At 55.3% G+C, this 115,343-nt stretch carries 104 protein-coding genes, 1 tRNA gene, 1 pseudogene and 3 riboswitches (1 of these 109 running past the window's edge); of the genes and pseudogenes, 34 read left to right on the forward strand and 72 right to left on the reverse strand.

Features of this window, described 5'->3' with window-relative positions; translation table 11 throughout:
* Positions 1-61 precede the first annotated feature (61 nt).
* Positions 62-595 carry an AAA family ATPase gene (locus OSH04_RS11235; RefSeq protein ID WP_266108478.1) on the forward strand — a complete coding sequence of 178 codons (534 nt, stop codon included), beginning with the start codon at positions 62-64 and terminating at the stop codon, positions 593-595.
* A gap of 207 nt (positions 596-802) precedes the next feature.
* Here the strand turns inward: OSH04_RS11235 and OSH04_RS11240 are convergent, their stop codons facing one another.
* From OSH04_RS11240 to OSH04_RS11260, 5 genes are all read right to left on the reverse strand, one after another.
* Positions 803-1,438 carry a riboflavin synthase subunit alpha gene (locus OSH04_RS11240; RefSeq protein WP_266108479.1) on the reverse strand — a complete coding sequence of 212 codons (636 nt, stop codon included), beginning with the start codon at positions 1,436-1,438 and terminating at the stop codon, positions 803-805.
* Positions 1,438-1,605, reverse strand: coding sequence for a hypothetical protein (locus tag OSH04_RS11245; protein WP_181900152.1), 168 nt, complete (start codon positions 1,603-1,605; stop codon positions 1,438-1,440). Before OSH04_RS11245 ends, OSH04_RS11240 begins: the two co-directional genes overlap by 1 nt.
* A riboswitch (FMN riboswitch) is annotated at positions 1,590-1,734 on the reverse strand. It overlaps the preceding gene by 16 nt.
* Before the next feature lie 58 nt (positions 1,735-1,792).
* On the reverse strand, positions 1,793-2,542 hold the full coding sequence (locus OSH04_RS11250; RefSeq protein ID WP_266108480.1) for an SDR family NAD(P)-dependent oxidoreductase: 750 nt from the start codon (positions 2,540-2,542) through the stop codon (positions 1,793-1,795).
* Between the two features lie 152 nt (positions 2,543-2,694).
* Positions 2,695-3,987, reverse strand: coding sequence for an LLM class flavin-dependent oxidoreductase (locus OSH04_RS11255; RefSeq protein ID WP_035273191.1), 1,293 nt, complete (start codon positions 3,985-3,987; stop codon positions 2,695-2,697).
* Positions 3,984-4,766 carry a 3-oxoacyl-ACP reductase gene (locus OSH04_RS11260; protein ID WP_266108481.1) on the reverse strand — a complete coding sequence of 261 codons (783 nt, stop codon included), beginning with the start codon at positions 4,764-4,766 and terminating at the stop codon, positions 3,984-3,986. Before OSH04_RS11260 ends, OSH04_RS11255 begins: the two co-directional genes overlap by 4 nt.
* Positions 4,767-4,816: 50 nt before the next feature.
* Positions 4,817-4,914, reverse strand: a riboswitch (TPP riboswitch).
* A 66-nt stretch (positions 4,915-4,980) separates the two neighbouring features.
* Positions 4,981-5,088: riboswitch (TPP riboswitch) on the forward strand.
* Between the two features lie 141 nt (positions 5,089-5,229).
* Here OSH04_RS11260 and OSH04_RS11265 point away from each other — a divergent pair.
* Positions 5,230-6,669 (forward strand): sodium:solute symporter family protein, encoded by a 1,440-nt coding sequence (locus OSH04_RS11265; protein ID WP_266108482.1) that lies wholly within the window; start codon positions 5,230-5,232, stop codon positions 6,667-6,669.
* A gap of 76 nt (positions 6,670-6,745) precedes the next feature.
* On the opposite strand, the gene OSH04_RS11270 is transcribed toward OSH04_RS11265, so the two are convergent.
* The 3 genes from OSH04_RS11270 to OSH04_RS11280 all read right to left on the reverse strand — a co-directional run bounded on the left by OSH04_RS11270 (position 6,746) and on the right by OSH04_RS11280 (position 8,927).
* On the reverse strand, positions 6,746-7,588 hold the full coding sequence (locus OSH04_RS11270; protein ID WP_266108483.1) for an OmpA/MotB family protein: 843 nt from the start codon (positions 7,586-7,588) through the stop codon (positions 6,746-6,748).
* A 4-nt stretch (positions 7,589-7,592) separates the two neighbouring features.
* A complete protein-coding gene (locus OSH04_RS11275) occupies positions 7,593-8,408 on the reverse strand; it encodes a motility protein A (RefSeq protein ID WP_009454185.1) in 816 nt (271 codons plus the stop codon).
* Positions 8,409-8,546: 138 nt separating this feature from the next.
* Positions 8,547-8,927, reverse strand: coding sequence for a flagellar protein FlhE (locus OSH04_RS11280; RefSeq protein WP_266108484.1), 381 nt, complete (start codon positions 8,925-8,927; stop codon positions 8,547-8,549).
* Positions 8,928-9,174: 247 nt separating this feature from the next.
* Here OSH04_RS11280 and pbpG point away from each other — a divergent pair, with 247 nt between their 5' ends.
* The 6 genes from pbpG (at position 9,175) to OSH04_RS11310 (ending at position 14,685) form a co-directional block, all read left to right on the forward strand.
* On the forward strand, positions 9,175-10,179 hold the full coding sequence (gene pbpG, locus OSH04_RS11285) for a D-alanyl-D-alanine endopeptidase (protein WP_088452837.1): 1,005 nt from the start codon (positions 9,175-9,177) through the stop codon (positions 10,177-10,179).
* Positions 10,180-10,189: 10 nt separating this feature from the next.
* Positions 10,190-11,104 carry a LysR family transcriptional regulator gene (locus OSH04_RS11290; RefSeq protein ID WP_035273204.1) on the forward strand — a complete coding sequence of 305 codons (915 nt, stop codon included), beginning with the start codon at positions 10,190-10,192 and terminating at the stop codon, positions 11,102-11,104.
* 158 nt (positions 11,105-11,262) lie between these two features.
* A complete protein-coding gene (locus OSH04_RS11295; protein WP_021446611.1) occupies positions 11,263-12,252 on the forward strand; it encodes a Bug family tripartite tricarboxylate transporter substrate binding protein in 990 nt (329 codons plus the stop codon).
* Between the two features lie 44 nt (positions 12,253-12,296).
* Positions 12,297-13,256: a M14 family metallopeptidase gene (locus OSH04_RS11300; protein ID WP_266108485.1), complete on the forward strand. Its 960-nt coding sequence runs from the start codon at positions 12,297-12,299 to the stop codon at positions 13,254-13,256.
* A 119-nt stretch (positions 13,257-13,375) separates the two neighbouring features.
* On the forward strand, positions 13,376-14,269 hold the full coding sequence (locus tag OSH04_RS11305; RefSeq protein WP_060185028.1) for an NRDE family protein: 894 nt from the start codon (positions 13,376-13,378) through the stop codon (positions 14,267-14,269).
* Positions 14,266-14,685, forward strand: coding sequence for a carboxypeptidase-like regulatory domain-containing protein (locus OSH04_RS11310; RefSeq protein ID WP_009454198.1), 420 nt, complete (start codon positions 14,266-14,268; stop codon positions 14,683-14,685). Before OSH04_RS11305 ends, OSH04_RS11310 begins: the two co-directional genes overlap by 4 nt.
* Here OSH04_RS11310 and OSH04_RS11315 read toward each other — a convergent pair.
* Complete coding sequence (locus tag OSH04_RS11315) at positions 14,672-15,286, reverse strand: tRNA-uridine aminocarboxypropyltransferase (RefSeq protein ID WP_039941207.1); 615 nt, start codon at positions 15,284-15,286, stop codon at positions 14,672-14,674. The genes OSH04_RS11310 and OSH04_RS11315 overlap by 14 nt on opposite strands.
* A 114-nt stretch (positions 15,287-15,400) precedes the next feature.
* Here OSH04_RS11315 and imuA point away from each other — a divergent pair, with 114 nt between their 5' ends.
* The 5 genes from imuA to OSH04_RS11340 all read left to right on the forward strand — a co-directional run bounded on the left by imuA (position 15,401) and on the right by OSH04_RS11340 (position 21,515).
* The gene (gene imuA / locus OSH04_RS11320) at positions 15,401-16,138 is read left to right on the forward strand and encodes a translesion DNA synthesis-associated protein ImuA (protein WP_239055647.1); all 738 of its coding nucleotides are present in this window, start codon (positions 15,401-15,403) and stop codon (positions 16,136-16,138) included.
* Positions 16,095-17,378, forward strand: coding sequence for a Y-family DNA polymerase (locus tag OSH04_RS11325; protein ID WP_239055646.1), 1,284 nt, complete (start codon positions 16,095-16,097; stop codon positions 17,376-17,378). Before imuA ends, OSH04_RS11325 begins: the two co-directional genes overlap by 44 nt.
* Positions 17,375-20,572: an error-prone DNA polymerase gene (locus tag OSH04_RS11330; protein WP_266108486.1), complete on the forward strand. Its 3,198-nt coding sequence runs from the start codon at positions 17,375-17,377 to the stop codon at positions 20,570-20,572. The genes OSH04_RS11325 and OSH04_RS11330 overlap by 4 nt, the downstream gene beginning before the upstream one ends.
* A 65-nt stretch (positions 20,573-20,637) precedes the next feature.
* Positions 20,638-21,099, forward strand: a complete 462-nt coding sequence (locus tag OSH04_RS11335; RefSeq protein ID WP_009454206.1) for a GatB/YqeY domain-containing protein — start codon at positions 20,638-20,640, stop codon at positions 21,097-21,099.
* Positions 21,096-21,515: a PaaI family thioesterase gene (locus tag OSH04_RS11340; RefSeq protein WP_009454207.1), complete on the forward strand. Its 420-nt coding sequence runs from the start codon at positions 21,096-21,098 to the stop codon at positions 21,513-21,515. The genes OSH04_RS11335 and OSH04_RS11340 overlap by 4 nt, the downstream gene beginning before the upstream one ends.
* A gap of 129 nt (positions 21,516-21,644) precedes the next feature.
* Here OSH04_RS11340 and OSH04_RS11345 read toward each other — a convergent pair whose 3' ends face one another.
* A complete protein-coding gene (locus OSH04_RS11345; protein WP_009454209.1) occupies positions 21,645-22,745 on the reverse strand; it encodes an alkene reductase in 1,101 nt (366 codons plus the stop codon).
* A 156-nt stretch (positions 22,746-22,901) separates the two neighbouring features.
* Between OSH04_RS11345 and OSH04_RS11350 the strand changes: the two genes are divergently transcribed.
* The 5 genes from OSH04_RS11350 (at position 22,902) to OSH04_RS11370 (ending at position 27,042) form a co-directional block, all read left to right on the forward strand.
* Complete coding sequence (locus OSH04_RS11350) at positions 22,902-23,555, forward strand: potassium channel family protein (protein WP_251196631.1); 654 nt, start codon at positions 22,902-22,904, stop codon at positions 23,553-23,555.
* A gap of 3 nt (positions 23,556-23,558) precedes the next feature.
* Positions 23,559-24,926 carry a TrkH family potassium uptake protein gene (locus OSH04_RS11355; protein ID WP_247966838.1) on the forward strand — a complete coding sequence of 456 codons (1,368 nt, stop codon included), beginning with the start codon at positions 23,559-23,561 and terminating at the stop codon, positions 24,924-24,926.
* A gap of 132 nt (positions 24,927-25,058) precedes the next feature.
* Entirely contained in the window at positions 25,059-25,259 is a 201-nt protein-coding gene (locus OSH04_RS11360; protein WP_223254031.1) for a hypothetical protein, read from the forward strand.
* A 12-nt stretch (positions 25,260-25,271) separates the two neighbouring features.
* Positions 25,272-25,946: a hypothetical protein gene (locus OSH04_RS11365; RefSeq protein ID WP_266108487.1), complete on the forward strand. Its 675-nt coding sequence runs from the start codon at positions 25,272-25,274 to the stop codon at positions 25,944-25,946.
* A 154-nt stretch (positions 25,947-26,100) separates the two neighbouring features.
* Complete coding sequence (locus tag OSH04_RS11370; protein ID WP_083053558.1) at positions 26,101-27,042, forward strand: formylglycine-generating enzyme family protein; 942 nt, start codon at positions 26,101-26,103, stop codon at positions 27,040-27,042.
* Here the strand turns inward: OSH04_RS11370 and OSH04_RS11375 are convergent.
* From OSH04_RS11375 to OSH04_RS11390, 4 genes are all read right to left on the reverse strand, one after another.
* Positions 27,039-27,653, reverse strand: coding sequence for a helix-turn-helix domain-containing protein (locus OSH04_RS11375; RefSeq protein WP_035273216.1), 615 nt, complete (start codon positions 27,651-27,653; stop codon positions 27,039-27,041). The genes OSH04_RS11370 and OSH04_RS11375 overlap by 4 nt on opposite strands.
* Positions 27,643-28,716 (reverse strand): YkvI family membrane protein, encoded by a 1,074-nt coding sequence (locus tag OSH04_RS11380; protein ID WP_035273217.1) that lies wholly within the window; start codon positions 28,714-28,716, stop codon positions 27,643-27,645. The genes OSH04_RS11375 and OSH04_RS11380 overlap by 11 nt, the downstream gene beginning before the upstream one ends.
* A 35-nt stretch (positions 28,717-28,751) precedes the next feature.
* Positions 28,752-29,882: an NAD(P)/FAD-dependent oxidoreductase gene (locus OSH04_RS11385; protein WP_266108488.1), complete on the reverse strand. Its 1,131-nt coding sequence runs from the start codon at positions 29,880-29,882 to the stop codon at positions 28,752-28,754.
* Positions 29,883-30,255: 373 nt separating this feature from the next.
* On the reverse strand, positions 30,256-32,331 hold the full coding sequence (locus tag OSH04_RS11390; protein ID WP_266108489.1) for a serine hydrolase domain-containing protein: 2,076 nt from the start codon (positions 32,329-32,331) through the stop codon (positions 30,256-30,258).
* 446 nt (positions 32,332-32,777) lie between these two features.
* Here OSH04_RS11390 and OSH04_RS11395 point away from each other — a divergent pair, with 446 nt between their 5' ends.
* The 3 genes from OSH04_RS11395 (at position 32,778) to OSH04_RS11405 (ending at position 36,722) form a co-directional block, all read left to right on the forward strand.
* Positions 32,778-34,136 (forward strand): cytochrome c, encoded by a 1,359-nt coding sequence (locus OSH04_RS11395; protein ID WP_266108490.1) that lies wholly within the window; start codon positions 32,778-32,780, stop codon positions 34,134-34,136.
* Positions 34,129-35,043: a c-type cytochrome gene (locus tag OSH04_RS11400; protein WP_266108491.1), complete on the forward strand. Its 915-nt coding sequence runs from the start codon at positions 34,129-34,131 to the stop codon at positions 35,041-35,043. Before OSH04_RS11395 ends, OSH04_RS11400 begins: the two co-directional genes overlap by 8 nt.
* Before the next feature lie 341 nt (positions 35,044-35,384).
* Complete coding sequence (locus OSH04_RS11405; protein ID WP_266108492.1) at positions 35,385-36,722, forward strand: D-serine ammonia-lyase; 1,338 nt, start codon at positions 35,385-35,387, stop codon at positions 36,720-36,722.
* A 69-nt stretch (positions 36,723-36,791) separates the two neighbouring features.
* Here the strand turns inward: OSH04_RS11405 and OSH04_RS11410 are convergent, their stop codons facing one another.
* On the reverse strand, positions 36,792-37,709 hold the full coding sequence (locus OSH04_RS11410) for an AraC family transcriptional regulator (RefSeq protein ID WP_266108493.1): 918 nt from the start codon (positions 37,707-37,709) through the stop codon (positions 36,792-36,794).
* A 99-nt stretch (positions 37,710-37,808) separates the two neighbouring features.
* Between OSH04_RS11410 and OSH04_RS11415 the strand changes: the two genes are divergently transcribed.
* From OSH04_RS11415 to OSH04_RS11430, 4 genes are all read left to right on the forward strand, one after another.
* Positions 37,809-38,804, forward strand: coding sequence for a zinc-dependent alcohol dehydrogenase family protein (locus OSH04_RS11415; RefSeq protein WP_266108494.1), 996 nt, complete (start codon positions 37,809-37,811; stop codon positions 38,802-38,804).
* 64 nt (positions 38,805-38,868) lie between these two features.
* Positions 38,869-39,297: a DUF2946 family protein gene (locus OSH04_RS11420; RefSeq protein WP_338150064.1), complete on the forward strand. Its 429-nt coding sequence runs from the start codon at positions 38,869-38,871 to the stop codon at positions 39,295-39,297.
* Positions 39,298-39,359: 62 nt separating this feature from the next.
* Positions 39,360-41,507 (forward strand): TonB-dependent receptor family protein, encoded by a 2,148-nt coding sequence (locus OSH04_RS11425; RefSeq protein WP_266108495.1) that lies wholly within the window; start codon positions 39,360-39,362, stop codon positions 41,505-41,507.
* Positions 41,508-41,676: 169 nt separating this feature from the next.
* On the forward strand, positions 41,677-42,153 hold the full coding sequence (locus tag OSH04_RS11430) for a copper uptake system-associated protein (RefSeq protein ID WP_083053569.1): 477 nt from the start codon (positions 41,677-41,679) through the stop codon (positions 42,151-42,153).
* 99 nt (positions 42,154-42,252) lie between these two features.
* Here OSH04_RS11430 and OSH04_RS11435 read toward each other — a convergent pair whose 3' ends face one another.
* Complete coding sequence (locus tag OSH04_RS11435) at positions 42,253-42,537, reverse strand: hypothetical protein (protein ID WP_137430454.1); 285 nt, start codon at positions 42,535-42,537, stop codon at positions 42,253-42,255.
* Positions 42,538-42,779: 242 nt separating this feature from the next.
* On the opposite strand from OSH04_RS11435, the gene OSH04_RS11440 reads away from it, so the two are divergent.
* The 4 genes from OSH04_RS11440 to OSH04_RS11455 all read left to right on the forward strand — a co-directional run bounded on the left by OSH04_RS11440 (position 42,780) and on the right by OSH04_RS11455 (position 46,379).
* A complete protein-coding gene (locus OSH04_RS11440; RefSeq protein ID WP_266108497.1) occupies positions 42,780-44,090 on the forward strand; it encodes a ParB/Srx family N-terminal domain-containing protein in 1,311 nt (436 codons plus the stop codon).
* A gap of 478 nt (positions 44,091-44,568) precedes the next feature.
* Entirely contained in the window at positions 44,569-45,126 is a 558-nt protein-coding gene (locus OSH04_RS11445) for a hypothetical protein (RefSeq protein ID WP_266108498.1), read from the forward strand.
* A 296-nt stretch (positions 45,127-45,422) separates the two neighbouring features.
* Positions 45,423-45,620, forward strand: a complete 198-nt coding sequence (locus OSH04_RS11450; RefSeq protein ID WP_009454246.1) for a hypothetical protein — start codon at positions 45,423-45,425, stop codon at positions 45,618-45,620.
* Positions 45,621-45,656: 36 nt separating this feature from the next.
* The gene (locus OSH04_RS11455; RefSeq protein ID WP_115633612.1) at positions 45,657-46,379 is read left to right on the forward strand and encodes a hypothetical protein; all 723 of its coding nucleotides are present in this window, start codon (positions 45,657-45,659) and stop codon (positions 46,377-46,379) included.
* 95 nt (positions 46,380-46,474) lie between these two features.
* Here OSH04_RS11455 and OSH04_RS11460 read toward each other — a convergent pair.
* The 23 genes and pseudogenes from OSH04_RS11460 to OSH04_RS11570 all read right to left on the reverse strand — a co-directional run bounded on the left by OSH04_RS11460 (position 46,475) and on the right by OSH04_RS11570 (position 80,914).
* Positions 46,475-46,551: transfer RNA gene (locus tag OSH04_RS11460), tRNA-Pro, on the reverse strand.
* Positions 46,552-46,764: 213 nt separating this feature from the next.
* Positions 46,765-48,297 carry a M81 family metallopeptidase gene (locus OSH04_RS11465; RefSeq protein ID WP_266108500.1) on the reverse strand — a complete coding sequence of 511 codons (1,533 nt, stop codon included), beginning with the start codon at positions 48,295-48,297 and terminating at the stop codon, positions 46,765-46,767.
* 19 nt (positions 48,298-48,316) lie between these two features.
* Positions 48,317-49,498 (reverse strand): YgeY family selenium metabolism-linked hydrolase, encoded by a 1,182-nt coding sequence (locus OSH04_RS11470; RefSeq protein ID WP_266108501.1) that lies wholly within the window; start codon positions 49,496-49,498, stop codon positions 48,317-48,319.
* Positions 49,489-50,424, reverse strand: a complete 936-nt coding sequence (locus OSH04_RS11475) for an N-carbamoyl-D-amino-acid hydrolase (protein ID WP_035273239.1) — start codon at positions 50,422-50,424, stop codon at positions 49,489-49,491. The genes OSH04_RS11470 and OSH04_RS11475 overlap by 10 nt, the downstream gene beginning before the upstream one ends.
* Before the next feature lie 150 nt (positions 50,425-50,574).
* Complete coding sequence (locus OSH04_RS11480) at positions 50,575-52,218, reverse strand: dipeptide ABC transporter ATP-binding protein (RefSeq protein WP_009454330.1); 1,644 nt, start codon at positions 52,216-52,218, stop codon at positions 50,575-50,577.
* A gap of 24 nt (positions 52,219-52,242) precedes the next feature.
* Positions 52,243-53,082, reverse strand: coding sequence for an ABC transporter permease (locus OSH04_RS11485; RefSeq protein WP_009454332.1), 840 nt, complete (start codon positions 53,080-53,082; stop codon positions 52,243-52,245).
* Between the two features lie 27 nt (positions 53,083-53,109).
* Positions 53,110-54,051: an ABC transporter permease gene (locus OSH04_RS11490; protein ID WP_009454334.1), complete on the reverse strand. Its 942-nt coding sequence runs from the start codon at positions 54,049-54,051 to the stop codon at positions 53,110-53,112.
* Positions 54,048-55,646: an ABC transporter substrate-binding protein gene (locus tag OSH04_RS11495; protein ID WP_035273244.1), complete on the reverse strand. Its 1,599-nt coding sequence runs from the start codon at positions 55,644-55,646 to the stop codon at positions 54,048-54,050. The genes OSH04_RS11490 and OSH04_RS11495 overlap by 4 nt, the downstream gene beginning before the upstream one ends.
* Positions 55,647-55,723: 77 nt before the next feature.
* Entirely contained in the window at positions 55,724-56,968 is a 1,245-nt protein-coding gene (locus tag OSH04_RS11500; protein ID WP_266108502.1) for a Zn-dependent hydrolase, read from the reverse strand.
* Positions 56,965-58,212 carry a diaminopropionate ammonia-lyase gene (locus tag OSH04_RS11505; RefSeq protein ID WP_247966856.1) on the reverse strand — a complete coding sequence of 416 codons (1,248 nt, stop codon included), beginning with the start codon at positions 58,210-58,212 and terminating at the stop codon, positions 56,965-56,967. Before OSH04_RS11505 ends, OSH04_RS11500 begins: the two co-directional genes overlap by 4 nt.
* Positions 58,213-58,233: 21 nt before the next feature.
* The gene (locus tag OSH04_RS11510; RefSeq protein WP_250757208.1) at positions 58,234-59,079 is read right to left on the reverse strand and encodes a MurR/RpiR family transcriptional regulator; all 846 of its coding nucleotides are present in this window, start codon (positions 59,077-59,079) and stop codon (positions 58,234-58,236) included.
* A 613-nt stretch (positions 59,080-59,692) separates the two neighbouring features.
* Positions 59,693-60,589 (reverse strand): D-alanine--D-alanine ligase, encoded by an 897-nt coding sequence (locus OSH04_RS11515; RefSeq protein WP_266108503.1) that lies wholly within the window; start codon positions 60,587-60,589, stop codon positions 59,693-59,695.
* Positions 60,590-60,593: 4 nt separating this feature from the next.
* The gene (locus OSH04_RS11520; protein WP_266108504.1) at positions 60,594-62,636 is read right to left on the reverse strand and encodes a Mur ligase family protein; all 2,043 of its coding nucleotides are present in this window, start codon (positions 62,634-62,636) and stop codon (positions 60,594-60,596) included.
* Positions 62,637-62,722: 86 nt separating this feature from the next.
* The gene (locus tag OSH04_RS11525; protein ID WP_266108505.1) at positions 62,723-65,794 is read right to left on the reverse strand and encodes a CapA family protein; all 3,072 of its coding nucleotides are present in this window, start codon (positions 65,792-65,794) and stop codon (positions 62,723-62,725) included.
* Positions 65,791-67,614 (reverse strand): hypothetical protein, encoded by a 1,824-nt coding sequence (locus tag OSH04_RS11530; RefSeq protein ID WP_266108506.1) that lies wholly within the window; start codon positions 67,612-67,614, stop codon positions 65,791-65,793. The genes OSH04_RS11525 and OSH04_RS11530 overlap by 4 nt, the downstream gene beginning before the upstream one ends.
* The gene (locus OSH04_RS11535; protein WP_266108508.1) at positions 67,611-68,498 is read right to left on the reverse strand and encodes an alpha/beta hydrolase family protein; all 888 of its coding nucleotides are present in this window, start codon (positions 68,496-68,498) and stop codon (positions 67,611-67,613) included. The genes OSH04_RS11530 and OSH04_RS11535 overlap by 4 nt, the downstream gene beginning before the upstream one ends.
* A 2-nt stretch (positions 68,499-68,500) precedes the next feature.
* Positions 68,501-70,210 carry a Mur ligase gene (locus tag OSH04_RS11540; protein ID WP_266108509.1) on the reverse strand — a complete coding sequence of 570 codons (1,710 nt, stop codon included), beginning with the start codon at positions 70,208-70,210 and terminating at the stop codon, positions 68,501-68,503.
* A 119-nt stretch (positions 70,211-70,329) separates the two neighbouring features.
* Complete coding sequence (locus OSH04_RS11545) at positions 70,330-71,589, reverse strand: HlyD family type I secretion periplasmic adaptor subunit (protein WP_266108510.1); 1,260 nt, start codon at positions 71,587-71,589, stop codon at positions 70,330-70,332.
* Entirely contained in the window at positions 71,579-73,768 is a 2,190-nt protein-coding gene (locus OSH04_RS11550; RefSeq protein WP_266108511.1) for a type I secretion system permease/ATPase, read from the reverse strand. Before OSH04_RS11550 ends, OSH04_RS11545 begins: the two co-directional genes overlap by 11 nt.
* 125 nt (positions 73,769-73,893) lie before the next feature.
* Positions 73,894-75,636: an Ig-like domain-containing protein gene (locus tag OSH04_RS11555; protein WP_338150065.1), complete on the reverse strand. Its 1,743-nt coding sequence runs from the start codon at positions 75,634-75,636 to the stop codon at positions 73,894-73,896.
* On the reverse strand, positions 75,588-79,109 hold the full coding sequence (locus OSH04_RS11560; RefSeq protein WP_266108513.1) for a hypothetical protein: 3,522 nt from the start codon (positions 79,107-79,109) through the stop codon (positions 75,588-75,590). The genes OSH04_RS11555 and OSH04_RS11560 overlap by 49 nt, the downstream gene beginning before the upstream one ends.
* A 256-nt stretch (positions 79,110-79,365) precedes the next feature.
* A pseudogene (locus tag OSH04_RS19750) lies at positions 79,366-79,590 on the reverse strand (BapA prefix-like domain-containing protein); the annotation flags it as partial.
* A gap of 55 nt (positions 79,591-79,645) precedes the next feature.
* Positions 79,646-80,914, reverse strand: a complete 1,269-nt coding sequence (locus OSH04_RS11570) for a TolC family protein (RefSeq protein WP_060185783.1) — start codon at positions 80,912-80,914, stop codon at positions 79,646-79,648.
* A 546-nt stretch (positions 80,915-81,460) separates the two neighbouring features.
* On the opposite strand from OSH04_RS11570, the gene OSH04_RS11575 reads away from it, so the two are divergent.
* The gene (locus OSH04_RS11575) at positions 81,461-81,892 is read left to right on the forward strand and encodes a helix-turn-helix domain-containing protein (protein ID WP_080747924.1); all 432 of its coding nucleotides are present in this window, start codon (positions 81,461-81,463) and stop codon (positions 81,890-81,892) included.
* 171 nt (positions 81,893-82,063) lie between these two features.
* Here OSH04_RS11575 and OSH04_RS11580 read toward each other — a convergent pair whose 3' ends face one another.
* A complete protein-coding gene (locus tag OSH04_RS11580) occupies positions 82,064-82,795 on the reverse strand; it encodes a winged helix-turn-helix domain-containing protein (protein WP_035267647.1) in 732 nt (243 codons plus the stop codon).
* A gap of 450 nt (positions 82,796-83,245) precedes the next feature.
* On the opposite strand from OSH04_RS11580, the gene OSH04_RS11585 reads away from it, so the two are divergent.
* Positions 83,246-83,737 carry a helix-turn-helix domain-containing protein gene (locus tag OSH04_RS11585; protein ID WP_035267648.1) on the forward strand — a complete coding sequence of 164 codons (492 nt, stop codon included), beginning with the start codon at positions 83,246-83,248 and terminating at the stop codon, positions 83,735-83,737.
* Positions 83,738-84,402: 665 nt separating this feature from the next.
* Here OSH04_RS11585 and sufT read toward each other — a convergent pair.
* The 9 genes from sufT to OSH04_RS11630 all read right to left on the reverse strand — a co-directional run bounded on the left by sufT (position 84,403) and on the right by OSH04_RS11630 (position 92,969).
* A complete protein-coding gene (gene sufT / locus OSH04_RS11590) occupies positions 84,403-84,963 on the reverse strand; it encodes a putative Fe-S cluster assembly protein SufT (protein ID WP_060185785.1) in 561 nt (186 codons plus the stop codon).
* A 15-nt stretch (positions 84,964-84,978) separates the two neighbouring features.
* Positions 84,979-85,431, reverse strand: a complete 453-nt coding sequence (sufU, locus tag OSH04_RS11595; protein ID WP_009454366.1) for a Fe-S cluster assembly sulfur transfer protein SufU — start codon at positions 85,429-85,431, stop codon at positions 84,979-84,981.
* Positions 85,432-86,679, reverse strand: coding sequence for a cysteine desulfurase (locus tag OSH04_RS11600; RefSeq protein ID WP_035267652.1), 1,248 nt, complete (start codon positions 86,677-86,679; stop codon positions 85,432-85,434). It lies immediately after the preceding gene.
* Positions 86,676-87,983, reverse strand: a complete 1,308-nt coding sequence (sufD, locus tag OSH04_RS11605; protein WP_009454370.1) for a Fe-S cluster assembly protein SufD — start codon at positions 87,981-87,983, stop codon at positions 86,676-86,678. Before sufD ends, OSH04_RS11600 begins: the two co-directional genes overlap by 4 nt.
* Positions 87,980-88,759 (reverse strand): Fe-S cluster assembly ATPase SufC, encoded by a 780-nt coding sequence (sufC, locus tag OSH04_RS11610; protein WP_009454372.1) that lies wholly within the window; start codon positions 88,757-88,759, stop codon positions 87,980-87,982. The genes sufD and sufC overlap by 4 nt, the downstream gene beginning before the upstream one ends.
* Positions 88,760-88,772: 13 nt before the next feature.
* Positions 88,773-90,221 carry a Fe-S cluster assembly protein SufB gene (sufB, locus tag OSH04_RS11615; RefSeq protein WP_009454374.1) on the reverse strand — a complete coding sequence of 483 codons (1,449 nt, stop codon included), beginning with the start codon at positions 90,219-90,221 and terminating at the stop codon, positions 88,773-88,775.
* On the reverse strand, positions 90,218-90,712 hold the full coding sequence (locus OSH04_RS11620) for an SUF system Fe-S cluster assembly regulator (protein WP_003800349.1): 495 nt from the start codon (positions 90,710-90,712) through the stop codon (positions 90,218-90,220). Before OSH04_RS11620 ends, sufB begins: the two co-directional genes overlap by 4 nt.
* A 60-nt stretch (positions 90,713-90,772) precedes the next feature.
* Positions 90,773-92,554: an ABCB family ABC transporter ATP-binding protein/permease gene (locus tag OSH04_RS11625; RefSeq protein ID WP_052159216.1), complete on the reverse strand. Its 1,782-nt coding sequence runs from the start codon at positions 92,552-92,554 to the stop codon at positions 90,773-90,775.
* A gap of 172 nt (positions 92,555-92,726) precedes the next feature.
* The gene (locus OSH04_RS11630) at positions 92,727-92,969 is read right to left on the reverse strand and encodes a hypothetical protein (RefSeq protein ID WP_247965458.1); all 243 of its coding nucleotides are present in this window, start codon (positions 92,967-92,969) and stop codon (positions 92,727-92,729) included.
* Positions 92,970-93,038: 69 nt separating this feature from the next.
* On the opposite strand from OSH04_RS11630, the gene OSH04_RS11635 reads away from it, so the two are divergent.
* On the forward strand, positions 93,039-94,751 hold the full coding sequence (locus tag OSH04_RS11635; RefSeq protein ID WP_266108515.1) for an anti-sigma factor domain-containing protein: 1,713 nt from the start codon (positions 93,039-93,041) through the stop codon (positions 94,749-94,751).
* On the opposite strand, the gene OSH04_RS11640 is transcribed toward OSH04_RS11635, so the two are convergent.
* The 19 genes from OSH04_RS11640 to OSH04_RS11730 form a co-directional block, all read right to left on the reverse strand.
* Positions 94,726-95,538 carry a ferritin-like domain-containing protein gene (locus OSH04_RS11640; protein ID WP_083053588.1) on the reverse strand — a complete coding sequence of 271 codons (813 nt, stop codon included), beginning with the start codon at positions 95,536-95,538 and terminating at the stop codon, positions 94,726-94,728. The two genes, OSH04_RS11635 and OSH04_RS11640, sit on opposite strands and share 26 nt — an antisense overlap.
* A gap of 68 nt (positions 95,539-95,606) precedes the next feature.
* Complete coding sequence (locus OSH04_RS11645) at positions 95,607-96,011, reverse strand: MerR family transcriptional regulator (protein WP_266108516.1); 405 nt, start codon at positions 96,009-96,011, stop codon at positions 95,607-95,609.
* A 77-nt stretch (positions 96,012-96,088) separates the two neighbouring features.
* Positions 96,089-96,412: an integration host factor subunit alpha gene (locus OSH04_RS11650; RefSeq protein WP_009454385.1), complete on the reverse strand. Its 324-nt coding sequence runs from the start codon at positions 96,410-96,412 to the stop codon at positions 96,089-96,091.
* Positions 96,413-96,421: 9 nt separating this feature from the next.
* The gene (gene pheT / locus OSH04_RS11655) at positions 96,422-98,827 is read right to left on the reverse strand and encodes a phenylalanine--tRNA ligase subunit beta (RefSeq protein WP_266108517.1); all 2,406 of its coding nucleotides are present in this window, start codon (positions 98,825-98,827) and stop codon (positions 96,422-96,424) included.
* 77 nt (positions 98,828-98,904) lie between these two features.
* On the reverse strand, positions 98,905-99,927 hold the full coding sequence (gene pheS, locus OSH04_RS11660) for a phenylalanine--tRNA ligase subunit alpha (RefSeq protein WP_009454388.1): 1,023 nt from the start codon (positions 99,925-99,927) through the stop codon (positions 98,905-98,907).
* A gap of 70 nt (positions 99,928-99,997) precedes the next feature.
* Positions 99,998-100,357 (reverse strand): 50S ribosomal protein L20, encoded by a 360-nt coding sequence (gene rplT, locus OSH04_RS11665; protein WP_009454390.1) that lies wholly within the window; start codon positions 100,355-100,357, stop codon positions 99,998-100,000.
* Positions 100,358-100,373: 16 nt separating this feature from the next.
* A complete protein-coding gene (gene rpmI, locus OSH04_RS11670) occupies positions 100,374-100,571 on the reverse strand; it encodes a 50S ribosomal protein L35 (protein WP_003800367.1) in 198 nt (65 codons plus the stop codon).
* Between the two features lie 537 nt (positions 100,572-101,108).
* Entirely contained in the window at positions 101,109-102,632 is a 1,524-nt protein-coding gene (locus OSH04_RS11675) for a YifB family Mg chelatase-like AAA ATPase (RefSeq protein ID WP_266108518.1), read from the reverse strand.
* Positions 102,633-102,739: 107 nt separating this feature from the next.
* Positions 102,740-103,417: a pentapeptide repeat-containing protein gene (locus OSH04_RS11680; RefSeq protein ID WP_060185791.1), complete on the reverse strand. Its 678-nt coding sequence runs from the start codon at positions 103,415-103,417 to the stop codon at positions 102,740-102,742.
* 92 nt (positions 103,418-103,509) lie between these two features.
* Positions 103,510-104,664, reverse strand: a complete 1,155-nt coding sequence (locus OSH04_RS11685; RefSeq protein WP_266108686.1) for an MFS transporter — start codon at positions 104,662-104,664, stop codon at positions 103,510-103,512.
* A gap of 87 nt (positions 104,665-104,751) precedes the next feature.
* Positions 104,752-105,039 carry an accessory factor UbiK family protein gene (locus OSH04_RS11690; RefSeq protein WP_009454398.1) on the reverse strand — a complete coding sequence of 96 codons (288 nt, stop codon included), beginning with the start codon at positions 105,037-105,039 and terminating at the stop codon, positions 104,752-104,754.
* A gap of 106 nt (positions 105,040-105,145) precedes the next feature.
* On the reverse strand, positions 105,146-105,631 hold the full coding sequence (locus OSH04_RS11695) for a hypothetical protein (RefSeq protein ID WP_115633590.1): 486 nt from the start codon (positions 105,629-105,631) through the stop codon (positions 105,146-105,148).
* Positions 105,632-105,949: 318 nt separating this feature from the next.
* Entirely contained in the window at positions 105,950-107,662 is a 1,713-nt protein-coding gene (gene ptsP / locus OSH04_RS11700) for a phosphoenolpyruvate--protein phosphotransferase (RefSeq protein ID WP_170978612.1), read from the reverse strand.
* A 60-nt stretch (positions 107,663-107,722) separates the two neighbouring features.
* Positions 107,723-107,992 (reverse strand): HPr family phosphocarrier protein, encoded by a 270-nt coding sequence (locus OSH04_RS11705; RefSeq protein WP_003800381.1) that lies wholly within the window; start codon positions 107,990-107,992, stop codon positions 107,723-107,725.
* Positions 107,993-108,027: 35 nt separating this feature from the next.
* Positions 108,028-108,435 (reverse strand): PTS sugar transporter subunit IIA, encoded by a 408-nt coding sequence (locus tag OSH04_RS11710; protein ID WP_266108519.1) that lies wholly within the window; start codon positions 108,433-108,435, stop codon positions 108,028-108,030.
* Entirely contained in the window at positions 108,432-109,394 is a 963-nt protein-coding gene (gshB, locus tag OSH04_RS11715) for a glutathione synthase (RefSeq protein ID WP_060185793.1), read from the reverse strand. The genes OSH04_RS11710 and gshB overlap by 4 nt, the downstream gene beginning before the upstream one ends.
* Positions 109,395-109,522: 128 nt before the next feature.
* Positions 109,523-110,047, reverse strand: a complete 525-nt coding sequence (gene infC, locus OSH04_RS11720) for a translation initiation factor IF-3 (RefSeq protein WP_080584954.1) — start codon at positions 110,045-110,047, stop codon at positions 109,523-109,525.
* A 46-nt stretch (positions 110,048-110,093) separates the two neighbouring features.
* The gene (gene thrS, locus OSH04_RS11725) at positions 110,094-112,016 is read right to left on the reverse strand and encodes a threonine--tRNA ligase (RefSeq protein WP_009454405.1); all 1,923 of its coding nucleotides are present in this window, start codon (positions 112,014-112,016) and stop codon (positions 110,094-110,096) included.
* A gap of 231 nt (positions 112,017-112,247) precedes the next feature.
* Positions 112,248-112,493: a putative hemolysin gene (locus tag OSH04_RS11730; RefSeq protein WP_026482683.1), complete on the reverse strand. Its 246-nt coding sequence runs from the start codon at positions 112,491-112,493 to the stop codon at positions 112,248-112,250.
* Between the two features lie 161 nt (positions 112,494-112,654).
* Here OSH04_RS11730 and OSH04_RS11735 point away from each other — a divergent pair, with 161 nt between their 5' ends.
* The gene (locus OSH04_RS11735) at positions 112,655-112,831 is read left to right on the forward strand and encodes a hypothetical protein (protein ID WP_266108520.1); all 177 of its coding nucleotides are present in this window, start codon (positions 112,655-112,657) and stop codon (positions 112,829-112,831) included.
* A 253-nt stretch (positions 112,832-113,084) separates the two neighbouring features.
* On the opposite strand, the gene OSH04_RS11740 is transcribed toward OSH04_RS11735, so the two are convergent.
* Both OSH04_RS11740 and OSH04_RS11745 read right to left on the reverse strand, forming a co-directional pair.
* A complete protein-coding gene (locus OSH04_RS11740) occupies positions 113,085-113,255 on the reverse strand; it encodes a hypothetical protein (protein WP_021446650.1) in 171 nt (56 codons plus the stop codon).
* Positions 113,256-113,297: 42 nt separating this feature from the next.
* Positions 113,298-114,236: a carbohydrate kinase family protein gene (locus OSH04_RS11745; RefSeq protein ID WP_266108521.1), complete on the reverse strand. Its 939-nt coding sequence runs from the start codon at positions 114,234-114,236 to the stop codon at positions 113,298-113,300.
* Between the two features lie 258 nt (positions 114,237-114,494).
* Between OSH04_RS11745 and OSH04_RS11750 the strand changes: the two genes are divergently transcribed.
* A complete protein-coding gene (locus OSH04_RS11750) occupies positions 114,495-114,788 on the forward strand; it encodes a hypothetical protein (RefSeq protein WP_003800394.1) in 294 nt (97 codons plus the stop codon).
* A 39-nt stretch (positions 114,789-114,827) separates the two neighbouring features.
* Here the strand turns inward: OSH04_RS11750 and OSH04_RS11755 are convergent, their stop codons facing one another.
* The gene (locus tag OSH04_RS11755; RefSeq protein WP_266108522.1) at positions 114,828-115,067 is read right to left on the reverse strand and encodes a putative hemolysin; all 240 of its coding nucleotides are present in this window, start codon (positions 115,065-115,067) and stop codon (positions 114,828-114,830) included.
* 45 nt (positions 115,068-115,112) lie between these two features.
* Positions 115,113-115,343: the 3' end of a WG repeat-containing protein gene (locus tag OSH04_RS11760; RefSeq protein ID WP_266108523.1), read on the reverse strand. The gene runs 336 nt beyond the window's last position; only the last 231 of its 567 coding nucleotides appear in the window; the start codon falls outside the window, past its right edge — the gene reads right to left on this strand; it ends in the stop codon at positions 115,113-115,115.

Genomic DNA, 115,343 nt, shown 5'->3' on the forward strand with positions numbered 1-115,343 from the left:
GCTTCAGTTTCGGGGCTTGAACACGCCTGTACAAGTCTTCACCTTCTACTGACCTACTCTTATGAACCCTTTTGTCCTTATCTCCGGCTGCTCTGGTGGCGGCAAATCTACTCTGTTATCCGAGCTGCAGAATCGTGGCTATACGGTTATCCAGGAACCTGGGCGACGTATCGTGCAGGAACAACTGACCAGCGGTGGCTCTGCCCTTCCCTGGCTGGATATGGAGGCCTTCCTGAATGAAGCGATAAAGACCGCGCAAGATGACTATTCCAGCGCTCCGAAAGATGGTGGCTGGGTGTTTTTTGATCGAGGCTTGATTGATGCGGCCGCGGCTTTGCAGGAATTAAAGGGTACGCCACTGCTGGATGACCTCAACAAGACCTGCCCTTATCATTCACAGGTATTTTTAACGCCTCCCTGGCCTGAAATATACGAGGCTGATCCAGAACGTCGTCACGATATGGACGCTGCTTTGCGTGAGTATGAGCGCTTGAAGCGTGTTTATCCCCTACTGGGATACCAAGTGAGCCTGCTGCCCAAAACAAGCGTAGAAAAGCGTGCTGATTTTGTCTTGAAGACGCTAACTCAAGTGTGAGTACTGCTTTGTTATGCAAAGTGTCGATCACTAGAAGGAGCAGGTTCACACGGCTCTGTACTCCGCTTTCGGGCTGTGTTTCACTCCAGACTTTGTCCACAAGCCCCAAAGCATCCAGTACCGCAACAGACACAGTAAAAGCCCCGCATAAAAAAAGAGCCACCAGTCTTAAAACTGACAGCTCTTTTTACTTCATTTAGGCGTCAATCAGCCTTTCAAACCAGGCATCACACGTGTCAACGTGCTTGCAACCGTACGCTCCAGCACATCGACCAGCACAACCGTCTGCTGATCCACTTCGATATTGAGCTTATCGCCCGCCTTGTAGCGGGAGAACGTCGTCTGGCGCAAGGTTTCGGGAATCAGATTGATGGTCACAACACCGTCTTCCACATCCGCCACAGTCAAGCTGCAGCCATTCACGCCCAGAAAACCACGTGGAAACACGTATTTCGCCCAATCTTCCGGCATCTGAAAACGCAGACGGTTACCGGCCTCGGTAATACTCAGTTCCAGCACTTCAGCCGTCGTTGCGATATGGCCAGCCATCACATGGCCGCCAATTTCCTCGTTCAGCTTGGCCGACCGTTCGATATTGACCAGATCACCCGTTTTGAGTGTGCCCAGATTTGTGCGCTCCAGCGTGACGGGAATCGCATCAAAGGTGACTTTAGGGCCGGAGATGCTGGTCACGCTCAGGCATGTGCCTTCCACGCTGACACTGGCACCCAGTTGCAGATCCACCAGCAGCTCGTCAGTGAAGTCAATTTCAAACTCGGTACGGCCCAGCTCGGCCCTGACCGCAGTAAGAGGACGAACTGCTTTAACAATTCCGGTATACATCAGCACGCTCCTTCGCAGAATTCATGCAAAAGACCAACGGCTAATGCAGGGGAGATTTTCAGATTTTTCATTTGAACGCATCCTTGATTAAACAATGCGTCCTCCGGGCAGCAATAAAACACGCCGCTGCCTTGATCACAAGGCAGCGATGCTTCATCTTCTTTCATCCGGACTCTGACCGTCGGCCCAGGTTTCTCACCTGATCTGCTGACCTTTCCCTGGCGGAAAGCGCTCGCGGGCTGGGGAGTAGCTCCCTTACCGCCGGTGGGGAATTTCACCCCGCCCTGAAGACGTTTGCAGTGTAAGACCGGAGCCCAAGTCTAATCAAGCCAGACCCGCGCCCGGTCGCCACGCTTAAGCCTTGCGATGCACGCTCAAGCCTGCAAAGCTTTGCGCCACTGGCATCAACTCGATGTAGTTGACGTTCATATGGGCAGGCGCGCTCATGATCCAGGCAATGGTATTGGCGATATCGTCAGGCGTGAGCGCATCCACGTTCTGGTACAACGCAGCGGCTTTGTCTTTATCGCCCAGACGCACAGTCGAGAAGTCCGTACCGGAACACAGGCCAGGAGCCACGGTAGAAACACGAACTGCGGTACCCGACAGGTCGGCGCGCAGGTTCAGGCCCAGTTGATGCACAAAAGCCTTGGTAGCACCGTACACATTGCCGCCTGCATAAGCGTATTCGCCCGCAGTCGACCCCAAATTAATGATGTGGCCCTGATTGCGTTTGACCATACCCGGCAGCAAAGCGTGCGTAATGTGCAGCAACGCGCTGATATTGGTGGCCACCATGGTGTCCCACTGATCCATCTTGGCGTCTTGCGCCTTGTCCACGCCCAGTGCCAGACCAGCGTTATTGATCAGCACATCAATATTAGGAAAACGAGCTGTCAGATCAGCCAGAACCGCTTCTGCTCGCGCACGATCGGTCAAATCCACGCTGACCGGTACAAAACGCTCGCCCAGCTCGGCGGCCAGGGCATCGAGCTTGTCCTGGCGACGCGCCAGACCCAGCACGGTGTGTCCTTCAGATACCAATTTACGGGCAAGCGCAGCCCCAAACCCTGAGGAGGCCCCGGTGACAACGGCGGTTTTCATAGTGCGATCCCTATACAGCTCGCTGCTCGTTAAGCAGGCGACAATTAAAGCATTAAGGATAGCAAACTTCAGGAACTTCGTAGCCTCTTCACCCTAGGGAAAAAGCGGACAAATCCGTCTATGGAAATGCCCGCTTTTTTCTTGCCCTGGCATCAGGCGGCAGGCCGCTCCAGGCCCAGGTGGCCGCGCAGGGTTGCATGCTCGTATTCCTGACGGAACAGCCCGCGTTTTTGCAGAACCGGAATCACTTGCTCAACAAAGTCACGAATGCCATTGGGCAAGGAAGGCGGCATCAGGTTAAAACCATCCGCGCCTTCGTTGCGCCACCATTGCTCAATCTGATCCGCAATGGACTCCGGCGTACCGACCATGGTGCAGTGACCGCCGCCAGCAGCGATTCGGCCCAGCAACTGGCGCACTGTCGGTTTTTCCATTTCCACAATGCGCAGCATGGTGGCATAGCGCCCTTTGGGGCCTTTGAAGCTTTCCAGGGGCGGCAGTGGTGGCACTGGCGCATCCAGCTCCCAATTCATGCAGTCCTGGCCGACAAACATGCCCAGCTGACGCAAGGATGTCTCGGCGGGTAGCAATTCGTCCAGCTCTTGCTGCTTGCGGCGCGCCTCTTCCATGGTGGAGCCCACATAGGTCACCAAACCCGGCATCACGGGCACATCCACGCCACGGCCCGCTTCACGCACGCGTCGTTTGATATCGCGGTAATAGGATTGGGCCGAGGGCAAATCATAAGCCACAGCGTAAATAGCCTCCGCTTTGCGCGCGGCCAAATCACGGCCTTGCTCAGAAGCACCTGCCTGAAACAGCACCGGCTGGCCTTGTGGCGAACGTGGCAAAGTCAAGGGCCCATCCACCAGGAAGTGATCGCCCTTATGCAGGATCTGGCGAACCTGATCCACTTTGGCGTAATCGCCCTTTCTGTCCATGACCAAAGCACTGTCGCTCCAGGAGTCGAACAGTTGCAATGCGGTATCGACAAACTCTTCAGCCCGCGCATAGCGCCAGGCATGATCGGGCATGGCTTCGTAGCCGTGGTTACGCGCTTCCGAGTCAAACATGGATGTCACCACGTTCCAGCCCATCCGCCCATTGGATACATGATCCAAAGAGCACAACATGCGTGCCGCCACAAACGGCGTGTAGAAGGTACTGGAAACGGTACTGATCAAACCGATACGTTCGGTGGCTCGCGCCAGCGCAGCCATCATGGTCAAGGGTTCGAGGAACCAGCGCGGACCATCGGACACGTTATCGCTGGACTGACCATCGGCAAAGAAAATAGCGTCCAGCTTGCCGCGCTCGGCAATCTGGGTCAGCTCTTCGTAAAACCGAACATCGCCTAAACGTTCAACCTGAGAATCGGGATGGCGCCAGGCTGCTTTGTGATGCCCGCAGCCCATAATGAACAAATTGAAATGCAGCTGTCTCATCCGTTTTTCACCAACCCACCGTCAACAACCAGATTCTGTCCTGTTACGGCACGCGCCCACGGACCGGCGAAGAACAAGGCCGCATCGGCAAATTCCTCGGGCGTGGTCACGCGGCGCAAGGGTGTGCTGGCCGCAATCAAGTCAAACACCGCTTCGGGCGTGGCCGAGGACGCGTCGGTTGTACGCAGCAAACCACCGGAAATCATGTTCACGGTAATCTGATCGGGCCCCAGATCGTGCGACAAGGTGCGTGTCATGGACAACAAGGCCGCCTTGGCCGCAGTGTAATCGTGGTAAGGCACCACGGGGTTCTGAAACAGGTTCGTGCCGATATTGATAATGCGGCCAAAACCGGCCTGTTTCATGCCAGGCAGGGCGGCCTGTGTAGTGTTCAAGGCACCGCCCACAATGCCTTCCAGCTGCTGGTTCAGCTGCGTCCACGTCAAGGTATCGGCATGGGGACGGGCATCGCCATTGAAGGAGAACTCGGGCAAGGCGTTATTGACGACGGTAGTGATGGGCTGGTCAAAGTGCGCCTGCGCCTTGGCAAACAAGGCTTGTACCGAAGCCGCATCCGTCACGTCCGCTTGCACGGCCAGACATTGCTGCGGAAATTCGTCCGCCAGCGCCTGAGCGGCTGCTTCACTTTTCAGGTAATTGATCACAACTTTTGCGCCCTGGCCTGCAAAGGCGCGTACCAGGCAAGCCCCCAGGCCGCGTGCGCCGCCGGTGACCAGAACAAGTTGTTGAGAGAGTTCCGAGACGTGTTCCACAGACATGACATTCCTTGCAAGATTTCGGCGAGGATGTCGACCTGCTTGAGACGCAGGGCCATGGATTCGGACATCCCTTCGCCAGTATGAGCTGGATCAGGTTCGACGGGTTTTATCTCAGCCCTTCCCAAGAAGGACACCCCGTGCCGCAGGCAGACCATAGCATAAATCGGACTCAACCGTATTATTGACATTTGAAAGAAGCTCTCCTACTCTTCTAGCCTGTTCCTGGGGGAGTCCTTAACGGGCTGAGACTCCGCATTCAAGCGGTAACCCTTAGAACCTGATCCGGATCATGCCGGCGAAGGGAAAGGAAACGCGGCCTGGCAGCCTGCCCGCTCTTGTCTGAGCGGCGCATTCACAAGCTCACACGCCCCATTTCAATCCCTCCATTTTTCTGCGCCCTGCTCTGGCACCCTGCCAGACTGGCCGGTTTGTGCCTGTTCAAACAGGCTTTTGGGGAGATCTCATGCTGGACCAAAGTGCCACCCTCCTGTGGCTCATCGTTTTTTCCGCCGCTTTTGCCTTGGCCGGGGTGCTGTACGCCCGCCACTACAACAGTTCCCTGGAAGACTTTGTGGTGGCTCGCAACAGCCAAAGCTCGGTCGCTACCATTCTGACTTTATTGGCCTCCTCGCTGGGTGCCTGGATTCTGTTTTCGCCCGCACAGGCAGCCAGCTGGGGCGGTTTAAGCGCTGTCATCGGCTATGCCATTGGCTCCATGTCGCCCCGTCTGGCCATGATTCCACTCGGCAAGCGCATGCGCGAATTGCTGCCTCGCGGCCATAGCCTGAGCGAGTTTGTCATCGCCCGCTACGGTCGTCCCATGTATGCGCTGACCCTGGTCATCATGCTGTTTTACATGTTCATCTCCATGACGGCAGAAATCACCGCCATGTCCAAGATGATCACCTTGATTGCCCCGATTCCTTTATGGGTCACGGCCAGCATTGTGTTGCTGGCTACGCTGATCTACACCTCTTACGGCGGGCTGCGCGCGTCCATCTTCACCGACAAGGTGCAGATGTTTGTGATTCTGCCCATGCTGTTCCTGATCGTGATGTTCGGCTGGCAGGCGGTGGGCGGCCCGGTACAGTTGTTTGACAGCGTGAAACTGGAAGCCCCACGCCTGATCGAGCTTAGCGATCCCGTAGGCGTGAAGGCTGGCCTGACGTTCTTTGTCGCCATCTTGCTGACCGGCCTGTTTCACCAAGGTAACTGGCAACGTATCTATGCCGCCAAAGACACCAAGTCCATGCGTCGCGGCTTTTTGTTGGGCGGCTTGTTTGTAGCACCTTTCATTTTTCTGATGGGCCTGTTTGGCCTGGCATTTGTCGGTCTGGGCTCGCCCGGTGACAGCTCCGTGGCCTTGTTCAATGTAATTTTGCCGCACGTGCCTGTCTGGTTCCTGGTGCTGCTGATTCCGTTAGGCCTGTCCCTGGTCATGAGCAGTGCCGATACCGCAATCAGCGCTGTCTCCAGCCTGATTGCCGTGGACTTGAGCCGCATCATGCCGCATCGCAACACTACTCAAATGATGAGCCTGGCGCGTTCCCTGATCTGGATTTGCTCCATCCCTGTGCTCTACGCCTCCTCGCAAGGCTTTAGCGTGCTGTACTTGTTCCTGCTGGCGGACTTGCTGTGCTCGGCAGCGGCCTTCCCGGTTTTCTTTGGCCTTTACAGCCGCCGCTACGATGGCTTTACGGCCACCATCAGCACCATCGGTGGTCTGGTCGCCGGTCTGGCCGTATTCCCGCGCCCCAATGGTCCTATGGATTACTTGCTGGAGTCCTTCCTGCTGGCCGCGATTGTGCCGGTAGTGATCAGTGTTCTGGTCATGCCCTTGCGTCGTCACCTGCCCAAGTTCGATCTAGGCTCTCTGGCTTCCTCCACGCGCGTACTGGACTAAGTCAGACGCGTTGAGTTTCGGCTCAAAACAAAAACCCCGGTTTGTATGTTGCAAACCGGGGTTTTGTTTTAAAGGCTTATGGGACGGGGCTTTCAGGCTGTGCTTGGGGAGTCTGCACAATAATTTCAACCCGTCGATTCGTCGCACGGCCTTGCGAGGTGCCGTTATCCCCCAAAGGCCGGGTATCGGCATAACCGACAGCGCTCAGTCGCTGGCTGCCAATTCCGTTGGCTTCCATATAACGCACCACACTACCGGCACGCGCACCTGATAGTTCCCAGTTGGATGGGTAGCGATAACTACGAATCGGCACCGAGTCCGTATGACCTTCAATCACAATAGGATGGGTGGATTTCTGCAGTACGGCAGCCAGTTGGCGTAATACCGTCAAACCTTCCAGCCCCAGATCCGCACCGCCCGAGTTAAACAGAATTTCGCTATTGATACGAAAGCTCACGGATTGGTCGTTCATGACCACATCAATATTGTCGCCCAATCCGTCCAGATCCAGACCGTGATTGCCTTTGCCTTGTCCTTCACCCTGACCAGAGTCCGGGAAGAGGCCTGCCCCAGCAGGCAGCAAGCCGGCTCCGTCCTTGCCTGCTTGCGCCACGACCGTAGCCCCTCCCTGCCCTTGTCCCTGCGCCGCCGTTTGTGCCCGCTTACCCGCAAAGGACAGCATCACAATCATCAAGACCAGCAACAAGGTCATCATGTCCAGATACGTGGTCAACCAGGCTTCTTCTTCCTCGGGCACCGCCAGCCCTGGATCATTCCAGGGGCGGCTACGACGACTGCCCAGATTGCTGGCCAGTTGTTGTTCGATTTTGGCGCCGCGAGCTTGCTCCAGTTCCTTTTGCAAGGCTTTCTGGCGGTCAGCAAGTTCACCCAAAGTCAGGTCCTGCTCCATGTTTCCCATGGGATCAGCCCCGTTCCGGAGCCGGATCCGCATCATCGTCGCGGCCGCCCCGGTCATTGATCTCGTCCTGATACTGAGCCATGAAGGAGTTCAGCGTCTCACGCATCAAGGCCGGGCCACGGCGCTGGCTCATCATGGACACACCTTGCATGATCATGTTCATCAGAACCACACGCTGTTCGGTACGACGCTCCAGCTTCACCGCCACGGGCTTGAAGACCAGATTGGACAGCAGCACGCCGTAGAACGTCGTCATCAAGGCCAGAGCCATTTGCTGACCAATAGACGTAATGTCGCCATCGCCCAGCAAAAACATCAGGTTGACCAGGCCAATCAGCGTGCCGACCATACCGAAGGCGGGCGCAAAGCTGGCCATCAAACGGAACAATTGCGCTTCTGCATGTTCACGAGCACGCAAACGGCTGATACGCCATTGCAAAAGGTCTTCAATATCTTCCTGGGGTGCCCGATCAATCACCAGCTGAACGCCGGTTTTCAGAAAAGGGTTGGCCACTTTTTCCAGCGCCTCTTCCACCGCGCGAATATCCCCCATCATCCACAGGCGGGAGATATTGATCAGCTCGTCCATATCCTGCTGGGTGTACAGGCGTTCATTGCGCAGCACGGTGCCGATCAGACCAAAAATACGGACAACTTCGCTTAAGGGATAACTGATGAACGTCGCGGCCAAGGTACCTACCAGCACCACGGCCAGACTGGGCAGGTCCACAAACAAGGCGGGGTTTTCTGCCGTAAAAAACAAGATCACGGCAAACAGCAGCACGCTGGCTACGATGCCGATCAGAGTAGAGGGGTTCATGCACAAGTCCTGGTTATGGCCCGATGGGCATCAGGACTACATATCGGCAGTACGGCAGGTTTCTTTAGGCCTGGACTTTGAGGTGGATCAAGTACAAGAGTAATTAAATCGTTTATTGGGAAACCGCCTTATTTCAGGCTAGCGCTGGTAATTCACCCGTATCGAGGCCTGCACACGCACAGGCTCTGTGCTGCCCGCCCAGCTCCACACCTCATGCACCAGCACAAAGCCAAGACGCGCATCTTGACCGGCAAAGGCCCTGGTACTTAATACCGAACCATTCATGTCCACACAGGAGCCGCCTTGCAAGCACAAACGGCTTTTCAGAATGGCGCGCCCATTGTGGTGATAACTGACTTCCACCTTGCCTATGCTTGAAGCCTGTGCTCGCACCGCCTCTGCAGGCAGGAAGCTTTGCTGGGTGCTGGGCGAGCTGGTGGTGATGGCATTGCTAAGCTGTTCCCCGTCCCAGGCCAAGGAGGCAGCATGACTGGCCAGCGGTAATGAAGCCAGGACCATAGAAAGCAGGAATCGATTTAAAAAACTGTTTATAAAAACAGGTTTTTTATTATTTTGGACTTTCAGAAAAAACATAAGCTGTGTTTTTATACAGATAAAAATAAGTTTCTTAATGATACCGCGCAGACATCTTAATTTTTTTTTAACTTTGAGCCGTAAGATACTAATATAAAGAGGATTTTTTCTGGTAGCATAAGCGCATAAATTCTCTCCGCCCTTCTGTTTCTCGCCTACCGGGAACTGAAAAATGCCTCAGACCAGAACAAATAAATTCATTCGACGTGCGCTATGTGTTTTATTTTTAGCGCCTTTTTCGATTTCGTCCTTTGCGCAGACACTGGCGCTGGCCGAGCCATCCACACTGGATGAAGCCACAGCCGCCATCAGCTACAACGTGCCGCATCTGGTTTTCGAGAAAAACCTGCAGCCTATCAGCTATAGCGAGAACGATAGCCGCCGCGCGCTTAATGCCCTTAAACACGACGCCCTGATCCAGCACGCGGCCCTGCGTTCGGAAATTGCCTTTGTGCAGGATCTGGAATCGTCTACTGTGCTGTACCAGAAAAACAGCGACGCCGTTCGTCCCATTGCCTCCATCTCCAAGCTGATGACAGCCCTGGTCGTGGCTGAATCCGGCCTGCCCATGGATGAAATGCTGGAGATCATCGACGAAGATGTGGACCGCGTCAAATACTCCAGCTCGCGTCTTAGCGTTGGCTCCAAACTGAGCCGTGCCGACATGATGCATCTGGCCCTGATGTCGTCGGAAAACCGGGCTGCCCACGCATTGGGGCGCAGCTATCCCGGTGGCTTGTCTGCTTTTGTGCGCGCCATGAATGACAAGGCACGTGCCTTGGGTATGCGTAATACGCGTTTTGTAGAGCCTACCGGCTTGTCCAGCGACAACGTGTCCAGCCCGCGTGATTTGGTCAAGTTACTGACGGCCACCAGCCAGCATGCCCGTATCCAGCAATACACCACGAATGATCAGTACTCCGTGCAGCCTGTACGCGGTCGCCAACTGGTGTTCAACAATACCAATCGTTTGGTGAAAAACGCCAATTGGGATATTCAGGTCTCCAAAACCGGCTTCATCAACGAAGCGGGCGAATGCCTGGTGATGCTGACCAAGATCGAAGATCGTGAAGTGGCTATTGTGCTGCTGAACTCCTCGGGACGTTACTCGCGTATCGGTGACGCCGTACGTATCCGCGATCTGGTTGAAAAATCCAACGGCCTGGCCATGCTGTAAGACGCCCTTCGTGCCCCAGCTCAAACTGCTTGAAGACTTCGTAACCCTGGCTCGTGCGGGCAGTTTTGTTCGGGCAGCAGAGCAACGCCACGTCACACATCCAGCATTTGGACGCCGCATTCGGGCCTTGGAAACATGGGTAGGCACACCCTTGGTGGAGCGCAGCAGCCTGCCCATCACGCTAACGCCGGAAGGACAGGTGTTTTACAACACGGCCAATCAAGTGCTGGAACAACTGAACCGCGTTCGCCGGCAATTGCAGGCCTCGGATCAAGCCGGACAAGGCAGCTTGCGCATTGCTACCGGCCGTAGCCTGGCACGCACCTTAGTCACGGACTGGGTCAGCCGTCTGCAAAAAGGCAGCCACGCCCCTTTGTCGGCCCATGTGCCTATCGACATCAGCACCGGCATGATGGCCGATATGGCCAAGCTGTTGGCCCAAGGCAAAACCGACTTTCTGTGCTGTTATGAACACCCGGCCTTGTCAATTGAACTGCTGGCCGAGCAAGTGACGTATATGACCATCGCCACTGACAAATTGGTGCCTACCTGTCAGCGCCGCAAGAACGGCACACCTTTATATGAACTCAATGCCGATAGCGGACGCAGCATTCCTTTGATTTCATATTCAGGCGGCCTGGCCATGGCCCGCATTCTGGGCGACAAGCTGCACCACTTTCCCTATCCCCTGGTCAGCACGGTGCGTTGTGATTCGCTGGATACGGCAATGGGCTCGGTATTGAAAGGCATGGGCGTAGCCTGGTTACCCCTGTCCATGATTGCCAATGAATGTCGTCGCGGCACGCTGGTGCAATTGGGCGGCAAAGGCGACGAGATTGCCTTTGAAGTTCGTCTGTATCGCTCCCGAGCCCCGCTCTCGGATCTGGCAGAGTCCGTCTGGGCCTTCACCCAGCAGGGGCGATAAACACACAAGCAACCGAAAAAGCACGCCTATGTGCCGTAACGGCACATCGCAAGTAGCCGCAGCAGACACAATACCCTTTCATAACTAAGGATAAACAGGCCCGCAGCGCGCACACTGACCGCTGCTTGGAAACCTATCCATTGAACGGGGAGCACATCATGTCTTTTTCTTTTCCCAAGCGCAGCTTGGTTCTTGGCATTCTGGGCGCCTGTAGCCTCTTGCAAGCCTCAATCAGCCACGCCGACACCTACCCCTCACGCAGCCTGACTCTGGTCGTGGGTTATCCCGCCGGAGGCAGCGTGGATCTGACTGCCCGCCTGTTAGCTGAAGAGCTGAGCAGCCGTTTGGGCCAAAGCGTCGTCGTGGAAAACGCAGGCGGTGCTGGTGGCACCATTGGTGCTCAACGCGTGCAACGTGCGGCTGCCGACGGCTATACCCTGCTGCTGGGTTCTACCAACGAGATGATCATCGCTGGCATGATCAACAAAGCCGTGCGCTACGACGGGCAAAAAGACTTCACGCCTATTGGCATGATTGCCTCCCAGCCCTTGTTGCTGGCAGCCTCCAAAGAGTCCGGTATTCGCTCCGCGGCAGACTATGCGCAAAAGCTGCGGGCGGCCAAACCGGAAGCCTTCAGCTTTGGTTCCTCCGGCGTAGGTACTACCTTGCACCTGGCCGGTGAAATGGTGAACGCCTCGACCGGCACCACCGCCATGCACGTGCCCTACCGTGGCGTCCCACCCCTAGTTTCGGATTTGATGAGCGGTCAACTGGATACGGCTTACCTTGTGTTGTCCTCGGGCCTGTCGCAAGCTCGCGCAGGCGCCATCGTGCCTTTGGGCATTACCGAAACCCATGCCTCTCCTGCTGCCCCGGAGATCCCGCCGCTGGCCGATACGCCCGGCTTTGAAAAGGTCGACATCAACGTCTGGTTTGGTTTGTATGGCCCCAAGGATTTGCCTGAATCCGTCACCAGCACCTTGCGTCAGGCTCTGGACAGCAGCCTGCAATCGGCCAACTTGCAAGAGAAAATGCAATCCAATGGAGCCACGCTTTACGCCCCCGGCATGAACGCGGCAGAGTTCCAGGCCAAAGAGGTCGACAAATATGCTCGTCTGGTCGAACTGGCCAAGCTGCAAGCCGAATAAAACACATGGGCCCCGGCTAGCTGCTGGGGCGCTGGAGTCTTTCCATGCAATTTTCTCTTTCCTTGCCTGACATTCAAGAAGAGCGTCAGGGCAATACCGGTGTCCCTGGAATCTGGTGCCTGGACTCGGGCGAAGCGGGCCGTACCGTAATGATCAGCGCCCTGATTCATGGCAACGAACTTTGTGGGGCCTGGGCCTTGAAAGCCGTGTTGGCCAGTGGCCTGAAGCCCCGTCGTGGCAAGCTGATTCTGGCCTTTTGCAATTTGGACGCCTTTGATCGCTTTGATCCTGAGCAGCACGATGCCAGCCGCTACGTGGACGAAGATATGAACCGCGTCTGGAGCGATCAGAAGCTGGCTCAAACACAGACACAAGAGCAGCGCCGTGCACGAGCGATTTTGCCTTGGCTGGAACAAGCCGACTGGTTGCTGGACCTGCACTCCATGCATGAACCCAGCGCCCCCTTGTTATTGACTGGCACCTTGGCACGCAATATCGAGCTGGCCCGTACTCTGGGCGCTCCCGAGCATGTGATTGTGGATAGCGGCCATAAGGACGGCGTACGCATGCGCGATTACGGTCGATTCTCGGACGCTGAAGCCCATGAAGCGCGCTCCTTACTATTGGAATGCGGCTTTCATGGCGATCCTGATACACCGGCAATCGCACTGGACCTGATTGCCCGCTTTCTGCTCGCCTCCGAGATTGTGGAAAAAGAGGATTTGCCCTCGGACTGGCGTCGAGCGTCTCCCGATACGCAACGCGTTCTGCAAGTCACCCATGCGATTGTCGCCCCTTCCATGCAAGTCAGTTTCGATCAGAACTGGCAAGGCCTGGAAACCTTGGCCGATGCAGGCACGGCGATCGGCCAAGCTGATGGTCAAGCTTTGCTGACGCCCTACGATAACTGCACCTTGGTCATGCCTTCGCTGCGCCAGCTACGTCCGGGTGTCACCGTCGTACGTCTGGCCCAAAACTACGACGCCCTTTCCTGGACGCTTTAAACCTGGTGCCCATGACCGGAACACCCAGCCTGAAGTGACATTCTCAATCCCGAGAAAAAAAGCGGAACTTGGCGGTACTTTGGCTACCAAAGCCTGCATAGCCATCCTACAATCGGCACATGTGCATCGCTTATATCGCCGTCGGAGTTAATGCGGATTGGCCGCTGATTATTGCTGCCAATCGCGACGAGTATCATGCTCGCCCCAGCCAAGCGGCTCAACCTTGGCGGGACGAGCCCGATATTCTGGCGGGTCGGGACCTGCAAGCCGGGGGCACCTGGCTGGGCCTGACACAAAGCCGTGGACGGCTGGCCTTGCTGACCAATTACCGCGAAGCCCCCAGCAACAAAAACAGCAAGCAACGCTCACGCGGCGAACTGATCCCCCAGTTTCTAAGAGACGAGCGCAGTCCCGCTGACTATCTGGAACAACTCGCCCAGGAAGGAGCCGATTACGCAGGCTTCAATCTTTTTGTGCTGGAATGGCCGGACAAGCAACAGCCTTTACGCATGGGCTATTACAGCAACCGTCATCCCAGTGGCAGCCCGCACATGCTGGAACCAGGCGTACATGTTCTGAGCAATGCCTGGCTTAATACACCTTGGCCCAAAAGCCTGTTCCTGAAAGAAACCCTGCAGGCACAGCATTTTGATGGCTCGCCACCAGCGGTAGAAGGCTTGTTTCAGGGTTTACGCAATCAGGAAGTCGCAGCCGATGCCGACTTGCCCCAAACCGGCTTAAGTCTTGAGCACGAACGCTTGTTAAGCAGCCCGTTTATTGTCAGCCCCAATTACGGCACTCGCTGCACCACCGTCATCACTATTAATCAGCGCGGACATGGAATGCTGCGTGAACGCAGTTTCAATCCGCAGGCAGAACCGACCCGTCAGCATGACTGGCCTTTGTTGTGGCCCAGCTTTCATCCTGACAGCCAGCCCCACCCCTCTCATAACAGCAACAGGGCCCCTGAGGGCCCGCTTAGCCACCTTACTTCAAGCAAGGAAACCTCATGAGTCCTCGTCTTTCATTGATCGGCATTGCCATGTCGCTGGCCTTATTGAGCAGCCCCATTGTGCACGCCCAGGAACTGCCCCCCAGCCAGTATTACGGTTCAACCGAATACATCAGCGGCGGCATAGGTAGTGATGAAGCCCAACTGTTTCGCATGGTGCGCAACACCTTTCCCTTGTCCGTGAACTTTTCAGCCAACCAGGGTGAGCGCGTCGGCTATATCTCCGATGTGCAGCTGGTTATCCGTAACAGCAACGACCAAACCGTGCTGAACAGCCTGATCGACGGCCCCTACTGCCTGATCCGTCTTGGCCCCGGCAATTACAAGGTATTTGCCACTTACCAGGGCCAGACCCAGGAGCGTCAGGCCACTATTGTTGAAGGTCAGCCCCGCGAACTGAACTTCACCTGGAAGTAGGATAGTTACGCTGATACGTATCCAGGCCCATGGCCTGGATTTGTTCCTCAATCAACTGCTCGAAGGGCCGGAGCAAAGGGCTGAAATCCCGCTCCGGCTCCATAATCTGCATCAGCCGGACAATTGCTTCCAAGGTCGACACAGCCTGCGGGTCGGGCGCTTTACGCAGTCTGTAGCGCGACGCCTGTCCTTCAGGCAATACCCAATACGGCAGGGCTTGCAAAACCGGATTGCTGTGCAAGATCAGGCGTGCCTTGCGCCAGGTGCCATCTGGCACCACGATCAGATCCGGCTTCTCCCCTGGGCCTGTTGAGCCCGCCACCTTGGCTTCTGGTCCCGGAAACAGCAAAACAGGACGATGCGCCTGTGCCAGCCGGGCCTCCAGCCCAGCAAACTGTTCTCCCACCCATAGCTCTGTCCCCTTCAAACCCAAATACGCCAAGCGCGCAGTATTAAGCGCATGCCGGGCTTCGGAATGGTGCTGCAAAATCAGCACAGGACACGCCGCTTCTATCGAAGGGATCAAGGGACACAAGCAACGAGCCAAGGGCCGCTGACACTGTGCACAGCGGCCTGGTCGGGTAGAAGGGGAAGAATTCATGCGAGAGCGCCAAACAGAAGGCCACAGTATATAAAAGTTCTGCTTTGAAACAGATGCCTGGTTTGCTGGCAAACAGATTTACTGTATATTTATACAGCAATCAGGAGCATACCTATGGCAAGCGCACTTCGTTCCCTTTTAGATCTTCACCCTTCCCTTTGGACAGGCAAGCATTATGCGCATGCCGCAGGCACTTGCCTGCCCAGCGGGTTTGCCGCCCTGGATGACGAACTGCCAGGAGGCGGCTGGCCTGTGGGCAGTCTGATCGAACTGCATGCACAGCAAGACAGCAGCGCCTTGTCCTTGTTGTTGCCAGCCTTGAATACGCTGCAGGCAGAGCGCTTGCGTGTTTTAATCGCCCCGCCCTATCAACCCATGCAACAACTGTGGCGTGGTACTCCTGTTACGAACGAGCAAAACAGCTCATCAGAAAACGCCTTGCCCGCCCGCATGCTCTGGATACGCAGCCAGCACCTGAACGATACCTTGTGGGCCAGTGCCCAGGCCTTGCGTCACGGCCACTGTGCGGCTGTGCTGAGCTGGCTGCCTGCCCATGTGCCTTTAGCGGCCTTGCGTCAACTACAGCTATTAGCCAGCCATAGCGACAGCCTGTTTTTTTGTTTACGTCCGGCGCACAGTCAGACCAACAGCCCCGCCCTTTTGCGTCTTGAACTTCAGACTCGCCAAGACCAGCAGGGGCAGCCCTGGCTGGATGTTCATATCCGCAAACGACGGGGGCCGCCGTGCAAGGACAGCATTGCGTTGGCCCCTCACCACACCCTGATGCCGCCAGCGGCCATTCCGTCTCATGTACCTGTGCCTGCGACTGCCCCAGAGCCTGCTTACGCCTGAGGCCAGCCCAAAACAGCAGAACGGTATTCAAGCCGTTCTGCTGCGCTACAGCCCCCAGCTGGCACAGGTTCAAGCCGATTTATGGGTACTGAATATCAGTGCCAGCATCCGGCTGTTTGGTGGTTTGCGTCGTCTGTACCAACAGGTCCGGGCTGACTTGCAAGCCATTATTCCCGAGCCCTGCCTGGCCCTGGCACCCACTGCCCGTGCGGCCTGCTTGCTGGCTTTATCCGGACGCAAGCAGCGCCGTTGTGCACGACGTTTGCAAGCCTGTCTGAACCCGCTTCCCATCCACTTATTGGCTCCGCCTGCCGACCAGCTGCAATGGTTGCATAGTCTGGGCTGCCATACCCTGGGCCAGTTGCACCAACTCCCCCGCGATGGTCTATCCCAGCGCGGGCTGCGTGCCCTGCTGTTGCAGTTGGACCAAGCCTACGGCACACAACGCTGGGCGCTGGAATGGGTACATGCCGCCCCGCAGTTTACAGACAAGCTGGAGATGGATACGCCATCCAATAACAAACCCACCGTCTTGCGGGCCGTAAATCGCCTATTGATCAAGCTGGAGGCCTGGTTGAATCAGTACCAATTGGCTTGTGGACGTCTGGAACTGGTACTACGCACGGAAAGATACAAGGACTACCCCACGACCACCCGCCTGGAGTTGCAAATGGCCCGGTCCTGCTGGCGTAGCCAGGACTTTTTGCCCGTATGGCAAGAACAGTTCCAGCAACTGCAATTACAGGCGGCCGTACAGAGCATGGTGCTGCAGGCACAGCAACTACACCCGCGCCAAACTCATGCCAGCAGCCTGTTTCCCGATGCGCGTCATTGGCAAGAGCAGGATCAACAACTGTTGGAGCGCTTGCAGGCCAGGCTGGGGGCTGAACAGATTTTGACACCTGCCGCCCAAGCCAGCTATTTGCCTGAACAAGCGAATCAATGGCTCCCCTTGTCACGCAGCCAGCCCCCCGATGCGGACCGTCCGGCTTTGCAACGTCCATGCTGGATGCTGGACCCGGCTCAGCCCTTACAACACGATCAGCAATCTCCGCTTCTGGATCAGCAGCGCTTGCGCCTGGTTCAAGGCCCGGAGCGGGTACAGACAGGCTGGTGGAGCGGCACCGGGCATCAGCAGCGGGACTACTTTATTGCCCTGTGTCCGCAGGGGCGTTTGTATTGGGTTTATCGGGACTTGAGCCAGGAGCATGCCTGGTATCTGCACGGAGTCTTTGGATGAAACCCCATATAGACTTGCTGTATTCCGAACTGGACTGCCTGTCCAATTACAGCTTCTTGAATGGCGCGTCCCACCCCGAAGAGCTGATCAGCCGCGCTGCCGAATTGGGCTACAAGGCGCTGGCCTTATGCGATTACGCCTCCATGGCCGGTGTGGTGCGCGCTTATGCGCAGGCCAAGTTGCATCCGGAAATCCGCCTGTTGGTTGGAAGTCGGTTCCGCTTTACGGGGGGTTGGGACAATCAGCGCCCACAAGTCGCCAAGGCTGAGACAAGAACCTGCAACGGCACTCAGACCCATGAGCTGCTGATTCTGCCGCGCAACAAGGAAGGCTATGGCAATCTCTGTCAATTCATCTCGCACCTGCACCAATCACTGGACTTGAAGCAGGAAGCCTCGATTGACTGGTCTTTTTTGCAACAAGCCCGCCAAGGTTCCCAACAACAGGTTCTGCCAGACTGTCTTGCCATCTACAAGCCGGCCTATGGCTTGGATAGCGAGCACATCCGTCTTCAAACACAGCATTTGCTGGACCTGTTTGCAGGCCGACTGTTTTTAGGCATCAGTCTGCATAGGCGCGATCAGGACATGCAGCATTTGCGCGCCGTCAGGCTGGCAGCGCAGGCATGTGGATTGCGCTGTGCCGCGTTGGGCGGCGTCCATATGCATGTGCGCTCTCGCCAGCCTTTGCACGATACTTTGGCAGCCATACGCCTGAAAACACCTGTGCAAGAATGCGGCTGGTCCCTGGCCAGCAATGCAGAACATCACTTACGTAGTCGTTTCCAACTGGCCAATCTTTACCCGGCCGAACTGCGTGAGACCACCGATCACATCCAGGAGCTATGCCAGTTTTGTTTAAGTGAAATCAAGTACGAGTACCCGGTCGAGATTGTCCCGCCCGGTCTCAGTGGCATTGAGTATCTGCGACAGGAAACCGAGCGTGGCGCGCAAAAGCGCTACCCCAAAGGGATTAGCGACAGCTTGCGCACGCGCCTGGAAGAGGAACTCAGCCTGATTGCAGACCTTCAATACGAGTCCTACTTTCTGACTTTGCATGACATCGTCAGTTACGCGCGCAGTCAGGGGATTTTGTGCCAGGGCCGAGGCTCTGCCGCCAACTCGGCCGTGTGCTACTGCCTGGGCATTACTGAAGTTGATCCTGCCAGCAGCCATACCTTGTTTGCGCGCTTCATCAGCCGCGCACGGGCTGAACCGCCCGATATTGATGTGGACTTCGAGCACCAGCGTCGCGAAGAGGTTATTCAATACATTTACCGCAAATATGGCCGACAACGAGCAGCCTTAACAGCGGTGATCACCACCTATAGACGCCGCAGCGCCTTGCGGGACACCGGCAAGGCGCTAAGCATTCCTTCCGCCTTGATCGAGGCCTTGATTCAATGCGACCGTGCCTGGCTTAAAGACAGCCACATTCAGGATGAGGTCCTGGCACGCTTTCCCGAATGCCCGCCAGAGCAAGCGCATCAATGGTTGTCCTTGACCCGCCAGCTGATGGGCTTTCCACGTCACCTGTCCCAGCACCCTGGCGGTTTTGTAATTTCACAAACACCCTTGCACAGGCTGGTGCCGATTCAAAACGCCGCCATGCCAGGGCGCAGCGTTGTGCAATGGGACAAGGATGATCTGGATGTGCTGGGTTTGCTGAAAGTCGATATTCTGGCCTTAGGTATGTTGAGCGCCTTGCGTCGCTGCCTGGACAGTATCAGTCAGCAAAAAGGCAAACCATTCCGCTTGCAGGACATCCCTTTGCAAAGCGCCAAAACCTTTCGGATGATACGGCGCGCTGACACCATAGGCGTGTTCCAGATCGAGTCCCGCGCCCAGATGAGCATGTTGCCACGGCTGCGTCCCAAATGCTTTTACGACTTGGTGGTGCAAGTGGCCATTGTGCGCCCCGGCCCCATTCAAGGGGGCATGGTGCATCCTTATCTGGAACGCCGTCGCGACCACAGCAAAGTTGACTACCCCGCTCCCGAAATCCGCCATGTGCTGGAACGCACCCTGGGCGTGCCTATTTTTCAGGAGCAGGCCATGGAACTGGCCATGGAGGCGGCGGGTTTTTCGGCTGACAAAGCGGACGCCTTGCGACGGGCCATGGCGGCCTGGCGTCGCCGTGGTGGTTTGGGCTCTTTTGAACAGGAGTTGCTGGATGGTATGGCTGCCAAAAAATATTCTCCAGAATTTGCCCAGCGCCTGTTCGATCAGATCAGCGGTTTTGGGGAATACGGTTTTCCGGAAAGTCACTCGGCCAGTTTCGCCAAACTGGCCTGGTTCAGCGCCTATCTGAAAGCACGTTACCCGGAGCACTTTCTGGCGGCCTTGCTGAACTCTCAACCCATGGGTTTTTACGGCCCCAGCCAATTGGTCCAGGATGCACGCCGTCACGGCGTTCAGGTCTTGCCTGTTGATGTGCAATACAGCCTGTATGACAGCCACGTGTGTTCCAAGCTTGGCGGCCCACCTCAGGTACGTCTGGGCCTGCACATGGTCAAAGGCTTGAGCGAGCAAGGCGCCCAAGCCATCGTGAGTTACCGGCAAAGCCACCCGGACCGTACGCTGAATCTGGCCTGCTTGCGCCAGGAACTGGCCCTGTCAGCCCACGATCAGCAAGCGCTGGCCCAGGCCCATGCTTTACGCAGTGCTTATAGCCAACGCCGCCACAGTGTTTGGGATGCCCGACGCCCCAGTCAGGCAGGATTGCTGAGCCATGCTGAAACGCCGGAGCACACCCCGGATTTGCCACAAGCCAGTGTGGGGCTGGAAGTGTTAAGTGATTATCAGGCCGTGGGCTTGAGCCTGAATCGTCACCCCCTGTCCTTGCTACGCACACAGTTGTCCCCCTTGCGATTCTCCACCGCAGAACAACTCAACCAAGCCTGCCCGGATAGGCGGCTGGCACGGGCCTGCGGGCTGGTGACCACCCGCCAACGCCCCGGCACCGCCAAAGGCACCGTATTTGTAACGCTGGAAGATGAAACCGGCAGTGTCAATGTCATCGTGCGTGAAGAGTTGGCGCAGGCGCAATCTCAGGCCTTGCTTCAATCTCGCCTGCTGGGTGTCTATGGCGTCTGGCAACGGGATGGCAGCGTTTGCCATTTAATTGCCCGCCGTCTGGTATCCATGAATCACCTGATTGGTGATCTGGTCGCACGCAGCCGGGATTTTCAATAATCGGATTTTTCCCTACCCCCGCCCTGCGTTAAACTAGGGCTTTGCCCGTTCAACCAGGAACCACCATGAGTCAAACACTCAAAACCCGTTTAGCTGAAGATATCAAAACGGCGATGCGCGCTCGCGATAGCGGACGCCTGGAGACCTTGCGTTTTCTGCAAGCTGCGATCAAACAACGCGAAGTGGACGAACGTACCGAGCTGGGCGATGCTGAAGTAAGCAGCATCATTGAAAAACAAGTCAAGCAACGCCGCGAATCCATCCAGGCTTTTGAATCTGCTGGCCGTACCGAAAGCGCCGAGAAAGAAAAATCCGAATTGCTGATTCTGCAGGAATACCTGCCACAGCAAGCCGATAGCGCCGAAATTGATGCGACCATTGCCGATGCGATTACCCAGGCTCAGGCTGACGGCGCTCAAGGCCCCGCATTGATGGGCAAAGTCATGGGGCTGGTGAAAGCCAAACTGGCTGGCCGTGCCGATATGTCCCAGGTTTCCGCTCAAGTGAAGCAAAAGCTGAACCCATGAAGCATTTGCAGGCCGAACTGGCGCAGCCCAAACAGGACTTTTTCGGCACACATATCCCCCTGATGCAGCACCTGGGCCTGCAAACCGTGAGCAGCACCGAGCAGGAAGTGATTACTTTTCTGCCCTGGCAAGCCTGTAATGCCAACTCCCGTGCCGATGTGCACGGGGGCACCTTGATGGCGATTCTGGATTTCACCCTTAGCGCCGCCGCACGGGCACAACGTCCTGGCTCAGGGATGGCCACCATAGACATGAACTCGCAGTTTTTACTGCCTGCTCGTGGCGATGTCTGGTTCAAGGCCCAATGCCTGTATCTGGAAGGCGATACCGCTTACTGCGAAGGTGGCGGGTATGACGAGAAGGAACGCTTGCTGGTTAAAGCGGCAGCCACTTTTCGAGTGGTGCGCGGTAGCTGAACACCAGGTGCAATACACCTTGGAAAGTGGCACGCTGCCCCAAACTGCTACCGATCTACAATAAAGCCCATTAAAAAAGCCCGTATCAAACGGGCTTTTTTATTTCCACCTACTTAATCACAGGCAAGCTTAATGCGCCTGCAAATCCTCACCCACAGGCTGATCCCATTCCGGGTTGGATTTCAAAAATGGATAATCCGTATAGCCTTTAGGACCCTGGGTGTAAAACGAATCCCGATCCCAGCCATTCAAGGGCGCACGCAACTGCAAACGCAAGGGCAAGTCCGGATTGGACAAAAAAGCCTTACCGAACGACACGGCGTCTGCCATGCCTTTGGATAAAGTGGTCTGTGCTGTCGGCAAATCGAAATGTTCATTAGCGATAATCGCACCACCAAACTGGCATTTGATCATGGGCAACAAGCTGTCCGAAGCCGGGCTTTCACGCAGGAACAAAAAGGCAATATCACGGCGATCCAGTTCGCAAGCCACGTACGAGAACAAACGGGCCGGATCGGAATCCTTCATGCCATGCAAGCCACCACGTGGGGACAAATGCACACCGACTCGGCCAGCACCCCAAATGGCGACACAGGCGTCCACAATCTCCAACAGGAAACGAGCCCGGTTTTCAATCGAGCCACCGTAAGCATCCGTGCGGGTATTGGAGCCATCATGCAGGAACTGGTCGATCAGGTAGCCATTGGCACCGTGTATCTCCACCCCATCAAAGCCGGCGCTCAGCGCGTTTTGAGCGGCAACGGCAAAGTCGTCCACAATATCGGCAATTTCTTCACTGCGCAGGGCACGCGGCACCACAAAAGGACGTTCCGGGCTTAAATGACTGACCATGCCCTCACAGGCAATTGCGCTGGGCGCAACCGGCATTTGGCCATTCAGAAACTCCGGATCAGACACACGCCCCACATGCCACAACTGCAAGACAATACGGCCACCCTTGGCATGGACGGCTTCGGTAATCGTGCGCCACGCATCTACCTGTGCACTACTCCAGATGCCCGGCGTGTGGGCATAGCCCACACCTTGCGGCGATACCGAAGTGGCTTCGGCTACAATCAGCCCCGCGCTGGCCCGCTGGCAATAGTACATACGCATCAAATCATTGGGCATACGGCCCTCCGAGGCGCGTGCGCGTGTCATGGGCGCCATGATGATGCGGTTCATGAGTTCAATATCACCCAGTTTGATTGGATCAAACAAACTAACCATTGTTTTACACTGTCCACTATTGATGTTTCCGCCAGGGCTTGAACGACACGCGCCCAAGGGAATACCCGATAAGGGTTTTTACCAGATATGTCTTTATACCATCAACGCTTAATTTGGCTTGAAATTGTTTCAAGCATCAAACGGATCAAATAAGCTATGGCACAGTTCGCCGTCATAGGATTAGGCCGCTTCGGTTCGGCCTGCGCCCTGGAACTCATGAAAATGGGCCACTCCGTACTGGGAGTGGATACCAATCCGAAACTGGTCAACAAGTATGCGGACCAATTAAACCGTGCCGTCATTGCCGATGTCACTGACCGCCAGGCTCTGGAAGAGCTGGGGCTGGACAATTATGACGTAGTTCTGGTTGCGATTGGGGCTGATATTGAATCCTGCCTGGTTTGCGTGGTTCACCTGAAGAGTTTTGGTGTTCCGACAATCTGGGCCAAAGCCATTTCCCATACCCAGCATTTGATTCTGGCCAAAATTGGTGTGAACCGGATTATTCACCCCGAAGAAGAAATGGGCATACGAGTCGCCCAAATGCTCAGCTACCCCATGGTCAACGATTACATCAGCCTGGGCAATGGTGATTACGTCGTCGAAGTCACGGCCAGCGACAATATGAATGGCCAGACCATCAAGGACGTGCTGCGCGAGCAAATGAACGATGTTCAGGTCTTGCTGGTCAAGCGTCGTGGTCAAACCACCATCCAGCCAGACCCTGATTTTGCCTTGCATGCCAAAGACTTGCTGATCCTGCTCGGACAGTTGCAAGCACTTCGTACCGCCGCCCCCAAATTGGTCTGATGTATGCGCAACTGGCTGCCCAATAGTCTGACTCGCCGTCTTGAGGTCAATCCTCATACCCGCACCCTGAGCGCCAGCCCGCCACTGGTGCTGGCGCTGGGTTTTATGGCCCTGATTATTCTGGGCGCAATTTTGCTGAGCTTGCCACAAGCAGCTACGCCCCGGCTGGGGATTTTTCAGGCGCTGTTCATGGCCACCTCGGCTGTCACCGTCACGGGCCTGGCGGTCATTGATCCGGCAACAGACTTGACGCACTTTGGGCAAATTGTGCTGGCGCTGCTCGTCCAAATTGGCGGTATGGGCTTTGTGACCTTTGCCGTGATTGCCGCCATCACCATGCACAAACGCATCAGTGTCAGCCAGCAGGCACTGGCACTGGAAGCTTTTAATCAAACCAGCGTGTCCCGCATCCGCAGTACAGCCTTTCAAGTGTTCAAGATTGCTGCCCTGATTGAGCTGATCGCCGCCGCCATTCTGTTTCTGCGCTGGACCATTGATTTACCGTGGACCACAGCCCTTTATCGCGCCTTGTTCCATGCGGTCACGGCTTTCAATAATGCGGGCTTCTCGCTATTTCATGACTCCTTGATCCCCATTTCCGGAGATTTCGTGTCAGTCATGACTTTATCCGGCCTGATTATTTTGGGCGGGATTGGCTTTACCGTACTGGCCGACGTAGGCCAGAAAAAACGCTGGCAAACACTTTTGCCGTACACAAAGCTGATCCTGATCGGAACACTCATCCTAAACCTGATTGGTTTTTTCAGTCTCTGGGCGCTGGAATTCACGAATCCACACACCTTGGGCATGCTGGGCCTGGGTGATCAGGCGCTGGCCGCCTGGATGCAGAATGCGGCCACCCGTACTGCGGGCTTTACCACCATGGACATTGCCAGCCTGCGCGACAGCACTCAGTTGACCCTGATTGTGCTGATGCTGATTGGTGGCGGCTCGCTCAGTACGGCCAGCGGTATCAAAATCGGCACCTTGATTGTCTTGCTGGCGGCGGTACGCTCCTACATCCGTCAACGCGAAGAAGTGGTCTTGATGGAACGCAGCGTGGCTCCAGAAACCGTACAGAAAGCCCTGGCCCTTTTCCTGATTACCGGCGCACTGTACTTCATCAGCGTCTTGCTGCTGACCTTGTTTGAGGACATGCCCATTACCAGCCTGCTGTTTGAAGCCGCGTCGGCCTTGAGTACCACCGGCATGAGTCACGGCATTACCCACAAGCTATCCACGCCTAGCCAGATCCTGATCATGGTGCTGATGTTTGCAGGCCGACTCGGTCCTCTAACCCTGATTTACTCGCTGGCCACCCGCAAACGCAGCCGTATTCGTTACCCGGAAGGCAACTTCCAAGTGGGCTAGACCTGTCGCTAAACCACAGATATACAAGAAGTTTTAAGAAAAACGACTATTGTCACCGAATTTTGGTATGGTTAATGGATGTAAACATCGAACAACTACTGATCAGGATGCAGGCTTATGGATCACAGGAAGATGGCTACTTTAACCAAGCGCGCTGGCACCGGGCTTAGCGCGCTTTGCCGGGAACTGACCAGCCGTGGGATTAGCTACCACCCGCTGGTCGAAATGTATCAGAGTCAAATGGCCGTTATTGGTTTGCTCAGTGACGAAGTTGTCGCCCTGCGCAAAGAGCTGGACGATCTAAAAAAAGTAGTTAAGAAAAACGGCTCTTGAGCCGTTTATTTTTTGCCTGCGATTAAGGCCCCCATTCCCCTGCCTACACCTCTTGAAGCGGCCCTGTCCACATCCATGACTGTCACCCTGCCCCGTTTTTGGCTGTGCGCCGCTTTAGCCTTGTGTTCTGCCACTGCCTACAGTCAAAACGATCGGGTTCTGTCTACACAAAAGCAGCCTGGCTCCCTTCCCGGCATTGCGCCTATCCCGCCTGCGGCTCCCGTTCTGAACTACGGGACGACCTTGTTCACGCCCGACTATCAGGGTGTGCGCCTGCATACTTATCTGGATGAATGGCAGCGTCAGACTCAGCTGGACTCCGGGGAACTGGCAACTCCGGCGCGTCAGGACAATCTGTTTATCGTCTTGCACTACCGCTACACCAACACCAGCCCCCGTCCACTGAATCCGCAGATCCATCGGCCACGCCTGTTTCTGGTTGACCCTTCAGGCCAGAAAGTAGCGCCCAATCAGCGAGCGACACAGGACTATCGCTACGCTCATGATCTGGACACGGTTGGCTCTGACAAAATCAACCCCTTGGTGAGCGTTTCGGATGTCGCAGTCTTTGAGATCAGCCCAGCCTTGTTTGATGCCACTCGCTGGCACTTTATGATCCAGGAAGGCCAGGCTATCCGCATTCCTTTGACGGTTGTCCCTGAAAAACCGTCTAAAAACGCCGAATAAACATAATAGACGCCCCCTCCATACCAATAAATCATTAAACTCTGCGCTCAGACAGACCCGTCTTATAAACAGGCATGGAATAATACGGGGCCATATAAGCGAAATTAATCGACAAAGCTCTCACCTCACATGCGGTGAGAGCAAGGAAACAAGATTGCGTCATACCCCCTTTCGGATCAGCGCCACCCTCATCGTTGCCAGCGTCCTGCTCCTGCTGGTGCTGAGATCACTACCCACGCGCCCCGAACCCGGTCCCGAACTGATCCAGGTAGAAGGCGGCTCTTTTATGGCCGGCAATTTTCAGGTTCCCATGCGTAACTCCGACGGTGAGTTGTCCGTGCAATGGGTGGCACAGCCGGATCAGGGGGCTCTGGAGCCCTACCCGGTAGAGGTCAACGCCTTTTCCATCATGAAAAAAGAGGCAACTAACGCCTTGTACGATCGCTTCTTGAAGCAAACCAAGCGCCCTGCGCGCTGGCAGCCGGTAAAAGGCGATGGCGAACAGGTCGCCAATATGCCCTACGACGAAGCCGAAGCCTTTTGCGCCTGGTTAGGAAAAAACAACGGCCTGGACATGCGCCTGCCTACAGAGGCTGAATGGGAATACGCGGCCCGCAGCCGTGGCCAGCCCTTTCCCTGGGCAACCGACAACGGCCAGTGGCAGGCAGGCCGCAACTTGCCTGAGCAAGGCAATGAAGCAGACAAAAACAAGACGGGCGCCTTCCCACCCAATCCGCTGGGCATTCAGGATATGGCCAATGGCCTGCATGAATGGGTGATCTCAGACCCGACCCGGGATCCAGCCCACGTACGGATTTTCAAAGGCGGCAGCAATGAGGGAGCCAGCTCACGCCACACCATCCCCACACGCGGCATTGTCTTTCCCTTGTCGGAGGCGGCTATTGACGCCAAGCCCGAACTGGCTCGTCTGAAAGGCCGCCCAGTAGGCACTGTGTATTTCCAGCACTCCACCGCGCGTTGTGTGGCCCCCTTGAAAACCAACGGCACGCCACCCGTATCGGCCACGCAAAACACCATCCTGCCACCGATTTTTGATGATGTAACGGACAAGCGCAAACCAAGCGACGAACCTTAAACAATCCCCGGCGGCAAGCCGCTGGTACAGACAGCCACAACCTTGGCGTCGTCTTCGCTGGTGGATAAATAGATATGTCCGATACCGCTGTCAAAATACGCTGACTCGTGGGCTTCCAGAAACAGGGTTTCGCCAGTTTCAAACTGAATGGCAATAGAGCCGGACAGCACGATCACAAACTCCTGCCCAGCGTGACGGATATAGTCGTCAAACTCACTGGCATCGCGTGAATCAATCACGGCCAGAATCGGATTCATGTGCTTGCCGCTGAGCTCGCCAAACAACAGGCCGTATTCATAGTTGCGGGTGGCATAGCCAGGGGTGGCCGTAGATTTATGGCTGGAAATGCCCACTTCGGTGGTGGGCAATGGCTGCGCAGTTTCCTGATCGGGAACGGCAAACAAAGAACCGACTTCAATATTCAGGGCACGGGCCAGGACCACAAACTTTTCATAGCTTAAAGTGACCTGCCCCAACTCTGCTTTGGAAATGGTAGATAGCGCCAAGCCGGTTTTTTCAGACAACTGCTTGAGTGTCTGTTTTTGATTATGTCGGGCTTGGCGCAGGCGGGTTCCTACCTGTTCCTTGCTGAGCAGTTCATTACGTAGCATTCCTGGATTGTAAGCGGCGCAAACGGAACCAGGCAATCAGAATCCAGGCCATCAAAACAAAGCCCAGGTAACCAAAAAACGGGTATACCGTACCCACCAGATTGATGAAACCAATCTTGGCGCCCACCAGTCCCAGCACCCCGGCAATAGCCGTACCGATATTGAATTTACGGGTATTGGGCGTAAAAATCCGGGCCGAGAAGGAATACAGCACACCCACCGAGGTTGTCAGAATCATGGCGAAAATCACCACGGACATAATGGTTCCCAGCAGTTTGGACTGTTCAGTAGCCAGCATCAGCATGGGCAAGGCCGCCGAGCCAATCGTATCGATACGGCCAAACACACCGGCGCTGATCAGCACAATCAAAAAGCCCAGCAACAAGCCACCTACCAGTCCACCGAGCAAGGCATTGCGCCGAGAAGTCGCTTGCGCACCGGCAATCATCAGGAACGGCGCCCCCACCACCATGTTGTAGGACACGTACAGCAAAGAGCCAACCAGCCAATGCCCCGCACCTTGTGGTTTAGTCTGCGCAATCACATCCAGTTCTTCCAATGGCAAATCCCGCGTATTCCAGCTGTAAATACACAGGAAAATCATCATCAGAACCAGGATAGGCGTGACGCTGCCAATAAAGGCCATCACCCGATCCACGCGCAAGAACACAATCAGCACGGTAATCAGCATGACGGCGATACTGCCGTATTGCGCCGGCACGCCCCATTGCTGCTCCATCAGCGAGCCGCCACCAGCAAACATCACCACGGCAATCGCATACATGAAGAAGGTAATCATGATGTCGACCACCACACCCAGACGCGGCCCACAAATCAGATACAAGCCCTCTTTGAAGGAATGCGATACCGAAACCTGGCTAAGCTCCCCCACCGCCATGCCCAGTATCGTGAAGCACAGACCACTGACCACCCCTCCCAGCAGCCCCCAATACCCAAAGCTGCTGAAAAACTGCAATATCTCTTGTCCTGATGCAAAGCCGGCCCCCACCACCACACCGACAAAGGCCATCGCAATGCCCAGGATATTTTTTATATTCGACATGCTTTCTCCTCCGGGAGATCAAAGTGCTGCTGTTTTTATGTTCTGAAACGAGCGGGTGACACCACAGCCGGATCAATATTCAGGGCCTTCAAAGAATCGGGCAGATCCTGCTTTTGCAACAAACTGGCCGCCAGCAAGGACGCGCCTGCAGCGGTTTGAATCCCATAGCCACCTTGACCGGCCAGCCAGAAAAAGCCGGGGCAGTTTGCATCCTGACCAATCACCAGCTCACCATCAGGAGCAAAACTGCGCAGCCCCGCCCAAGTGTGGCTGGGACGACGGATACGGAGCTGAGTGCGCTCTTCAATACGGTAAATGCCGGTGGCCACATCCAGCTCTTCAGCCACGACATCATGGGCATCCACGTCGTCGGCATTGGCAGGCGAACCCAGCAACATGCCAGCATCGGGCTTGAAGTAGAACTCTTCGCCAATATCAATGACGGCGGGCCACTCACGATGATCCACACCTTCAGGCGGCGAAAACAGGAAGGCGGAACGGCGTTTGGGTTGAATGCCCAAGGCCTGCACGCCACAGCGTTCTGCCAAGGTATCAGCCCAGGCCCCCGCCGCATTGACCAGCACACGAGTGCGCAAACTTGCAGGCTCGGCGTTGAGCTGAACTTCCCAACATTCGCCATCCCACTTGGCCGACACCACTTCCGTATCCAGACGCAGTTTCACACCCTTGGCTTGTGCACCTTTCAGAAACCCTTGGTGCAAGGCATGTACATCCATGTCCTGACCCTGACCGTCATACAAGGCACCGGCCAATTGCGCAGGGTCCAGACAGGGCACCATGGCCAAGGCTTCTTCGGCACTCAAGCGGCTCACATCCAGACCTTGTTCATGCCAATCCTGATACTGGCTGTCCAGCAAATCCTGCTGATCGGCGGTCCCCACATACAGCACACCGCGCGGCAGCAAAATTGGCTGATCGCTAAAGCCAGCAGGTGGATGGCTGAAAAAATCGTTACCCGCAACGGTCAAAGCACGAATTGTCTCCGTACCGTAGGTTTCAACAAACATCGCAGCCGAGCGTCCAGTGGAGTGATACGCAGCATGGGACTCTCTTTCCAGAACCAGCACTTGGGCACTTTCAGGCAAACGGTAGGCCAAAGACACGCCTGCCATCCCGGCTCCAACAATTACGTAGTCGTACACCATAAAATTCTCATATCCGATAATTGAGGGCTAATAGTAGGTCTTTCCAAGAAAAACATCCAAGAGGGTTTTTACTAGGCGGACACTTCGGGCTTGCTTGCAAGCCTTGTGTGGCGCCAGATCCGAGCCCGTTTCGACTAAAAAAAAGCGCTTGAAGGCTGTTTTCACCCCAGCAGTCAGACCACAGAAAAAAGCGCCTGGAACCCTTTTTACTACGCCATCAATTATTCAAACATCGGGGATTTTCTTTTAAACCTCACCTATTTACAGTCCGAGCCCCCCGAAAAAAGATCAAAAAAAACCTTCTGACCCAAACGAGTCAGAAGGCAAAAAAGCGTCCGCCCGTGCTCTGCAGGACGCTCTTGGGAATCGGGTTTTACTGAATATTCAACTCAAATACGGCAGTAGGAGAACCGGCAAACACTATGTGACCTTTCGTGGGCAGGCTCACCGGACCTGTGCCATCGAGCAAGCTGTAATGAATGCAGCCGCCCTCTTCGTCATACACGGCATAGGCGCTACGAGCCGGCACGTTCACAGTCAAGGTCTTCTGAGCGGTTGGCTCGTCCAGCCTGAACCATTGCGCAAAACCTTGCGGGTCTAAGAGAACTCGACGATCTGAACTAGTTAAAGCACGAATAGCCTGCTCGCTCAGCATCAAGTCGTTATTGAGCAGGAGATATTCCTTGTCACCATGCAGCTCAAAACTGGCGTGTGAGGTTTCTCGACCGGCCTGTCCCGGAATTTGCACCTCGCTGGCCGCAGTTTGCGCGTCACGAATACGCAAGGCCCCCACATAGCCATCCAGCTCCCTGCTCAACGCCAGCTTGGCACCGGGCATCCCGTCCACAAAGTAATACTCGGAGTTGTACAAATACTTCACCGGGAAATAGCGCAGGCCGTTACGCTGTTCCCAAACTTGTTGAATCGCTGCATCCAGCACATTGGGCGACAATTTCTGCGCCCGGTAAGCAGATTGGGCTTCCTGGCCCAAGCCCTTGTCCGTCTCGTAACGCCGATCCCATAGATAAATACGGCCATTGGGAGCATCCACAAACTGGATACGAATAGAACGCTCGGCATTCACAAAGCCCAATCGACCGGCGTATTGATACTGCTCGGTGACGCCGTTCCCGGTCTCAATGCTCAAGGCGCCATCAGCCTGGATGTTCACCTGCATCAAAGCACCGCTATCGCCGTATACCCCGGCATAGCGCAGCAACTCAGCAGGCATGGGCGCGTCCGCCTCAACAGAAAAAGACTTGTTTGCCAACACTGACACATCAAAGCCTTTCAGTTCCAAAGCCTTGAGCAGCATTTTCTTCGCAATCAGCTGATTCTTGCCGCTATTCCCCCCTGCGCTAAGCACCACAGCCGCCATATTCAGCTTGGGCAACACCACCAAAATCGCATGATGTGCGGTAATGTCACCGCCTTTGGCCAAGCCCTGAATGCCCAGATCGTTAAAGGGATACAGCTTCACACTGTCCCAGCCCAAGCCGTAATTGCCGTTATCGTCCACATCCTCTGGCCACAAACCGCGTAAATATTCAGGCGCTTGCATGGCCTCACGGGATTGCATAGACAAAATACCGGGACCGTCCTGCATGAACAAACGGGCAAACCTGGCCATATCTTCGGCAGTGGAGTTCACTCCGCCCGAAGCAATCACGTTGTAGTGAATCCAGGGCAAACCATTGTCTCGGCCAGGCCATTTCAAACGCGCATAATTCTCCCCAGGCCCATTCATCGGGGTGCTGGTATGCGTCATGCCCAAAGGCGTATTGAAAGAAGTCTGGATATAGTCCGTGAAACTCTGCCCGCTTACGTACTCCACCAGCTTTTCCGTCAAGGTAAAGCAGCTATTGCAGTACACGGAGAACGCTCCCGGATCTGCATTCAATCCTTGCACAGCCAAGGTGTCCAAGAACTGCTCATAGCCTTTGCGATTGTTGTCCCCCATGAACAAGGAGTCATTGATGATGTCGTCGCCACGCAAGCCCGCCGAATGATTCAACAGCATCCGGGCCGTAATCTGCTGGTAACGTGGATCAGCCATGCGAAAGTCCGGCATGTACTGATAAACAGGCGTATCCAGATCCAGCCTGCCCTCCTGCGCCAGCTTCATGACACTGACTACCGCAAACAGCTTGCTGACCGAGCCAATGGCATACACCGTCTCATGATTCAGAGGCGTATCGTTTTTACCCGCATGACCGCTCAGCACAATCGTGTCATTTTCGATCAAGGCATATTGCAGACTGGTGAAGTTTGGGCGCAGCGCGACTTTGCGGGCGATTTCCTGGGTATAGCGACTTAACTCTGCAATGGCGCGGCTGCTTTGCAAGAGACTGACAGCCTGTGGCGTATCAGCCGTGGCGGGCACTGCTGTGGCACAAAGAGCAGCTAGAAGCAAAGTCTGGCTCACTTTTTTCAGCCGTATCTTCAGCATGAGAATTCCGTGTAAGTAAAACAAAATCGTGGGTGATGGCAGCCTTTCAAAATCAGCCAGAGCACCACAAGCTGCCCATTGCTTGCACGACACATGAAATCAGCATCCAAAGCAGACAGGCTAGAGCGCAGCATGCCGGGCTTTGTTGATGTCTCGATGGATTAAATATACCCAAATAATTCCTTATGTATCTTTTTGATACCAACGAGCCAACTCAAGAAGCTTTTACAGGGAGGCGGGCAACGAGTCCTGCTATTTAGCCGCCATATAAGTGGCGCTTTAAGTTTGCAATCGCAACCCGCTATAAGCCTATATACATAACCATTGAGTTAGATCAATTCTGCTCCGAACAACGGTTTCTTGCCTCCTGGGCTCTCTATACCATGCGTACTGAGTGTGACTCGAAGTTATTTGACGCATTTATTTAATAATTATGGGTAATGTCTATGAATGTCTTATCTAAGACCTTGATCCTTGCACTAGTGGGGTTGGGGGCCGCTTATGGTGGATCTCAGCTTATTTTGTCGCAACGCAGCATCGTCTCCCCCTCGGCAAGCACCATCAAGCTGGATGATGACGCCCTGATCAAGCAGGGAGCCTACGTCTCCCGCACCGGCGACTGCGTGGCCTGTCATACCGTTCCTGGCGGCCAAAAGTATGCAGGCGGCCTGGCCATGCAAACCCCGCTGGGAGCGATCTACTCCACCAACATCACACCCGACAAGGACACCGGCATAGGCAATTACACCCTGGACGAGTTCAAAACGGCCGTCCAGCACGGAGTACGCAAGGACGGCGCTGCACTCTACCCCGCCATGCCCTACCCCTCCTACTCGGTCATGAGCGACGAGGACATGAATGCCTTGTACGCCTACTTCATGAAGGGCGTTCCGGCGGTCAAACAGCAAAATGCCGAGCCCACTTTGCCCAAGCTCTTCCAGATGCGCTGGACCATTGCTTTCTGGCAATGGTTGTTTGCTCCCACTGATCAGACATTTGTAGCTGATGAAGGCCTGGATGATCTGAAAAACCGGGGGGCTTATCTGGTGCAGGGCCCCGGCCACTGCGGTGCCTGTCACACACCGCGCGGCGTGGCATATCAAGAACTGGCCTTGAGCCTGAAAGACGGCGACGACTATCTGTCCGGTGCCGTCATTGATGGCTGGCGCGCCAAGAGCCTGCGCGGCGAAGGTCGTGGCCTGGCCAGCTGGTCTGAAGACGAGCTGCTGGATTTCTTTGCCACCGGCCGTACCGATAAAGTAGCGGCCTTTGGCGCCATGACGGATGTGGTCGAACACAGCACTCAGTACATGACACCTCGGGACCAGAAGGCCATGGCGCAGTATCTGAAATCCCTGCCACCCATCAAAGGTCGCAACCCCGAGATCCCGCACCAAGCGGATGCCACTACACAAACACAGCTGGATGGTCAGTACACCTCGCCCGGCGCCTGGTTATATGCCGCCCACTGTGTGACCTGTCACCGGGCTGATGGCAAGGGCGTGCCGCGCGTCTTCCCGGCGCTGGCTGGCAACTCGGCTGTTTTTGCCAACAACCCGCAATCAGTCATTCAAGTGACCCTGGAAGGTGGACGTATGCCTGAAAACAAGGTCGACACAATGACCTTCACCATGCCTGCCTTCCGCCATTTGGGCGACCAGGAAATCGCCGATCTTGTGAACTACATTCGTACCAGCTGGACCAACCAGGCCCCCACCGTGCAGGCGGCCGACGTTGCCCACATCCGCCAGTTTGTAGCCAATAAATCGCCCAATATCCTGCCTCAAGGAGCCAGCCATGAGTAAAGCCAAAACCCTGTCCGTTCTGGCGGTGGCCATTGCCGGTGTCGCAGTGGCAAGCTGGTATGCCTTTGCCTCCAGCCCCGCCCTGACGGGCCCGACCCCAGCCACGTATCCCATTATTAATGTGGAAAGCAAAGAGGTGGTGGGTCAATACACCATTCCTTCGGACCTGCTGATCGAGAAAGAACCAAACGCCGACGCCATTTTGTACGGCAAACGCCTCTTGAACGAAACACGTCGTCTGCTGCCCGACAATGTGGGCGCCGCCATGAACTGCAATAGTTGCCATATTGACCAAGGCAAAGCTCCGCGCGGTGCGCATTACATCAACAGCTTTGTCAGCTACCCGAAGGTCATGCCCCGCTCGGGCAAGATGGTGGACTTGGCCGGCCGCATCAATGGCTGTTTCATGCGCTCCATGAATGGCAAGGCCATAGCTGTAGACTCGCCGGAAATGCAAGGCATGCTGGCGTATATGAAGTGGTTGGCGCAAGGGGTTCAAGCCGGTCAAAAAGTCCAGATGCCTATTGACGGCCCACTGGATCATGATCTGATCCCCAATCCCGAGCGTGGTAAAGCACTTTATACGGTCCAATGTGCCAGCTGCCACGGCTTTGAAGGTCAAGGCCTGAAGGATGAACGCGGCAATATCGTATTTCCGCCATTATGGGGGGATGAATCCTTCAATATAGGCGCAGGTATGGCACGTACCTTCAAGGCCGCGGTATTCATCAAGTACAACATGCCCATGAGCGTGGCGTCGCACGGAGCCTGGGGCCAAGGAGGGGTGCTGAATGATCAGGATGCTGTGGACATTGCCGAGTACTTTACGCATATGCCACGGCCTGACTTTGCGAGCAAAGTGAACGACTGGCCGAATGGTAAAAAACCCAAGGATGCACGGTATTAACATCCGCGCTTCCTAATTGGATTAAAGCGTGCCTGACGCTTTTTTCCAGAAGATCTGAACCCCAAGACAGACACCCTTAAAGCCATTAACACTGCCCTCTTGATGAGGGCAGTGTTTTCCTGTTTCGCGGAGCACCGGCACTCAATTGCAGACTGCTTCCACCATTTTGTCTGTACTTCCAAGCCTGACAAGCAGACTGCGATAGTCATCACTTTCCGCCTTGCCCTCTCCTGCTCCTCCCTGCTCAATTCAAGCTCCTTGCCATCCCTATCATTAAGCGCAATCGTGTAGCATCGTTCCTCTCTCTATCCTTAAAACCCAGCTACTCATCAGGTGAACGCATGATCCATGGAAAAACCCTGGCGGCCTGGCAAGACAGCCATCCCCTTATCCGCGATCTGATCGCCCTGAAAGAAAGCACCTGGTTCAATCCAGCCATCGCCCCCACCGCCCAAGCCCTGGCAGATGTGGGACTGGACGCCAAGGATGTGCAGGCTGCCAGCGCGCGTCTGCAACGCTTTGCGCCGTATCTGAAGGCCGTCTTTCCAGATACCGCAACCAGCAACGGCATTATCGAATCCCCTCTCAAGCCCTTGCATCAGCTACGCCAAACACTGATTCAAGAAAACGTGCTGGAGCAGGCAGGGACCTTGCGGCTGAAGGCTGATAGCGAACTTCCCATTTCCGGTTCCATCAAAGCCCGTGGCGGCATCCATGAAGTCCTGAAACATGCAGAGGATCTGGCACTGGAAGCAGGCCTGATCACGCTGACGGACGATTACAGCCAGCTGGATAGCGAACAGGCCCGTACTTTCTTCAGCCAATACTCCATCGCCGTCGGCTCCACCGGCAACCTGGGACTATCAATCGGCATCATGAGTGCCAAGCTGGGCTTTAAAGTCAGCGTCCATATGTCTGCCGATGCCCGCCAATGGAAAAAAGACAAGCTGCGAGCCAACGGCGTCAATGTGGTCGAGCACCAATCCGATTACAGCGTGGCGGTGGAACAAGGCCGCGAACAAGCCTCCCAGGACCCGCGCTGCTACTTTGTGGATGATGAAAACTCCCCGGATCTTTTTCTGGGCTATGCAGTGGCTGCCGAACGACTGGCAGCACAGTTTCAGCAAGCGGGCATTGTTGTGGACGTGGACCACCCCTTGTTTGTCTACCTGCCCTGCGGCGTTGGTGGTGGCCCTGGTGGCGTAGCCTTTGGCCTGAAACTGATTTTTGGCGATGCCGTGCATTGCCTCTTTGCGGAACCGACCCACTCACCTTGCATGCTACTGGGCGTCTATACCGGTTTGCATGATGAGATCAGCGTACAAGACTTCGGAATTGATAACGTCACCGCCGCTGATGGCTTGGCCGTAGGACGCCCTTCGGGCTTCGTGGGCAAAGCCATGCAACGTCTGATCGACGGCTATTACACCGTCACGGACGAAGAGTTATACCGTTTGATGGTCATTGCCTACGAACAGGACAAGGTCAAACTGGAACCCTCCGCCCTGGCTGGCGTGCCCGGCATGGCGCGGGTATTGAACTCGCCTGAATATCTGCAGCGTATGGGTTTTACGCATGTTCAGCTGGAGAACGCTACCCACCTGGTTTGGGGAACGGGCGGCAGCATGGTGCCGGAGACGGAGTTTCAAACCTATCTGGATAAGGGGCGCAGCCTGTAAGCGGAAACAGACAGAACAGGCTCTCCGGCAAGACTGCGCCTGTTCAATCTTCTGACGTAGGGCCGGACATCAAACTCCGGCTCTTTGCCTCTGCCGCCACACACCGGGCGAGACTCCTTCCAAACGGCTAAAAGCACGGCTCAGGCTGGACTCATTGTCATACCCCACCTGCGCGGCAATTTGCCCTATCGTCTGCGAACCGGCTGCCAACAAAAGCTTGGCTTTATAGATACGCCAAGCCGTCAGATACGCCAAGGGAGCTTGCCCGACAGCCGCCTTGAACAAAGCAGAAAAGGTGGACCGGGACAGCCCGATCAGTGCGCCCATTTCCTCCACCGACCACGGATGCGCAATCTGCTGATGCACAGCTTGCAAGACCGGGGCCATCCTGGGGTCTCGAATACCCGCCAACAGCCCTGCCCCCAAGGAAGCACAGTGCGATAAAGCCCGCAGCACCTGAATGAACATCACATCAACCAGGCGGGCGTTAATCAGCTGAGTTCCGTAATCCCGGCTTTGCGCTTCGGTTTGCAGCACATGCAGGATGCTTTTTATGGCGGCAGCATCTTCCGCCCTCAAGCGAGTGTGTACCAAGGGGCCAAGCGCACTGAACAGGGGTTCGGCAGCCAACTTGTTGAAAGCAAAGCGGGCCGTCACGATTTCAGTCAAAGCTCCATCGCCCCCATGGATGATCGGCTCATCATGCGGATACCGAGCCAAAGTCTCACAGGAAACCAGCGGACTTTCCTTGCCGTCACACAGCGAGAATTGCACCCCTGGTTGAACAAGCATGCAGGTGTCCGCTTCCAGCAGCACGGGATCGGCCCGCTGCTCTCCCTTCAAATAACAAGCCCCTTTGCTGACAATCAACAGCCGCGCATACTCGCCGGTGTCAAAGCTGACGCCCCAAGGCGCACGCAGTTGGAAGCACGCATACAAAGCATGCTGCAAACGCATGCCATCCAGGATTTCATCAAAGGGGTTCATGACTATCAGACGATAAGACAGGAAAATTGGATTTTCAACTATAGATCGTCTGAAGCCTCAAGCCTAGCATGCTCCATGCAAGTATCAACAGGAGCATGCATGGACACCTACCGTTTTACAAAATATGGCAGTTTGGACTACCTGACACGAGGTCAGGAACCGCTTCCCGAACCCGGTCCCGGACAAGTGCGGGTTCAAGTCATGGCCTCGTCCTTGAACTTCAGAGACCTGTTGGTCATGAAAGGTACATTGCGCTATCCCACTACGCCAGGAGCTGTACCACTGTCAGATGCAGCAGGAATCATTGATGCCCTTGGCCCCGACGTGCAGCGCTTCAAGTTGGGCGACCGTGTCATCAACAGCTTTTTCCCGAACTGGTTCGGTGGCCCAGCCTACGCAGGCCGGGAGCAATATGGTGTTGAGCATGACGGCTGGCTGACTCAATATAAAGTCGTGTCGGCAGAGGCCTTGTCGCCTATGCCCGCCCATCTGAGTTTTGAAGAGGCAGCAACCCTGCCTTGCGCAGCCTTGACGGCCTGGTCCGCACTGGCCGGTATTAATGCAGGCGATACAGTGCTGACACAAGGAGCAGGTGGCGTGTCCATTTTTGCCATTCAATTAGCCAAGGCAATGGGAGCCTACGTCATCTCCAGCACTTCTTCAGACAATAAGTTCGACAAGCTGCTGCAGTTAGGGGCTGACCAGGTTTTCAATTACAAAGACACGCCAGAATGGTCCGAGCTTGTACGAGACTACACGCATGGCGAAGGCGTCAATCGTATTGTCGATGTCGGTGGTCCGGTGACAATTGCACAATCCATCAAAGCGATTGCTGTAGGTGGGCAAGTGTCCTTGATCGGCTCATTGGGAAAATCCGTGCCATCGCTGGATGTCATGGATCTGGTCTTTAGTCAGGCCAGCTATAAAGCCATCGGTGTGGGTAGTCGCAGTGATCTGGAAGCCATGAATCGAGTCATTAGCCAGCACCGGATCCATCCGGTAATCGACCGGGTCTTCGATTTCAACAACGCTCATGAAGCCTACCGCTATCTGCAACAGCGCGATCGCTTTGGAAAAATCGTGATCCATCACTAATGACGGAGCCCGGGCATAAGATAAATCAAAGCTTATTGAGAAGCAGTTGTAATACAATCGCGCCATGTCTGTCCAACGGCACTGCTCTCTCGTTAAAAATGGCATAGCCTGGCAAGTTCTTTTTTGCCTGGCGATCCTGTCATTTCTAAGCCGTTCGCTGGTCCCGGCAGGCTACATGCCCGATAGCTCGGGTGAACAGAATGGCTTCTTTTCCGTCACGCTTTGCGCCCCCGGAGGAACGCCCAGCACGATCTGGATGAGCCTGACAGGACAGGCCGATCCGCCGCAATCCAATGAACACGCAGATATACAGAAGTGCCCTTACGCACTGGTCCTGTCTCAAGTAGCCCTACCCAGCGCTGATATGGCAAGCCTTGATGTCCCGGTGGTTCACCAGCCTTTGTTGCTAGTACACCGTAATCAGAGCTTGCCGCCCCTGCCTGCCTTGGGGCCACCACTAGGGTCACGCGCTCCCCCTGTCAACCTTGCTTGATCTCTCGTCGTCGACTGTCGTATGTGCAGTCGCTTTTCAGCGAAGTCATTCAAGGTTTTTTTATGTCCATTTTTTGTGTTTCTGCACAGGCATGCGCCGTGCAGACCGCCCCTTTTTCGCCCTCTCGTCACTCGGCACAAACATCACCACGCACACGAAGCAGCATCCTGGCTCTGACCTTGCTGTTTTCCAGCTCCTGGACCAGCCTTGCTCATGCACAGACGCCGACACTGGCTCCCGTCATCGTCACTCCAGAGCGTGGTAAAAGTCTGACCGTTCCAGACCTGCAAAGCGCTCAAAAAACCATTGAACAAGTCGCGGGCGGGGTGGCGCTGGTGCCCGAGAGCGCCTGGCGTGACACTAAGGCCGCCACCGTCAAAGACATGCTGGACTACACACCCGGGGTGTTTGCACAGCCCAAATGGGGAGATGATGCACGTCTGTCCATACGTGGCTCGGGTCTGTCGCGGTATTACCATCTGCGCGGCATCAGTTTGTACCAGGATGGCATTCCATTAAATGACCCGGACGGCAGCAGCAATTTTCATCGCATCGACCCTACTGCCTACCGCTATACCGAGGTCTATAAAGGCGCCAATGCCTTGCAGTACGGAGCCGCTACTTTAGGTGGAGCCATCAACTTCGTCACCCCCACCGGCCATGATGCCGACGCCTTTCAAGGGCGTCTGGATACCGGTAGCTTTGGCTGGCGGCGCGTGCAACTTGGCAGCGGTTTTGCGGGCGAGAAGCTGGATGGCGTGATTTCCGGCTCCTGGCAAACTCAAGATGGCTACAGAGAGCAGAGTGCTGGCCATTCCTCGCGGGCCAGCGCAAACCTGGCTTGGCGGCTTTCAGACCGGTCAGAAACCCGTTTTTACTTGAGCGGCTATCAAATTCACCAGGATATTCCCGGCTCGGTCAGCCGCGATCAGGCTCTGAATAATCCACGGCAAGCTGCCAAAGCCAATAAAGAGCACGACTGGCAGCTCAACCTGGACGGAGGCCGCATTGCCAACCGCACAGTGCTGGTCATGGGAGAGACTCAATACGAACTGGGTGGCTGGTTCGAGCAAAGCTCACTACGGCACCCTATTTATCAGTTTGTTGATAGAGACACGAGCAGCTACGGCGCTTACGGCAGGCTGGTCAACACCAGCCCGCTTGCAGGCAGAGACAACCGCTTCACGCTAGGCTTGACTTGGTCGGCAGGCAAGATTGATGCTCAAAACTCTGTAAACGTAGGAGGCAAACGGCAGGAGAAGCTGTCTGCCAGCAAAGACAGGGCCAGCAACCTGAGCGCCTATGCCGAAAACGCCTGGAGTCTTGGTTCGGACTTGTCCCTGATTACCGGCCTGCAGTACATGCACGCCCAACGTAAGCGTCAGGACTTGTATAACGGCGGCCTGCCCGCCACCCGATCCGGGGACAAGAGCTACAACTTCTTCAATCCCAAATTAGGCCTGTTATGGGATGCAGGTCCGCAGTGGCAAATCTACGGCAATATTTCCCGCAGCGCCGAGCCGCCAACTTTTGACGACATGACGTTCTCGACCCGCAATGATCTGGATCGTCTGCAAGCTCAACGTGCCACCACCTTCGAAATAGGCACCCGGGGGGAAAACGGAAACGTGGCCTGGGACGTCTCCCTGTACCATGCCCGCGTCAAAAACGAGCTGCAATGCATCAGCGCGCCTTGGAACATTTGCGACAAAACCGTCAACGCAGATCGCACAACCCATCAAGGCATAGAGCTAGGTGTGCAATGGACGGCCGCTCGTAGCTTGTTGGTGCAAGGTCTGCAAAGTGACAGCCTGGACATTAAAGGCGCCTACACCTACAGCAACTTCAAATTCGACAATGATCGGGACTGGAACAACAATCAAATGCCCGGCGTACCCAAGCACTATCTTCGCGCAGAGATTATCTATAAACACCCTTCGGGCTTTCACATTGGCCCCAATGTGGAATGGGTGCCCCAGGCCTATTACGTCGACAACGCCAATACCACCAAGACCAGCTCCTATGCCTTGCTTGGCTTGCGAGCCGGATGGGAACTCGGCCCCTACTCCTTCTATATAGATGGCCGCAACCTGACAGATCGTCGATATATCGCCAGCGCCAGCATTACCGACTATGCCACAGCCTCCTCGCCCTTGTTCGAGCCGGGTACAGGGAGATCGGTCTTTGCCGGTGTGCAGATCCAGTATTAATTCCACTTTTTTTATCTTGCTAAGGGGTTTGTCATGCCCGTCAAATCGCCACTATCGCGCTTTACACGCCGGATCACTGCCTCTTGGCTGCCAACAAGTCAGCTAGGCACTCTGCTCGGGGCGACAGCCCCACCCTGTCTTTTATTAGCTTGAGAAACAAGGAGTCCTTATGAAAACCGCTTCACAACATCACCAGACCTTCAAAGTGGCACTCCATGGGCTTTTCTTCGCCATGGCTTTATTCATCTTGTTCGCTATGTTCACGGGCATGGCTCGCGCTGCACCATCAGAGGCCGATCGCATCTCCCAAGCCATGAAGGCGATTTGGGACAGCCCCGAAGCCCCTCTTGTGGTGGAGCCTATCGTAATCGAGGGTGACTACGCCCTGGCGGGTTGGACGCAACTGACACGTGGTGGTCGTGCGCTATTAAAGAGTCGTCATGGGGAATGGAATGTTCATATGTGCGGTGGCGATGGCTTGAACGATGTGGAGACCCTGACCATGGCAGGCATGAGCACTGAAGCAGCAGAACGCCTGGTCAAGAACTCCAGCGAGGCTGAAGCCAAACTGCCCGCCGAGGTCACCGCCAAATTCTCCACCTTTGGAGACAATATGGTGGTGGATCACAACCATCAACCCGACTAATCCAGGAAGGAGAACCCGCTGCGCAAGGACTGAGTCAACAAGGAATCAGTGCACCGGGCCGGATCGCCGGATCGCCGGGCCGCCGGATCGCAACTTGCCCTACTCAGTCTGAGTGTGGTCATGCCCGCACTGGCCACACTTCTTGCGCGGAAAGGGCGAATAACTGGTGAACAAGCTCTGGCTACCCATGAACGGCGACAAACCGCACTTTGGGCAAGTAAAAACGGTCATGGCTACCAAGCCCTGGCCCAGAACATAAAAGCCAAAGACTAAAAACCCGAAGGTCCCCAACACACGGTCGAACACAGGCAGCCCAAAATACAAGGCGACCAGGAGCAAGATATTGAACAAGGTGAACAGCCAGGCTTTTTTGTAGAGCGACATTAATGACCTTTTAAAACCAGCTCCCACAGCCAGGAAGTGATTTAGCGATTTAATTCAAGCGTGGACAGTTTACGGGATTCAGTCCGCATGGGAGAGGACTGAGCAAGCTGGTCACAATTTCGCCCCGGCCGTGACAAGCAGGCAGCTATCCCGCACAAACGATGAATGTTTCTGAATGCAATGTTCCGGCAATACCCATCCCTCATGATCTAGGATCTTCCAACAAAATCCCATTACGGACCATGAACCTCGCTTCCTTGCCCTCTCTTGTCCCAGCCCGACAACAGCTCCTGCGAGCCTTAGGTATCGCCCTGTTGCCCTTGGCCTTAGCTGCCTGCGACAGCGGCTCCAGCACAGGCGGCAACCACTCTTCCAAAGCCCCCGTCGTCACGCCACCGGTCACTGAAGAACCGGAACCACCTCGCAACACCGCCTATCTGGACAGCAAGGCAGGCGATGTCATCAAGGTCCGCATCGAAGAACTGCATCCCACCCAAGCGGCCATTGGCTACGATCAGGTTTACTACAAGCTGGGACGCTGGCAAGGCGATCTGGATCGGCCCACTTGGGCTAAGGACCCCAAACAGCAACTGGACTACCTGAATCGCACCATCGGCAAAAAGTTTGACGACTACTGCGAGGATATGGGCGGAACCGAACGTGCTCAAAAATTTCTGACCATCGCTGAGGCTCAAGCTGCCCGCCTGGACCAGCCCACCACCTATCTGTGCAAAGACCCTCTGGGCTCGCAAACAGAAAACCTGAAAACCGTGGTCGTAGGCTGGGACGGCAATCTCTATCTGACCGATGGCCACCACACCTTCTCATCCCTGCGCGAAATCCCGGACGGCGGCCCCAAACTGCCCGTCTGGGTAAAAGTCAGCGCCAACTACAGCGACATCCGCGAAGCGTCCGCCTTCTGGGAGCGCATGAGCAAAGAGAAACTGGTCTGGCTGCGTGATGGTGAAAACCAGACTATTACTGTCGAGCAACTGCCCACCCGCGTTGGGCTGGCCAGCGAAAAAGAAGCCGGTGGCATGCAGGAAGATCGCTATCGCTCCCTGGTGTATTTCACCCGCGACCTTGCCTATAAAAACGGCAAGCTGCCCGAATACGCAGAGTTTCTGTGGGGCGACTGGCTGCGCCGCCAAGCTTCTGAGGGCCAATTGGCCAAACTGGACGAATACTTGATGGCTCCACCCGCCACACCGGCCCAGATTCTGGCGGTGAGCACCTTGAACAAGGCCTTGCAACCCGGTGGTTCAAACGACAGCTACGCGGCTGCCGTGCGCGATGCAGCCTTGAAAATGACGGCTCTGAAAGACACGGATCTGGTCTTTGAAGACCGTGATGCAGCAGCTTTAGGCCGTATCGTCCTGGAACCGGACGCTGCCAGTGACTCCGACACTAAAACAGCGCGCGACACCCTGGAAGAACTGCCACGCAACGACGTCAAATCTGACGGTAGCCCACGGGGTGCAGGAAAGCTGTGGTTTGCAGTGAACTACCGCAATTGCGGCAAGCCTGCGGCGGGGACTTGCTGGGGGTGGTAATAAAGCTAGTCAGAACCTGATCAAATAAAAAGCCCGCAATGCGGGCTTTTTAAATAGCTAGACGCACCGCAACAACTTGGACTTTCCTCACTCTTGGGACAAGCGAGCAATCCCTTTCACCAATACTCATCAAATCAACAAGAATGCGTCCATCGCCATTCAAGAAAAAAATAGCTATGATCGACAGGCTATTGATTAAGGGAACAACAAATTGCTCTATGAAATAACATCAAGAAATTCATAAGGCGCAACGATTTACTGCGGAAAAATTCAAGAAAAACATCCTGAAATCTCCTGCCCCTATCAATCCTGAGAATATAAATCGAACGAACAAGCAATGACGACGAACGCAGTTCAAGCTTTGAGGACTTTACACAAGAAAAATTAAGCAAAAGAAGAAAAGGAGCAATTCGGCTCCTTATTTTTTAGAAATCAAGTAACAAAATTTTAGTTTGATAGAGGAAGGTGAGATAGCGTTATGAAAACAATCGCAGTTTTAGCTCTTTCGACCGTGTTGGTTGGTTGTTCTACTTATGCTGTTCCAAGATACAGCATCTCTACCGATACAGTAGTCGCTCTACGGGCTGTTGGCGATGTAAAGGCCAATGTTGGCGACTTCCGTAACGACAGTCCCACTAATAAAGACAGTCAGCCAGGGGAAATCATGTGTCGTGCAGTCGGGCCCATCAAAACACCTGATGGAGAAAGCTATGCCGACTATGTTCGCAAAGCGCTAATTAGCGAATTGATCATCGCAAATATTTATGAAAAAGAATCCACCCTTGAACTTACAGGCAGACTGACTACCCTGGACTTTGACTCCATGGGCGGAACATGGACAGTGGGTATGGAACTTAGCTCTTCAAATGGAAAGTCAATTGCCATCAACAACACCCATAAATACACCTCCAGTTTTTATGGTGAAACGGCATGCAATCAAACGGCACAGGCAGGCTTGGGTGCCATTCAGGATGCGATCCGCGCACTGGTTACCCACGCGGATTTCAAAACGCTTCTGGCGGAAGAATCCAAGTAGAGCAAACACAGGCACACAGCCTACAAATCATCTGTCTGACAGGGTTGGCCTCAATCCTTGCACAAGGTACACCCTGGAAAGCTTCCTGCAGCACAGACACCATTAAAGAAGCCAGGAGCCACCTTGCTCCTGACCTTTACAAGCAAATCATCATTGGAGAGATTATGAAGATAAGAATAGCCTTGATCGGAGCCACTGCTTTTTGCATGTCATCAGCCGCGTATGCTGCTGAGCTACCCCGATACGACCCAAACTCCTACTGTGAAAGCGTCTCCGCTGTTTCAGGAGGTTCGGCAATGATCACAAACGAATGCATCAAAATGGAGCAGACTGCCTACAACAACTTGAAAAGAATTTGGGAGTCTGTCCCTAGCAAGACAAGCACTTATTGCGACCGCGTGGCACGCACGACCGGCGGCAGTTATTCCATTTTAGAGAGCTGCATCGAAATGGAAATAAGCGAATCCGGTGCTCCCCAAAAGTTCCAGTTTTAAAACAGTCACTCCAAATAGATAAGCGGCCGTACGCAGATGACCAATCAAGCTCAAAACTCCCCCATCATTCTTCATGAATGCACCGTCCTGGGCGCTCCCGGATTTCCGTTTCTACCCGGCGATAGTGTCAATCTCGTTTTTGAAGGTGACACGGTAAGCTGCAACTCGGCTACCAGAACCATCCCCTTCTCTCTAATCGAAGTGGCCGATCTCTCTGTCAATGGTCCCGGCACAGTCGTAAGCGGCGGAGGTTTTATTGGAGGTGGATTCGATGTCGATGGGGCACTGACCGGGATGGCAATAGCAGGTGTCTTGAATGCTTTAACCAGCAAGAAAACGACACAAACATTTATTGTTTTGACCACGAATTTTGGTGAACTCCATCTGCACTACAGCCTGATGGAACCCACAGCGCTACGCATATTTCTGGGCGGTATCTTTGTCCGCCTGCGCTTTCTGAACACCCAATGGCGCCATGAAAGAGCAAGAGTGATCGAGGATCAACTGATCAGCGGCACAATTTCTGACGCAGAAGCAGAAACCTTCAAGGCAAGACTGCTCTCTTCGCCAAATTGGCCAGACCCGGCTCTGGAAGCAGAACAAGCGCGTCGGGAAAACAAGCGGCTTGCTGACCTCGGTCCTAAAGGCACATGTCCAAATTGCGACCAAATAATCCCTTTGCTCAGCGAAACCTGCCCGCATTGCCGGGCGAATTTTGGAGAATACGCCTCCTGGAGCGTTATTCCTTTGAAAGCCTGATCCTGCTCTACCCGCCATTGGCGGGTACATCCCATAAAACCACTACACTAATAAAAAAAGACCTACAGCAACAATGCTGTAGGTCTTTTTAAATTTGGTCGGAACGGAAGGATTTGAACCTTCGACCCCTTGCACCCCATGCAAGTGCGCTACCAGGCTGCGCTACGCCCCGAAAGAATTAAACTATAACCCTGTTCTTCCTTTCTTGCAAGTGTTTTTTAGATTTTGTCTTTCGATTCGAGATTATTGATAGTTAATCTCGGTGCCGATTGAAATCCACACTTGTCTGAACAGGCGGTCTGATTTTCGAAGCTCATTTTACCGAGCTAATCCGCATCAAAACCGTGAAGGCAGGAGTATACCTACTTGGGTAAAAAATGCAAAGCTATTGTGAACAGGCCCGCCCTTCTGATTGCATGATTCGCCATTGAGACAGGCTGGGGCCACCGGGATACAGCAGGCGCTCTGCCGGCAAGCGCTCCCATGGCAGGTCTGTCGTGCGCATGGAAACGCCTCCCGGGGCGGCTCCGACAATGATACGGTCGCTGATACAGCCAAAGTCCGCCCTGAAATGTACAGCGCTTTTCAAGACCAGTATCTTCATTTGCTCCGGCTCTATCCCCACAAAACGGAACATGCTTTGATCTGCCATTTGCGACTTGTAGGAGGCCAGAACGATACGCACGCCCTCTATGCGCAAACAGGCACTAGGCCCCAGGTTCATGGCACAACCTGCGTAGTACGGGCCGGTGGCGGAGAACTGGCCATCGGATACGGACTCGATATAAAAGCGTGCATGCAAGGGCATATCGCCGGGGACACCGGATTTACCGCCCAGAGACAGTTCGATGGTTTTACCGGCACCTGCCTGGTGGACCAGAGCAGCGCTTTCCGGATCCACGATCAAGCCTAAAGCCGTATCGGATACCTTGGCTTTCAGCAAGGCACGCAAGAGCCCACAGGTATCGGAGCTAGCACCGCCGCCGGGGTTATCGTGGGCATCGGCAATAATCACCGGGCCTTTGCCGGGATGACTCAGCGCCCATTGCACAGCTTCGTCCGGTTCGTACAGCTTGCCTTGAAAGCCTTTGGCTTTATCAAGCACCTCGTCCAGAAAGCCTGCTAAACGGCTATCGGCTTCTTCCTGCGTCTGCGCATAGGCCCACAAAACCGCTCCGCATTCGGGCACGTCCGCAGCAGGAAAGCCCATGGCGAACGACACGCTCCCCTCGCCTTCTATTTCCTCCAGCGATGACAAGTGACGGTACAGGCTGGCAGCTGGTTCCATGTCGGTGCTTTGCCAGATCGCTGGGATCAGGAAGGGTAGTCGATGCCAGGCCAATTCAGGGCGACGACCGCTTTGCAGACATCGCATCAGCGCCTGGAAAGTACGCTCACCCGTTTGCCCCATATCCACATGCGGGTAGGTTTTGTAAGCCACCAGCATATCGGCCTGCGCCAGCATGGTGTCGCTGACATTGGCGTGCAAGTCCAGACTGGCGACCACCGGTACATCCGGTCCCACCATCTCGCGCACCAGAACCAGCAAATGCCCTTCCCCATCGTCCCTGTGCTCGGCCACCATGGCACCATGCAAATCCAGATACACGGCATCGACGGGCAGAACCTGCTCCAGACGGTAAAGAATCTCCGCCACAATCGCCTCGTAGGTCAGAGCCTCGACAGGCGCAGAGGGGCTGGCGGCAGCCCACAGTAGCGGGACGCACTGAACGCCGGCCTGAGCAGCCGCTGCCATGAAACCCGCCGCCGGGATGTTGGCACCACGCAAGGCAGGTTCAATCGCCTCTGCCCGGCACATTCCCGGCCAGCCGCCCCCATGCTCAAAGTCCGCCATCGTTGCCATGGCCGGGCCAAAGGTATTGGTCTCGTGCTGAAAACCCGCTACTGCAATACGCATCACTTGTCTCCGATTGCTCTTACGCTTGTCCCGCCAGTTGAAGGCAAAGCTGTTCGTAAATGTCCTTGGCCCCCAGAACATCATCGATAGCTACCGACTCGTCTGCCGTATGCGCCTGTGCTTCCTCGCCCGGCCCCAAACCGATGGTGGGAATGCCACGTCGCCCGGCGGACTCGGAGCCATTGGTGCAAAACCACCAGGTATCCATTTCCACCACACGCCCAGCTTGCTGGACCGCTTGCACCATGGCTTGGGCCAAAGGTGCCGACTCATCCAGTCGCCAGGCGGGCAAGTCCCGCTCCGGGCTGGCCTGCTGACCTGTATAGGTTTGTACCTGACTGTCCACCAGTTCCAGCGAAAAGCCCTCCACGCCTGCCGCTTGCAAGCATTGCTCCATTTGCTTGAGTACCGACTCACTGCTTTCCCCCACCAGGGTGCGGCGGTCAAAACGCACGGTAACGGAAGAAGGAATCAGCGAAATGGAAGGATGCGGGTCGGAAATAATGTCAGTAGGCACCAACAAGGCTTGGCCGACTTGCGCATCCTTGGGCAAATCCAGTGTCTGCAAAGCAGAAATAGCTTTGGCTGCTGCCTGAATAGGATTCACCCCCAGATGAGGCAAGGCTGCATGCGCTGGACGGCCTTGCAGACGCAACAGAATCTCCTGCCGCCCTTTCTGCCCAACCATGATGCGCAAACGCGAAGGCTCACAAATCACCACGGCACCGGGCGTGCATTGTTCCAGAGCATGAGACAAGGCATAGCCTTCAATCACTTCCTCCATCACGCTGGCCGACACCGCAATGCGCTGCGTCAACCTGCCTGAACGGGCGGCCGCTGCAGCTCCACACAGAGCAGCGGCCAAGCCTGCCTTCATGTCACTGGTGCCGCGCCCATACATACGGCCATCCTTGATCTGCGCTCCAAAAGGCTCCACCGTCCAGGTTCCAGCAATAGGGACCACATCCATATGAGCATCGAATAACAGCGCCAGCGGGGCCTGGGCCGGGCCCACAAAGCCCAGCACCGAACCTTTTTCATCAACACTGATTTGATCAAAGCCCAAGTCCCGCATGACTTGCTGCACAAAGTCCGCCATGGCCTGTTCCTGCCCGGACAGGCTGGGAATGCGCACAAAGGCCTGTGTCAGGCTGACGGCGTCCCAGGCCAGATCCATTTGCTTGTGTTCGTTCACGCCCATGGCACCACCGCTCCACGTTGCGAGCTGATCAAACCATAAGCCTCTGGTCGACGATGACGCTCAAAGTTGAAGGTCGTGCTTTTGTAGGAATGGCACAGATCCAGATCGCAGCGGGCAATGGCCAGCTCGTCACCCTTGGTCGAGCAAGCCGCGACAATCTCGCCAGACGGTGCAATAATCGCGCTGCCACCAATCATCTCGATACCCTCCTCACTCCCCGCCTTGGCCACCCCTACCACCCAGGTGCCGTTCTGATAGGCCCCGGCCTGCATGACCAGATGGTTATGGAACATGGACAGATCGTCGTGCTCCGGGGCGGGCGGGTTGTGAACCGGCGTGTTGTAGCCCAACATGACCATTTCCACGCCCTTCAAACCCATGACGCGGTAGGTTTCTGACCAGCGGCGGTCGTTGCACAAAGCCATGCCCATCACGCCCCCAAAGGCCGACCACACGCCGAACTCGTGGCCGGGTTCAAAGTAGTATTTCTCCAGATGCTGGAAAGCACGCCAGGGCTCGTCCTGGCCGTGACCGGGCAAATGCACCTTGCGATACTTGCCCACAATCGTGCCGGTTTTATCGACCAGAATGGATACGTTAAAGCGACGCTTGACGCCGTTTTCAATGACCAGCTCGGCATAGCCCAGGTAGAAACCTATCTGCAATTTGGCAGCGGCATCAAACAAGGGCTGGGTGTCCGGCCCCGGCATCTGGGTTTCGTAAAAACAATCAAAATCGGAAATATCCTCGCTGAACCAGCGCGGGAAAAACGTGGTCAGTGCCAGCTCGGGAAACACCACCACATCAACATCCATTCTCTTGGCCTGATGCAAATGGGCCAGCAAGCGGTCAACCACCTGCTTCTTGGTTTCGTTGCGCGCGATAGGACCCAGTTGGGCCGCAGCTACATTGACAAACCTGGACATGAAATATGAACTCCATCAACAATTAAGATCCGCCCTGGGCGGGATTCGGAACGCCCGGCCCCTCTCAATCAAGGGCCAGAAATCGAAAACAGACTGCGCGCCGGGCTGCGCACAAGGCTCAGCCCCCAGCTGCGCTGACACGCGCATCAATCAGGCATAAGCACAAAAATTCTGAAAATCCCAATGCACACCGGGTGCGGATTCCACCAGTTCACGGGTGTAAGCCTGACTAGGCTGGCTAATGACACGGCCTGGGTCCCCGGCCTCCACAATCCGGCCTTTTTGCATCACCACAATGCGATCAGAAATCTGGGCCGCCACCCTTAAATCGTGCGTAATAAACAGGATGGCCACACCAGTTTTGCGCTTAATATCGACCAGCAACTTGAGCACTTGCTCTTGCACCAGCACATCCAGCGCGGACACGGATTCGTCCGCAATCAGGACATCCGGCTCCATCACAATGGCGCGGGCCAGACAAAGCCGTTGCCGCTGACCACCCGAAAATTGATGCGGATAGCGTTCCAGCACATCCGCGTCCAGGCCGACAATGGACAAGACTTCGGTCACGCGTTCAATGGCAACTTTGGGATCTACACCGATGTTGTGCATGCCCTCGGTCAAAGACTGGCCAATCGTCACGCGAGGGTTCAAAGAGCGATACGGGTCCTGAAACACGATTTGCACTTTGCGCCGCTGCGCCAGGCTGCGATCCTTGCAGGCGGCGGGTAAAGTTTCACCGTTCAGCGTGATCTGCCCTGAACTGGCCTCAACCAGGCCAATAATGCAGCGCGCCAAGGTGGACTTGCCCGAGCCGGACTCCCCCACTACGCCCAGCACTTCATCTCGGCGGATATCCAGATTGATATCGCTAAGCGCATGCATCTTGCGACCTTTGGAGAACCAGCAATCCGAACCATAGACCTTGCCCAAACCACGGGCGCTCAGCACGATCTCGTTTTGCACTTCCTCTTTTGCAGGCGGATGCACATTGGGAACGGACGCAATCAGGGAGCGGGTATACGCTTCTTTGGGATTGGACAAAATCTGCTGACACGTCCCCATCTCCACACTATCGCCACGCTTCATCACCAGAATCCGGTCAGCAATATCGGCCACCACACCAAAGTCGTGCGTCACAAAAATGACCGAGGTGCCGCATTCGCTTTGCAGTTCCTTGATCAGACTTAGAATCTGCTTTTGCGTGGTCACGTCCAACGCCGTGGTAGGCTCATCCGCAATCAACAAACGTGGCTGCAAGATCAAGGCCATGGCAATCATGATGCGCTGGCGCTGACCGCCGGACAGCTCATGCGGATAGGCCATGAAGAGTTTTTCCGGCTCCGGCAAACGCACGCGCTCCAGCATATTGATCACACGCTGGCGACGCTCCTGCCGGGAACTGTTCTTTTCGTGGATACGGATCACTTCGTCGATCTGCTCGCCCACCCGCTGCACCGGATTCAGCGCGGTCATGGGCTCCTGAAACACCATGGACATGGCCGAAGCCCGCAAGGACAGCAAATGCTCCTTGTTCATGGTCAGCAGGTTCTCGCCCATCAGCTCGATACTGCCTTGGCTGACACGCAAGGTATCGGGCGGCAACAAGCCCATGATGGCAAAGGAACTCAAGGATTTGCCCGAGCCGGACTCGCCCACAATGCAGAGGGTCTCGCCTGCATACACATCAAAGCTGAGCTTGTTCACCAACTGGCGGGGATTAGTCGCTTTAGTTTCGATGCACAAGTCCTTCACCGACAAAACACAGTGGGGCTTGGTCGTAGAGGTATTCATTGTTATGTCTCCTGCCCTCGTCACTTACAGCCGTGTGACCAGCTTGGGATCCAGAGCATCGCGCAAGGCGTCGCCCAGGACGTTGATACTGAGAATGGTGATGGACAGCACAATGCCGGGGTACAGCACGATGCCGGGAATCAGCTGAAAGTACAGACGACCTTCGGCAATGATGTTGCCCCAGGAGGCCATCTCGGGAGGGATGCCCGCCCCCAGGAAACTCAAGATCGCTTCCAGCAGCACCGCCGAGGCAAACACATAAGTTCCTTGCACAATCAGAGGGGCAAAGGTGTTGGGGAACATATGGCGCGACAAGATCACGTAGGCCGAGGTCCCCACTGTCATGGCCGCTTCCACATAGGGCTCGGAACGCACGCTAAGGATCACGCCCCGCACCAACCGTGTCATGCGTGGGATCTCCGGGATGGCAATGGCGATCAGGACCGTGGTCAGGCTGGCACCGGACACCGACACCAGCGCAATGGCCAGCAAGATGCCAGGGATAGCCATCACACCATCCATCACTCGCATGATGACGGCGTCCAGACGGCGGAAGTAACCCGCCAGCGAACCCAGAATCACGCCAAAGAACACGCTGATGGCCAGGACACCGAACCCCACCATGAAGGACACTTGCGCCCCATACACCACGCGGGAATACAGATCCCGACCCAGTGCATCCGTCCCCAGCCAGAACTGCTCGGAAGGCGGTTGCAGACGCACACTGGGGTCCAGTTGGGTGGGATCTTGCGTACCCAGAAACGGAGCAAAGATCGCCATGGCGGCCATCAGGATCAGGAACAGCAAGGCAGCACGGGCCGAATTGCTGGCGACCACTTTCTTCAATTTGTTGAGCTTTTGCATATTGTTCTACCTGTAAAAAACGAGGGCTCAATAATCGATACGGGGATCGACCAGCATGTAGGAGATATCAATCAGCAAATTCACCCCTACATACACCAGCGAAAACAGCACGATCAGGCTCTGAATCACCGTAAAGTCGCGCGACAGCACCGCATCCAGCACCAAGCGTCCCAGCCCCGGAATGTTGAAGACCGATTCGGTCACCACCACCCCGCCGATCAGCATGGTGATGCTGATGCCGATAATCGTCAGGATGGGAACTGCCGCATTGCCCAGGGCATGACGTGTCAGGACACGACGCTCGTTCAAGCCTTTGGCACGGGCGGTGCGGATGTAGTCCTCGTTCAAGGTGTCGATCACACTGGTGCGCACAATGCGGGTAATCAGGGCGATGTACACCGTACCCAGGGACACCGCCGGCAGAATCAAATGCCGCAGGTGTTCCCACAGGCCTTCACTCAAGGGCTTGTAGCCCTGTACCGGCAACCAGCGCAGCTCCAGCGAAAACAGCAGGATCAACAAATAAGCCACGATGAATACCGGCACGGAAAAGCCCGCCACCGACCCTGCCATCACAAAGCGATCCAGCGACTTGCCTCGATACCAGGCCGAGCACACCCCTAGCGGAATGGAAATGGCCAGGGTGTAGGCCAGGGTCAACAAGGTCAGCGAAACCGTAGGCCCCAAACGATCCAGCACCAGATCCTTGACCGGGCGGCTGGAGATCAGGGACGTGCCAAAGTCCCCTTGCACCATGCTGCCCAACCATTGCACGAACTGCACCGGCACTGGCTGGTCCAGCCCCATCTGATGACGGATTTCCGCGATCTGTGCATCCGTCGCGTTATCCCCCGCCACCAGAACAGCAGCATCGCCATGTGTCATGCGCAGGACCACAAAGATCACTAGCGCCACAATCAGCAATACCGGGATGGTGGCCAGTACGCGCTTGAAAATAAGCCCAATCATCGCTTCTCCACATTCCAGAAGACCGGAACCGGCGTTTGCAGAAAGCCATTCAGGTTCTTGCGCACGGCGCTGACCATCTTGAACTCACCCAGAGGAACGATCACACCTTCATCCATGATGTGTTTTTGCAAGTCCGTGGCCAAACGCCCCAGCTCGGACTCGCCACTGGCGCGGGCAAATTCCATGCGTGTCTTTTCAATGGCAGGGACATCCGGCCAGCCAAACCAGGCCTTGTCGCCGTTGGAGGCCACCGCCATGAAGCTCAGCGGATTGCTGACATCCACCAGCCCGGAATAGGTGGTGATGATGCTCCAGCCCCCCTCTTGCACGGGACGCTTGGAGGTGCGGCGAGTCTGCACGGTTTGCCAGTCCATGGCTTCCACATTGACGGTGAACCCGGCATTGCGCAGTTGCTGGGCAATCACAGGCACCACGGGCGAAGTCAGGAAGTCGGTGGGATGCAGCAAGACCACGGGCTCGCCCTTGTAGCCGGCCTGCTCCAGCAGCTTTTTCGCACCGGCAGCATCCCCCTTGAAGTAGGCTTCAGAACCGGCTTGTGACGGGAAAACGCTGTGGCATCCAAACACGGCACCACACGTTTCAAAGTATTCCGGGTTGCCCACTTGCGCCTGCATCAAGGGCTTCTGGTTCAGCGCCATCATGGCGGCCTGACGCACTTGCTTGTTATTGAATGGCGGCTGCAGGAAGTTAAAGCGCATCTCGGTCTGCGCGCCCCGAGCCGTGGAAGCATTCAGAACAATGTCCGACTCGTTTTGCAGCAGGGGCAAGAGGTCCAGCTGAACCTGATCGATCACATCAATCTCGCCACTGCGCAGCGCGTTCACCCCGGTCATGGCATCGGGCATGGCCACCCAACGCACACGATCTACCTTGACCTGTTTGCCACCGGCCAAACCGCTGGCAGGCTCATTGCGGGGCACGTAGTCCGGGTTTTTCTCGAACACAGCCTGCACACCTGGGCGATATTCCTTCTCCACAAATCGGAATGGTCCCGAACCCACCGTAGAAGTAATCGCCTGACTGACCGGCGTGCGTGCCACCTCCTTGGGCATGACAAACAAGGGCAAGGAACTGGGTTTGCCCATGGCGCGCAACGCGATGTCGGTCGGGAAAGAGAACTGCATCACAAAGGAGCGGTCATCCACGACCTCCATCTTGGTCAGGAACTCCGTCATGATCTGGCCCATCTTGTCCAGCTGAATCCAGCGCTTGATGGACTCGACCGCATCTTCAGCCGTTACGGGCGAGCCGTCATGCCAGCGCAGGTTCTCACGCAAAGTCATGGTGTAGGTCTGGCCGTCCTCGGACACTTTCCAGCCTTCCAGCATCTGGGGTTTGACCTGCCCTTGTGCATCTTCCGCCAGCAAGGTGTCGTACACCATATAGCCGTAGTTGCGCACAATGTAGGAGGTGGTAATGACCGGGTCCAGGGAGCGCAAGGGCGCTTCCATCACGGCGGTCAGCGTGGTTTGAGCACTGACAGCCACGGGGGCAATAGCGGTGATGGCAAGGGCAGCCCAGACGGCGGCTAACGATTTCGCAGGACGCAAGCGGTCCTTAAGCAGGTTGCTCATGTTTTGTCTCTCCAGGTAGTTAAAAGCGGTCCGCCTTTGCTCTTGTGGCGGCGGTCCCGTCATCAGGGATTTACTGCTTATTCACGGGCCAGCTCCACCAAGGTCGATAGCAGAATCGAACATCCCGCTATCAGGTCTTTATCGTGGGTAAACTCTGCCGGGTTGTGGCTCAAACCACGTACACTCGGTACAAAAATCATGCCTGTGGGGCAGGAGCGAGCCAGCATCTGCGCATCGTGCCCGGCACCGCTGGGCATGCGCTTGACCGAGCAGCCCAGATCCTTGGCGTGTTGCTCGACCTTGCTGATCAAGCGTTCATCAAACTGCACCGGATCAAAGCGGGCCAAATGGCGATGCTTGATCTGCACACCCTCACGCTCGGCCGCCTGTCGGGCAAAATCCAGCACTTCCTGCTCAGCCTGATCCAGGCTGGCCTTGTCCACATTGCGCAAATCCACGGTGAACACGGCTTTGCTGGGGATCACATTGACCAGATTCGGAAACAGCTCGCAGCGCCCTACTGTGCCCAGTTGCGGCGGGCCGTAACGCTCAGTCAACTGGCGTACAAAACTGCCAATTTGTTGCGCCACGACACCGGCGTCATGTCGCAAATGCATGGGCGTGGTGCCAGCATGGTTGGAGACACCTTGCACCTCGAACTCCAGCCAGCAAATCCCTTGCACGCCAGTCACGGCACCAATATCAATACTTTCGTGTTCCAGAACCGGACCTTGCTCAATATGCAGTTCCATATAGGCATGCACATCAGGTTGGCCGCAAGGCATGGAACCGGCGTAGCCAATACGCTCCAGGTTCTCGCGCACGGTCGTGCCGTCAATGCCCACGGTGTCCAGTGCCTCTTGCAAGGACAAGCCACCTTGAAACACCAGGCTGCCCATCATGTCCGGCGCAAAGCGCGCGCCCTCTTCATTGGTAAAGGCCACCACTTGCAAGGGACGATCCAGCTGCACATCGGCATCATTCAAGCTGGCCACCACTTCCAGTCCAGCCAGCACGCCCAGATTGCCGTCGTAGCGTCCGCCAGTACGCACGGTATCGATGTGCGAACCCGTCATGACCGGCGCCACATCCAGACGGCCAGCGCGTGTCCCGATAATGTTGCCGATCTGATCAATCTCCACACTCATGCCCAGATCACGCATCCAGCTGACCACCTGATCGCGGCCAGCCTTGTCCTCGTCCGTCAGGGCCAGGCGGCACACACCGCCCCCGTCGATCGAACCAATCTGCGCCAACTGCGCGATACGCTGCAGCAGACGTTCGCCATTAATGGCTAAACAAGTGCTGGCTGGGCTGTTCATACCGGCTCCTGAGCCAGCACTTCTTTGGCGCTCATACCGACAATGCGCTGATACAGCTCTGCATCGGTATCGCCTTCGCTGGCAAAAAACATAATTTGGCTGTTTTCATCAATACCCAATGCCTGACGCCAGTCCGCTTGCTCGCATGCAGCCATGCAAGCCGCCACACCGGCCACGGCAGACTCACCCGCCACAATCGGCGCATCACCTTTATCGGCACGGGCTAGACGGCGCATGGTTTGCAAGGCGGCATCGTCTTCCAGCGTCATATAGGCATAGGTGCCGGGATCCAGAATTTCCCAGGCCAGCAAGGAGATTTCGCCGCAAGCCAGACCGGCCATCACCGTATTCAAATCACCGGTGACCGTGACGGGCTTACCTTGAACAGCACTTTGGAACAGGCAATCGGCCTTGTTGGGTTCCACCACAATCAAGCGAGGGCGCTGCGCTCCCAGACGCTCCCACATATGGGCGCATACAGCGGCAGCCAAACCACCCACACCGCCCTGAATAAAGACATGAGTCACCGGCTTGCCCGAAGCAATCTGATCCAGCGCTTCCTGCACCATCACGGTGTAGCCCTGCATCACATCCTTGGGCACATCCATATAGCCCGGGTAGGACGTATCGGACACCACAAAATAGCCATGCTCTTTGGCATCTTCAGCAGCCTGGCGCACCGAATCATCGTAATTGCCGGGCACGCGCACTACCTTTGCCCCGTAAGAGGCAATGGCCTGCTCACGACCAGTACTGACATGTTCATGGATATAGATCACGCACTGACAACCAGCATTCTTCGCCCCCCAAGCCACCGAGCGGCCATGATTGCCATCGGTCGCGCAGGTCACGGTCAAACCAGCAATAAAGTCCTTGTAGGCAGGACTCTTCAGATCATCCAGCGTCAGGCTGGCATTGCCGGTATGAGCTTGCAACTGACGCAACAGCAAACGATTGACGGCATAAGCACCGCCCAAAGCCTTGAAGCTGCCCAAACCAAAACGACCGGCCTCATCCTTGTAATACACCCCGCCCACCTTCATCTGCGCGGCCAGGCCGGGCAAATGACGCAAAGGCGTAGGCGCGTAACCAGGCCACTGCACGATGCTGGCCTGAGCCTGCTCGAAGGCGGCTACCGACAAAATCGATTGCAAGGAAGCGTCGTATTCCTGGCTGTCCTGAACGCAACGAGGGTTCAGATACAGTTGCACCGCGCCTTGCTCCCGAACGGCATGTTTGTTCATGTCTGCTCCACTTCTATGGGTTTAATTATTGGACTTCAAGTCCTGAAAACTGCGATGGATGGATTCAATCTTCTGCAACTTGCGCGCCACCTGCGTCTCAGCCTGTAGCGCTACCCGACTAACCAGATAATTGATCAGGCTGAGCGTGCCGGTATGCGAGTCAAACAAGTACTCCCCACGCGTCGCCACCGTGAAAGCAATGTCTTGCGACCGCAGCAAGGAGCTTTCCAGACCATCCGTCAAAAAAGCCATCTGCACTGACTCGCCCCGCAGATGCTCCACCAAGGAAGGCAGGAGCACCGAGCGACGACGAAAATCCATCACCAGGGCCAGATCCCCTGCTTCCACATCGGCCAGTTGCTCGGTCAGATGGGCCACCGTGCCCACCGCCAGATGCACATCCGGGCGCAACTGCTGCAGTAAAGAGTGGGCGTAGCACGCCAGGATCTGGCCATTGCGGAAACCAAACACCCAGATGCGTCGTGCTTTCAGGGCGGCTTGGGTGAAGTTGTCCAGATGCTGTTCAGTAATGTTCTGGAAGGTGGTGGAAATGTTCTGTACGTCCGCATTGATAAACGGCGACATATCGGCCTGAATACCGCTGCTGGACATGGAGTGCAGACGCTTGAAAGGAGCGCCATCACCCATTTGCTCGCGAGCCGTAACCCGGAACTCGTTAAAACCGTTAAAACCCAAACGCCGGAAAAAGCGCACCGCGGTAGCCGCCGATACACCTGCTTTCTCGGCCAGTTCCTGGGCGGAGTAAGTAGCCAGCTGCCCCATATGAGACAGGACCACATCGGCCAACCGCCGCTCCGCGCTGGGCAGGACATCGAGAATATCCAGGATCGAATCTTTGATGACCATGACACAACCCAAAATTGAAATTTGTTTTTCACATAATACTTAATAAAATTTTAATTTCAATTATGGACGCAATGATTTGGCTCCGTATTTACCCTTGGAGATAGAAAAAAGGGAAAAACAGGAAAGATCGAAGCCCGCCAAGAACGGCTTTAAATAAGGGTTTCAGGTAAAAACAAGGTGTAAACCCTTGCTTGGAAAGTTTCTGCCACCTGAAAGTGAAATCGCAAAGCCCAATATGAAATTTAAATTTCATATTGGGCTTTGGTAAGAGGAATTTCAGTACAAGAGCCGCCAGCAGAAGCCACAAAACGCCTATTCAGTGGACCTATTCTGCTGGCAGTAAAGACCAACAACGCGTAATCAGAATATCGGCCATGGATAGATTCTTGGCCACACTTCGGGACCAGAGCGCATAAATCTGGCAAGCCAGCATGGCATCCTCAACATCAAGCGCCAACAGCTCACGTCGATACGCGGATGCCTCTTGCAAGGCCTGTCGCATCACGGCAGGCGATGTTGCTGACGGCCACCCTGCCCCCGCTGACCATAAGCCAACCCGGCGAGCAGTGGCTGGCTTATCACGCATCGCCCTAATGGCAAAGGCAACCATACACTAACGATTAAGAGAGGCGTCCTGGACAATCCATGAAACCAGATCCTGGAAAGAAATACCTTGGTAAGCCGCAATTTCCGGCAACAATGACGTTGGCGTCATGCCTGGCTGAGTATTAATTTCGAGCCAGATAAGCTCGCCCGTCACAGGATCGTAGCGAAAGTCCGATCGCGTCACGCCGCGACAGCCAATAGCACGATGTGCTGTCTCCGAATAGCGCCGAATCTTTTCTTCAACGTCCAACGGCAGCACCGCTGGGCATATATGTGTTGAGCCTCCAACCGCGTATTTAGCAGTAAAGTCGTACCAAGCCCCACCCTCCACCACAATCTCTGTGATGCCAATCGCCTCGCCGCCCATGACCGCACACGTCAATTCACGACCGGCGACATACCGCTCGACCATCAAAGACGCTGTTTCGCTCTGTAGAACCGGCGGAGCATCACCTGCGCGAATAATCTGTACGCCACAAGACGACCCATCAGAAACAGGCTTCAGAACGTAAGGTGGCTGCATCACATGCGCCGCTGCCGCCTCTGACGCGGTAACCTCTATTGCGTCCGCGACAGGAATGCCGTGAGCGGCAGCCACATGCTTCGCGTTAACTTTGTGCATTGCCAACGCCGATGCCATTACGCCTGAATGCGTATAGGGAATGCCAAGGCTTTCCAGAAGCCCTTGAACAATTCCATCTTCCCCACCGGTTCCATGCAGTGAATTGAACACGACGCTTGGGCGTACTTGCAGCAGCTTTTCGGCTACGTTGTCATAGACCTCCAACTGTGCCACACGATAACCAGCTGCAGAAAGGCCCTCGGCACATGCCTTACCTGATGCGATACTCACTGAACGTTCGGAGGAATTGCCCCCCATCAAGACTGCAACGACGGAATCCATTTTTTTAACTTCCTAAGTGAATATTGGGCACTGAAAGATTGCGGATTTCACGCACAATCGAATGGACTTCCGTTGCATGCGCTCCCTTGACAGTCACCTCGTCTCCCTGACGTACATACGCAAGCAAATCCGAGAGGACTCCATTTGCCTCTTCATGGCAGATGTGAGGCTTTTCAAAGCCTTGTAGCTGAAGTGCTTTTCGGTACTCATCCCCAACAAAATACGCCATATCTATGTTGGAACGATTCAAAAATGAGAGCACCTCCATATGACAATCGGTGCTGGCATCTCCCAGTTCAAGCATGTCACCGAGCACGACAATCCGTCTGCCTACGGCTGGGCGCTCATTCAGCGTTTTAAGAACAGCGATGACCGCCCCCGGCGCCGCATTGAAAGACTCATCAATAATGCGAATAGTCCGTTTATCGGACAGAGTGATATCGTGCGCCCTGCCTCGGCCATCAAGAAGAGACCAGCCAGCCAGGTCAGAGATTGCTAGCTTCCAGTCACGGTACAGATGGGAAACCGCCGCCATTGCTCCGACCGCATTGACGGCAATATGCTCTCCAACGGCAGGAAACTTAATGTCAATTTCGGCACCAGCCACAGATATTCTCAGAGCACCATTCTGTGAATCGTAATGAAGCATGCGCCAGTCACTATCCTGGTGGGTGCCATAGCTGATTATCTTCGAGGTGAATTTTCTAGCCTCGTCATGAAATATTTCATAGCAATCGCTGTCTCGGCAAATCACTGCAGCACCCCCCGTTTTCAAGCCAGAGAATACGCCAGCCTTCTCCCGCGCAATGTCCTCAAGAGACTTATAGGCCTTCCGGTGGGCATTTGACACGTTGGTGACCACGGCAACATCGGGTCGGCATATATCGCTGCACTCTTTAACTCGCCCTGCTGCTATTTCTGCAACGATATTCTTCGCATCGGCTGGCACGGTCATCATGGTTTCTAATGTCCCCAATAGAAGATTCCCGTTGTTGAATGTCATATGCGTTCTTCCAGCGTCAGGAACACCTTCGAGAACCTTTGCAATCAGTGAAGACGTGGTGCTTTTTCCTGCGCTTCCAGTTACACAGAAAACTTTTCCCGAGAACCTATCTCGGGCTACCCGAGCAACACGCCGCAAAGTCTGCGTGACATTTTTCACCTGCAAATGAGGAATTGCAGGCGATACAGGGTCGCTTCCGATCCCAATGGTAAGGCTGGCCGATCTTTGAAATTCCAATCTCTGGGAACGATCAAGGCCATAGCCAACACCTTCGGCTATGACAGCAACCGAGTTCCTGCGCAAACGGTCGGGGTGGTACGTCACGCCCCCAAAATCGCTGCCAGTGGCAAAACCAATCAAATTGCCGCCACTGGTGGAGATAAACCCTTGCATATCAAGAAGGTTGACATCAACCAGGCCACTGGTTTGCCCAGATCGAACACGGGCTAACACCTCCTTGTGCTTCTCTTTTTCGAAGCCATAATGAGCCACTAGTGATTCGTGCCGCCCTTGACCTTTCAAAGCCAGCCAAACTCGGTGAGATCCTCCGAGATTGAGGTCTTCGCATAGCATGGATCGGACACAGTCTTGTGTCTCCTGAGACCCATTTTTCAGCTGAAACGAAAAATATTGCACAATGTCGCGCAGGCAGGTGAACTGATCAATATCGTCCAACCCTCGCACATTGCGCAGATTGGTATTACCCAGCCCCATTTTCACAAGAGACGCATTGATATGCTTGACAGCATGCGAGCTACCGCCATGCAAGATACTTGCAAGAACCACAGCTGCACTTCTGCGGCTACCTCCCGGAATCTGTTCACTGATCATTGACACCGTCTGGCTGCCATCATAAGGAATATCCGATAGGTTCAGCCGGTTTAAGCGACCGCTATCACGATAAACCTCCTGGCCACGACCGGACATCGTGGCTTCCAGTTTCAGAATGAATTGAACAAACGCCCCTGGCTGGATGCGGTATAGATCATTCTTAGAGCGCCGCGCCTCCCCATCCCACACGCGCTCAATATAATATCCCGGCATTTTTAAAATCCTTAATCTCTGCAGGCTCTTTGCGGTTAATGCAATCTCCCGTCCTATGACGGGCCAAAAGAGTGGCTAAACGCCCACTACTTCAAACTTGAAAGGTGTCTAAAAACTTTATCCATCCCGACTGAATTTGATGCCTTTAGCAAAATTGAATCGCCAGATTTCAGCTTTTCTGCAAGATCAGGAATCAGGTCTGCAACGCTCTTGTAATGCGTGTTTAAAGGAGTATTTCCATGGGCGTTGAGTTCATCCTGCAACTCTGCCATCAAACTTCCGCATAGAAAGATCGCATCAGCCTGTATTCCCTGGATATGTGGTGTCAGTTCCCGGTGGTAACGCGCGGCGTCCGCCCCCAGTTCGGCCATATCTCCAAGGATGAGGATGCGACGGCCCTCGACTTTCATTTTGCCGAATGTTGAAATGGCAGCCTTCATCGAAACCGGATTTGCGTTGTAGGACTCGTCAACAACCGTGAGGTTTCGCCCCTCGAATTCGACCTGAGATACCGCTCCACGCCCCGCGGCAGGCTGAAAAGCTGTCAGCCCCTCAAGGAAGATGTCCAAATCACCACCCAGTAATAACCGCACCCCGATTGCGGCAAGGCTGTTCATCGCCATGTGCAAGCCTGGCGCGGCAAGGTGGTAGGTCAACTGTCTGCCATCCGGTAGAGCTGCCTCAACGCGGCCACTGGTCTGATCGTAGTGGTGGAGGCGCAGATCCGCATCTTCGGACTGACCAAAGGTCATGACATGTACGCCACGCTGAGCTGCTCGTTGCTGGAAAATATCGTAGAACTCTATTTCCCGGTTAAGCAGCAAGGTCCCGCCCGGATTGATACCCTCGACAATATTCGCCTTTCGCCGCGCAACCGTATCCAGCCCCAATCCCGGTCCACTTATATGCGAAGGTGCGATATTGGTCACGATCCCGATATCAGGGCGCACAAGACGAATATTCTGGAATTTCGGTGCATTGATGGCGGTGACGGCTGCTTCGACCACGACCACATCCGTAGAGGCCGGTGTATTCGCCAGCAAATGAAGGATACCGACACGCGAGTTGTAGTTCAGTATGGGGTTACTAACCACTTTCCGATCTCTACTCATAGCGGCTGAGAGCATCAGACTTTGCGAAGTTTTTCCCGCACTGCCTGTTACGGCAACAACATGGCCCTTCATCCGGTTTCGCGCGACAGCTCCAAGCTGGATCAAGGCATGGAGAGGATCCGAGACCTGTAGCAAAGGAAAATCCGGCTTCAGGCCCTCGACGGGACGTGTCACCATCGCTCCGGCAAGCTTGTGTTGCAACATCGGCAAGCGATCCCGGATATCCCAGTATTTCCCAGCAGTGAAATCCGATAATTCGTGCCGCATCGCCATGCGCTGATCAATAGCGGCAAGAAGTGTCGGCTCTTTTATACCCTCGCTCCTGAGTTGACCGGGCTTCTGGGTCACCGAGCGCACAAACCAGCCTTCGGGTGGACGCACCAGCCATGTGCCCCCCGTCACTTCTTCAATTTGATCTGCCGTCCAGAGAATTTCCGGTGTAGGGCTGATCGTCTCAAGCGCGGGGACTTCATATTGAGCAGGGTAGGCACGAAGCACAGCAAAACCTGCCTTGGGCGATAATTCGAACCGCACCTGGTGTGGCAATTGGATGCGTTCCGTTTTCCCGAGATAGCTCACCAACCCCAGCGAAAGTGTCAACGTCTCATCAAGCCAATTGCGGACCGCGGAGGGCCGCAATGTGTAGAAATCACGATAGATCTGGCCCGGCTCCCAACGGCTGACAGGCCACATCCAATCACAAGGATCATGCGAGCACCCAAGCCCCCAGGCCCCGACCGGTCCGGGCTTGGCTGGCTCTGCACGAAAGTCGATGCGCCAGTCGCAATCGACGGCATCAGGGACACGCCACCAGGATTCCACAGAGATCAGCCCGATGCGATTCAGATGCTCAGGTGAAACGCGCAGGCCCAAAAGCTCCATCGGTCCGATGCGTAACGGCTCTACCAGACGGGCATCCGCCGGCACCTCGTCGGCCAACCATTCTGGGCGCGCTTTGCGAAGCGCCGAAATTGGTCCTGCAGTCGGCAATGTAGGGGCCGGACGAGCGGGGAGACGCGCGCGCCTGGGAGGAGAAAGCATTACATAAGCCTCTCCCTCTCGTGTGCTTTCACACTTTGTGCCTAGCGCAAGGCATTTCTTTGAAAACTTGCTCAGCGCCTCGGCCGCCGCCTCTGGCGCCAACGGCAATGTACGGCAAAATCCTACCTCGAGCGGCAAGAAGCGCACTCCCGTCACGCCTCGATGGTCCATTTCCAGCGTAAAAATGCCACTGTCCTTGTCGGGTCGCGTCAGCGCATCAAAGAGTAAATCCCCGGCATCATGTAGGATCGGACGATTCTTATAGATCTCGATGCCCTGCAACAGATGCGCCGACGCGCCAAGCACCGCATCTGCGCCAGCGTCAATCAGGGCATGTCCACCTGCAATCTCGGCGGTGTCGGGCTGATGGAGGTTGTTCGCGCCCCAATGCATCGCAACCAGGACAATGTCGGCCCTTTTCCGGGCCTCGATAATCAGCGGAGCCATGATTTCCGCCCACTCCTGTGGTCGCTTCGGGTCTAGCCATGCGGTGCCGGGCGTATCCTCGCCCGCCGCAAAACTTTTCTGTGTCGCATCCAGCGCGAAAAAAGCGACATCCAGCCCCCCTGCGCGACGGAAAACGGGTCGAAACGCTTCTTCCCGTGTGCGCCCCGACCCTGCGTGACCAATACCGGCAGCATCAAGCCACTCACCTTGCTCTACCAATGCGTCAGGGCCGTAATCACCACTGTGATTGTTGGCTGTCGCTACGATATCGACGCCACCACGGATCAGTGTGTCGATCATCTCGGGGCGAGCACGGAAATAATAGGAAGACCTCTCTCCCTTGTCGACACATTCCGTGCCGCTGGTGGCGACAACACATTCAAGATTCACAATGCCGAGATCAGCTTCTACCAACGGTTTAATTCGGGAGAGAGCATTCCGAGCATTGGCGGCCCCAAACCGATAATGAAATCGCCGACCGATATTCACATCCCCCCCCCAGGCAATCGTAACGGTCCGTTCAGATTTGTTGTTATTACTCATACGCGCTTTTTTCACTTACCTTCCTCCTGCGCTAGAGGCCTAGTTGGCCCATGCGCGTAAGCATCGCCCGCATGTTCGCGAGCATCAACATACAGCAGTCCACAGCGCTCAACCGCATTTACAAGCGGTAGAAGCATATCGAGCATTGCACTGAAAGCGCCCATGTCACTGCGATCTGTGAAGCTGGCCACAACTGCAACCAGCAAAACATCCTCGACCAGGCAATCTGCTAACGATGGACGCAATTGCGCTGCCACATCAAGACATTGCCGCAAATCCTGTTCCGGGCGCTCACACCATGGCCAGTCAAATCCAAGAGGCTCCCATTGCCAGAGCGTCCAGTTGCAGATCAGCCGTCCCCCGTTAGAACCACGCGCCATACGGCGCGCCGCCATCTTTGGCAGTACGATCTGCGAGGGCCGATGCCGCAACCATTGCATCAACTGCGGCCAAGCAGCCTCTAACCTGGTGCAATCAGCGACCTCGCTGGCCGTTCTCGCCATCCCCGAAAACATCGGCCAGTTAATCGCAGTAGCCCTATCCGGAAGACGCGACCGGGATCTCAAATAGCGCATGGCAAGATCGTCAGGGACCTCACATCCCAGAATTTGCCCACGCAAAGCCAGCGTGTCGTTGCGATTCATCATTGGAGGAGCCCACTCGCACCCCCCCCAACAGCGAAATATCAGTGCGAGATTACCGGCGACATCACGCTTTCCAATTAACGTCGGAGCCGGCCAATTCTGGGTACCATGGGCCAGAAGTTCAGCCTCATGGTGTCCCATCCCAACCACCGAGCGATGGAAAAGACGGATCATCAGACTATGGTCATCACCGGAATTTTCAGGACGCGCGACAAGGTAGGCGACCCTGCCCTGCTCAGTCCATTGCGTTGCCGCCAAATCAAGTGACAGACGCTCCGGGCTCATTTCTGCAAGTAAAGGCGACAGCCAGGCATCTCGACGATCCTCTGTCAACAATTCGGTAAGCCCGGCCTCCTGACGGCTCTGTGTCATGAAAGGACGGTCCGCCACAAATAGGGCCTCGACACGCTCTCGACGGCGCCATAAGACACCAAGAGTAGACGCAGACATCATCAAGAAAATTAATGTTTGGCGGGCGAGTAGCAGCGAAAAGAACACGGACCAAAAAGATGGCATAGTGCCGCGCCAAGCGTCATGGATGACCCAGCCAACCAGACAAATGAAACCTGTCCCCCACCAAGCCCTGCCCCGCAGTTCTGACGAAACTCCCTGCGGGGATGCTGGCGGCAACATAGCCACCACCAAGGCTCCCAGAATGACATAGCCAACCAAAATAATGAGTAAGGTTGGATAGCCGATCCCGATCAGAACCACTGCGATGGTGCTGTAGGCGAGCATGGCAAACAGCCTGAGTATCCGACGATAATCACTGACGGCGTTGCTACGCAGGGATTCGGACAAGCCAAGCTTGCTATGCCGATCAAGAATGGTCGCGGAGGCCCGTTCACACATCTCTGCCCCTAGCGCCTCGGCGGCCAAATGCACACCAAAGCAGACCAAAACCAGCGCCATGAGAATTGCCACAACGACACCCGAAGCGAGCTGACCGAAGATCATTTCAAGTCGCAAGGAACTCTGGCCCAGGCTGAGCGTAGCGAGAATATTCCATGGCAAAAGCAGCGCAAGCAGCAGGGTAATTTTTGACAGGATGAAAAGTAAGATGTAAACCGGCAAAGGCCAGGCCAGTTCGGCCTGTACAACCCGTCCAATTCGAAATAGCCAGTGCAAAACAGAAGGCGGCCACACCGCCAACACCTGGCTCTTCGCCCTTTGGGTCAGTGCCGCAATCACGGAGTGACCTCTCGTGCACACTCCTCTGCCGCACGCGGCCCCGCTTTGCCCGTCAGATTGTGATAAGCGGGAGCGCTGGCATCTGCCTCGCGCAACTCCACCCGATGCCCCCCAGCCCGTAGCCCCTGATAGAAACGTTTCTGCAGATAGAAAGGCGTCACCCGGTCATGTGAGTTGCCCAATATGACAATGCGACGAGTTGGATCTACCACTACCCCGTCCAGATGATCCAGCGGATCATAGGGAGCCCGCAATCCGGTCGTATCCAGGCCTGGGCGCGACGGCTTGGCGGCAGTCTCGCGCAGAACTTCAGCACGTTCCAGCAGGCCGAAAGCCCCTGAAGTCAGCACTGCGCATGCAATATCGTCGCGCCCCATCGTCAGCAACGCAGCACCTGCCGTTGCCCCCCCACTATGTCCCAAGAGCACGAAGCGCCCTATCCGATGATCGGCCCGGATATTGTCCAACGCACCGTCAATCGCGAGAAATTCTTCGGCCTGTCGCCGACGACGGTGGTCTCCGCTAGCACCATATGTCCCGGGGCGCGAGATCACAACAACTGGAAAACCCATCTCCTCAGAGAGCGAGCGCGCCAGCGCTGTCTGAGCGCTGGCCGTGTTTTGGGGAATATCCTGCGGATCGCGCTTCAGCCAAGTATCACGATCACCGCGCAAGACAACAATGACCACTGGAGCACCGTCGATCTCTCCCCCCACGAAATAGCGCAGGCACGCGACACCACCCGCATATTCCGTCCAGACTCCGCCTGCAGATAAATCGCAACGATCTTTTGAGGGCTGCCCGCCCCAGGACAAAGCCTGCTCTGCCCAGGCGTGGGCCGCTGAAAGCAATAACAGGGCAATAGAAATGATCAGGCGTTTCATGATCAGACTGCGTCTCCTGAAGCCCTGGCCTCCAACAAACCCGCATAAGCTACCAGCCCCGAAAGATAGTGCTCCACGTCATCAATCCGCACCCTGAACGCATGGTGGCGGATGAAAAAAGAACCAAGAATCTGGTCTGGATTGCGGAAGAACATCGCGTACTCAGGCCAGAAGTGCCCGTTCAGCAGATAAGCTGCACGGAAGTGCAACGCCTGATCAAATCGCGCCTCATCCAGCCCGGCCAGAATATCTGCTCCATTGGGCATAGCCTTCAGACGGTCAAGCATCTTGCGCCCAGCCATCATCAGTTCCAGCAAGGTCGGAAACGTCGTAATCCTTTGTAGAACAAAGTCCAGATAGCCCTCGAAATTCTGGATCCCGAAACGGAAGTAGCGTAAGTCGGGACGGTAGAGCGTCAACTCGTTAGTGCAATAGCTGAGCCAGTGGTCATGATGTTTCCAGTAGTCCTTTTCAATGAAGTGGCCAAATGCCCTCTCCACCGCGCCGATCCACCGCTCGTCTTTCGTCAAGCTGTAAAGCCGCATCAGGGCAAAGGCAGCCTCTCCCTCGTAATAAACAATGCGAAACTTCTCTTTCACCTCAAGGCTGGGCCATGTCAGTACATGTGTGAACGAGCCGTCCTGCGCCTGCATATGCAAGATTCCCAGAGCCAGCTTTTCCATCAACGCAGTAAAGCGGTCCGAGCCAAGCACGGCGCTGTATTTCGTCATTGCCAGGATGGCGGTGGCGTTAGCTCCCAGTTTGATCTCATTGCCGGTATCGACCACAAAAGCCTTGTCGTCGCAGTCTCGGATGAACTGGGTGGTCAGATAATCAAGAGCGCGTTCAATCGCCGCAAGCAACTCTGGCTTCCGCGTCTTTTCCCAGGCCTCCAACATCGAATAGGTCGTGCTGGCATGGCGCAAAGCGTTGTAGGCTGGGATCTGGCGGTTAAAACAAGGATGGTAGCCATAGACGAAGCGACCATCCTTACCGACCTGACGCGCCAGAAAATCTGACGAATTCCTGATGATATCGGCCAGGGTTTCATCATCAAGCGATTCGATCTTGCGACGACCTGCATTGCGACCATTGCCATAGAGCTCATGGACAATCCCATCTTCCCCGCAGAACAGACCCGCAGTCTCCAGAATATAGACTTCACCATCTCCCTGGAAATCAACGGTGGTGCCAACACCATATTTCTGCTGGGCGGCTAGCTGAAAGTTATTTTCGTTCAGAACACAATGACTGACCTGATTGCCGCCATAGAGCATGGCCTGAGCATTTATCTCCATCTCAAGGAAAAGCCGACTAAAACTACGATCCAGCGCAATTCCCTTGCGGCAATAGTTCCTCTTCACCTCGCGCAAGCGCTTACGTAACAGATCCCAAGTCCATGTTTCAGCTTTTTCGACCCAATCAACACGCAGGAAGCGTCCACGCAGCTTGCGCCGAGTCATGATCTTTTTCAACGCCGCTGTCGCAAGATCCCAGGCAGCATCCAAATCCGCGCCGCTTCCCTGCGCCGTAACGGCTCTAGCGGTACCATCAGATACCGCAAAAACCAGGGTGACAGCCGGAAAGGGCGCATCCAATAGGCTGAACTTACCCGTCAGGGCCGCTTTTAGACTTGCCAGCCGAGTTTCAAAAGCGATCAAATCGGCACCCGCTACCGCGTTGTCCTGCACATCCATGTCATATTTCATCATTGTTAAAACTCGTCCGTGATAAGCGAGAAATCGCAGCACTGAAATGGTGAAAATGCCAGCCGCACTCTGCTGCCAAGCTAAGGGCTGAAGGCACGCATCTATTCCAGGCTTCCTTCATATCAGCGCTCCCGCATGGCTTCTTGCGCCCGAGTAATCGGCTTCATCAAATAATCAAAAACCGTTTTCTCCCCCGTTTTGATGTCTACCGTGGCAATCATCCCCGGCACAATGGGGTAACGAATGCCGCTTTTCTCGTTCACCAAGGCGTCATCAGTGGTACGGATAAAAGCGCGGTAATAAAAAACTTCGGGTTTGATTTCGTCCTGAATCGTGTCGGGTGACACAGTCACCACCTCGCCATTCAAGGCGCCATAAATGGAGTAGTCATAGGCTGTGACTTTGACCTTGGCTTCCAGACCTGGCCGGATAAAGGCAATGTCGCGCGGCGAGATACGTGCTTCCACCAGCAACTGATCTTCCATAGGCACAATCACCATCAAGCGGCCATTGGGTGGAATCACCCCACCTTGCGTCGTCACTTCGATATCTTTCACCACACCGCGCACGGGCGAGCGCAAAGTCAGGCGGGACAGCGAGTCCGAGCGTCCACGAATGACCTCTTCCAAAGAGTCCGCCTCGGCCTTGGCACGCGCCAGCTCTTCGCGTGCTTTCACCATGTATTCGGCCTGGCGCTCGGTAATCTTCAAACGAATTTCCGACACCTGACGTTGCAGCTTGAGTACGTCCACATGGCTGGCAGCCCCGGCTTTAGCAAGCGACTGGGTCAAGCGCAACTCTTCGCTGACAATGCCCAAGGACTGCCTCAGGCCTGATATGGACTCATTCAAGCCAGCCTGACGCGTGTTGTACAAGCGCGTTTCGGCCTGAATCAACGAGGGGAACTCGTTCAAGGACTCCGGGAAGCTCAACTTGGTGCCGTTCACTTCGGCTTCCAGTCGTGCCACGCTGGCTACTGCCGCCCTATGTTTGGCCGCGCTTTCACCGACGTTCGCTTCTGTTTTAGTCAGATCCAGCTGAGCCAGAATTTGCTGCGGCTCCACAATGTCGCCCTCGCGCACATAGAGATGGGAAATAATCCCGCCCTCCAGGGACTGAATAACCTGCTCACGCGAGTTGGGAATGATCTTGCCGGTTCCCGAGGAAACCTCTGTCAACTCCGCAAAGTAGGCCCAGGCAATCAACACCACCAGGAGCAAACCAAAGAACCAGATAATGCGGTTGGAGCGCACAATCTGCGCTTCGCTTACATCGTCCTGATACTGGTGCTGATCCCGATTGGGGTCAAAGAGCAAAACCGCGTCCAGACTGTGATCCGACTTATCCGAGCTCTTGGGCTTGTTTGAGTTCTTAGTTGTCATTGGCGGGCTCCTGCTTTTTCTTTGCGCCTTGAGCCAGCTTGTCCAGCACGACTTGTTTCTTGTCATCCATCACGATCTTGCCGTTGCTAACCACCAGAATCCGGTCCACCAACTCCAGCATGCGCAGCTTGTGCGTGGCCATAACCAGGGTCTTGTCTTGTGCCCAGTGATGAAGGTGACGAATAAAGTGCCGCTCGCTGGCGTCATCCATGGCCGAAGTAGGCTCGTCCAGCAACACCACATCCGGATTGGCCAGAATCAGGCGCGACAAAAGCAAAGCCTGACGTTGTCCGCCCGACAGGCCTTTCCCACCCTCGGTCAAGACATGATCAAGGCCGGTAGGCAAACGTTGAATGAACTCGATGGCACCGGTCATGGTCAGAGCTTTCAGGATGTCCTGATCGCTGGCCAGCGGCGCACCCAAGGTAATGTTGTCGCGTATGGTTCCGTAGAACAACGATGCGCTCTGACTGAGCAAGCCCATATCACGCCGCAAATCTGCCGTATCGATATGCGCCAGACTGACGCCCTCTATCGTGGCGGTGCCTTCAGACGGGATCAGCAGACCGGACAACACTTGCAGCAAAGTCGATTTACCCGCCCCGTTACGTCCCAAAATGCCAATTTTTTCACCCGCCCGAATCTGCAGATCTTTGATGGACAAAGCCACAGTGGGATTGTCGGAGCGGTAGCTGACCTGGCAATCCTTGAACACATAGTTGCCACGAACATTGGCAACATGAATGCGCCCTTCCTCCACTGCGTCATCGTCGGTGGGCAAGCTCATCAGCTTGTCGATCGCACCAATGGCAACCTTGGTTTGCTGCCAACGGGACAGAACGCCCGTCAGCTTGGCCATGGGCGCCAACATGCGTGTCCCCAAAATAGAAGCGGCAATCACCGAACCGGTGCTCAGTTCGCCATCAATCACCTTGAAGGCACCGAACATCACAATGACCGCGAACACTGAACCCTGCACCGCGCTCGTCCAACTGCTCAACCAGCTATTTAAGGACCGCAATTTCAAAGCCACATCCGCGCTGGCCGCGTTGAAGTTATTCCATTGATTCTGAAAACGCAGTTCGGACTGCGTGGTCTTGATGTCCTCATAGCCTTGCACGGCTTCCACCAGAATTGCATTGCGCAAACTGGCCTCGCGCGCGGACTGACTGGCGTACTGGCGCAAGCGTGGTTGCGCCAGCAAATTAGGCACAATCATCAACACCACAGCCACTAACGGCACCCAGACCAGACTGCCCGCCAGATACCAGAACACCAGACAAAAAAGCAAAAAGAACGGAATATCGACCAAGGAGGTCACTGTTGCCGAGGTCAACATTTCACGAATGCTGTCCAGTTCGCGCACCTGGGCAATCAAGCTGCCGGTTGATTGCGGCCGGTCGCTATTACGGATACGCAGCACACGACCATATACCCGATCAGAAATGCGCAAGTCCGCCCGCTTGCCCAGCATGTTAATTACCTTGCTGCGGGCAATCCTGAAGGTAAAAGAGAACACCAGGGCCACCATCACCCCGCTGAACAACACATACAAGGTCGGATAGGACTCGGCCGGAATCACTCGGTCATAGACCTGTCGGGTAAACAGAATCCCGGACAGTCCCAACACATTGATCAAAAAAGAGGCCACAAACAAATGGGAGTACGGGCGCCAGTCACTAAAAACAATTTGCTTAAGCCAATGCCTCTCAAAAGGTTTGACGTAATCATCCACGCGGGCATCGGCCACGGCATGAATGGGCCGCATCACAAACGCCGCCCGTACATTGCTCAACAGATCCGCAACCGCCACTTCGCTAAGCAGCCCTTCATCGCCGCTATAACGGATACCCAGCAAACCGCCTTCATTAATCTGCTCAACCACCCCGACCTGGCCGTTTTCCAGCTGCACCAGCAAGGGCAAGCGCCAGATGTTCAGATCGCTTTCACTTAAGGTGACAGGTTTGACGTACAAGCCTGCTTCTTTCGCAAGGCGACGCAACACATAGGCAATGTCTCGCGTCTTCAACCAATTGGCTGTCAGCTCCAGATTCTGGGACGAGACATCCAGACGGTAATGCCTGGCTATGGATAGAACAGCGTCAATCCAGGGTTTATACAAATCCTGGGGCCTGGCCTCGGGGGCTGCGGCAACAGATACGGCGTCCTGCAATGGCATGCATTCATCCTTGAGAAATACAACAGTCAAACGTCTTGTCATTGACCTGCATACAGGGCAGTGAGAAAAGGTCTGCACAGACAGAAAAGCACTGGGCTTTACAGCCCAGTGCTCCCGGAGATGAATTAGCCTACAAGGCTGTGCTCATCCAGCTCGTCAATGACGGGGTCAACTTCGACTTCCGGTACCAGCACGTCTTCTTCGCTGATGCCTTCAAACGAGGTTGGCTCGCCAGCGGCTTGGCCAGACTGCTCCTGTTCATCCTCCAATGCGCCCAGATCAACGTCCGTTTCCTCGGTACCCTGAAGCTCAATGCTCTCTTCAAGAACCGCAGGCTCTTCTGTTGTCTCTGGCGTATGGTCTTCAACGTTGTCCAAGGACAAGGCGGATTCATCTGCCCCCACCTCGTCAAAGTCAGCGCTGAAGGCGGACGCTTCAGGAACATAAGGACCGTCACCGTGCTCAACGCCCACCGTCAGGGTGGCATCAGCCGTAGTGCCGTTTGGATGCTCCAGACGGTACTCGAAGACATCCTCATTACCAGTCTCTTCCAGACCAGGTTTAGGCTGGTAGGAGTAGCTGCCGTTGGTGTTGATCGTCAGCGTGCCATGCTGACCTTCCACCGTGGTTCCATTGATAACTTCCACAAAGTTGCCGTTGGCATCCTTGATCAGGAACTTGGTGTAGGTCGAGGCCAGATGATCGTCAGCCAGAACATTACCGCTGGCGCCGTGAATGTTCTTGATGACATATTCATCCAGATGCGTGACCGACTGAGTCTCGTAACCCAACTCCAGCTTGCCGCCCGTGCCTGTACCACTACGCTGATACGTTGCCGTAACGGTGTAGTTTCCAGCCTCAAGCCCTTGCAGCATTTCCTGAACACTCAGGTTGCTGAGCAGACCGCCCGACCCGGTGTACGTCTTGGAATATCCACCAGGACCGGTCACCGTCACCTTCAAGCTATCGGTAACGAGAAGCTCGTCAGGTGAAGAGGCCGTGATCTTGACGTTAGCCTTGCTGTTTGGATCAACCGTAAAGCTGACCGATGTGGTCTTGGTAACCGCTCCAGCAAAAATTCCGCCAATATCTTGGCTAGGAGCTTTCTGGCTAGGTCCACCTTGGGTCACACGGTAGTCACTGTCGATAACAGCTTCGCCCGTGTTGCTGTTGGCAACCAAGTCAACTTCAGCTGGCTGGGACGGATCTTCGGGCCAGATCAGGCCTTGGCCATCACTGTCGATACGGACGTGGATCTTGGCGGTGCTGATGGAACCGTCAGCGGCCTTGATCGTGTACTCGAAGGTTTCCACCTGGCCAATACCGGAGCCGTCGGTGTTGTTTGGCGTGTAAGTAAACTCGCCATCTGCACCAATAGTCAGCGTGCCGTATTCACCTTCAAACGTCGTTGTACCGTTGGCACCTACTTGCTCCCCATTGATATGGGTCACTTTGGCGCCTTCGCCAGCAGCGTCGTTATCGAGCACATTGCCGCTTACCGGAGTGGACGTGTAAGAGCCAGCCTCAGTGTGGTCGTAGAACGTTGTCGAGCCTTCCACCTTGGTGGTGCTCAACACGCTCAGGCCACGCACAGCCGCGATCACCTGGTACTCGCCTGGAGGCAAGTCATTGATGGTGAACTTGGCCTTGCCACCGAAGATACCAATGATGTCGATCAAGCCTCCGGATCCCGACTCCTCAAGCACCTTCCAGTCGCCGTTCTCATCCTTGACACGCAGCTGAACCTTGACGTTATCAAGCACACTAATCGCAGAACCCGAAGAAACGCTGATTTCGCTGGTAGCAGTCTCACCCTCTCCTACTGTGAAGCTGAAGCGCGGAGCACCATCAAAGAAGGCATCCCACAAACCACCAATGTCGATAATCGACAGACGGCTGTCGGACTGAACCTTAGTGTCCAGTTCGGTAGGTTCGATATCCAGCTTAGCCGTGAAGTAGTCGTCGGAGACGTCGGCATCGGCGTCCGCATCAGCATCAGCATCGGCGTCAGCGTCAGCGTCCGCATCCGCATCAGCGTCTGCGTCAGCATCGGCATCAGCGTCTGCGTCTGCGTCGGCATCCGCGTCAGCGTCAGCGTCGGCATCGGCGTCCGCATCAGCATCGGCATCGGCATCGGCATCGGCATCCGCGTCAGCGTCGGCATCCGCATCAGCGTCTGCGTCAGCGTCTGCGTCAGCGTCTGCATCTGCATCCGCGTCGGCATCTGCATCCGCGTCAGCATCGGCGTCAGCGTCGGCATCAGCGTCTGCATCTGCATCCGCGTCAGCGTCAGCGTCAGCGTCAGCGTCAGCGTCAGCGTCAGCGTCAGCGTCAGCGTCAGCGTCGGCATCCGCATCCGCGTCTGCGTCTGCGTCAGCATCCGCGTCGGCATCGGCGTCGGCGTCGGCGTCGGCATCAGCGTCGGCATCAGCGTCGGCATCTGCATCTGCATCCGCGTCAGCGTCGGCATCGGCGTCAGCGTCGGCATCCGCATCGGCATCAGCGTCAGCGTCGGCATCCGCATCAGCGTCAGCATCCGCATCAGCATCGGCATCGGCATCAGCGTCTGCGTCTGCGTCAGCATCGGCATCCGCATCAGCATCCGCGTCGGCATCAGCATCAGCATCAGCATCCGCGTCAGCATCGGCGTCTGCGTCTGCGTCGGCATCGGCGTCGGCGTCAGCATCCGCATCGGCGTCAGCGTCAGCGTCGGCATCCGCATCAGCGTCGGCATCAGCATCGGCGTCAGCGTCAGCGTCTGCATCTGCATCAGCGTCTGCATCCGCATCAGCATCAGCATCCGCGTCAGCATCGGCATCCGCATCGGCATCAGCGTCGGCGTCGGCATCCGCGTCGGCATCTGCATCAGCGTCAGCGTCCGCGTCAGCGTCGGCGTCAGCATCTGCGTCAGCGTCAGCATCGGCATCTGCATCGGCGTCTGCGTCGGCATCGGCGTCAGCATCGGCATCGGCATCTGCATCCGCGTCGGCGTCGGCATCGGCATCCGCATCAGCATCGGCATCCGCGTCGGCGTCAGCATCAGCATCCGCGTCAGCGTCAGCATCGGCATCTGCATCTGCATCAGCGTCAGCATCGGCGTCGGCGTCGGCGTCGGCGTCGGCATCAGCGTCTGCGTCTGCATCAGCATCCGCGTCAGCATCGGCATCGGCGTCAGCATCGGCATCTGCGTCGGCGTCGGCGTCGGCGTCGGCGTCAGCATCCGCGTCGGCATCGGCGTCAGCGTCTGCATCGGCATCCGCGTCTGCATCGGCGTCTGCGTCAGCGTCGGCATCGGCATCGGCATCGGCATCTGCATCAGCGTCGGCGTCGGCATCCGCATCAGCATCAGCATCCGCGTCGGCGTCGGCGTCGGCGTCAGCATCAGCATCCGCGTCAGCATCGGCATCTGCATCAGCATCAGCGTCAGCGTCGGCATCAGCGTCAGCGTCAGCATCGGCATCCGCATCAGCATCCGCGTCGGCGTCAGCATCAGCATCCGCGTCAGCATCCGCGTCAGCATCGGCGTCAGCATCCGCATCGGCGTCAGCGTCGGCATCCGCATCGGCGTCGGCATCTGCATCAGCGTCAGCATCGGCGTCAGCGTCTGCGTCAGCGTCTGCGTCAGCATCGGCGTCAGCGTCGGCATCAGCATCGGCGTCTGCGTCAGCATCGGCATCTGCATCAGCGTCAGCATCTGCATCAGCGTCAGCGTCTGCATCAGCATCAGCATCTGCATCTGCATCTGCATCAGCGTCAGCATCAGCATCTGCATCAGCGTCAGCGTCAGCATCTGCATCTGCATCAGCGTCAGCATCAGCATCTGCATCAGCGTCAGCGTCAGCATCTGCATCAGCGTCAGCGTCGGCATCGGCGTCAGCATCAGCGTCAGCGTCAGCGTCGGCATCGGCGTCAGCATCAGCGTCAGCGTCGGCATCTGCATCGGCATCTGCATCGGCGTCTGCGTCAGCATCGGCATCAGCGTCGGCATCTGCATCGGCGTCTGCGTCGGCATCAGCATCGGCATCTGCATCGGCGTCTGCGTCGGCATCGGCATCGGCGTCGGCGTCAGCATCCGCATCAGCGTCGGCATCCGCGTCTGCATCGGCGTCTGCGTCAGCGTCGGCATCTGCATCAGCGTCGGCGTCAGCGTCGGCATCTGCATCAGCGTCGGCGTCGGCATCTGCATCAGCGTCAGCATCGGCGTCTGCGTCTGCGTCAGCATCAGCATCAGCGTCGGCGTCGGCATCAGCGTCGGCATCGGCATCGGCGTCAGCATCCGCGTCAGCATCCGCATCGGCGTCGGCGTCGGCGTCGGCGTCGGCATCAGCATCCGCATCTGCATCAGCGTCAGCGTCTGCGTCAGCATCGGCGTCTGCGTCAGCGTCAGCGTCGGCATCAGCATCGGCATCTGCATCGGCGTCAGCGTCTGCATCGGCGTCTGCGTCAGCGTCGGCATCGGCGTCGGCGTCGGCATCAGCGTCGGCATCTGCATCAGCGTCGGCGTCGGCATCCGCATCAGCATCGGCATCCGCGTCGGCGTCAGCATCAGCATCCGCGTCAGCATCGGCATCTGCATCAGCATCAGCGTCAGCATCGGCATCGGCATCGGCATCGGCATCAGCGTCAGCATCAGCATCAGCATCAGCATCCGCGTCAGCATCGGCGTCTGCGTCGGCATCGGCGTCAGCATCTGCGTCAGCGTCGGCATCAGCATCTGCGTCGGCATCTGCATCTGCATCAGCGTCAGCATCGGCGTCTGCGTCAGCATCAGCATCTGCGTCGGCGTCGGCATCAGCGTCGGCATCGGCATCGGCGTCAGCATCAGCGTCAGCATCCGCATCGGCGTCTGCGTCAGCATCAGCGTCAGCGTCTGCGTCTGCGTCAGCATCAGCGTCTGCGTCTGCGTCTGCGTCAGCATCGGCGTCGGCGTCAGCGTCAGCATCAGCGTCAGCATCTGCATCTGCATCTGCATCAGCGTCAGCGTCAGCGTCGGCATCGGCGTCAGCATCAGCGTCAGCGTCGGCGTCAGCATCCGCATCGGCGTCAGCGTCGGCATCCGCGTCTGCATCGGCGTCTGCGTCAGCGTCGGCATCTGCATCAGCGTCGGCGTCGGCGTCGGCATCGGCATCCGCATCGGCGTCAGCGTCGGCATCAGCATCTGCGTCGGCATCGGCGTCTGCGTCAGCATCGGCATCGGCGTCTGCGTCTGCGTCAGCATCAGCATCAGCATCAGCATCAGCATCAGCATCAGCATCCGCGTCAGCATCGGCGTCGGCATCTGCGTCGGCATCCGCATCAGCGTCAGCATCGGCATCTGCGTCTGCATCACCGTCGCCATCATCAGGATCTACGGGCCCCTTACCGCCCGAGCCGCCGGAGGAATGGCTGGATGCCATTGCAACGCCTGTCAAGCCAGCCAGCAGCAGGCCAAGGACCCACGGTGGAGGTGTGCTAGTGCCAGCGGCAGCAGCGCACACAGTTTCGGAAACAACAGGAGCCGTATTTGCAAATACGGCATCCTGGGCGGAGATTTCTACCAGCTCTCCGCTGCTGTTGAGCCACCACAGTTGGCAGGCTGAATCTTCCAGAACCAGCTCGCTATGTTCGCCGTCTGGGTTTTCGTTGAAGAAACCTTGCAAGGTGACCTGTTGACCATTGGCCATCACCAGGACAAGGTTATTTCCTTGGCGGGTAATACTGACAATATCGCCAGGACTCGCGTTCAATTTGACGAGATGAGGGGTGGCCAGCACTTGATCCGCTAATTGCGTCTCCAGTACTGGCTTTCCCGCTCCCGATCGTTCTGCTAGGATCATTTTCATGAATAGCCCAACCTTTTAATAATAAAAATGGCCACAAGGCCCCTCTTCACAACGGTTAATTCAAGGCAGGCACATTGAATCCAGCGCTCAACAACCCCTGGGAGTAAGCGCATTCAATCTGCGAAGCTTTCAAATCCAACTCACTGTTCAACACCTCGACACGGGCCTGGTGGTATTCCTGTTCGGCATTCAATAAGTCGACCAGTGAACGCGTTCCTAAATCCAAATACTGTTTTCTGTACAAATCTTTCGTGCCGCTAATGTTCACGACACGATTGGCCAGCAGCGCCTTGCGACGCTCCAGCCCTTGATAACGATTGACTTGATCGGCCAGGCGCTGCTCCACCTGCAGGCGGACTTGAGACTTTTCAGCGCTGGCAGCGCGCAAGGCGCCCGAGGCTGCGCGTTTACGCGCCGACAAGCCTCCCCCTTGATAAAAGGGCATGGAGAAATTCAGGCGTATGCCGGTCTCGACACGACTGCCATAGAGCGGGGTCGCGTTCAAAGCGCGGGAGGCATTGGCTTGCAAAGAGAGGGTTGGCCATTCTTCAGAACTGGCCAGATCGACATCAGCCACCGCTTCTTCGGCAGCCATATCCACCATCACCACTTCTGGAACACGCGCCCAGTTAATGCGGGAGATCGTGCAGCTTTGATTGAGCTCGAGAGGGAACTGCGCCAAGGACACGGCGCTAACGTCAGGAAGTTGTGCAAGTAGTGCAATTTCCTGCAACCATTTGCGATATTCTGCATCGACGTTCAATACCAGCGCCTGGACCGAATCCAGGCGGGAGCGCGCTTGTAAAACGTCGGACAGGTTGCTGGCACCTTTCTCGTGGCGCCGCTCGACCAAGCGGGTTAGCTGCTCTACTTCCTGGACGTGCGCTTGGGCCAGATCCAGAAAACCCTGATAACGCACCGCTTCCAGTACCGCGTTGGACGCTTCGCGAACCAATTGCTCGACAACCAAATCCGTTCTGGCTTGAGCTTTCAGTTCCCCGAACTCGGCTTTTTTGACTGAATTGGCGGTTTTGCCGAAGTCGTAAAGTAGCTGTTGTACGTTCAAGTCCAGGCTTTGCAGGGCCTTTTCGTCATAGCGACCGGAACGGTACTTTTCATAGCTACTTGAAACACCTCCGCTAACTTGCGGGTAGTAATGAGCCTTGGCAACATCAATCATCTCGCGTGCGCTTGCTTCGTAACCCATGGCACTTTCCCGCCCGGGGTGACGCGCAAGGACGCGGTCGACAACGTACTGAATACTTAAGGGTGCGTCATGATCGGCTTGTTCCAGAACTGAATTTTCCTGAAGCCGTTCAAGCATCGTTTGTGCCTTGCTCGATGTGGCAAGAACAGCCATAGCCAACACGATCCCCACTGTTTTTGTTCTAGTCATAAGGCACCCAAGCAAGTGACTTTTTGTATCCTCAACGGAGGGACAAAAAGCCGCACATTCAACACAAACGCACTCTCAAGAGGTAGAATCACCGAACGCAGGGCGCAAAAAAGCCACCTGCCTATCCAAAAAGCAAGCAATGCAAAACTGTCATTTACCTGGATTGCGCGCTACCTCCGACACGCCTCACACAAAGAAGCAGACGCAGCACAACACGTTCTTATCGAGAGAATCGATTTTGTGACAAAAGAATAAGCTATCGCATGAAATTAGCGTTTTTGTGTAAAAAAGCGTATTTCCGGTTAGTTTCTGTTCAGGAAGAATATTACGACAAGATCTTGTCGCTATCAAGCGATTACTTGGCGCAATTGAAAATAATTGACAAGAACATGAAGAAAAAGACGCAGGATTGTAAATTAAAACCGTTGGGGCCCCTTACCACCACAACTTTTGGGCAGACCAGACCACAAGCATATGGAAAATGAATTTAAAGACTTCTCGGACCGGATAAATCTAGCCATCGCCCGTGCAGGCGGAGCCAAGAACTTGGCGGACAAAATGGGAATGTCCACTTCGGTGCTGCGAAGCTGGCGCTCAGGGAACTCCGACCCATCCCGTTCCAGCCTAGTTAAAATGGCCCAAGCCACCAACCTGTCTGTCAGTTGGCTGGCCTCGGGAGAAGGTAACCCCTCACCTTCCGAACCCTCTTCAACCTTGGTTGATCTGGATATCCTGGAAGAAATCATTGCCAAGACTCAACAATTATTCCAAGGTCAAAGCGTGAATCTGAAGCCGGAGGCCGAGGCACGTATCATCCGCCTGGTCTATGAGTTCTACTTACGCCAAGGGCAGCAAATGGACGAAGCCAGTTTGAACAATCTGATTGAACTGGCTTCGTTTCGATAAAAGCCACTCGCAATAGTCAAATCAGGAAAGGGCGCTGTATCTAATGTGACCTCGCTTAAATGCAAAAGTCATAGGCAGCCCCTTTCCCTGGCGATAACTCAACCTGTTATTAATCCCAGCCCTATTGAAAACAATAAGGACCAGTTAACGAATCACAAACCCAAGCGTGGACTAATGAGCTGAGAACACATAGCCCACGCCCCACACAGAACGAATCGGCAAACGCTCGCCGTGCTGTGCGACCTTACGTTTCAAACGGCTAATTACCACATCTATGTAGCGACTAGGTGGTTGATCCCCTTCCTTGTCACTAAACAGCTTTTCGCGGGCTACGGGTTCAGGACTCTCGGCCAGCAACACACGCAATACTCGTCGCTCCGCCCCTGTCAGCGTGATGGCATGTCGCTGCGGCGTCATCAAGCGCCAACCGTCCTCCAGCAAATCCCAGCCAAACAAGGGCTCCCGAGTTTCACCATTCAAGCGGATTTCTGCAGGAGCAGCTGGGAAAGCTTTGTCCTTTCCATCCGCATATTTAGCTCGCAAGGCCAGCTCCCTCCTGCGCAGAGCTTGAATACTAGCCAGCACTTCCATACTGTGAGTTCGTTCGTCAAAACAGATATCGGCACCAGCCAGCAATAGCAAGCTGCCATGTTCGGGGGTTAGTGTTCCTTCAAAACGCAAAACCACCAGACCCATTGCCGCAGACTGAGCTCGCAAGCGACCTACATCACTCAACAGATCCTCATTCGGGGAATGCATCATGATCAGCTCGCCCGCCTCGGCCTGTTCGTCCTGCGTAAATGACACCGCGCTGTGTGCTTGAAGCACTTGCACCGGTATACCCCACAGGGCCAAATCATCGATCAGCTTTTGTATTAGATCGCCGTTATCGAACAACAGCACGATTCTCTCTGTTCTCAACAGTACCAAGCCTCCCTCTCCCCAAAACCGTGGCTATCATTGCCTTGTAGGCCTGCACGCGTTCAAGCGGCTTTGCCTGGCGCTCACTATCGTCTTTATTGTGTTTCTTACTCACCCAAGACCTGGTGCGCCTACAGCCGATCTGTTAGCAAGGCCACTCTGTCTTTCTGCTCCTGGGTCCTTCCAGGGCCCGATGGGCATCCTTCCTGTGATGCCGTCCATCCAGCATAAACACAAAATCTTGCATAAACAGTCAAGTTCTTAAAACAAAAGTAAGAAAACCACATCATTTACATTTTTTATGCAAATTCTTGTGTAGTTAACTTGGTTTTCTGTTCAAATTGAATAATAAGACAAGTATATAGCACCATCAAGCACAATCTTGACCAAATAACCAATAACGACAAGAACATGCAATCCCTGGAGGTGGCAATGTATTTCAAACACTCAGTAAAGCGATTAAGCCAAGCCGGTCAAAATGCCGTGGAGGAAGGTTTCCAACACTTCCCGGAGCGAATCAAGCTGGCGATCGAACAGGCCGGCGGACCACAAAAACTGGCTGAAAAAGTGGGTGTGTCCCTATTGATTCTGCAAGGCTGGCAATCAGGCAAAACCGAGCCCTCTCGTCTTGCTTTGATCAAGCTGGCCAAGGCCTCCAAGCTGCCTATTCAATGGTTAGCCTGCGGGGAAGAAAAGCTTGATAAACGGGTTCTTGCTCAATCAAAGCCAAGCATGGCTGACATGGACTCGTTGGAAGAAATCATCCTGAAGATCAGGCAGTTATTTGTGCAGCAAAAGCTCAGCCTGCGCTCTCGTGCCGAGGCTCAGGCGATTCGCCTGGTATACGAGTTCTATCTGCATCAAGGTCGTCAAATGGATGACGCCAGCCTGGACAGTTTGATTGAGCGTCTTGCCCCTCAGTAAACCTATACGTACAAAACAAGGCACCTGATCATAAATTGGATGAAGCTAGGGCTATTCTGTTTCCATTAATCACGCCTTAAGCTTCCCTGTGCTGGCGAGCGTTTAATCTGCTCGACCAGCAACAGCACTGTTTCAAAAAAGATCTTTATGTTCTATTTGTAACTAACATTATTCTCCCCTGCTTTGCCTAAACCCTTGGCCATATAAGTTTGAACCATTCAAGTATGAATCAAGAAATCAGGCCTGAAGATAAGAACCTCAGCGAAATTCATACAAAACTCTATGGCTGGAGATAGGCAAAACCCTAGGAAAAGTTGTAATCTCTGGCTTGATAAAGACATAAGACAGCTTATTCAATGCAGGTTTTGGCCCATAAAAAAAGAACAAACAAGGCTTAACGGAAACCGCCTCTTAAACGCTTTCGCTATTATTTTTATTTATAGCTATCGGGTAGATATCGAGCCATTTTTTTGAGCGTTTTAAGCTTGCCAGGGCCTCTCTCCAAACATACTTAGCCGCAGCGTATAGGCCCCCTTAACCGGGGGGGGCCTATTCAGCAGCCAACAACATCACAAACAAACTGCCGTCTGCCCTGAGCCCGCCTTTCAAGCTGCGCCCCGCTCTTCAGGCACAAAAAAGCCTGCATGTTCTGCAGGCTTTTTCTATTACAGCATCCCTAGTTGCAAGCGGGCTGATTCACTCATACGTTCCCGGCTCCACGGTGGATCCCAAACCAGATCCACTACGGCCTTCTCTACGCCCTGGATAGTCTCCAGCTTGTAGCGGGCCTCATCGGCAATCATGGTGCCCATACCGCAACCAGGAGCCGTCAGCGTCATTTCCATGGTGATGGAGAACGCTTCCGGACCAGTCTGGCTCACATGACAAGCGTACACCAAGCCCAGATTAACGATATCGACCGGAATCTCCGGATCATAAACGCTAGCCAGCACAATCCAGGCGGCGTCTTCAATGGTTTTTTCGCTCAGGGGCAGCTCGGGTACAAAAACCTCGGGCTTGTCCTGGGACTCAAAACCCAGCGCATCGGCATCGACACCTTCAATCCGGTACAGGTTGCCCTCTACCATCACGGTATAGCTGCCACCCAGCTTCTGGGTAATCGTTGCTGTACAACCCGCCTCGATCGTAACGGGAGCACCGTAAGGGATACTGACAGCCGGACAATCCCGGCTGACCAGCACATCATGTCGTTCAAAGTAGCTCATGGCTTGTTTGCGCCTTTATTCGGTTTGCGCGGTTTCTTTGGCCTGATTGATGGCGTTATGCAGGGTATGCCAGGCCAGAGTGGCACATTTAACCCGTGCGGGGAATTCACGCACACCAGATAACACTTCCAGCTTGCCCAGATCTCGATCGGGATGGGCCTCTGTCAACATGGCGTGCATATCTTGAAATAGAGACTCAAACTCGGCCAGACTCAGGCCTTTTACGGCTTCGGTCATCAAGGATGCCGAAGCCTTGGAAATAGCGCAGCCATGCCCCACAAAGCTGACTTTCTGCACAATGCCGTCTTCAACCACGGCGTACACAGCCAGTTGATCCCCACACAGGGGGTTATGGCCATTGGCAAAATGGCTGGCGTTTTCTATTACTTCAAAGTTACGCGGGCTACGGTTATGGTCAAAAATGACCTCTTGGTAGAGCTCGCGCAGCCCGTTGAAATCTTGGCTCATTTAGCCAACTCCAAATAGTTTTTGAGCTTTGCGCAGGCTGCCCAGCAAAGCATCAATATCAGCGTAATCGTTGTACAAGGCAAAGGAGGCACGAGCCGTACCTGGAATGCCAAAGCGCGTCATCAAGGGCATGGCACAGTGGTGACCGGCACGCACAGCAACGCCGTCCATGTCCAGAATGGTGCCCAGATCGTGCGGGTGAATACCGTCGACCAGGAAGGACACAATGCCTGCCTTATGTGCGGCCGTACCAATAATGCGAATGCCAGGCATGGCCAGCAAGGCTTCGGTGGCGTAGTCCAGCAACAGCGCTTCATGGTCGGCAATACGCTGCATGCCTATACCCATCAAATAATCGATAGCGGCAGCCATGGTAATGGCACCAGCGATATTGGGCGTACCTGCCTCAAAGCGCTGTGGCACAGGGGCGTAATTACTTTGCTCGAAACTGACGGTGGTGATCATGTCACCGCCGCCCATCCAGGGCGACATGCTGTCCAGAATCTCATACCGCACGTACAGAGCACCCATACCGGTGGGGCCGTACAGCTTGTGTGCTGAGAAAGTGTAGAAATCAGCATCCAGAGCCTGTACGTCCACCACACCGTGGGGAACGGACTGAGCTCCATCCACCAGCACCTTGGCACCGACGGCATGCGCCTGACGGGTCATTTCAGCGATGGGGTTGATCGTGCCCAAGGCATTGGACACATGGCCCACCGCCAGCAGGCGGGTTTTCTCGTTGAGCAGTTGCTTGAAGGCTTCCTGATCCAGCTCGCCGTTGTCCAGCACAGGCACCACGCGAATGATGGCACCGGTACGCTGGGCAACCAATTGCCAAGGCACGATATTGGAGTGATGCTCCAGGCCGGTCAGCAGAATCTCGTCGCCTGCTTTCAGGTTGTCCATGCCCCAGCTATAGGCCACCAGGTTGATGGATTCTGTGGTGCCACGCGTAAACACAATTTCTTCGTCGCGCGCGGCATTCAGAAATGCCCGCACTGTACTTCTGGCCTGATCGTACAGCTCAGTAGCATGCTGAGACAGCCAATGCACACCACGGTGGATGTTAGCATTGGACTGCTCATAGAATCGCGCCTCGGCTTCAATGACCGAGCGCGGCTTTTGCGTCGTCGCGCCATTGTCCAGATAGGACAGGCGTTGGCCCCGGATGGGGCGAGCCAGGATAGGAAAATCCTCGCGGTGATTCAGCAAACCAGCAGCAGTTACGGGCATAGGCGCATTCATGCAAGATCTCCAAGGGCAAGACCGCCAGGTAACAAAGCATTAATACCGACTGTGGCACGGCTACGCAGGCTCTCGGACGCAATGCGCTCCAGAGACTGAGCGGCAAATGCGTAAATCAGCATATTGCGTGCATCTTCCATGGTCATGCCACGCGAGCGCAGGTAGAACAGGCTATCTGCATCCAGCTGACCCACAGTGGCACCGTGTGCACACTTGACGTCGTCGGCGTAGATTTCCAACTCGGGGCGGGAGTCTGCACGTGCCATCTTGGACAAGAGCAAGCTGTCCGAACGCTGTACCGAATCCGTACCATCCGCGCCCTTGCCTACCAAGACGCGACCACTGAACACACCGCGGGCGGTGTCGGCCAAAATGCCACGGTAGAACTCACGGCTTTGGCAGTTAGGCTGAGCGTGATCAATGATGGTGTTGTGGTCCACGTGACGGCGGCCGTCCACAAAATACAAACCATTGAACAAGGTTTCGCAGCGCTCGCCGTTGAAAACAGTAGCAATATCGTTACGGGCTATACGAGCACCGAAAGACAGAGAGTGCGAATTGAATACCGAACCACGACCTTGCTGCACATCGATTGCGGCCAGGTGGAAGTCTTGCAAGGCTTCTTGCTGCAGCTTCATGTGTGTCAGGTTGGCATCAGGGGCCACGTTCAGGCGAGTCACGGCGCTGCTCAAGGAAGCATCCGTTCCTTCCTGACCCACGTAGTGCTCAACCACCGTTGCACTAGCACCGGATTCCAAAGAAATCAGGTTGCGCGTGAAGCTGGCACTGCCACCTTGAGTGCGTACAAAAACCAGATGAACAGGCTGTTCCAGATGCTTGCCAGCGGCAATATGCAAGGCAGCACCATCCTGGGCCAAAGCCAGGTTCAAGGCAGCCGTCGAAGCACCCAGGGACTCATCCCCGTAAGCCTGCTGCAGCCAGTCTGCATCTTGCTCCAGACAGGTACTGAGCGAGGCCAAACGCACGCCTGCTGGCAACTCATTCAGGTGCGACAAAGCCGCATCGTAGTGACCGTCCACAAAGACCAGGAAATAGCCGTCTTCTTGCTGGCGCACTGACGCCACCAATTCCGCGGCCGAAGCCGATTTCTGAGGAGCAAAGCTTTGCTGTTCCAGCAAAGCCAAGGAGGTGTGATGCCAGGCTTCAATACGCGTGGTTGGCCAGCCTTCTTGTGCGAAACGATCCAGCGCGCGCTGACGCACGGCGCTTAGCCATGGCAGGCCGGCTCCAGGTGCTTGTGCAGCCTGAGCGGCAAAGCTGTTGACCCAATCCGGCAGACTCATACCGCAGCTCCCTTGGCTTTTTGTTCGGCGGCTGCTTGTTCCAGCACCCAACCGTAGCCACGCTCTTCCAGTTCCAGAGCCAATTCACGGCCACCGGAACGAATGATCTTGCCGCCGGCCAATACATGCACAAAGTCAGGCACGATGTAGTCCAGCAGACGTTGGTAGTGAGTAATCACCAGCAAGGAACGCTCGGGGGAACGCAGGCGGTTCACGCCGTCAGCCACCACACGCAAAGCGTCAATATCCAGACCGGAGTCGGTTTCGTCTAGGATGGCCAGCTTGGGTTCCAGCAGGCTCATTTGCAGAACTTCGTTGCGTTTCTTTTCGCCGCCGGAAAAACCTTCGTTCACGGAGCGGTACAGAAACTCTTCGCGCATGCCAACCGTCTTCATTTCCTCTTTGACACGCTTGAGGAAGTCCATGGCGTCCAGCTCAGGCAAGCCCTGATGACGGCGCACGGCGTTCACGGAAGCACGCAGGAAGTAGGCGTTGGACACACCGGGAATTTCGATGGGGTACTGGAATGCCAGGAACAGACCGGAACGGGCGCGGTCTTCAATCTTCATTTCCAGCAGATCTTGACCCAGCCAGTCAACCGAACCGCCTTCCACGGTGTAGTCTTCACGACCGGCCAGAACCTGGGACAAGGTGCTCTTGCCCGAGCCGTTCGGGCCCATGATGGCGTGGACTTCACCGGGTTTGATTTCCAGGTTCAGACCTTTAAGGATAGGTTTATCTTCAACCGAAGCGCGCAAATCTTTAATCGTCAGCATTTCATTATTCTCCTTAACCTACACTGCCTTCCAAGCTGACGCCGAGCAAATTCTGTGCTTCGACCGCAAACTCCATGGGCAATTCTTTAATCACTTCTTTACAAAAGCCGTTCACGATCATGGAGACGGCATCTTCGGCAGTCAGGCCGCGCTGCATGGCGTAAAAGAGCTGGTCCTCGCCAATGCGCGAAGCGGTTGCTTCATGTTCCACACTGGCGCTGGGGTTCTGCACTTCCATGGTTGGGAAGGTGTGTGCAGCACAGCGCTTGCCGATCAGCAGCGAATCACACTGGGTGTAATTGCGGGCGTTTTCTGCCTTGGGGGTAATACGAACCAGGCCGCGATAGGTATTGATACCTTGGCCCGCCGAAATCCCCTTGGAGATAATCGTGCTGCGGGTATTGCGACCCATATGAATCATTTTGGTGCCGGTATCGGCTTGCTGGCGGTGGTTGCTCAGGGCGACCGAGTAGAACTCGCCTTGGGAATCATCGCCGCGCAGCACCACGCTGGGGTATTTCCAGGTGATGGCCGAGCCGGTTTCAACCTGCGTCCAGGAGATGTGCGAACGTGCGCCACGGCATTCGCCACGCTTGGTGACGAAGTTGTAAATACCGCCTACGCCGTCTTTATCGCCGGGGTACCAGTTTTGCACGGTGGAGTACTTGATCTTGGCGTCGTCCAAGGCGACCAGTTCCACGACCGCTGCGTGCAACTGGTTTTCATCGCGCATTGGCGCCGTACAGCCTTCCAGATAGCTGACCGAAGCGCCCTCTTCCGCAATAATCAAGGTGCGCTCGAACTGACCAGTGTCGCGGGCATTGATGCGGAAGTAGGTGGACAGCTCCATCGGACAGCGTACGCCTTTGGGGATGAACACAAAGGAGCCATCGGAGAATACGGCCGAGTTCAGGGCGGCGTAGAAGTTGTCGCTAGGAGGGACAACCGTACCCAGATACTTTTTCACCAGTTCCGGATATTCACGCACGGCCTCGGAAAAGGAACAGAAGATCACGCCCACTTCTTCCAGCTCTTTGCGGAAGGTGGTGGCCACCGAGACCGAGTCAAACACGGCGTCAACCGCCACACCGGCCAGACGCGCGCGCTCGTGCAAAGGCACACCCAGTTTTTCATAGGTGCGCAGCAATTCAGGATCCACCTCGTCCAGGCTCTTGGGGCCGTCGGCCTTGCTCTTGGGCGCGGAGTAGTAGCTGATGTCCTGGAAGTCGATAGGTGGATATTCCACAATCGACCACTTGGGATACTTCATGGTCAGCCACTGGCGGTAAGCAGCCAGGCGCCATTCCAGCATGAACTCCGGTTCGCGTTTTTTCGCGGACAGGAAACGGATGACGTCTTCGTTCAGACCTTTCGGTATGGTTTCAGACTCGATGTCGGTGACAAAGCCTGCCTCGTAATCACGATCGAGGAAGGTGTCCAGATGTTCGTTGACGGTACTCATTCGGTTAACTCCACGTTGGAGGTGTTCGCCTTGTTTCTGTTTTTCAATTCGGGACCCGGCTTGTGTGTCAGGGGAAATTCGTTAACGGGCACGCGTATCATGTCTGCAACACTGACCTCTTCCAAGGTGCGTCGGACAATATCGTTGATACGCTGCCAATTACTGCGTATATGGCAATCTGACTCCACGGAACAGGCTCCAGGAGTAGCTACACATTCAGTCAAGCCAAAGGGCTGATCTTCCAGTGCATCAATAATCTGCGCTACACTTATCTGTTTGGCGGGGCGGCCCAACACATACCCTCCGCGTGCGCCTCGGCTGCTGATGACCAGCTCGTGCTGGCCCAGCAGTTTAAGCACCTTGCTGACAGTCGGTTGGCCCAAACCCAGGATGGCGGCCAAGTCAGACGCACTGAACACACGGTCTGGATCGCCAGCCATGTGTGTCAGCACCAAAGTGCCGTAATCAATGATTTTACTGATTCGCAGCATTCCTTCTCTCTGAACAGGTCGTAGAGCCATATAGTACCGCTTTGGTACTATATGGTCAAATTATCCCTCCAGACTTTGCTGGATATTCCACATCCGGGCATAGGCGCCATCCAGGGCTAAAAGCTCGCTGTGCGTGCCCTGCTCCACGATCTGTCCGCGCTCCAGAACCAGAATCAAATCCGCGTCCGTAATCGTGGATAGACGGTGAGCAATGATCAAGGTGGTGCGGTCGCGGGCAATCTCGTTCAACTCCGCCTGAATCGCCCGTTCCGTACGTGTGTCCAGCGCACTGGTAGCTTCGTCCAGAATCAGCACCGGCGGGTTCTTCAGCAAGGTACGGGCAATAGCCACGCGCTGCTTTTCGCCCCCGGACAACTTCAAGCCGCGTTCACCCACGATGGTCTCGTAACCATCGGGCAGGCTTTCGATGAAGTCGTGGATACTGGCGGCCCGTGCTGCTGCCACGATCTGCTCTTTACTGGCCTCAGGACGGCCATACGCAATATTGTGCAAAATCGTATCGTTGAACAGGACCGTATCCTGGGGAACGATACCGATATGACGGCGCAAGCTCTCTTGCGTCCATTCGCGCAGCTCGCGCTCATTGAATAGGATGCGGCCTTCCGTCACATCGTAGAAACGAAACAAAAGACGCGACAAGGTGGATTTACCTGCGCCCGAAGAACCCACCACCGCTACCGTCTTGCCGGCGGGGATCTCGAAACTCAGGTTTTGAATGACTTTGCGACGGCTGTCATAGGCAAAGCTGACGTTCTCGAAACGCACACCCGCCTGCTCACAGGACAAGACCTGGGCATCCGGTGCATCTTTCACCTCTTGCTTGCGACGCAGCAAGGAGAACAGGCGCTCCATATCAGCCAGTGAATTCTTGATTTCGCGGTAAACAAAACCCAGAAAGTTCAAAGGCGCATAAAGCTGAGTCAGGAAGGCAGACACCAGCACAACGTCACCCACCGTCATGGTTCCGGCCAGCACACCTTGCGCCGACATGAACAGCAAGGCCGTCACCCCAACACTGATAATCGAGGCCTGACCAATATTGAGCAGGTTCAGCGATACCTGATTACGCACGGCAGCCTGGACCCACTGGCCCATATTCTGATCGTAGCGATTGATCTCGTAATCCTCGTTACCGAAGTATTTGACTGTCTCGTAATTGAGCAAGGCATCAATCGCGCGAGAGTTGGCACGACTGTCCAAGTCGTTCATGGCTCGCCGATAACGCATGCGCCGCTCAGTCACCAGCAAGGTGAACACAATATAGGCCGCAATCGTCCCCAAGGTCACCGCCGCGAAGGCCCAGTCGTATCGCCAGAGCAAGATGCCACAGACCAGAGCTATTTCCAGCAAGGTTGGCAAAATATTGAAGACCAGGAAATTCAGCAGAAAGCTAACGCCTTTGGTGCCCCGTTCAATATCCCGGCTCAAGCCACCTGTCTGGCGTTCGGTATGAAAGCGCAAGGACAGATCCAGCAGGTGCCGAAAGACGTGGTTCGCAATCAGCCGCACCGACCCTTGCGTGACTCGCGCAAACAGGGCATCCCGTATTTCACCAAAAGCGCTGGAGGCCAAACGTACGGCGCCATATCCCAACAAGGCGGCCACCGGCAGCATCAAAGCCGTAGCGGGCAGGCTCAACGCATCGATTACCTGCTTCAGGTAGATCGGCATCATCACGGTGGCGACTTTTGCCAGCAGCAAACAGGACAAAGCCAAGACCACGCGAGTCTTGAATCGCCAAACGTAAGGAAATAAGGATTTCAGGGTGCTCAGACCACCAGAGACACCATCAAGCACTTCAGGACGAGGAGGCACACGCAATAGGTCCGTGTTCAACAGCACAAAGCCGAAAAACCGCGGACAGCTTAAAAATAAGTTGCAGCACAACGCTGGAATCAAGGCAGGACAAGCAGACTATGCTTTCCACTGGCAGGCAGGCCCTGCCATGTCCTTGATGCGAATACAGAAATGAGGTTCTATGCCTGGGAAATTATCAAAACTGCCAGGCAGCACATAACGAATAAGTATAGCCTTTTGAGCTGCTTATCCCTGCCAAGACCCTGCCGTTGGCGTGCTTGTTTGGCAGATTATTGACCTGCAAACCACAGTCACACGAATAAGGGACCTGACCAGCAAGTATCCAGTGCTGAAAATCGGGAAATTCACGGCTTGTCACTGCAAAGAAAATGCTGGCAATCCAGCACTTTGTTACCTTCAAGCCTTCAACGAAAGGCATACAATACCTGCTTGTCTGAAACTGGCGCAGACACAGTAAAAATAGCGCCCGATACCAGACATCTGGCTCATGAATCCCTTTACCGTGCAAAATCCATCCATGCCGTCTTCTTCTTTTTCGTATTCTTCTTCCCTGGACCAGTTAGCCGCACAGGACAGCCAGGCGCTGGATGTGCTGTACGACCAGGAAGCCCCCTTGATGCTGGCTTTGGGCCAGGCCGTATTGGGCCGCCGCATTGATGCCGAAGAGGTTCTGCGCGATAGCTTTGTTTTGTTATGGAAGAACGCTGCCGGCTATGACCCCGATTTAGGCGAAGGGCGCGCCTGGATTTACAGCATTCTGCGGTTCAGGCTACTGGCTCGCCTGCGTCAACGCGCGCAAAGCGGCGATAGCAGTTACGCCCTGCCTGCCATCAAGCCGCAAGCCGGCCAGCGTTTCATCCCTGCCATGGGCAAGCTGGATGGCACCAGCCAACGCGCCATGATCCATGCCTATCTGCACGGCAATAGTTACGAACAGTTGGGCCCTCAGCTGAACCGCTCCCCCGCACAATTGCGCGCTGTGGTCCAACATGGCTTGCAACAGCTCACTCCCCTGATCAATGAAGGCAACGCCAACGATCCACGCCATGCAGTGATGATTGGCGAATATACCTTGGGGCTACTCAGCCAGCATGAACTGGTCCAAGCCCACACCCTGATGCAGCAAAATGATCAGGCAGCGCGTCTGGCATTGGCTTGGGAGCAAGCGTGGCTGGAGCTGGTGGACTGCCTGACCCCAACAGTGCCTGCCCCCACCAGCCTGGCTCATATTCACCATACCCTGGGCTTGCCTCCGCCTGCCGCACGTCGTCAGGCTGGGAACACAAGCAGTCCGGCTGCTGAAGCCCCCAAATCGGCAAGCACTGGCAACGCCAGCACAAGCGCTCCAGTTAACAAAGCGGAGCGCCAGGAACCCAGTATCAAGACCAGTACTTCGGCAGACCAAGACACTAAAGCGGAAGCTGCCACTCGCACTGAGCCTCGCTGGTCCGTCAACAGTTCGAACGACAAGGCTGACGATCACACACCGCCCTTCCCCACCTTACTGCGTGCAGACTCCGACCCAGCTACCAAAGCAGCTGCTGTCACAGCCGAAGCAGCGCCGACAGCACCAGCCAAGGTCGCCGACAAGAAAAAGCCCGCCAAGAGCGAGCCTGAGTCAGTCCCGGTAGAGAAAAAACGCAAACCCGAACCTGTTGATGGCGAACGCAAGTCCCGTGGCTTTGCCATGCCCATGCCTGTTTTATGGGGCGGCCTGGCTGCGGTCGTGATTCTGGGCCTGGTGATTGCCCTGCTCATGAACATGAACTCGGAACCACCTGTCAACGTCATTGAGATGAAGCCACGTCAGGCAGCCATCCTGCAGGCCCCTGGCCAATCCTCTACTCCGGCCTGGATTGCGACGGTAGACCCACAAGGCAATGTCCTGCTGGTGCCCAAGGTCAGTACCGAAGTCAAAGCAACGCAGTCAGTACAGCTGTGGACACACACACCACGCGGCACGCAAGTTCGTTCATTGGGTTTGATTGATCCTAATCGCCCCATCACCGTACCCGCGGCTTTGATCGGCACCGTGGAAGATGAGCAGATATTTGAGATGACGCTGGAAACCGAAGGCGGCTCCAATAGTGGTGCACCGGAAGGCCCCGTTCTGTACATTGGTCGCATTGTGAGCTTTGGGCAGCTGGATAACCTGCCCAAGCCCAACACGGAAGCTAGCTCGTCGGCAACCCGCTCTTAAAAGCGGCATCCAGCCGTTCCAGCTCGTCGATTTCCTCGACAGTGAAGCCCGCCTCCAGGCGGGCTTCGCGATTAAAGGGGCCGCGCAAACGCGGTGCGCGATAGCGCAGCGCCAACTCACCATACGTATCAAAGTCAGGCAAACCTTGTTCCTGGCAGACTTTGCGATACCAGTAATTTCCCAACGCTACATGCCCGACCTCATCGCGCAAGATGATGGCAATAATCGCGGCGGCTTTTTCATCACCAGCATCCAGCAACTTCTTATGCACCAGGGGGCAGGCATCCAGCCCCCGTGCTTCCAGAGTACGCGGCACCAAAGCCATACGCGCCAGCAGATCAAAGCGTGTTCGCTCTGCCATCTCCCACAAGCCGTCATGGACAGGCAAATCCCCATAGCGGACACCCAGCGTTTGAAGATGATCGCTCAGCAGCTCAAAGTGCAAAGCCTCCTCCACCGCCACCTGTAACCAGCCTGCATAGAATGCGTCGGGCAAACCGGGATAACGCCACAACACATCCAAGGCCAGATTGATGGCATTGAACTCAATATGAGCCAAGGAATGCAATAAGGCTGCTCGCCCCTGGGGCGTACGCACGGACCGCTTGGGCACATGCTGAGGGCTCACAAAACGCAAACCCTCGGGCCGTCCCGGTACGCCGGGCGGCTCTTCCAAATGCTCATCTGCCCCTACGGGCAAGCCATGGGCAATTGCTCGTACTGCTGCCAGCTTGGCAGCCGGCTCTTGTACTAACAAGGCCTGTAGAGCCTGACTACGTAAGTTCACTGCTAATCCCTTCCATGAAAAAAGGCCGGCACCAAGGCCGACCTTCGTTCCTGCTTAGCAACCCCGGATTACTGAGCCGAGCCCGGATCCGTCATTGCCAAGGCTTGATCCAGCATTGCCTGGATCTGACCCAAGTTGGTGCGCAAGGCCTGCATCTCCTGACCGGTCAGACGCACAGCGGCTTCCTGGTCAAAAGGCATATCCGGACCATCGCCCAGACGATTGCGCGCACCACTGATCGTAAAGCCTTCGTCGTACAGCAAACCGCGAATCCGGCGTATCAGCAGCACCTCATGGTGCTGGTAATAACGTCGGTTACCGCGTCGCTTGACGGGCTTTAACTGCGTAAACTCCTGCTCCCAATAACGCAGGACGTGGGGCTTGACCAAGCAAAGCTCGCTGACTTCACCGATGGTGAAATACCGCTTGGCAGGGATAGGTGGCAAGGTCGCCATCTTTTCGTTTGTGCTCATAGCCACTGATGCTCATCGACAATAGGAGTGATTTTACACGTTCAGTCAGGCAAAACTGTACGCAAACGTACCAGGCTTCAGTCCTGGTCATCCTCGGGCGCCACTGGCGCCCCTTCGACTACACTTTTGAGCTTCTGACTGGCGTGGAATGTCACCACGCGTCGCGCCGAAATCGGGATGACTTCACCCGTTTTGGGGTTGCGACCAGGACGCGGGGGTTTGTCCCGAACCTGGAAATTACCGAAACCGGACAACTTGACCTCGACACCATCGGCCAGGGAATCGCGGATCTCTGCAAAGAAAGTATCCACAATATCTTTGGCTTCGCGTTTATTCAAGCCAACACGTTCAAACAAGAGTTCAGCCAGATCTGCCTTGGTCAGAGTACGCTCTACGTTCATTGTGTCTCCTTATGCTCGTGCCCGTGCGCCATGCGCAGACACCAGTGCCGCCAACAATGCTTCCAGGCATTGCTCGACGCGTTCATCGTCCAGCGTGCTTGCGCTGTCTTGCAGCCAGAATCGAATCGCCAGACTCTTTTCCGATGCATCGTTCTTGTCGCGCCAGACGTCAAACAACTGAATATCTTTGACGATAGCCGCTTGCGCTGCCGTGCTACGCACCTGGTTCAGTGTATCCAGCACAGCTTGATAGGATACGTCCTTATCCAGCCAAACCGCTAGATCTCGTTGCACAACGGGTTGCTTGGATACTTCCTGAGCGTGTACCACTTCGTCGTGAGAGATGGCATCAACGTCCACCTCAAAGACGACCGGCGCTTGATTCAAACCAAATTCGCTCAACCACTGAGGATGGATTTCACCGATCCAGCCTATGGTTTTACCATCCAGTTTCACACTGGCGCTACGGCCTGGGTGCAAGGCCGGGTGAGCTTCAGGCTCGAAACGGACTTGAGCAGCACGTTGGCCCAGCAAGGTTTCCAGATCGCGCTTGACGTCAAAGAAGTCGACAAGACGATCGGGCTGTCCCCACTGCTCGGTCACAACAGGGCCCCAGGCTGCGGCCGCAATGCGATTGGGCTGATGGATACCGGCCACGGTCAACGGACCATTTTCTTGAGAGGCATCGCGCATGAAGACGCGGCCAAACTCGAACACACGCACGCGCGACTGACGGCGGTTGGCGTTGCGTTCAATATTGGCCAGCAGACCAGGAATCAGGCTGGTACGCATCACCGCCAACTGGCTGGCAATGGGGTTCAACAAACGGATAGGGTCAGCCTGTCCGTTAATATCTTTTTCCCAGGACTCTTGCACAAAGGAGAAGTTGATCACTTCCTGGTAGTCCTGGGCGGCCAATACAGCGCGCAAGGCGTGCGGACCACGCAAGGACTCGACTGGCACACGCATTTGTGCAGCAGCGACCGGAGGCAGATCAGGAATATTTTCAAAACCGTAGATACGGGCAACTTCCTCGATCAGGTCTTCTTCAATCGTCAAATCGAAACGGAAGCTGGGAGGATTGACCGTAAAGACTTCGTCAGCCACCGAGAAGTCCAGGCCCAACAAGGTGAAGATGCTCTCCACCTGCTTTTGATCCAGAGGAATACCCAGAACACGGCAGCAACGATCCAGGCGCATGGCAACGGGCTTGCGCTCGGGCAAGGCCACAACCTGGTCATCCATAGGACCCGCTTGGCCGCCGCAGATTTCCAGGATCAGCGCTGTGGTGCGTTCCAGATGCTGGGTAATGGAGTCGAAGTCCACGCCACGCTCGAAACGGTGGCTGGCGTCGGAAGAAAACTTGTAGCGACGGGCACGGCCCATGATGGCTTCTGGCCACCAGAAAGCGCCTTCCAGATACACATCCGTCGTATCCAGTGTGACAGCGCTTTGTTCGCCGCCCATGATACCGGCCATGCCTTGCGGCACATCGTTAACCGCAATCACACCCACATCGGTATCCAGCTCGACATTCAAACCGCTCAGCAGCTCCAGCGTCTCGCCTTTACGTGCCCAACGCACTTCCAGACCAGCCTGTACGTGCTGCAAATCGAACACGTGTGTAGGACGGCCCAGCTCCAGCATAACGTAGTTGGAGATGTCCACCAATGCGGAGATCGAACGCTGGCCGCTACGCTCCAGACGAGTTTTCATCCAGTCCGGGGTTTTGGCACGCGCATTGACGCCACGAATCACACGGCCGGCAAAACGGCCGCACAAATCAGCGTCTTTCACGGTAACGGAAACGCGATCCTCAATCGTGACAGGAACAGGAGTGAAGTCTGGTAGTGTCAGTGGCTCGCCAGTCAGGGCGGCTACTTCGCGTGCCACGCCCAGCACGGACAGGCAGTCCGCACGGTTAGGCGTCAATTTCAATTCGATAATCTGGTCGTCCAGATCCAGCAGTTCGCGCAGGCTCTGGCCTACCGGCGCGTCTGCATCCAGCACCAGCAAACCATCGTGATCTTGCGACAGACCCAACTCGCGACCCGAGCACAACATGCCGGCGGACTCCACGCCACGCATTTTGACCGGGCCGATTTTCATGCCACCGGGCAGCTCTGCGCCAACACGGGCGACCGGGATCTTGATGCCTTGAGCCGCATTGGGCGCACCGCACACAATCTGCAGCAGCTTGCCCGAGCCGTCATCGACCTGGCAAACGCGCAGGCGGTCAGCGTCGGGATGGGGGGCAATTTCAGCGATGAAGCCAACGACAACATGCTCAAAAGCAGGCGCAGCAGCTTGAATTTCTTCAACCTCCAAGCCAGCCATCGTCAGTTGATGACCCAGTTCTTCAGTTCCCAGTTTGGGATTCACAAAGCGGCGCAGCCACGATTCGGAAAATAACATGATGCAAAGATGGAGACGTAAAACGGCGTATACCGGAACCGACCGGGCCTAAAAGGCCCAGCGGCGCGAAGTAGGAATCAACGATTGAACTGCTTAAGAAAGCGCAGATCGCCTTCAAAGAACTGGCGCAAATCGTTAACACCATAGCGCAACATAGTCAGGCGCTCCAGTCCGGAACCAAAGGCGAAACCGATGTAACGCTCTGGGTCCAAACCGAAATTGCGCACCACTTGCGGGTGAACCTGCCCGGAGCCGGAGATCTCCAGCCAACGGCCCTTGTTGGGGCCGGAGGAGAACATCATGTCAATCTCGGCGGATGGCTCGGTAAAGGGGAAGAAAGAAGGTCGAAAGCGCACGACCAGATCGTCGCTTTCAAAGAAGGCGCGCAGAAAGTTCGTATAAACGCCTTTCAGATCGGCAAAGGAAATATCCTCGGCAATCCACAGCCCTTCCACCTGGTGGAACATGGGCGAGTGGGTGGCATCACTATCGACACGATAGGTGCGGCCGGGAGCAATAACCTTGATAGGGGCCTTATTCATGCGTGCATAACGCACCTGCATGGGACTGGTGTGCGTACGCAGCAAATAGGGCAAACCCTGCTCGTCGTTCATATCGATATAGAACGTGTCTTGCATCGAACGAGCGGGGTGATTCTCTGGATTATTCAGAGCGGTAAAATTTGTCCAGTCATTTTCGATTTCAGGGCCGTCAGCCACATCGAAACCGATAGAGCGGAAAATGGCTTCAACACGCTGCCAGGTCTGGATCACCGGGTGAATACCACCGGTGCCACGACCACGGCCGGGCAAAGTCACATCAATTTGTTCTTGAGCCAGTCGCTGGTTCAATTGTTCTGCCGCCAGGGCAGCACGACGATCGTTCAGCAGATCTTCAATTTCGCGCTTGAGCACGTTGATGCTGGCACCGGCTGCTTTTTTCTGCTCCGGCTCCATCTGGGCAAGGCCTTTCATCAAGGCAGTGATGGCACCTTGTTTACCCAAAAATCGAGCTTTAGCGTTTTCCAGCGAAGCGGCGTCCTGAGACTGCTCAAATAAGGCCCGAGCCTGGGCAATCAGATCGTCGTGGGAGGAAGTCATGGCGTGTTACTTTCCAAAAACAAACGGAGCCCCAAAGGCCCCGTTTGTGAACTATACAGTCAGATACCGCTTAAGCAGCCAGAGCGTTCTTAGCCTGTGCAACAACAGCAGCAAAACCTGCCTTGTCTTTAACAGCCAAGTCAGCCAGAACCTTACGGTCCAAAGCGATGGAGGCTTTGTTCAGGCCGGCGATAAACTGGCTGTAGCTCATATCCAGTTCGCGGCAAGCTGCGTTGATACGGGTAATCCACAGCGAACGGAATACACGTTTCTTGTTACGGCGGTCACGGTAGGCGTACTGACCTGCCTTCATGACAGCCTGTTTGGCTATACGGAATACATTACCGCGACGGCCGCGAAAACCTTTGGCCTGGGCAATTACTTTCTTGTGGCGTGCGCGTGCGTTAACACCGCGTTTTACTCGTGACATGTTCGATTCTCCCTAATCAAGCGAAAGGCATCATTGCTTTTACGGAAGCGACGTCGGCTTTATGAACCTCGACGGCACCGCGCAACTGACGTTTGTTCTTGGTCGTCTTCTTGGTCAGAATGTGACGCTTGAACGCTTGGCCCCGCTTGATGGAACCGCTACCACGAACCACAAAGCGCTTGGAAGCGCTTTTTTTGGTTTTCATTTTAGGCATGAAATTACTCGACTAATTTGTGTCTGCGGGTGGTCGCCTAGGAAGCTGGCGGACACTTGTATGACCCAAAACAGGCACTTATTTTTTTCTTTGCCCGCTGCCAGAACAGATCCAAACAGGGGAAAAGCTCTTGATTATAGGGTGATTCCTGAAGGATTGTCCAGATATCAAAGGGATTTTTTGCAGTTATGGCGTTGTTCGCCGGCCAATCAGGAAAACAAGAAACCGTGGCCCCGTTTGGATACCCTCCAGCGCGTATGATCTGGTCAATCTTCGAGCCTAGCCATGTCAAGATCAGGCAGCAAGTTATCAATAGGATGGGTGAAAACATCGGCACCCTATCTTGCTGGTAGCCGATAACACCAAAATACTCGCCCCCCTATCAGGCAAAGGCGCGCAATTTCATACGTAGGCTGACAGTCTAGGAAAACGACACACAGGCCAACCATGAAAGTCATGGCGCCTGTCGCCCTCAGCCTGCAGCCAGCCCAATCCTGCCACACCCAGTAGCGACACCCGCCTTCTTCTTACCTCGATTCACGGCAACTCAGGCCGGAACTGCAATGCTTCCGCGATATGAGGTCTGGCAATCTGCTCTACTCCGGCCAGGTCAGCAATTGTCCGCGCTACCCGCAAGACCCTACCCTGCACTCGCTCTGACCAATGCCAGCGCTTGCGTGCACTGGCCAGTAGCTGCAAGGCCTCCGCAGACAAGCACCCATGTTCTTTCAAACCAGCCACTGACAGACGAGCATTTCGTACCGTCTGACGTGCCAACTGCCTCTCAATCGCCTCCTGTACCCGCAGCCTGACCTGACTGGATGCCTGCGCTGCTTGATCACGCTCCGGTTCGGACTCGCTTAAGGTCACCAAAAGATCAATCCTGTCCAGCATCGGCCCCGATAGGCGCTGCCGATACAGCTCCCGTTGAGCAGGAGAACACCGACACGCCCGATGACGGCTCGCCGCCCAGCCACAGGGACATGGGTTCATGGCAGCCACAAACTGAAACTGCGCCGGAAACACCGCTTGCTTCTGGGCACGAGAAATATGCACGCAGCCCTGCTCCAGCGGTTCGCGCAACGCCTCCAATGAACGCCGACTGAACTCAGGCAACTCATCCAGAAACAGTACGCCATGATGAGCCAGCGAAACCTCCCCCGGTCTTGGGCGGCTACCACCGCCAATCAAGGCAGGAGTAGACACACTATGATGTGGAGCACGAAAAGGGGGTCGCCTGCTGAAAAAGTCTTGTTCTTGCACAAAGGAATACAAGGCGGCCACTTCCAGCTGAGCGTATCGATCCAGATCTGGCAATAAACCCGGCAGACGTTGAGCCAGCATGGTCTTGCCCACACCCGGCGAGCCATTCAACAAAAGGCTATGGCCACCCGCAGCGGCCACCTCCAAAGCACGGCACGCCAAAGGCTGCCCCAGCACGTCCGACAAGCAAAGTTGTGGGCCATCACTCCACTCTTCTGGCCACGGCCTGGCCAATGCGGGTTCCAGCTCCTTGTCCCCTCGCAGATACCCCGCCGCCTCTGCCAAACTGGCAACCCCGTAGACCTGCAAGTCAGGAACATGGGCCGCCATTTCTGCACTCTGCGCAGGCAAAAGCAAACAAAGCTCCGGATGCCGACGCGCCATACCCAAGGCTATCGTCAAGGCGCTTTGAACCGGAACCACTGCCCCGGTCAAAGACAACTCTCCGGCCATGACATAGCGATCCAGACCTGTGATGGCCTGCTCACGTTGCTTGTCGTCTGGACGACTGAGTTGGCCGCTTGCCAGCAAAATTGCCAAAGCCACGGGCAAGTCAAAGCGTCCCGAATCCTTGGGCAAATCGGCAGGAGCCAGATTGATGGTCAGTCGGGCAGCGGGAAAATCAAAGCCACTGGCCTGCAAGGCAGCCCGTATGCGCTCCCGGCTTTCACGAATACCAGCATCGGGCAAACCAACAATATGAAAGGCTGGCAATCCAGGAGCCACGTGCGCCTCGACACGCACGTCGATAAAATCCAGGCCCGACAAGGCACAACTGTTCAACACGGCCAAGGACATATGCCCTTCTCCCTTTCCAAGGCAAACATTCAGTCTGCCCGTCGGGAGAAATAAGCTCCAGATGCCTGCCTTAAAACATCACTGCGTACTTGTACGGTCCCAGGGTTTTACTGAACCTGCACCCCCATGGAGCTGACCAGTTGAACTGCCTGCTCCACGGACAGGCAAGCTCCTTGGAAAGAGTTATTCAAGTCGTACAAGGTAATGCTGCCCAACTCCACACTGCGCAGGTCCGCCCCTTTGAAGTTCACCCCTCGCAAGCTGGCACCCCTCAAGCTGCCGCCGTCAAATACGGCATCCTGAAAATTGCAGCCGCCCAAGTCCGCATCGGAGAAATCCAGTTGCACCAGATTTTGCTTGCGGAAATTAATGGCGCGCAAGGTGGCACCGACCAACTTGCACTCACGCAGGCTCAGGTCCAAACCACGGGTTTCGTTGAAGATTGCCCCGCTCAACTTGGAATCCTCGATCTGCAAGGAAGCAATGTGAGTGCGTACCCACTTGCTCAAGTGCAGATCACAAGCACTAAAACGCGCCGAACTGAGATCTGCCAAGCTGAAATCTGCTTGACCCAATTTGCAACGCTGCCAGATCGTGTCTTGCAAATGTGCCCGTATCAATCGGGTATTCAAAAAGCTGCAGCCCGAAAACTGCGAACCATCCAGCTCCAGACCCGACAGATCCTCATCATCAAAACTGCAGTTCTCGAAACTCAAAGACTCATGCGAGGCGGCCAAAAGATTAACTAACTCATCTCTTGTGATCTGGACATTACTGACGAGCATGCGACTTTCCCTTCCAAAAAACTGAGCCAGCTTTATTGAGCTGGCTCTTTCATGATCTGTTTCATCTAATCCGGTACTGATCTGAGCAAGGCCTAACGACCATTGGGCAGACCCAAATGCGACAAGCGCCAGGCAATGATCAAACCCAAAACGGCAAAACTAACCGTCGCGACCCAAGCCCACTGCCATCCACCCAACGCATGTACAACCGACGCCACAACAGGGGGGCCCACAAACTGGCCTAGTGAAGAACATTGCTGTACCCAGCCCACCGAGGTCGAGGTGGTCTCCGGCGAAGGTGCTGCCGTGACCGACAGGAAGAACAAGGTAGCTGGAATCAAGCCGCCCACAATCGAAAACAGCAGGATAGCGACAAATTGAACCACCAAGCTTTGTGTCAGCCCAAACGCAAGGACCGCACATGCGATCATGCCCAAGTAGCCTGCCTGCAGCAGCCTATGAGGTGGGATACCGGCATGCAAACAGCGCCCTGCCCCCAGATTACCTACGACATTCCCAGCAGCAATCAAGGCTGTCAGCAAACCGGCAGTGCCGACTGCTATCTGCGCCTGATTGTAAATAGTGGGCATGAAGCCCACGACTGCCGCCCATTGTGCCGCGTACACACCAAAGGCCAAAGCCAGCAACCAAACCCGGCCGGAGCGTAAAGTCGTGCGTAGCAGACTGGACCAACGGTGAGCAGAGGTATGCTGCGCCGCACTCCTGGTTTGAGTCTGAGAATCCGGTGGCACCAGAAGGAAGGTCAAAATCATGAAGATGGCCGTCAAGATACCCAGAACCACCCACAAGGTACGCCAGGAGCCGACTGCCAACCAGGCAGCACCAGCCCACAGCATCAAGACCGCCCCGGCGGGCATATAACAGCCCCATAAACCCATGACTCGGCTCAACCGTGCCGTATCGGTAATGCGTTTGATCAAGGCCGGAATGGGCAGCACCACCATCAGAAAGCCACAGCCTTCTATCATGCGGCCCAGCAACACCAGCGTGCTATGTTCAAACAAGGAGCCGATTAACGAGGCCAGACTCAAAATACCCAGCCCCGTCAAAATGCAGCGACGCAGACCAATTTTCTCGGAGATCAGGCCTATGCATAGCCCCAGCAACATCCCGGCCATTTGCACACTGGCCAGCAGAAAACCTGACTGCACCAGGTCCATGCCCAGTTCGCGCTGCATAAAAGGCAAAGCCGGGGGTACTTTCCACACATGCAGTGCGGCGCACACCCCGGTCAAGACAAGAAAGACAGCAATAAAAAAGGGGCTGGCCGATTGTTTGCCCCCAGGCCTGGTGACCGTATTCAAATGAAGTGATCAGCCTTGGCTGCCCTCTTGAGCAGAGGTGTCACCATCTTGAGGAACAGGAGTTTGCCGCCCTTCCAAAGCTTGCAAACGTGTTTCCAGAGCCGCCACACGAGCCAGTGCGCGTTCCAGCATCAGCTTGTAGGTATCAAACTCTTCACGAGTAACCAGGTCCATACGGTTGAAGGCCTGACCCATAAAGGCTTTTACATTGCGCTCAATATCGGCAGCCGGACTTTTGGCGATCAGCTCCGAGACGTTTTTTTGCAGATCTTCCAGCCATTCGCTACGATTAATCATGGTCCTCTCCTGAAAATATTGACACTACCAGCAGTATAGAAAAAGCGGGTGCCAAAGGCACCCGCTTTTTGCATCTGGCCAGACAATCAGCCGAATTATTCAAGCCTTAAGGTTTGGCTTGTTCCGAAGGCACGGAAGATGGCGAGGAATCAACACCATTACCCAGCTTGTCCTGGATGGCTTTGTCAGCCTTGGCAGCGCCGTCTTTAATGGCATCGCCCGTACGGCTGGCAGCATCGGCTACTGCATCCTTGGCTTCACCAGCTTTTTCAGCGACTTTATCGCCAGCAGCCTTGGCATCTTCCTTCAAGGAGTTGGTATTTTCCTTGGCGTTTTCTTTCTGTTCCTCTGCTTCTTTTTTGACGTCGTCAGCAACTTTAGCGGCGTCCTGCTTCAGTTCTTCCGTTTTTTGCTCCAAGGACTTGTCAGCCTCGGGTGCGGGTGTAGTGGCAGGTGCTGTCGATTGTGGAGCAGCGACAGGAGCAGGTGGCGCGCTCGTAGCGGCTTTGTCGTCCTCTTTGGAACACGCAGCCAAAAGAGTCATCGAAGCAGCAGCGGCCATGACAGCAAAATGAGCACGAGTCAGTTTCATAAGATTTCCTTCCTACTATTCCAAGGTCGCTAGATAGAATGGGCCGATGCCTGGTGCGACTTCCGGCTCGGCCTTGGGTCTGTTACAACTCCCCTAAAAGCCATTCTATCGGTGCTGAGCACGCAGACCAATCTATTAGTGTAAATCCTGATTTCAATTATTCTGACGATATAGCTCAAGCTTCATGACAAACCCTTTAACAACAAGCACCTAGCGAGCGACCAGGCTCCGATACGCTGTTACAAATGGAATCCCTCATAGGACTACAGCCGGGCTTTGTTACATATCTGCCAACTAAATTGGCCTGTTTTCAATTACTTAGGCGGCTAAGGTGGCCAGATCGATGCGCTCGGCACGGTTCAAGGCACTGGCCACTTTCACGCGCAAGGCATTGGAATGCGATAGACGCACTTCTTTTTTCACATCCAGCAGTTGCTGCGGATGCATGGAGAATTCTTTCAGGCCCAGCCCCAGCAACATGCGAGTCACCGACGCATCCCCCGCCATTTCCCCACAGACCGCCACCGGTTTGCCAGCACGATCAGCCGCATTGATCGTATGTGCAATCAAACGCAAGACGGCTGGGTGCATGGGGTCGTACAGGCTGGCAACCTCGGCATCGCCCCGGTCTACAGCCAGAACATATTGAATCAAGTCATTGGTGCCGATGGACAGAAAATCCAGTTCCTGTACAAAGGGCTCAATGGCGATGGCTATGGCGGGCACTTCCACCATGGCTCCCAATAAATAATTGCGTGCGAATGGGGTACCGGATTTTTCCAGTTCCCGAGCTGCCGACTCAATAGCCTGACGACTGGCATGCACCTCGTTCATGGAGGAAATCATGGGGATCAAAATACGGATTTGTCCATGCAAGCTGGCACGCAACAAGGCGCGTAGCTGGGTGGCAAACATCTCGGGCTTGTCCAGACAGTAGCGAATTGCACGCAAGCCCAAGGCCGGGTTAGTCGCTACCGTAGCATCTCCATCCAGGGTTTTATCGGCCCCAATATCCAGTGTACGGATAGTGACGACCTTGCCCTTCATGGCTTTTACCACCCGGGAGTACGCTTCGTACTGTTCCTGCTCGGAAGGCAAATCCGTGCGTCCCATGAACAAAAACTCGCTGCGGAACAAACCAATGCCATCGGCGCCAGCTTTCAAAGCCAGCTCGGCCTCCTCGGGAAGCTCGATATTGGCTTCCAGGCGGACGTTAATCCCATCCAGCGTCATCGCTGGCGCATCCAGCAACTCTTCCAGTTCGGCCCGTTCGCGACGATAGGCTTCCTGACGCTCCCGGTATTCGGCCAGCACTTGCTCGGACGGGTTTACAATTACCGCACCCGAGAAGCCGTCCACAATCAGAAAGTCGCCATCGCGTATCAGACTGCGGAAGCTGCCCAAACCCACCACAGCAGGAACACTCAAGCTGCGAGCCACAATCGCTGTATGCGAGGTGGGCCCACCCAAATCCGTCAGAAAACCGGCGAAATGACCACCGCGCAAGCGCAGCATATCTGCCGGGGAAATATCGCGTGCTACCACAATCAGCGGCTCTTCCTGAGCGGCTGAAAAACCAGGCAGCAAAGCAGGCTTGCCTGCCAGAACGCGTAGTACGCGCTCGATGACCTGGCGCACATCAGCACCACGCTCGCGCAGGTATTCGTCTTCCATTTGGGAGAACTGCTCAACCAGCATCTGACCTTGCGAGGTCAGAGCCCATTCTGCGTTGTAGTGACGCTCGGCAATGATGGCGCAGGTTTGCTGCGTCAGCATGGGATCGTCCAGGAGCAGACTGTGCACCGTCAAGATAGGAGCAAGCTCGCGTGGCGCATCCACAGGCAACTGATCAACCATGGCTCGAAGTTCATCGCGAGTGCTAGCCATGGCGCTTAACAAGCGCTGGCTTTCAGAATCGACATCTTCGGCGGCAATCCGGTAATGAGGGACTTCCAGTGCTGCTGCGCTCATTACCACGGCCTTGGCAATGGCGTACCCCTTACCGACTGCTTGGCCTTGAGCGGTAAACATCGCGGACAAATCAGACGCCGGGGTTCGAGCTGCAGCACTATTCATGACCAGATTTCTTCCTTATTCGTTTTCACCAAACTTGGCGTCAAACAACGCCTGAATATCATTGAGCGCCTGATCGGCATCGTCACCCTGGGCGTCGACAACCACGGTGACCCCCATTCCGGCGGCCAGCATCATGACACCCATAATACTTTTTGCATTCACGCGCTGAGAGCCACGCGCGATAAAAATCTCACTGCTATAACGGCCGGCCAACTGGGTAAGCTTGGCTGCTGCCCGTGCATGAAGACCTAATTTATTACTGATCGTGATGGATACGCTAGGCATAAGGGCAACTGGAAAAATGAAAGTGAAAATTCAAATTAGCAATGGCAGTCGGCGTGAACAATGCCACGCAATGCGCCTGCCATGACATCCTGAGCGAACTGCTCGGGATTGTCACGTCGCTCGGTCAAGGCTTTCAACACCATGCACATATTGGTGCCGGTCAATAAATAAGCGCCCTGCCCTTGATCTTGCAAAGCTTGCTGGACTCGACGTGCCACATTAAAGGGGGTGGCACCGTAAAGATCACACAGTATCAGTGTGGCGGGCGAGTCCGGCGCTTGCGTTTGCATCTGCCCCAGCAAGCGGTCCACCGCCGTATCCGTGCATTCGTCGGCCTGAATGTCAAAGACAAACAGATCGGGCTTCTCGCCCAGGACGTGCTCGGCACAGCTGGCAAACGCGCTGGCCAGGGGCTCGTGCATGATCAAGGCAAGGCGAATCACGCGCGTCCCGTCGCTTTTTCGACGGCCTCGGCAAAACGCTGCGCAACATCAAAGCCGGTCTGTTCAGTAATTTCAACGAAACAGGTTGGGCTGGTCACATTGATTTCCGTGACGTAGTCACCAATCACATCCAAACCAATCAGCAACAAGCCACGTGCGGCCAGCACAGGGCCCAGCGTACGGGCAATGTGCCAGTCGTGTTCGGACAATGGCTGGGCAACCCCGCGGCCACCTGCGGCCAGATTGCCGCGTGTCTCGCCCGCCAAGGGAATGCGAGCCAGGGCGTAAGGTACAGGTTCGCCGTCAATGATCAGGATGCGCTTGTCACCCTTGACGATTTCAGGGATGTAGCGCTGCGCCATAATGGTTTGCGTACCATTGGCTGTCAGCGTTTCCAGAATCGCACCCAGGTTGGGTTCGGGATCTTGCAGACGGAAAATACCCATGCCGCCCATGCCATCCAGCGGCTTGACGATCACATCCTTGTGTTCCTGGTGAAAGGCGCGCAAGCGGGCCATGTCACGGGTGACCAAGGTGGGTGGGGTAAATTCCGGAAATTCGGTAATAGCGAGTTTTTCAGGGTGATTGCGAATGGCCGCGCCTGAATTGAATACCTTGGCCCCCTGCTCCTGCGCAAAGCTGAGCAAGTGCGTGGAATAGGAGTATTCCATATCGAAAGGCGGGTCTTTACGCATGATGACTGCATCAAAGACATTCAATTCCTGCTCGGTGGCAGGCTCGGGATGTGTCCACCACGAAGGCGCACGCAAATCGGCATCTGCAGCAATACTGACAGCCTGACTGCGCGTACGAACCCGACTTTGGGAAATGTACAAATCAGACTGCAAGGTCACGCTGACGCGATGACCACGCGCCAGAAATGCACGCATCATGGCAACGGAGGAATCCTTGTAAGCCGACAGGCTGGGCAAGGGATCAATGATGAATAAAACGTGCATATGACACCTAGAGAAAAACGCCTTTGCAGCCGGGCTGCAAAGGCGATTGTGCCCGACCCGCTACTTGGGAGCGAGTCGAGCGACGCATAATGCTCCTGGGCGGATCCAGGCAGTATCGTGCAAGAGTATCAGGACGCTTTCTTGCGAGGCGCCAAGACCATGACCATTTGACGGCCTTCCAGCTTGGGCATGGCTTCAACCTGACAGATTTCGCTGACTTCGTCGCGAATCCGTTCCAGTACGCGCATACCCAGTTCCTGGTGAGCCATTTCACGACCACGGAAACGCAAGGTCACTTTGACCTTATCGCCATCATCAATAAAACGCTTCACATTACGCAGCTTGACCTGGTAGTCGCCTTCGTCCGTACCGGGACGGAATTTGACTTCCTTGATCTGAATGATTTTTTGCTTGGCCTTGGCTTCTTGTTGGCGTTTCTGTTCCTGATAGCGGAATTTGCCGTAATCCATCAAACGGCACACCGGTGGTACAGCCGCAGGAGCGATTTCCACCAGATCCACATCATGCTGTTCTGCCATTGCCAAGGCGTCAGGCACCTTGACGATACCTAGCTGCTCACCCTCGACTCCAATGAGTCGCACCTCTGGAATACGAATTTCACCATTGATGCGATGTTTTTTCTCGGTTGCGATGTCGAAAACTCCTAAAAATGTCGATAAAAACGATAGCGTTCCTGTTTTACTGACGGCTATCGATCTCTTGCTTCAATCGTGCTGAAAAATCGGCTATTGGCATGACGCCCAAGTCCACGCCACCACGCGCACGCACGGCGACTGCGCCGTTTTCACGCTCTTTTTCACCCACGACCAGAATATAGGGCACTTTTTGCATACTGTGCTCACGGATTTTACGAGTGATTTTTTCACCACGCAAATCAGAGGAGGCACGGAATCCCATTTTCTTCAGGTTTTGCGCCACGGATTGAGCATAATCGGCTGAACTTTCGGAAATGCAGCATACCACCACATGCTCAGGAGCCAACCAGGCAGGCAAGGCACCGGCGTGGTTTTCAATCAGCATGCCGATAAAGCGCTCGAAGGAACCCAAAATAGCACGATGCAACATGACAGGCACACGACGCTGATCCTGAGCATCCACATACTCGGCGCCCAAACGGGCTGGCATGGAGAAGTCCACCTGGATGGTGCCACACTGCCAATGACGACCAATGGCGTCTTTCAGCGTGTACTCAATCTTCGGACCGTAGAAAGCGCCCTCGCCTTCCGAGATCTCGAACTCGCAGCCGGTACGGCGCAAGCTTTCGATCAGGGCTTGTTCAGCCTTGTCCCAAACCGCATCGTCACCGATACGCTTTTCTGGGCGAGTAGCCACTTTGTACAGAATTTCGGTAAAGCCAAAGTCCGCGTAGACGGCTTGCAACTGAGCGGTAAAGGCAGCGCACTCGTCTTGCAGTTGGTCTTCGGTACAGAAAATGTGGCCGTCGTCTTGGGTAAAGCCGCGTACGCGCATCATGCCGTGCAAGGCACCCGAGGGTTCGTTGCGATGGCACTGACCGAACTCGCCGTAGCGGATAGGCAGTTCACGGTAGGAATGCAGACCGGAATTGAAGATTTGCACGTGACCGGGGCAGTTCATGGGCTTCAAGCCGTAAACACGATTCTCCGACTCAGTCGTGAACATGTTTTCAGCGTAGTTGTCCCAGTGGCCAGTTTTCTTCCACAGCGACAAATCCAGAATCTGCGGTGCTTTCACTTCCTGGTAGCCATTGTCCTGATAGACACGGCGAATGTATTGTTCGACCTGTTGCCAGATCACCCAACCTTTGGGGTGCCAGAAAATCAGGCCAGGGGCCTCTTCCTGGAAGTGGAACAGATCCAGCTCACGGCCCAGTTTACGGTGGTCGCGGCGCTCGGCCTCTTCCAGCATGGTCAGATAAGCTTGTTGATCTTCCTTGGTCGCCCAGGCAGTCCCGTAAATGCGTTGCAGCATTTCGTTATTGCTGTCGCCACGCCAGTAAGCCCCGGCTACTTTCATCAGCTTGAATACTTTCAGCTTGCCAGTAGATGGCACATGAGGGCCACGGCACAAGTCAATGAAATCGCCTTCGCGGTACAGACTGATCGGCTCGTTGGACGGAATGGAGGCAATGATCTCTGCCTTGTAGTCCTCGCCAATGCTCTTGAAGAACTCGACGGCATCGTCGCGCAACCACTCTTCGCGGGTAACCACTTCGTCTTTCTTGGCCAGTTCCGCCATTTTCTTTTCAATGGCTTCCAGATCCTCGGGCGTAAAGGCACGCTTGTAGGAAAAGTCGTAATAAAAGCCGTTGTCAATCACCGGGCCGATGGTAACTTGGGCATCCGGAAACAAGCTCTTGACCGCGTAAGCCAGCAAGTGAGCGGTGGAGTGACGAATCAAATCCAGACCGTCAGCGTCTTTGGCGGTGATGATGGCCAAATTGCTGTCCTGGTCGATCACATACGAGGTGTCCACCAGACGCGACTCGGTGCCGGGCGTGCCGACACGGCCAGCCAGGGCGGCGCGGCCCAAGCCAGTACCAATCGAGTTCGCCACTTCGCTGACGGAAACCGGGCCCTGAAACTCTCGCTGGGAGCCATCGGGCAGTGTGATTCGGACCATAACACTTCCTGAAATAAAAAACGCGGCCTTGAAAAAGCCGCGCTTTTGAATTGAACGTTCTTGGAAAGCAAACGAAACGCTACGCGGCCACGGCTAGATTTGCCGACGGGTAGTTCGCGTTGAGTTCATAAGATTCTGCTTCCCAAATAACACATTTGATTGGATAAGTTTATCACCTTCGCCCGCTATCGCGGCGTTGTATCGCCACAAAAACCACATTTGGCAAAGAATTCAGTCCATCCGGGGATACCAGCTACGGTAAAAGGCCCATTCTTCGGATTCCGAACCATCTTTCATCAAGCAGGTTCCGTAGGCACCACGCCCACTTTCATGAACAATGGTTTGCCCGCCCATGCGCTGACAAAAAGTGGAAGCCAGATTGGCCTGCCCGACTGGTTTGGTGGCCGTTTGGGTGGAGCTGGCGCATGCCGACAACATCAAAGAACCTGCACAGGCAGAAACTAAGCGGAAAAACATGATTTCCTTCTCCTTGACCTGATGTTTGCTGATGCCTGACAAATCATTCGAGATGAAGACTGTCCAGGCCGCGTCTGCTGTTAGCGCAGGGTTAAAACCCTCAAGCGCTGGTCGCGAAACAGATCGTGGAAGTAGCTTACTACACTTGTTTGATATGAAAAGTGCGCGAAGGCAAGCGTGCAGCAAAAGCAACACGTCAGGTAAAAGAAGCTGCTGAAATCAAGCGTAAATATCGGTGCTTTATTGCAAAGCACGACAAGGCTGGGTGTAGATCAAGAGCGATGCAGCCAAAAAGACAACAAAATAAAGCCCAAAATACCGCAGCCAGCCAGCATTAATACCATAGGTACATAATCGATCAGATTCGAGGCATTAATCATGGCGTACATCCCAAAGTCCCAACTAAAACAAGCTTGAGAGTATGGTAACGGGCCACCTTCAGAACATGAAGTCAACGATTGTCAAGATCCGACACAGAGACAACACAAAGACTAGTATTAGGCTACACAAGCTTACTTTTGCGGCAAAAATCCTTGCAAAAGTGCATAACATGCAACAAAAGGTCAGGAAAAGACGTTTTGTGCCTGCTCCCTATCCATTGAGCATTGTAAAAATGGCGTAAACCACAGGAACAGCCAAGGGGGTAATCATTAATAAAGCCGTATCTCGCTTCCACGTCTTGGGACGGGTATAACAGAGTGTGACTCCCAGCAGGACTGTCACCAGCAGATACAAGCCAATAATAATGATAGTGGCTGCCATATCCTCTCCCCTTTGTGATTTGTTTTGCTGTGCTTTTGGTATTTACAAAGTCAGGGCTTGCGCTGCGTCTTGTCCGAACATGGGCGGAAAGGTATTGGCCGCCCACTGTCCTAATCGTGCCGCCGCTGCCTGGCTGGCCAGCTTCAAGGCTTCTGTCGGTTCCAAACCCCGTTTCCAGGCCAGGGCAAAGCTGGATAGAAAGGCATCCCCTGCCCCCACCGTTGAGCACACCGCCACCTTGCACGCAGGCTCCACATACTGCTGACCATTAAAAGCCAACACCGCCCCCTGCACACCCAAGGTGATCAACAAGGCTTGTTGAGGGTGATGCTGCAGACGCGCAGCCAGCTCGCACGCTTCCTGAATCGATAATTCCAGCTGAATATCGGCGTCCTGAACGCCTGCCAGCATTTGGGCCTCCACCGCATTCAAACCCAGCACATCTGCGCGTGCGTAGACCTGCTTGAATCCCTGGCCTTGATGCTGCAAACACGCCACACTGGGATTTACCACCAGGCAGGCCGAGGTCTCCCTTCTTTCCGCCAAGGCCTGCGCCACGCTTTCCATAGGCTGCAAGGCCAAGGGAGCCACATAAATCAGGTCTGCTTGCAAGTCTTGAGCCTGGACACGCAGGCAGGCATTTGCCCCACGTCGTGCCAGCACCGAAGCACTGCCGGACGGCTCGACCAGGACGATGGCTTTACCGGTGGGCTGATCAGGACAGATCTGCATACTGCTGACGTCCACTCCCAACTGCTCGATATGTGAACGCAAACGCTCACCCAAGCCGTCTCGACCCAGCGCCCCCAGTAGCCGAACCGACTCGCCTTGCTCCATGAAGCTGGCTGTCGCATTAAGCGCCCCACCACCTGGATACAAGTCGATCGAGCCCACTTCCTGCTTGTCGCCACGCGCCAGCTCGGCTGGCATGCCTGAGACCACAATATCAACGGTAATACTGCCAATCGCTACAAGCTGCACCCTGAACCTCGGCCATGAAAAAAGAGAGCATGAATCTGCTTGGAGCAGTATACCCACGGGCGCAAGCCGATAGTCTATGGTGGAAAATCAGAGCTGGGCCAGTCGTGCAAAGTCGAACAAGCGCACACATCTTTGCAGCCTGTTTGGGGGCGCAGAAGAAGCCGACTAATAGTTGATGCAACAGACATCACAAAAATCTGGCTCAAGATAAAAAGACATGCTAAATTACTGTTCATCCATACAGCAAAAAGAAGCATCATGTCCTATACCATCACTTTGCACGACGCTCCTTCCGATATCACCGAACGCGGCCGCCGCGAGGCTGAGGAGCGTTTTCGCCGCAGCTTAGAAAAAGTCATGCAAGGCCCGGAGGCCGTGGTCCAGGCCTATCGAGCGTGGCAACTGGCCGAAGAAACGGCAGAGACGGAATTGTCCGGGGAAGACATTGCCCTGGCCAAAAAATGGATTGCCGCCGCCACGCGCGCCATGAGTGATGGCTTTCGTGATCTGGGCGAGTCCGAAGCCTACTTTGAGGTCCGTATCGAACGCTAATATAAAAGCCAGCAAATAGCTGGCTTTTATGATCTGGCATCAGGACTTTGCCGAAGGGTGGTCACGGCGCATCAGCTCCCACTCCTCGATCACCGTGCCATCCGGCAAGGTGCACATGCCCACTTGCCCTGCTGGTGTGTTGACGATATCCAAACGCCCGCCCTTTTCCACGCAATAAGCCGAGGCCGGATTGGCAATACCCACGGGTGGCTGTGTCGAGGCTTGATTGGCGCAAGCAGACAAGACGCCGACCAGTCCCAGGACTCCCCATTTCTTCATCGTGTTCTCCGGATAAACTCTGTACTGCAGTGTACTGTGCAAGGACTAGTTTTCAGGTTGATTTTTTGGTGCTGTCAAAGGATTGGAAATATTTTCCCAGTGCTGGCAGTGAACTGAACGGTGTTCACCGTGTGGAATGAGCTTGCAATCCATGCCGACCTTGGCTTTGCCATCCACAAAAGGAAAGGCAAAATCGTAACGGGCCGGAATCCAGATTTTCAATGATTGATCGTGAAAGCCCATTTTCCCTTTGGCGACGAAACGAGCCAGACCCTC

The sequence above is a fragment of the Alcaligenes nematophilus genome, assembly GCF_026344155.1.
Classification (GTDB): Bacteria; Pseudomonadota; Gammaproteobacteria; order Burkholderiales; family Burkholderiaceae_B; genus Alcaligenes; species Alcaligenes phenolicus.

Excerpts from the sequence above, each read along its gene's own strand:
- OSH04_RS11235 (WP_266108478.1), top strand. The coding sequence starts at position 62 with ATGAACCCTTTTGTCCTTATCTCCGGCTGCTCTGGTGGCGGCAAATCT.
- OSH04_RS11240 (WP_266108479.1), bottom strand. The coding sequence starts at position 1,438 with ATGTATACCGGAATTGTTAAAGCAGTTCGTCCTCTTACTGCGGTCAGG.
- OSH04_RS11245 (WP_181900152.1), bottom strand. The coding sequence starts at position 1,605 with ATGAAAGAAGATGAAGCATCGCTGCCTTGTGATCAAGGCAGCGGCGTG.
- OSH04_RS11250 (WP_266108480.1), bottom strand. The coding sequence starts at position 2,542 with ATGAAAACCGCCGTTGTCACCGGGGCCTCCTCAGGGTTTGGGGCTGCG.
- OSH04_RS11255 (WP_035273191.1), bottom strand. The coding sequence starts at position 3,987 with ATGAGACAGCTGCATTTCAATTTGTTCATTATGGGCTGCGGGCATCAC.
- OSH04_RS11260 (WP_266108481.1), bottom strand. The coding sequence starts at position 4,766 with ATGTCTGTGGAACACGTCTCGGAACTCTCTCAACAACTTGTTCTGGTC.
- OSH04_RS11265 (WP_266108482.1), top strand. The coding sequence starts at position 5,230 with ATGCTGGACCAAAGTGCCACCCTCCTGTGGCTCATCGTTTTTTCCGCC.
- OSH04_RS11270 (WP_266108483.1), bottom strand. The coding sequence starts at position 7,588 with ATGGGAAACATGGAGCAGGACCTGACTTTGGGTGAACTTGCTGACCGC.
- OSH04_RS11275 (WP_009454185.1), bottom strand. The coding sequence starts at position 8,408 with ATGAACCCCTCTACTCTGATCGGCATCGTAGCCAGCGTGCTGCTGTTT.
- OSH04_RS11280 (WP_266108484.1), bottom strand. The coding sequence starts at position 8,927 with ATGGTCCTGGCTTCATTACCGCTGGCCAGTCATGCTGCCTCCTTGGCC.
- pbpG (WP_088452837.1), top strand. The coding sequence starts at position 9,175 with ATGCCTCAGACCAGAACAAATAAATTCATTCGACGTGCGCTATGTGTT.
- OSH04_RS11295 (WP_021446611.1), top strand. The coding sequence starts at position 11,263 with ATGTCTTTTTCTTTTCCCAAGCGCAGCTTGGTTCTTGGCATTCTGGGC.
- OSH04_RS11300 (WP_266108485.1), top strand. The coding sequence starts at position 12,297 with ATGCAATTTTCTCTTTCCTTGCCTGACATTCAAGAAGAGCGTCAGGGC.
- OSH04_RS11305 (WP_060185028.1), top strand. The coding sequence starts at position 13,376 with ATGTGCATCGCTTATATCGCCGTCGGAGTTAATGCGGATTGGCCGCTG.
- OSH04_RS11310 (WP_009454198.1), top strand. The coding sequence starts at position 14,266 with ATGAGTCCTCGTCTTTCATTGATCGGCATTGCCATGTCGCTGGCCTTA.
- OSH04_RS11315 (WP_039941207.1), bottom strand. The coding sequence starts at position 15,286 with ATGAATTCTTCCCCTTCTACCCGACCAGGCCGCTGTGCACAGTGTCAG.
- imuA (WP_239055647.1), top strand. The coding sequence starts at position 15,401 with ATGGCAAGCGCACTTCGTTCCCTTTTAGATCTTCACCCTTCCCTTTGG.
- OSH04_RS11325 (WP_239055646.1), top strand. The coding sequence starts at position 16,095 with ATGTACCTGTGCCTGCGACTGCCCCAGAGCCTGCTTACGCCTGAGGCC.
- OSH04_RS11330 (WP_266108486.1), top strand. The coding sequence starts at position 17,375 with ATGAAACCCCATATAGACTTGCTGTATTCCGAACTGGACTGCCTGTCC.
- OSH04_RS11335 (WP_009454206.1), top strand. The coding sequence starts at position 20,638 with ATGAGTCAAACACTCAAAACCCGTTTAGCTGAAGATATCAAAACGGCG.
- OSH04_RS11340 (WP_009454207.1), top strand. The coding sequence starts at position 21,096 with ATGAAGCATTTGCAGGCCGAACTGGCGCAGCCCAAACAGGACTTTTTC.
- OSH04_RS11345 (WP_009454209.1), bottom strand. The coding sequence starts at position 22,745 with ATGGTTAGTTTGTTTGATCCAATCAAACTGGGTGATATTGAACTCATG.
- OSH04_RS11350 (WP_251196631.1), top strand. The coding sequence starts at position 22,902 with ATGGCACAGTTCGCCGTCATAGGATTAGGCCGCTTCGGTTCGGCCTGC.
- OSH04_RS11355 (WP_247966838.1), top strand. The coding sequence starts at position 23,559 with ATGCGCAACTGGCTGCCCAATAGTCTGACTCGCCGTCTTGAGGTCAAT.
- OSH04_RS11360 (WP_223254031.1), top strand. The coding sequence starts at position 25,059 with ATGGCTACTTTAACCAAGCGCGCTGGCACCGGGCTTAGCGCGCTTTGC.
- OSH04_RS11375 (WP_035273216.1), bottom strand. The coding sequence starts at position 27,653 with ATGCTACGTAATGAACTGCTCAGCAAGGAACAGGTAGGAACCCGCCTG.
- OSH04_RS11380 (WP_035273217.1), bottom strand. The coding sequence starts at position 28,716 with ATGTCGAATATAAAAAATATCCTGGGCATTGCGATGGCCTTTGTCGGT.
- OSH04_RS11385 (WP_266108488.1), bottom strand. The coding sequence starts at position 29,882 with ATGGTGTACGACTACGTAATTGTTGGAGCCGGGATGGCAGGCGTGTCT.
- OSH04_RS11390 (WP_266108489.1), bottom strand. The coding sequence starts at position 32,331 with ATGCTGAAGATACGGCTGAAAAAAGTGAGCCAGACTTTGCTTCTAGCT.
- OSH04_RS11395 (WP_266108490.1), top strand. The coding sequence starts at position 32,778 with ATGAATGTCTTATCTAAGACCTTGATCCTTGCACTAGTGGGGTTGGGG.
- OSH04_RS11400 (WP_266108491.1), top strand. The coding sequence starts at position 34,129 with ATGAGTAAAGCCAAAACCCTGTCCGTTCTGGCGGTGGCCATTGCCGGT.
- OSH04_RS11405 (WP_266108492.1), top strand. The coding sequence starts at position 35,385 with ATGATCCATGGAAAAACCCTGGCGGCCTGGCAAGACAGCCATCCCCTT.
- OSH04_RS11410 (WP_266108493.1), bottom strand. The coding sequence starts at position 37,709 with ATGAACCCCTTTGATGAAATCCTGGATGGCATGCGTTTGCAGCATGCT.
- OSH04_RS11415 (WP_266108494.1), top strand. The coding sequence starts at position 37,809 with ATGGACACCTACCGTTTTACAAAATATGGCAGTTTGGACTACCTGACA.
- OSH04_RS11420 (WP_338150064.1), top strand. The coding sequence starts at position 38,869 with ATGTCTGTCCAACGGCACTGCTCTCTCGTTAAAAATGGCATAGCCTGG.
- OSH04_RS11425 (WP_266108495.1), top strand. The coding sequence starts at position 39,360 with ATGTCCATTTTTTGTGTTTCTGCACAGGCATGCGCCGTGCAGACCGCC.
- OSH04_RS11430 (WP_083053569.1), top strand. The coding sequence starts at position 41,677 with ATGAAAACCGCTTCACAACATCACCAGACCTTCAAAGTGGCACTCCAT.
- OSH04_RS11435 (WP_137430454.1), bottom strand. The coding sequence starts at position 42,537 with ATGTCGCTCTACAAAAAAGCCTGGCTGTTCACCTTGTTCAATATCTTG.
- OSH04_RS11440 (WP_266108497.1), top strand. The coding sequence starts at position 42,780 with ATGAACCTCGCTTCCTTGCCCTCTCTTGTCCCAGCCCGACAACAGCTC.
- OSH04_RS11445 (WP_266108498.1), top strand. The coding sequence starts at position 44,569 with ATGAAAACAATCGCAGTTTTAGCTCTTTCGACCGTGTTGGTTGGTTGT.
- OSH04_RS11450 (WP_009454246.1), top strand. The coding sequence starts at position 45,423 with ATGATCACAAACGAATGCATCAAAATGGAGCAGACTGCCTACAACAAC.
- OSH04_RS11455 (WP_115633612.1), top strand. The coding sequence starts at position 45,657 with ATGACCAATCAAGCTCAAAACTCCCCCATCATTCTTCATGAATGCACC.
- OSH04_RS11465 (WP_266108500.1), bottom strand. The coding sequence starts at position 48,297 with ATGCGTATTGCAGTAGCGGGTTTTCAGCACGAGACCAATACCTTTGGC.
- OSH04_RS11470 (WP_266108501.1), bottom strand. The coding sequence starts at position 49,498 with ATGGGCGTGAACGAACACAAGCAAATGGATCTGGCCTGGGACGCCGTC.
- OSH04_RS11475 (WP_035273239.1), bottom strand. The coding sequence starts at position 50,424 with ATGTCCAGGTTTGTCAATGTAGCTGCGGCCCAACTGGGTCCTATCGCG.
- OSH04_RS11480 (WP_009454330.1), bottom strand. The coding sequence starts at position 52,218 with ATGAATACCTCTACGACCAAGCCCCACTGTGTTTTGTCGGTGAAGGAC.
- OSH04_RS11485 (WP_009454332.1), bottom strand. The coding sequence starts at position 53,082 with ATGCAAAAGCTCAACAAATTGAAGAAAGTGGTCGCCAGCAATTCGGCC.
- OSH04_RS11490 (WP_009454334.1), bottom strand. The coding sequence starts at position 54,051 with ATGATTGGGCTTATTTTCAAGCGCGTACTGGCCACCATCCCGGTATTG.
- OSH04_RS11495 (WP_035273244.1), bottom strand. The coding sequence starts at position 55,646 with ATGAGCAACCTGCTTAAGGACCGCTTGCGTCCTGCGAAATCGTTAGCC.
- OSH04_RS11500 (WP_266108502.1), bottom strand. The coding sequence starts at position 56,968 with ATGAACAGCCCAGCCAGCACTTGTTTAGCCATTAATGGCGAACGTCTG.
- OSH04_RS11505 (WP_247966856.1), bottom strand. The coding sequence starts at position 58,212 with ATGAACAAACATGCCGTTCGGGAGCAAGGCGCGGTGCAACTGTATCTG.
- OSH04_RS11510 (WP_250757208.1), bottom strand. The coding sequence starts at position 59,079 with ATGGTCATCAAAGATTCGATCCTGGATATTCTCGATGTCCTGCCCAGC.
- OSH04_RS11515 (WP_266108503.1), bottom strand. The coding sequence starts at position 60,589 with ATGGATTCCGTCGTTGCAGTCTTGATGGGGGGCAATTCCTCCGAACGT.
- OSH04_RS11520 (WP_266108504.1), bottom strand. The coding sequence starts at position 62,636 with ATGCCGGGATATTATATTGAGCGCGTGTGGGATGGGGAGGCGCGGCGC.
- OSH04_RS11535 (WP_266108508.1), bottom strand. The coding sequence starts at position 68,498 with ATGAAACGCCTGATCATTTCTATTGCCCTGTTATTGCTTTCAGCGGCC.
- OSH04_RS11540 (WP_266108509.1), bottom strand. The coding sequence starts at position 70,210 with ATGATGAAATATGACATGGATGTGCAGGACAACGCGGTAGCGGGTGCC.
- OSH04_RS11545 (WP_266108510.1), bottom strand. The coding sequence starts at position 71,589 with ATGACAACTAAGAACTCAAACAAGCCCAAGAGCTCGGATAAGTCGGAT.
- OSH04_RS11550 (WP_266108511.1), bottom strand. The coding sequence starts at position 73,768 with ATGCCATTGCAGGACGCCGTATCTGTTGCCGCAGCCCCCGAGGCCAGG.
- OSH04_RS11560 (WP_266108513.1), bottom strand. The coding sequence starts at position 79,109 with ATGATGGCGACGGTGATGCAGACGCAGATGCCGATGCTGACGCTGATG.
- OSH04_RS11570 (WP_060185783.1), bottom strand. The coding sequence starts at position 80,914 with ATGCTTGAACGGCTTCAGGAAAATTCAGTTCTGGAACAAGCCGATCAT.
- OSH04_RS11575 (WP_080747924.1), top strand. The coding sequence starts at position 81,461 with ATGGAAAATGAATTTAAAGACTTCTCGGACCGGATAAATCTAGCCATC.
- OSH04_RS11585 (WP_035267648.1), top strand. The coding sequence starts at position 83,246 with ATGTATTTCAAACACTCAGTAAAGCGATTAAGCCAAGCCGGTCAAAAT.
- sufT (WP_060185785.1), bottom strand. The coding sequence starts at position 84,963 with ATGAGCTACTTTGAACGACATGATGTGCTGGTCAGCCGGGATTGTCCG.
- sufU (WP_009454366.1), bottom strand. The coding sequence starts at position 85,431 with ATGAGCCAAGATTTCAACGGGCTGCGCGAGCTCTACCAAGAGGTCATT.
- OSH04_RS11600 (WP_035267652.1), bottom strand. The coding sequence starts at position 86,679 with ATGAATGCGCCTATGCCCGTAACTGCTGCTGGTTTGCTGAATCACCGC.
- sufD (WP_009454370.1), bottom strand. The coding sequence starts at position 87,983 with ATGAGTCTGCCGGATTGGGTCAACAGCTTTGCCGCTCAGGCTGCACAA.
- sufC (WP_009454372.1), bottom strand. The coding sequence starts at position 88,759 with ATGCTGACGATTAAAGATTTGCGCGCTTCGGTTGAAGATAAACCTATC.
- sufB (WP_009454374.1), bottom strand. The coding sequence starts at position 90,221 with ATGAGTACCGTCAACGAACATCTGGACACCTTCCTCGATCGTGATTAC.
- OSH04_RS11620 (WP_003800349.1), bottom strand. The coding sequence starts at position 90,712 with ATGCTGCGAATCAGTAAAATCATTGATTACGGCACTTTGGTGCTGACA.
- OSH04_RS11630 (WP_247965458.1), bottom strand. The coding sequence starts at position 92,969 with ATGCCTTTCGTTGAAGGCTTGAAGGTAACAAAGTGCTGGATTGCCAGC.
- OSH04_RS11635 (WP_266108515.1), top strand. The coding sequence starts at position 93,039 with ATGAATCCCTTTACCGTGCAAAATCCATCCATGCCGTCTTCTTCTTTT.
- OSH04_RS11645 (WP_266108516.1), bottom strand. The coding sequence starts at position 96,011 with ATGAGCACAAACGAAAAGATGGCGACCTTGCCACCTATCCCTGCCAAG.
- OSH04_RS11650 (WP_009454385.1), bottom strand. The coding sequence starts at position 96,412 with ATGAACGTAGAGCGTACTCTGACCAAGGCAGATCTGGCTGAACTCTTG.
- pheT (WP_266108517.1), bottom strand. The coding sequence starts at position 98,827 with ATGTTATTTTCCGAATCGTGGCTGCGCCGCTTTGTGAATCCCAAACTG.
- pheS (WP_009454388.1), bottom strand. The coding sequence starts at position 99,927 with ATGACTTCCTCCCACGACGATCTGATTGCCCAGGCTCGGGCCTTATTT.
- rplT (WP_009454390.1), bottom strand. The coding sequence starts at position 100,357 with ATGTCACGAGTAAAACGCGGTGTTAACGCACGCGCACGCCACAAGAAA.
- rpmI (WP_003800367.1), bottom strand. The coding sequence starts at position 100,571 with ATGCCTAAAATGAAAACCAAAAAAAGCGCTTCCAAGCGCTTTGTGGTT.
- OSH04_RS11675 (WP_266108518.1), bottom strand. The coding sequence starts at position 102,632 with ATGTCCTTGGCCGTGTTGAACAGTTGTGCCTTGTCGGGCCTGGATTTT.
- OSH04_RS11680 (WP_060185791.1), bottom strand. The coding sequence starts at position 103,417 with ATGCTCGTCAGTAATGTCCAGATCACAAGAGATGAGTTAGTTAATCTT.
- OSH04_RS11690 (WP_009454398.1), bottom strand. The coding sequence starts at position 105,039 with ATGATTAATCGTAGCGAATGGCTGGAAGATCTGCAAAAAAACGTCTCG.
- OSH04_RS11695 (WP_115633590.1), bottom strand. The coding sequence starts at position 105,631 with ATGAAACTGACTCGTGCTCATTTTGCTGTCATGGCCGCTGCTGCTTCG.
- ptsP (WP_170978612.1), bottom strand. The coding sequence starts at position 107,662 with ATGTTTACCGCTCAAGGCCAAGCAGTCGGTAAGGGGTACGCCATTGCC.
- OSH04_RS11705 (WP_003800381.1), bottom strand. The coding sequence starts at position 107,992 with ATGCCTAGCGTATCCATCACGATCAGTAATAAATTAGGTCTTCATGCA.
- gshB (WP_060185793.1), bottom strand. The coding sequence starts at position 109,394 with ATGCACGTTTTATTCATCATTGATCCCTTGCCCAGCCTGTCGGCTTAC.
- thrS (WP_009454405.1), bottom strand. The coding sequence starts at position 112,016 with ATGGTCCGAATCACACTGCCCGATGGCTCCCAGCGAGAGTTTCAGGGC.
- OSH04_RS11730 (WP_026482683.1), bottom strand. The coding sequence starts at position 112,493 with ATGTTTTTCCGCTTAGTTTCTGCCTGTGCAGGTTCTTTGATGTTGTCG.
- OSH04_RS11740 (WP_021446650.1), bottom strand. The coding sequence starts at position 113,255 with ATGGCAGCCACTATCATTATTATTGGCTTGTATCTGCTGGTGACAGTC.
- OSH04_RS11750 (WP_003800394.1), top strand. The coding sequence starts at position 114,495 with ATGTCCTATACCATCACTTTGCACGACGCTCCTTCCGATATCACCGAA.
- OSH04_RS11755 (WP_266108522.1), bottom strand. The coding sequence starts at position 115,067 with ATGAAGAAATGGGGAGTCCTGGGACTGGTCGGCGTCTTGTCTGCTTGC.